This is a genomic window from Pectobacterium aroidearum (assembly GCF_015689195.1).
Taxonomy (GTDB): domain Bacteria; phylum Pseudomonadota; class Gammaproteobacteria; order Enterobacterales; family Enterobacteriaceae; genus Pectobacterium; species Pectobacterium aroidearum.
Genome location: NZ_CP065044.1, coordinates 1,899,515 through 2,014,857 on the forward strand (window position 1 = coordinate 1,899,515; position 115,343 = coordinate 2,014,857).

A 115,343-nucleotide genomic window follows, 5' to 3' on the forward strand; every position below is an offset into this window, starting at 1 on the left:
TGAGTTTTCCTCTCACTCCCCGCAATACCTGAATTGTTGTGATGCTGTCCCCTGCTGTTTTTAGTCTTTTTCCATCTAATACTTATGCGATAAATCACAGAAAGAGTGTGAAGAAAATCCATATCAGAGGGAATCACGAATGAAGCGGGTATTTCTCTAACTCAGTGCTGATGCGGGCTTGTGGGAGTTATCCACCATTTCTGTGGATAACTATGTGTATTATGGATAGACAACGCGTCCTAACCGAGAGCTGGCGCGGGTTGTCGCCAGGTTGACGCTATTCTCCACGGTTTTGCTAATTTATTTATTATCATATGCTTAAGTAAAATCAAGCGTCTTAAGCAGCAACGGTGTGTAGTTGCATAAATTAACGTCATCAGGTGTCCCTGCATGTTACATTTTTACCAAATCTGGGGATAAATCATGATGATTTTATCTGGTAGATTGAAGATGAATGTGCTAGCAAATTCATTTGTTGATTAATCATCCAATCCAGCGATAATTTTCTTGATGCTGTTTTTATATCCAGTATCATTGCGGTGGCGAATTTCGCAATTGGCATTCAGAATAAAGCTCGTATGTCACACGTATCAGTGTGGTCGCTGTCGTGTGATCACGGTGCGACAAAGGATGCCGATGACGACCCGCAGCCGTGCCTGAAATCGTCAGTCTGTGTCTTTTACCTGCCTCCGAGCATCCACCCATGAACGTCGCCTTGAGCGATGCGTAATAACGATAAGTAGCGTGCTTAACGATGAGTAAAGTATTTACACTGAATTCCGACTTTAAACCGGCAGGCGATCAGCCTGAGGCCATTCGTCGTTTAAAAGAGGGCCTGGAAGACGGGTTAGCGCATCAAACGCTGCTCGGGGTAACCGGTTCAGGTAAGACGTTCACGATCGCCAACGTGATTGCCGATCTCAATCGGCCGACAATGATGCTGGCACCAAATAAAACGCTGGCGGCTCAGCTGTACGGCGAAATGAAAGAATTCTTTCCTGATAATGCCGTCGAATACTTCGTTTCGTACTACGACTATTATCAGCCGGAAGCCTATGTTCCGAGTTCGGACACCTTCATTGAAAAAGATGCATCGGTTAACGAACATATCGAACAGATGCGTCTTTCCGCGACAAAAGCGCTGTTGGAACGGCGTGATGTGATCGTCGTGGCTTCAGTGTCCGCTATCTATGGTCTGGGCGATCCCGATTTATATCTGAAAATGATGCTGCACCTGACGCAGGGGATGCTGATTGACCAGCGTGCTATTTTGCGGCGTTTGGCTGAGTTGCAGTATTCCCGCAACGATCAGGCGTTTCAGCGCGGTACCTTCCGCGTGCGCGGTGAGGTGATTGATATTTTCCCTGCGGAATCTGACGAAATCGCGCTGCGTGTTGAACTGTTTGATGAAGAAGTGGAACGATTGTCGCTGTTTGACCCGCTGACGGGTCATGTCCTCCAGACGGTGCCGCGCTATACTATCTATCCCAAAACGCACTACGTCACGCCGCGTGAACGTATTTTGCAGGCAATGGAAGACATCAAGGTGGAGCTGGCCGATCGCAGAAAGGTACTGCTGGCGAATGATAAGCTGGTGGAAGAGCAGCGGTTGAGCCAGCGCACGCAGTTTGATCTGGAGATGATGAACGAGCTGGGCTATTGCTCCGGGATCGAAAACTACTCACGCTATCTTTCCGGGCGAGGTCCCGGCGAGCCGCCGCCGACGCTGTTTGACTATTTACCGGCAGACGGACTGCTAGTCATTGACGAATCCCACGTTACCGTGCCCCAGATCGGTGGTATGTATCGCGGTGACCGTGCGCGTAAAGAGACGCTGGTCGAATATGGCTTCCGGCTACCTTCGGCGCTGGATAACCGCCCGATGAAATTTGAAGAATTCGAAGCGCTGGCGCCGCAGACGATCTATGTCTCCGCGACGCCGGGTAACTATGAGCTGGAAAAATCGGGCGGTGAAGTGATCGATCAGGTGGTGCGTCCTACTGGGCTGCTCGATCCGCTCATTGAAGTGCGGCCTGTGGCTACGCAAGTGGACGACCTGCTTTCCGAGATTCGCCAGCGTGCGGCGGTTAACGAACGTGTGCTGGTCACTACGTTGACCAAACGAATGGCGGAAGACCTAACGGAATATCTGGAAGAACACGGTGAGCGCGTACGTTATCTGCACTCGGATATTGATACCGTCGAACGTGTTGAAATTATCCGCGATTTACGCCTTGGTGAGTTTGACGTGCTGGTGGGTATCAACCTGTTGCGTGAAGGGCTGGATATGCCAGAAGTGTCGCTGGTGGCGATTCTGGATGCGGATAAAGAGGGTTTCCTGCGCTCCGAGCGTTCTCTGATTCAGACGATTGGTCGTGCAGCGCGTAACCTGCGCGGTAAGGCGATTCTGTACGGCGACAAGATTACGCCATCCATGGCGAAGGCGATTGGCGAAACGGAACGCCGTCGTGAGAAGCAGGAGGCGTACAACACCGAACACGGGATTGTGCCGCAGGGGCTCAATAAGAAAATTTCCGATATTCTGCAATTGGGTCAACCCACAAACAGAGGCAAAGGGCGAGGCAACCGTAAAGCGGCAGAACCGGCTGCACGTTATGAGCTTATGACGCCGAAAGCGCTGGAGCTGAAAATCCGCGAGCTGGAAAGCAAAATGCTGACGCATGCGCAGAATCTTGAGTTCGAAGAAGCTGCCGCCTTGCGCGATGAGTTACAGGCACTGCGCGCACAATTTATCGCTGCATCCTAACGATGCAAGCACTCACTGAGGATCAATGATGGACCCTATTATACCGGGTGTTGAGGTGCTGTTTGTGGCAGGTTTCGGGCCGATCGTGAAATCGCTGTCTGACAGCCATGCGCTCTATGTCGATACGCTGAAGTTGCCGCTAAAGCCTGTCGCGGAAGGGAGCGATTATCTGGTGAGCGATACAATAGATGGCGTGAAACACTTCGCCCTGTGGCCATTGTCACAGGCCAGCGAATCCTGCTTCGGGCAGGGAAGCTGGCCTGCGGATCTGCCTGAACCGCAAAGCTGGCTGGAATTTGAAGTGGCGGACATGACGGAAGCGACCCGTACGCTAAAAACACAAGGCTATGCGCTGTTGGTAGAAAACCGTCTTGAACCCTGGGGACAGCAGGTCACGCGTTTTCTGAGTCCCGAAGGCATCTTGATTGGCGTGACTTATACGCCGTGGCTGCGGGATTGAGAGCCTAGTAGCTGTAGCGCACGATCGATAGCCTGACGCAGTAGCTCACGGTCATGATGGTGAGGAACATCTGCTGCGGCCAGCTCTTGTTGCACGATCAGGCGATCGCCGATCTGACTGATATCGACTTTCGGACCGACGATCGCCACATCCACCACTGATTTACCCACTTTGTGCTCAATCCAGTCCAATTTCTCCGCCAGCGTCAGGCGGGCGGCGGGGTTGCTCTGCTCGCTGCCCAGATTGCCGATGTAGACCATGGGGGCGGGCGTGCGGCGGAGCGCCTGTGTCAAATCGTCCAGCAGCAGCAGCGGCATCAGGCTGGTCAGAAAACTGCCGGGGCCAATTAAAATCAGGTCGGCTTTGGCGATGGCGTCAATCGCTTCGCGCGTGGCCTGCACCGTCGGGTACAGCATCAAATCTTGCGGTAAAGTTGCCAGTTGATCGATCTCGACTTCGCCATAAACGGGGTTGCCCTGTTCATCAATCGCCATCAAATCGACCGGATGCTCGGACATCGGAATTAAAAAGGCATCGACTTTGAGCAGGTTGCGAATCAGATTGATGGCTTCCAGCGGCCGCACGCTTAGGTGATCGAGCGCTTTCAGCATCAGATTTCCCAGATTGTGTCCGGCAAGTTCACCGTTACCGTTAAACCGGTACTCAAACATCGTAGACGCCACGCTGGGCGTAGTGATCAGTTGATTCAGGCAGTTGCGGGTATCGCCCCAGGCAATACCGCCTTCGGAACGACGGATGCGGCCAGTAGAACCGCCGTTATCTGTCGTCGTCACAATGCCAGTTAGCCGTGAACCCAGGGAAGAGAGCGAAGACATCACACGACCTAAGCCGTGCCCGCCTCCTAGTGCGACAACCCTGTCGAGGTCGGCCAACGTGCGATTGCGCATAGAAAACCTTATGAATGAGCCAGAGGAATATGACGTGTGTGTGACAATCGTCGCTAAGGTAGCTGATTTCAGCGTAAAACGCGAAAAATCCTCACGCAGGCATGACCTGAGACAATTTCTATCGCATATTTTTCCGTATGCTGTGCACCATAAGATATTGAAAATTCGCTATATATTTATTTATATACCGATTTTGAGAGTGGTTGACTACGCGTTTTCGCAGTAGACTGCTCAATGAAATCACGATTCTTTATCGGCTGTTCCGTCGTTGTCTAACGGATAATTGATAGGAATCAAACTCCTAGCCTTGGTGCCTAAGTGATGCGCGTAGTGCGCGTTATACGGTGCCCTGGCCGTGACCTTCGCGGTCACCAGGGTGCGAGGTAGAAATGCCTGCATCTCCCGTATTTGGAAAGGTGTTTATGGTGAGTCAACTGACTGATGCGTTTGCGCGCAAGTTTTACTATTTGCGTCTGTCTATCACAGACGTCTGCAATTTTCGTTGTACCTACTGTCTGCCGGATGGTTATCAGGCCAATGGCACCAATCCGCATCGTTTTTTGTCACTCGATGAGATTCGTCGCGTCAGCCGCGCTTTTGCCGAACTGGGGACGGAAAAAGTCCGCCTCACTGGCGGTGAACCGTCTCTGCGCCGTGACTTTGTCGATATTATCGCCGCCATCCGTGAAAACCCCGCGATTCGCACGCTGGCAGTGACCACTAACGGCTACCGTTTGGCACGCGACGTTGCTCAATGGCGAGAGGCAGGGCTAACGGCGCTGAATGTGAGCGTGGACAGTCTGGATGCTCGTCAGTTTCATGCGATTACCGGGCAGGATAAATTCCGGCAGGTGATGGACGGCATCGACGCCGCATTTGACTGCGGCTTTGCCAAGGTCAAAGTCAACACGGTGCTAATGCGTGATGTCAATGCGGGCAGCCTGCAAACCTTTCTCGACTGGATTAAACACCGCCCGATTCAACTACGCTTTATTGAACTGATGGAAACCGGGGAAGGAGGCGATCTGTTTCGCCGCCACCACGTTTCTGGCGAGGTGATCCGCCAGCAATTGTTGCAGCAGGGCTGGCAGCAGCAGCAACGTGCCCGCAGCGACGGGCCAGCACAAGTCTTCTGCCACCCAGACTATCAGGGGGAAATCGGGCTGATTATGCCGTATGAGAAAGATTTCTGCCTGAGCTGCAACCGTCTTCGTGTGTCTGCTATTGGTAACCTGCATCTGTGTCTCTTTGGCGAACAGGGTATTCCACTGCGTGATTTACTGGCCGACGATCGCCATCTCGAAGATTTGAAGATGCGTATCTCGGGCGGGCTGTCGGCGAAGAAACAGACCCACTTCCTGCATGAAGGGAATAGCGGCATCACGCAAAACCTGTCATTTATCGGCGGTTAATCCGTGACATCACTGATTTTTAAAGGAGTCTGGCATGAGCAAAGTCAGCAGCGAATTTGTTTCTCTCAACCTTGCGGTTCTGACCGTTTCCGAGCGCCGGACGGTGGAAGATGACACCTCCGGTGACTATCTGCGCGAAGCGGCGCAGTCCGCAGGACATCGCATCGTCGATAGCGCCATTGTGAAAGAGAACCTGTACCAGATTCGGGCACAGATCTCGGCGTGGATTGCCAGCGATAAGGTGCAGGGCATTCTGATTAATGGCGGAACGGGCTTTACTGCAGGGGATGTGGTGCCGGAAGCTATTGGCGTCTTGTTCGATCGGGAAATTGAAGGTTTCGGTGAACTGTTCCGTATGGTGTCGTATGAAGATATCGGTACGGCGACGCTGCAATCGCGTGCGCTTGCCGGTCTGGCTAATCAGACGGTGATTTTCGCGATGCCAGGTTCGACTCGTGCCTGTCGCACCGCATGGGAACGCATCATTCAGGAACAGCTGGATGCGCGCCAGAAACCGTGCAATTTCTACCCACACTTGAAAAAAACCTCTTAACGGTAAGCGTTATTCACTATGTCATCCTCTAAATCCATGGCGTCATCATCTACGCCACAGTTGACCCACATTAACGCCGCTGGCGAAGCCGCAATGGTGGATGTTTCCGCCAAAGCGGAAACTGTGCGCGAAGCCCGCGCGGAAGCTTTCGTTGAAATGGCGCCGCAGACGCTGGCAATGATCATTGCCGGCAGCCATCACAAAGGTGATGTGTTCGCTACCGCGCGCATCGCCGGCATTCAGGCCGCGAAACGTACCTGGGAACTGATTCCGCTTTGTCACCCGCTGCTGCTGAGCAAGGTGGCTGTCGAGCTGGAAGCGCAGCCGGAACACAATCGGGTACGCATTGAATCTGTTTGTCGCCTGACGGGTAAAACCGGCGTAGAGATGGAGGCGCTGACGGCAGCCTCTGTCGCCGCGCTGACTATCTATGACATGTGCAAGGCTGTGCAGAAAGATATGGTCATTGGTCCGGTGCGTCTGCTGGCGAAAAGCGGCGGTAAATCCGGCGATTTTACGGCGGAGGGCGCATGATTAAGGTGCTGTTTTTTGCACAAGTTCGTGAGCTGATCGAGACAGATAGCCTGTCTCTGCCTGCTGAGTATGCCACCGTAGAGGACGTGCGACAGGCGTTGTGCCAGCGTGGCGCGCGCTGGGCGCTGGCGCTGGAATCGGGCAAGCTGCTGGCTGCGGTCAATCAGTCGCTGGTTGAGCTGACTCACCCACTACAGGACGGTGATGAAGTGGCGTTTTTCCCTCCGGTAACAGGGGGCTGATCGTGACAGAAACGCGTATTCGGGTCGGTGAAGAGAACTTCAACGTAGGGGATGAATACCAGTGGCTGGCGCAGTGTGATGAAGACGGCGCGGTGGTGACGTTCACGGGTAAGGTGCGTAATCACAATCTGGCGAAAGACGTCAGCGCGTTGACGCTGGAACACTACCCCGGTATGACGGAAAAGGCGCTGGCGGAGATTGTCGATCTGGCCCGCGAGCGCTGGGAACTGCCACGAGTGAGTGTTATTCATCGGGTGGGCGCACTCTATCCGGGCGATGAAATTGTGTTCGTTGGTGTCAGTGCCGCCCACCGCAGCGCGGCGTTTGATGCCGCCCAATTTATTATGGATTACCTGAAAACCCGCGCGCCGTTCTGGAAGCGCGAAGCGACGCCGGAAGGCGAGCGCTGGGTGGAATCACGCGACAGTGATAAACAGGCTGCGCAGCGCTGGTAGTTCATTTCTGTGTTAGGATAAAAGGATGGCGGGGAGGGCGTTTCCGTCTCGTTCCCCCAAACAGGCGGTTCGCGCCGCGTTAATCAGATAACTTTTATGCAAAGGTAACATCATGGACAGATATCCACGCTCGGGTTCAATCGTTGAGCGCTCGCAGTCGGGTCTCCAGGCCTATATGGCACAGGTTTATGGCTGGATGACCTGCGGCCTGCTGCTGACGGCGTTCGTGTCCTGGTACGCGGCGAATACGCCTGCCGTACTGAATTTTGTATTCTCCAGCCAGATCACCTTCTTCGGACTGATCATTGCTCAGTTGGGACTGGTCTTTGTGATTTCCGGTATGGTACAGCGCCTGAGCGGTGCGGTCGCTACGTCGCTGTTTATGCTTTATTCCGCGCTGACGGGGCTGACGCTCTCCAGCATTTTCATCATGTACTCCGGTGAATCCATCGCCAGCACCTTTGTCATTACGGCGGGGATGTTCGGCGCGATGAGCCTGTACGGCTACACCACGAAGCGTGATTTGAGCGGCTTCGGCAGCATGCTGTTCATGGCGCTGATCGGGATTGTACTGGCTTCGCTGGTGAACCTGTGGCTGAAGAGTGAAGCGCTGATGTGGGCCGTCACCTATATCGGCGTGGTGGTGTTTGTCGGTCTGACGGCGTATGACACCCAGAAGCTGAAAAACATCGGCGAGCAGTTGTCCGTTGATGACAAAGACAGCTTCCGCAAATACTCCATTGTGGGCGCGTTGACGCTGTATCTCGACTTTATCAACCTGTTCCTGATGCTGCTGCGCATTTTCGGTAACCGTCGTTAATTCTTGCTTACCTATCTGGCGCGGTTGTCCCTCGCGCCAGATATTACCCTACCGAGTATTCCCTCTTACTTCTACGCGATATTCCGTCGGAAAATGGCATACGCCGCCGATCCGGTGGTGAGTGTGATGATGAACAACGGCCACAGGCTGCCCCAGATAATGCTGAAATCCGCGTCCTTGAGGTAAATCTGCTTCGTTATATCGGTGAAGTGGCGGATCGGGTTAATCCAGGTGATGTGCTGCAACCAGATCGGCATATTTTCAACCGGTGACACATAGCCAGAAAGCAGAATCGCGGGCATCAGGAAGACGAACACGCCGATGAACGCCTGCTGCTGTGTGGCACAGAGCGAGGATATCAGCAGGCCAAAGCCCACCAGTGATAGGCCGTAGATCAGCATCGTGGTGTAAAACAGCAGTAGCGATCCGGCGAAGGGGATATGGAAAATCAGGATGCCCGCCAGTAGCACGATCGTGGCTTGAAACGTGGCGACGATCAGCGCAGGTACGGCTTTGCCAATGAAGATCTGGCTGGTGGACAGCGGTGAAACCAGCAGTTGTTCCAGCGTGCCTTGTTCCCGCTCGCGTGCCACGGAGAGTGCTGTGACAATCAGTACGCCGATGGTGGCAATCATGGCAATCAGCGACGGCACCACAAACCATTTGTAGTCCAGATTCGGGTTATACCAGTGACGAACCACCAGCTCGCTGTTGTTTGGATTGGAAGCGCTCTGATTTGCGCCGTTTTGAGCAGGTCTGGCCGCCAGCAATGCCAACTGATAATCGCGCACGATGTGCTGTACATCGTTAGCGGCAATCTGCGCGCTGTTAGAGCGTCTGCCATCCAGAATCAGCTGGATCGAGGTACTATTTCCGCTGGCGATATCACGCGAGAACTGCGGCGGGAAGCGCAAAATGAGAAGCGCACGCTGATTATCCAGCGTCGGTGCCACGTCCTGCGGGCTATGCAGCATCAACACATGAGAAAAGGACTTCGCCTTGGCAAAGCGCTGCGTCAACTCAATCGCATGGGGGCCGTTATCTTCGCTGTAAATGGCAATGGTCGCATTGGTCACGTCGAGCGTCGCGGCGAAAGGAAACAGGGAAACCTGAAGGATAACGGGCAACACCAGAATGGATCGCGTTTGCGGATCGCGCAGCAGCGATTGCAGTTCCTTAATAATTAACGTCCACAGACGATGCAGCATAGTCGCTCCCTAATCCAGCCTGCGCCGGGTTTGCCAGGCCGTCAGGCCAATAAAGACAATCGCCGAGAGAATGAGAAACAGCAGGTTAGTCATCAGCACCGTACCGATATTCCCCGCGAGAAACAGCGTTTGCAGTGTGCTGACGAAATAGCGCGCCGGGATGATGTATGACACGCCGCGGACGAATTCCGGCATGCTGTCGATTTCAAAAATAAAGCCGGACAGCATGATGGCAGGCAGAAATGCTGCATTCAGCGCCACCATGGCGGCGTTGAACTGGTTGCGGGTGAGGGTGGAGATGAGCAGACCCATGCCCAGCGTGCTGGCAAGGAACAGACTGCTGATAATAAATAGCAAAATCAGCGAGCCGCGATAGGGCACCTGCATGATAAACGTTGAGACCAGAATACACAGCGTCATGGCGATCATCCCGAGAAAGTAATACGGGATGAGTTTGGACAGCAGCAGTTCGGTACGGGTGGCCTGCGTCGAGAGCAGAGCTTCCATTGTCCCGCGCTCCCACTCGCGGGCGATGACCAGCGAGGTGAGGATGGCGCCAATCACCGTCATAATAATGGTAATCGCGCCGGGGATGATGAAATGTTGACTGATGGCGGCCGGGTTAAACCAGTAGCGCGACTGCACCTCGATAAGCTGCTCGAACGTCTCGCCACTATCTTCCGCCCGCTGTTGTTGCCACAACAGCCAAATGCCTTCCGCGTATCCCTGCACAAAATTCGCCGTGTTGGGTTCGCTGCCGTCGGTGATGACCTGGATCGGGGCGCGATCGCCCACCCGTGCCAGCCGTTTGGCAAAGTCAGTGGGGATGACGATCAGGCCGCGAATGCTACCTGCCTGCATCTGCTGAATCAGGAATTGACGATTATTGCTGATGGTCGGCTCAATAAATGGTGATGCCGCAAAGGTATTCGCCAGATCGCGCGCGTCCTCACTTTGCTGTTCCATCAGGATACCGACGTGCAGGCGACTGGAGTCCAGATTAATGCCGTAGCCGAAGATAAACAGCAGCAACAGCGGAATCACGAAGGCGATCAGCCCACTGCTGGGGTCACGCAAGATTTGGCGGGTTTCTTTCAGGCACAGCGCCCGCAGGCGACGCGTGGAGAAATGCGTGCTGCCGTGCTGGTTCGTGGTATCCGGCTCAACGCTATTCTGTTCAACCATGTTCCGCCTCCCCATCGTATGCCTGAATTAGCGCGATAAACGCTTCTTCCATCGTTGGTGATGGCGTCTCTGCGCTGGCTGCCTGCTGTTTCAGTTCGTCCGGTGTGCCGCTGGCGATCAGCTTACCGCGATACACCAGTCCGATGCGGTCGCAATATTCCGCTTCGTCCATAAAGTGTGTGGTAACCATCACCGTGACGCCGCGGTTAACCATGCCGTTGATATGTATCCAGAATTCGCGTCGGGTCAGCGGATCGACGCCGGAGGTCGGTTCGTCGAGGAAAAGAATATCGGGTTCATGCATCAGCGCACAGGCCAGCGCCAGTCGCTGCTTAAAGCCTAGCGGCAGAGCGTCCGGCGTTTGGCGATAAATCGGCTGAAAGTTGAAGGCGTCGCTCATGCCGGACATTTTATCGCGCTGCGCCTTGCCTTTGAGCCCATAAACGCCGGAGAAAAAGCGCAGGTTTTGTTCGACGGTTAGGTTGCCGTAGAGCGAGAATTTTTGTGCCATGTATCCCAAATGCTGACGGGCTTTGCCGGAACTGGTTTTCAGATCCATATCGAGCACCAGCGCTTTGCCGTCAGTCGGCACCAGCAGGCCGCACATCATCTTGAAAGTGGTTGATTTACCTGCTCCGTTCGGGCCGAGCAGGCCGAAAATTTCTCCCCGCTTTACCTGAAAACTGACGTGATCGGTTGCGGCGAAATCACCAAATTTTTTCGTCAGCGCCTGAGCTTCAATGACCGTTTCGCCGCCGCTGACATCAATCTGCGGCATGATGCTCGCCAATGATGATTCGCTGGCTGGGCCGCCACCCAGCAGATCGATAAAGGCATCCTCAAAGCGCGGATCGGTGTCGTGCAGACAACCCGCTTCCAGATGCAGGGCGGAGAGCAACAATGCCCGATCCGAATCGGGTTTGAGTATCAGCCTGACGTACTGTCCCTGAATCACACCATCGCTGACCTGCGGCAAACGCAGCGCTTCCTGCAACACATCCCGATGTCGACGATCGCCAGTATCAATCAGAATGCAGCGTCCCGCCATGCGTGCGGTCAGATCGCGCGGCGCGCCGCGATACAGCAGTTCGCCTTCGTTCAGTAGCAGCACATCCCGACACTGTTCTGCCTCATCGAGATACGACGTGCTCCATAGAATCAACATGCCGTCGTCAGCCAGTTCGTGCACCATGTGCCACAGTTCACGGCGAGAAATGGGGTCGACGCCGACGCCCGGTTCATCCAACAGCAGTACTTTAGGCTGCCCGAGCAGCGTACAGGCCAGCCCCAGTTTCTGTTTCATGCCGCCGGAGAGTTTGCCTGCCAGTCTGTCGGTAAAACGGGTCAGGTCGGTAAATGACAGCAGGCGATCGAAGGTGCCTTTGCGTACCTCGCCGGTGATACCGCGCAAGTCGGCATACAGCGTCAGGTTTTCCATTACCGTCAGATCTTCATACAGGCCGAACTTTTGTGGCATGTAGCCCAAAATGGCATGGAGCTGGCGATCTTCTTTGATGGGATCCAGATTTGCCACGCGCAGCGTACCGTGGCTGGGTGTTAATAGTCCCGCCAGCATGCGCAGCAGGGTGGTTTTACCCGCACCGTCTGGGCCAACCAGCCCGGTCACAGCGCCGCTGCGTATCTCGGCAGTGAGGCTGGCGAGCGCGGGTTTTTCCTGTCCGGCAAAGCGTTTTTCCAGCCCGTCCAACGCGATTTGCGCGGGAGAATTAGTCATGACGAACGGGCTCGTGCGCGCGGTTGGCATCCTCCGTGCGCGCATCTTCAACGCGTAGCGTGACCGGCATCCCTTGCCGTAAACCGTCATCAGGATCGTTAACGACAATGCGCAGGCGATAAACTAAATCGGTGCGGAGATCTTCGGTTTCGACGCTTTTCGGCGTGAATTCGGCGCTTGGCGAGACAAAACCGACTTTGCCACGGTAGGGCTGATTGGGGCGGCCATCGGTGTAAATCAGCATATGGCTACCGGGCACGACGCGGCCGAGGTCTTTCTCACTCACGTAAGCGCGCACCCAAACCGGTCGCGTCAGGGAAAGGGTAAAAACGGTACTGCCCGCCGCCAGCATGCTGCCTTTTTCGGCGGCGCGGGTGAGGATCACGCCGGGAGAAGGGGCAAGCAATTCGGCATCCTGCTTATCCAATTCCGCCTGGGCCAGCCCGGCTTCGGCCTGGGCTACGGCCGCCTGCGCGGCGGCAATTTCCTGTGGCCGGTTACCGCGTTCGAACTGGCTCAGCTTATCTTTCGCTGCCTGTAAAGCCGCAAGCGCCTGATTGCGTGAGGTTCTGGCGTCGTCCAGCATATTGGCTGAAATGGCGCGCTTATCCCACAGCCCCTGCTGACGCTGATAGAAACTGTTGGCGTAATCATAGGCTGCCTGACTCTGGACCACCTGAGAGCGCACCTGCGCGATCTCTTCCTGCCGGTAGCCTTCCTGCGCCAACTGGAGCTGTGCCTGAGCGCTGGCGAGGTTGGCCTGCGCCTGATGTTGTGCATTCTGATAAGGCGCGGCATCAAGCATTGCCAGCGGTTGTCCGGCCTGTACCGTATCGCCCTCATCAACGTTCAGCTCGGCCACTCTGCCACCGACGCGGAAAGCCAGATTGACGGTGCGGATGTCCACATTACCGTAGAGCGTTAACGGTTTTTCCTGCTGTTGCTGGTGGTGATAAAAGCCATAGCCTGCACCGAGCAGGATAAGAACGAGGGCGGCGAACGCCAGTTTTCTCTTGTTCATCACGCATAGTTCCTTGTTTATCAAGAATAATTCCTTGTTTATCAGCGGTGAGCTTGTCAACGGTAGCGATCCCGCAGGCCGTTCAAAGGACGCGTCGTCTCTTATTTCTGGAAGCTATTAATCATATGACGGGTTACAGAGGTTTATGGCGATTTATGGTGATCAAGTTCACAAAAATGCACGGCATCTGGCCGATGCTTTCAGGTATCTCCGTATGTCTTCGCCATAACAGCTTCATTTTGTTAAAAAACTGAAAAGAAAGTGTCACTATTGTAATTTATTTAATTGAATGATAATAATTGTTATTAGCAATTACATAGCGTTCTGGCGGCATTGATGTGGTGAATAGGGTGAAGCCCCTGCGTTCAATGCCTGAGCCAGTAATAACCGCCAAGATGTTTCGTGTGAGACGAAGCATTTTGGCGTTTTTTTGTCTGCGCCGAGGTGATTGTTTTCAGATAAATGCCTCGTTACAGGTAGTAATTTTTTATTCACGGTGGGATACATAACCAAAGGGGAAGGACAGTGAACCAGATGCGCACTTTACTCGCATTGATGCCATGCGTGCTGATTGCTCCGGCGTATGCACAGGATGACACGACCAAAAAGGATGAGACGAGCGGTGATGAGATGGTGATTACTGCCTCACGCTCGAATATCCAGCAGCAGAAAGCGCCGCAGGTGGTCACGGTGATTACCAAAGAGCAAATCGAGCAGCAGATGCAGGTCACCTCTGATTCGTCGCAAATTCTGAGCAATCTGCTGCCTTCGTTCTCCCCCAGCCGTCAGAAAATGAGCGGCAGTGGTGAAACCTTCCGCGGTCGTGCACCGTTGGTTCTGATCGACGGTATCCCGCAATCCAATCCGCTGCGTCCGACTGGGCGTGAAATGCACACTATCGATTTTTCGATGGTGGAACGCATAGAAGTGATTCACGGCGCGAACGCCACCAATGGTATGGGGGCGACGGGTGGGGTAATCAACATCATTACTCGTCGGCCAGAAAACGGTTCGTTTAATCAACACGTCAATGTGCAAACCACGCTCCCGACAGAGAAGATTCGCGGTGAGACCGCCAGCTATAAAACCACCTATCGGGTCGATGGGCGTGAAGACTATGTCGATTACCTGTTCTCGATTGGCTATGAGAATCAGGGGCTGTATCTGGACGGCAACAATCGGCCTGTCGGTGTGGATAATACCCAAGGCGACACCATGGATTCCCGCTCTTACGACTTATTAGCAAAAGTCGGCTACTGGCTGGATGACTATCAGCGCATTCAACTGAGCGTGAACCGCTATAACATTAAAAATGAGAATAACTATCTGAGCGTGGATGGTATCCGTAGCCAAGGGCTCCCGACGACGTCAGTACGGGGTACACCACGGGGTGAAGCACCCCATAACAGCATATGGACGACCGGCTTTACTTACGAAAATCATGATCTTGCAGGAATGAAACTGTCGGCTCTGCTTTTTAACCAGCGCTATGAAGCATTATTTGGTGCGACGAATTCATCTTCTTTTCAGGATACGTCGATTGCTCCAGACAAAACGCTTTACGATCAATCTCGCTCAGTAGCCAATAAGTACGGCACCAAGCTGGCGCTGACCAAGGACGATTTACTGGACGACACCCTGAAAGTCACGGTCGGTTTCGATACCCTGTACGATAAGGGTAAACAAGACCTCTACCTGACCAAGCGTACCTATGTACCGGAAACGGAATACACCAACTATTCCCCGTTTATTCAGGGTGAATATCAACTGTTGGATAACGTCACGCTGCACGCGGGAATTCGTCATGAAATCGCCAAGCTGAAGGTCGGCGACTATCAAACGCTGGCGTCTAACAATGGCGTGACAGTACAAGGTGGTAGCCCGAAATTTAATGAGACGCTGTATAACGCCGGTATCGTCTATGCGGCGACGGATTCCCTCAGTCTGTTTGCTAACTACTCGGAAGGATTCGGGATGCCGGATGTGGGGCGTGCGTTGCGGACCATCAAACGTTCAGGCGTTAGTCTGAAAAACTTTGACGGCTTTAAGCCTATTGTGACGGATAACGTAGAGACAGGGTTCCGTTTTAAGCGGGATAAGTTTGATTTTGAAGCAAGCTATTATGAGTCCAAATCGAAACTGGGCGAAAACGTGACGGAGAGTGGTGGCGTATTTTTGTCCGAACGCCAGCGCACACAGATTCGTGGTGTTGAAGTGACCGCGGGCTATCAGATCAACGAACAGCACAAGGTGAATGCTTCCTATGCGCACAGCGAAGGAAAATATGACGACAATAAAGATGGCAAAGTGGATAAAAAATTCAACGGCCTGAATATCGCGCCGGATCGTCTGATCACCAGTTGGTCGGCGAATTGGAACGATAAATGGAGCTCATTCATGCAGGCGAATTATGCTTTTGGCCGTAGCTTTGATGATGCGGGTATGGCGTTTGACGGTTACCTGTTGATGGATGCTGCCGTGGGGTACAAGTTGCCATATGGTCGCCTCAATGTAGCAGTGGCGAACCTGCTGGATAAGCAGTACATCACCTACTATTCGCAGGCGGGGCTTGTTAACGATACGCGCTATTTCTCCGGCCGTGGTCGTACGGTGACGCTGGGTTATTCGATTGATTTCTAAGCTTAACCGATTGAATCACGGCATCAATTCGGCAACACGGCGGCGTTTTATGCTGGCCGTGTTGTTGTCTTTTCTGCTAGTGACACTGGCACAGGCAGCGGAGTCACCGCGCCAGATTCGGCATGCGCTGGGCGTGACCACCGTGGACGGGACGCCGCTACGTATCGTGACGCTGTTTCAGGGCGCGACTGACTCTGCCGTGGCGCTGGGAATCAAGCCAATTGGCGTGGTGGAATCATGGTCGGAGAAACCGATTTATCGCTACCTTCGCCCCGCATTACAAGGCGTGACGCTGGTCGGGCTGGAAACGCAGCCCAGTCTGGAAACCATCGCGCTACTCAAGCCCGATCTCATCGTAGCATCGACGTTTCGACATGAGAAAATCTACGGCCTGCTGTCGCAGATCGCGCCGACAATTGCACTGGATAAGGTGTCTGAGTTTAAAGAGACCGTTCAAATGATGGGCGTGGCGCTGAACAGGGAAGATAAGGCACGCGAGATTTTATCCCACTGGAATCAGCGCGTGGATGCGCTGCGCGGCCGGCTGAAAGCGCGATTCGCTGAACGCTGGCCGCTCAGTGTGTCCATTCTCGAATTCCGTGAAGATCACATGCGTACCTATTTGCCCGCCAGCTTTGCCGGATCGGTGCTGTCGGAAATCGGCTTTGTCTGGCGGCGTCCGGAAAGCTACACCGCAGGTGTGATGCAAAAGCTCACCAGTAAAGAAAGCATTCCGGTGGTGGATGCCGATCTGTTCTTTGTTTTGCTCCGTTCAGGCAAACCGGCTGTGGCGCAGAATTATCGGGACTGGCAAGCTCATCCGCTCTGGCAGCGGCTGCATGCGCCTCAGCAGCAACAGGTGTATCCGGTGGATAACGTAGCCTGGAGCCTGTCTGGCGGTATTTTGGGGGCGAACCAGATGCTGGATGATATCGAACAGCAGTTTGCCGAGCCTGCGGGTAAAAAAAGCGATATCGCAAGGGAGAACACGACGCGATGAGACAGAGCATCGTGACGGCAGCGGGTATCGCATTATTGCTGCTGAGTATGGTTGCCAGCCTGATGCTGGGGCAGACGACGATTTCATTTGGCGCCGTATACAACGCGCTGTTCCATTACAATCCAGAGCAGATCGACCAGATACTGGTGTTGACGACTCGCCTGTCGCGAACGGTGATTGCCCTCGTTGTTGGCGCCAGCCTTGCCGTTGCCGGAGCCTTAATGCAGGCGTTGACGCGTAATCCGTTGGCTTCACCGGGGATATTCGGGATTAACGCCGGGGCAATGTTTGCCATCGTCCTGCTGTCCTCACTGTTTACCTTTTCCTCGCAGACTGCACTGGCGTGGACGGCCTATTTGGGTGCCGCCGTTGCGGGCGTCATGGTGTATGTGCTGGGTACGCTCGGCAATGCGCGTTCCAGCCATTTACGCATTGTGCTGGCCGGTGCCGCGATTAGCGCACTGTTTATTTCGTTTACGCAGGCGCTACTGGTGATTAATCAAGACGGGCTGGATAGCATGCTGTTCTGGCTGGCCGGTTCGGTGTCTGGCCGCAGCCTGTCGATGCTGTTACCCCTCCTGCCGTACTTTGTCATGGCGTTGTTCCTTACGCTGCTGCTAGCGCGTCATCTGAATATTCTGGTGGCGGGCGACGAGATCGCTAAAGGGTTAGGGCAGCGAACGGCGCTGGTGCGTGCGTTGTCCGGGCTGTGTGTCATCGGACTGGCGGGGGGGGCGGTGGCAATCGCCGGAAATATCGGTTTTGTCGGGCTGATTGTGCCGCATATTGTGCGTCGCGTGCTGTCTGCCGATCACCGCTGGCTGCTACCCGGCTGTGCTATTTTCGGTGCCACGCTGTTGCTGCTGGCTGATATCGCCTCGCGTTTGCTGATCGTACCGCAGGAAGTGCCGGTTGGGGCGATGACGGCGCTGCTGGGCGCACCGTTCTTCATTTATCTGGCGAGAAAGGGGATGCGGCATGGGTAAGGTGTGGACCGTGCGCGTGGGGAAGGTTTCGCGCCAGATTGATCGTCGTACGTCTGCGGTGGCGCTGTCGCTCCTGCTGGTGCTGTTAGCCGTTATATTTCTCTCGCTGTCGCTCGGTGAGGTGGTGATGTCTCCTGCGCAGGTGACATCGGCGCTGCTGGGAAAGGCAGACAGCGGCGTGCACTTTATCGTCAATGACCTGCGTTTACCGCGCGCACTGCTGGCGCTGTTGGTGGGCGGTGCGCTGGCGATCTCCGGCCTGATTCTGCAAAGCATTGTGCGCAATCCGCTGGCTTCACCAGACATTCTGGGGATCACCAGTGGCGCATCGGCGGCGGCAGTCTTCTTCCTCTCGTTTCTGGCGACGGCGATAAGTCAGCGTTGGCTTCCGCTCGCGGCGATGGGCGGTGCCTGGATAACGGCGATCGCGATTTATCTGCTGGCCTGGAAGCAGGGAACCTCGCCGCTGAGGCTGGTACTGGTTGGCGTTGGGCTGTCCGCCATCATGGGGGCGGCGGTGACGATGATGCTGGTGTTTAGCCCAATAGGCACCACGCTGACGGCCTATGTGTGGCTCACAGGCAGCATTTATGGCGCGCAGTGGCAGCATGTGTCTGAGCTGGCGGGGTGGCTGTTGATCGGTGCGCCGTTTCTGGTGGGGCTGGCGCGGCACGTTAATGTGCATGAGTTGGATGACGCGCTGGCCTGCGGTGTCGGTCAGTCTGTCGGACGCATCCGGCTGGCGCTGCTGACGCTGAGTGTTGCGCTGGCAGGGGCGGCGATTGCCTATGCGGGCGCGATGGCGTTTGTCGGCCTGCTGGCACCGCATATCGCGAAAAAGCTGGCGAGCCGTTCATTCCCCGGTCTGGCGTTGGTGTCGGCGCTGACGGGGGGATTATTGGTGATGGTGGCCGATTTAATTGGCCGCACCGCGTTCCTGCCGTTGGATCTGCCCGCCGGTATTTTTATCTCCGTGCTCGGAACGCCTTTCTTTATCTACTTATTGCTTCGGCAACGTTATTGAGATTGCAAGATTATGCCAGAGAATGTGCAGCCAACACGCATCCCCCCAACTGACCGCGAAGCGATTGCCGGCCAGTCACTGACGCTGAGCTACGAAAAACAGATCGTGATTGATGCGCTGGATATCACGCTGCCAGCCCGGAAAATTTCGGTGCTGGTGGGCAGTAACGGCTGCGGTAAGAGCACGCTATTGAAGTCGTTTGCCCGCCTGCTGAAACCCACGAGCGGGACGATTATTGTCAATGGGGCGGATATTCATCGGCAATCTACCGTTGAGGTGGCGAAATCGCTGGCGATTCTTCCGCAAACGCCGACCGCACCGGAAGGGCTGACGGTGTATCAACTGGTGAAGATGGGGCGCTACCCGCACCAGTCGTGGCTAAAGCAGTGGTCGACAACGGATGAGGAAAAAGTGCTTCAGGCGCTGCGTAGCACTGGTGTGCTGGCATTAAAGGATCGCGCGGTGGATTCACTGTCCGGTGGGCAGCGCCAGCGCGTATGGATCGCGATGACGCTGGCGCAGGATACCGATATCGTGCTGCTGGATGAACCGACGACCTATCTCGATCTGGCACATCAGATGGAAGTGCTGGATTTATTGCGGGAACTGAACCTTCAGCAGCAGAAAACCATCGTCATGGTGTTGCATGATTTGAATCTGGCGTGTCGCTACGCGCATCACATGGTGGCCGTACACAATCGGACCGTATTTGCGCAGGGCAACCCGCGTGACATTCTTACGGAAGCCACGGTAAAAACGGTGTTTAACCTGAACTGTCGCATCATTGACGATCCGTTCTTCGGCACGCCGCTATGCATTCCATTTGGGCGTGAGGCGGTGGAGACTGTAGCTGATGTCCGCTAATCGCCTGACGGCACAGCAGTGGGCGATGCTCTCCGGCACGCTGCAATTAACGGATGCCTCACAGCGTGCAGGGCAGGATAGCTGCCCAAGCCGTAGGGTGTTAGATCCCGACTATTGCCGCTGGCTGCTGGAAACGCTGACGCCGCCGCTGCTGTCGCCATCGATCAAGATTACCGCCTCGCTGCTGGCAAAGCGGATTGGGTTTCTCACCACGGCAGCCAGCCTGTACGCCATGTCGGTGTATAACAAAGGGCTGAACATGACGCTGGATAACAGCGTGCTGGAATTCGGACATGCTCACCTGTGGACGTCGACCATGCCGCTTTACGATCTGACGGTGTCCCAGCCTGAGTGGGAGCAACGGGATGCGTGGCGCGATAGTCTTTTTGAGACGCTGTTTGCTCACCACCTGTCGCCGATTCTGCATTCGCTGTCGGCGGTGTCGGGCGCACCGCTGCGCATACTGTGGGAGAACGTCGCGGTACGGGTGTTTTCATTATACGAACAGCGCATTGAGTGGGACGATCCGGCGGCGGTGTGCGCACCGGGAATGACGTTAGCGCAGCAGGTGCAGCAGGACTTTGACGCCTTGCTGGCTGCGCCCGGCGAACGTTTTGGCTGTGATGACAACCCGCTGAAACCGTTCTTTCGTGCGAAAACTCGGGTTCCCGTGGCGGGGCGTGCGGTGAGCTTTCGTGAGGTGCGCTTTCGCCGCACCTGCTGTTTTTATTACAAGGCGTCGCAGCCACAGGAATACTGTCAAAATTGTCCATTACTGCGGCCCACCAGAAAAACGTAGGGAACGTTTTTGAGATTGCTGACAAAGTCCGTAGAGCGGGAATAACGGATAGATCGTAAAGACGCTGTGAATACGTCCATGTACGCTCGGCTTGCGCAGATATGAATCTCATCCCTGAAAGAGTGGCGGGCAGAAAGCTCGCCATAAAAAAACGTAGGGAACGTTTTTCAACGTCGCTTGCGACGGCCCGTAGGGTGGCGAGCAGGAAGCTCGCCATACAAAAACGGGCTGATGCAGATAAAAATCCTCCCGTAGTTATACCCTAAATAATTCGAGTTGCAGGCAGGCGGCAAACGCGGGAATCCCCAGGAGCTTACACTAGTAAGTGACTGGGGTGACAAATCTGCCGGGAGCAGATTTGAACGCTGCTTGCAGCGGCCCTTTAGGGCGAGGCCCACGACGGGCCGAGTATTTAAGAGAAGCCAACGCACATGCAGCTTGAAGTATGACGGGGATAGAATCTCTGCTACAATCGGCGGCAGTCATGCACCGTAGTTGTGCCCGTTCATCGTGGTTGTTGCGTATGTCGTTGTTACGTGAAGTGTTACGTAAATTGTTGCGTTAATAGTGGCCCGCCAAACCCGTCTTACTGACCCTCTGAAAACTACACCGGCTGCTGTCCGGTCAGAGCGGATCTGGAGTTGTTCTTTTTATGTCATTTGATTCTCTCGGCCTGAGTGCCGATATTCTGCGCGCGATTGACGAGCAGGGTTATCGCGATCCTACCCCTGTTCAGCGTCAGGCTATCCCTGTCGTGCTGGAAGGGCGCGATTTGATGGCCAGTGCCCAAACGGGTACGGGTAAAACGGCGGGCTTTACGCTGCCATTATTGCAACTGCTGAACAGCCGTGAAGCGCAGAATAAAGGGAAAGGCCGCCGTCCGGTTCGGGCATTGATTCTGACGCCAACCCGCGAGCTGGCGGCGCAGATTGATGAGAATGTGAAGGCGTATAGCAAATATCTGCGCCTGCGTTCACTGGTTGTATTCGGTGGGGTGAGCATTAACCCTCAGATGATGAAACTGCGCGGCGGCGTGGATATTCTGGTGGCGACGCCAGGGCGTCTGCTCGATCTGGAACACCAGAACGCCGTTGACCTGTCACAGATTGAAATTCTGGTGCTGGATGAAGCAGACCGCATGCTGGATATGGGGTTCATTCACGATATTCGTCGCGTACTGGCGAAGCTGCCTGCTAAACGCCAAAACCTGCTATTCTCCGCGACCTTCTCTGATGAGATCAAAGCGCTGGCGAACAAACTGCTGACCAATCCAGCCTCGGTTGAAGTCGTGCGTCGTAATACGCCGTCTGAACTGGTGACGCAGCATGTCCATTTTGTCGATAAGCGCCGCAAGCGTGAACTGCTGTCACAGCTGATTGGTGAAAACAACTGGCAGCAGGTACTGGTCTTTACCCGAACCAAACACGGCGCTAACCATCTTGCTGAGTTGCTGGAGAAAGACGGTATTACCGCTGCGGCTATCCACGGTAATAAAAGTCAGGGTGCGCGTACGCGTGCGCTGGCGAACTTCAAAGACGGCAGCATTCGCGTGCTGGTCGCGACCGATATTGCCGCGCGCGGTTTGGATATCGATCAACTACCGCACGTGGTGAACTATGAGCTGCCAAACGTGCCGGAAGATTACGTTCACCGTATCGGTCGTACCGGTCGTGCGGAAGCGACGGGCGAAGCGCTGTCGCTGGTGTGTGTGGATGAGCACAAGCTGCTGCGTGACATCGAACGTCTGCTGAAGCGTGAAATTCCGCGTATCGCTATCGAAGGTTACGAGCCGGATCCGTCTATCAAGGCCGAGCCGATTGTGAATGGTCGTCAGGGCAACCGTGGCGGCGGCGGGGCGCGCAATGGATCGCCGCGCGCGCAGTCTGGTGCGCCACGCGGCCAGTCCGAGCGTAGTCAAGGTCAGAGCGAACGCCGCTCGGCCGATGGCAATCGTCAGCCGCGTAAATCAGGCGGCAATAGCGATAGCCCCTGGGGTGGTAATAAAGGCAACGGCGGCAAAGGCAATGGCGAAGGGCAGCGCCGCGCACCACGTCCGCAAAACCGCAGTAAGCCAGCGGACAAGTAAAATAGATAGGGAGCCAGTGGCTCCCTTTCTGTTGATCACGTCTGTATGCACCATCAACGTACTGAGATTAACGGTTGGATAAGCCTCCACCGTATTTTTCCCTTATCAGGTAATTATTTCGCCGCCAGCAGGCATAAATTCAACGCGACTTCATACGATTTCACAAATGACGGCACGGGTAAAAACTCAAACCGCGAGTGGAAATTGTGTGCGCCGGTGAAGAAGTTTGGCGTCAGCAATCCTTTGGCGGACAGCGCCGCGCCGTCCGTGCCCCCGCGCATTGGCGTTACTTTGGGTTCAATGCCCAGCGTATCCAGTGCGGCAAACAGCAGGTCGATGGCCCGGCGATCGTCGGTAATGGCGTTGCTGATATTGCTGTAGATATCAGTGAGGCTGAATGTCACGCTACCCGTCGGGTACTGTGCGGCAATCTTCTCTGCGATCGTGGCGATCTGCTGCTTCCGCTGTTCAAACGTAGCTAAATCGAAATCGCGGATAGAGGCTTTAAGCTTCGCTTCATTGGCATTCGCCGTCAGATCGTTAAACCAGATATAGCCCTCGCGTCCTTCCGTATGCTCCGGCGTTTGCTGGCGATCGAACTGGCTGATAAAGTCATGCGCCATAAGCAGTGGGTTGACCAGTACGCCTTTCGCCGACATCGGGTGCGCGGGCACGCCGGTAAAGCGAATTTCCGCCGAGGCTGCATTGAAGTTCTCATACACCACTTCACCCAGTTCGCAGCAGTCGATGGTGTAGGCGAAATCGACATCGAAGCGTTTGAGATCGAGCGCTTTCGCACCGCGTAGCCCAATTTCTTCATCTGGCACGAAGGCCACCACGATATCGCCGTGCGGCGTAGCGTCGGTCAGATTTTCCATCAATGTCATCACCACGGTAACGGCAGCCTTGTTGTCCGCGCCGAGTACGCTGGTGCCGTCGCTAAAAATAATGTCCTGGCCGATATACGGCAGAATTTCCGGGTGTTCGGCCGTGCGCAGCCAGATGTTCTGCTTGGCATTCAGACACAGGTCTTCGCCGGTAAAGCGCAGCGTCTGCGGGTGAATATGCGGCGACAGGCCGACGTCAACCGTATCGATATGGGTGATAAAACCAATGCGCGGCGCGGACGGACAGTTGCCCGGCTTCACGGCCGTCACGGTGGCGTGCTCATCAATCACGACATCCTGTAGACCCAGGGCTCGCAGCTCGTCCGCCAGCAATCGTGCCATCTTATGCTGTTCTGGAGTGCTGGGCAGCGTTGTCGAGCTGGCATCGCTTTGGCTGGAGACGGCGAGATAACGGTAAAAACGCGTGCTGAGCTGATGAGCCAGACTGTCTGTCATAACGAATCCTTTTTATTCAGTACGTTTTATTCAGTACTTTTTATTTAGTAATAACCTTGCTCGTTATCCTAACGTAGAAATTATTTCATTTGAGGGTTTTATTTGTCATTTTATTGTCATGACTTTTATAACCGTGCCATGGAATACAAATAACAAGCGAGGTCTGGGATGAAAAAGGCAGGAATACGATTCACATTGGCTGCGTTGACGCTGGCGGTCGCCTCAGCGGCGTCGGCGAATACTCTGGTATATTGCTCAGAAGGATCGCCGGAAAACTTTAACCCACAGCTTTACACGTCTGGAACCAGCGTGGATGCCAGCGCGGTGCCGATTTATAACCGTCTGGTGGATTTCAAAGTTGGCACCACGGAGCTGATACCGAGTCTGGCAGAGCGCTGGGATATCAGCGCCGATGGGCGCGTGTATACCTTCCATTTGCGCAAAGGCGTTAAATTCCAGAGCAACAAATATTTTAAACCCTCGCGTGATTTTACCGCTGACGACGTTATTTTCTCCTTCATGCGGCAAAAAGATCCGCAGCACCCTTATCACAACGTCTCGAAAGGCACTTATGCCAATTTTGAGAGCTTGTCCTTTGGCTCGCTGATTCAGAACATCGAGAAGGTGGATGACCATACGGTGCGCTTTACGCTCTCCCATGCGGAAGCCCCATTTCTGGCTGATTTAGCCTGGTACTTTGCTTCCATTCTTTCTGCGGAATATGCCGATGCGATGCTAAAAGCTGGCACGCCGGAACGCGTGGACATGGACCCAATTGGTACTGGACCTTTCGAGTTAGCGCAGTATCAGAAAGATTCCCGCATCCTCTTTAAGGCATTTCCTGCCTATTGGGAAGGCAAGGCCAAGCTGGATCGGTTGATTTTCACTATTACGCCGGATGCCTCCGTGCGTTATGCCAAGCTGGAGAAGAATGAGTGTCAGGTGATGCCGTTCCCTAATCCTGCCGATCTGCCGCGCATTAAAGAGAACAAAGATATCGTGCTGATGCAGAAAGCGGGATTGAATACCGGCTTCCTGTCGTTCAATACCCAAAAAGCGCCGACGGATAATGTGAAAGTGCGGCAGGCGTTAACGATGGCGATTAATAAGCCCGCGATTATCGACGCCGTTTTTCAGGGAACCGGAACGGCGGCGAAAAATCTGCTGCCGCCAGGTGTCTGGAGTGCTGACAGCGACCTGAAAGACTATGACTACGATCCTGAGAAGGCTAAGGCGTTGCTGAAAGAAGCGGGCTTGGCTGAGGGAACCACGATTGAACTGTGGGCGATGCCGGTGCAGCGTCCGTATAACCCGAATGCCCGCCGGATGTCGGAGATGATTCAGGCCGACTGGGCGAAAGTCGGCGTGCAGGCCAAAATTGTCACCTTCGAGTGGGGTGAATACCTGAAGCGGGTGAAAAGCGGTGAGCATCAGGCGGCGTTGATGGGCTGGACAACGGCGACGGGCGATCCTGATAACTTCTTCGGACCGCTTTTTACCTGCACAGCGGCCAACGGTGGTTCCAATTCGGCAAAATGGTGCTATCCGCCGTTTGATAAAATCATCACCGAAGCGCGCGCTTCACAGGATCATGAACAGCGAATAGCGTTATACAAGCAGGCGCAGCAGATGATGCACGATCAGGCACCCGCTGTCATGATTGCGCATTCCACTCTCTCTATTCCGGTACGCAAGGAAGTGATCGGTTATGAAGTTGACCCGTTTGATAAGCATATTTTTTATCAGGTCGATGTGAAGAAGTAAGACGTTGACAGTCCGGCACTGAGTGCCGGACTCCGGTGTTAAGTGGTTATTCGGTATCGTCGCCGTAATACAGCTTCCCGATACGGATAATATCGCGCCCCTGTGATTTGCGATGCTTATTGGAATCGCGCAGGGAATAAATGCAGCCGCAATACTCCTGTTGATAGAAACGTTCACGCTTGCTGATTTCGATCATACGCGACGAGCCGCCGCCTTTACGCCAGTTGTAGTCCCAATAGGTGATGCCGGGATATTTCTGTGCGGCGTTCTGGCCACATTCGTTAATTTGCTGCATGTTTTTCCAGCGGGAAATCCCCAATGAACTGGAGATAACGCTAAAGCCGTTTTCTGCGGCGTACAGCGCCGTGCGCTCGAAACGCATATCAAAACACATGGTGCAGCGAATGCCGCGTTCGGGCTCCCATTCCATGCCTTTGGCGCGCTCAAACCAGTTATCCGTGTCGTAATCCGCATCGATGAAAGGCACGTTATGCTGTTCGGCGAAGCGGATGTTTTCCTCTTTACGGATCAGGTATTCACGCTGCGGGTGGATGTTGGGGTTATAAAAGAAAATGGTGTAGTCGATGCCAGAAGCGGTGATGGCTTCCATGACTTCACCAGAGCAGGGCGCACAGCAGGAGTGCAGCAGCAGCTTGTCGGCGTTATTCGGCAGAGAAAGCTGTGGACGTTGCAGCGCGGCGGTTTTGACATTCGACATAATAAATAGTCACTTCGTTGTGGTCCGTAAGGACAGTGTCGGCACAAATTCGTAACGAATTATTGATGATATGCTCACAAGAGGCAACCTCCGAGCCCGCCCGGCGTTATCTTTCCCGTTGCGTTCCCCGTACAATACCCCCTAAGATTGCCTGCTTTTTTAGCCGTGCAATGAATGGCTGTGATTAACGATTGAATGGTTACCGAGTAGCGTTATGCGTGTTCTGCTTGCCCCGATGGAAGGGGTTCTCGACTCATTAGTGCGAGAACTGCTGACCGAAGTAAATGATTATGACCTGTGTGTCACCGAGTTCTTACGCGTGGTGGATCAGTGTCTGCCGGTTAAGTCCTTTTATCGTCTTTGCCCGGAGCTACACCATGCCAGCCGCACGCCGTCTGGTACGCTGGTGCGTGTACAGCTGCTGGGTCAATATCCGCAGTGGCTGGCGGAAAATGCCGCGCGGGCGGTGGAACTGGGTTCGTATGGCGTCGATCTTAACTGCGGCTGCCCGTCGAAGCTGGTGAACGGCAGCGGGGGCGGGGCGACGCTGTTAAAAGATCCCGAGCTGATTTATCAGGGCGCGAAAGCCATGCGTGAGGCGGTGCCTGCCCATTTGCCTGTCACGGTGAAAATTCGGCTGGGCTGGGATTCCGGCGATCGCCAGTTTGAAATTGCCGATGCGGTGCAGCAGGCGGGCGCAAGCGAGCTGGTCGTGCATGGCCGTACGAAAGAAGACGGTTATAAAGCCGAATGCATTAACTGGCAGGCGATAGGGAAAATCCGCCAGCGGTTGCGGATTCCGGTGATCGCCAACGGCGAAATCTGGGACTGGCAGAGTGCACAGGACTGTATGGCGACAACGGGGTGCGACGCAATTATGCTCGGGCGGGGCGCGCTAAACGTGCCGAACCTGAGTCGCGTCATTAAGTATAACGAACCGCGTATGCCGTGGCCTGAGGTCATGCTGCTGCTACAAAAATATGTGCAGTTGGAAAAGCAGGGCGACACCGGGATGTATCACGTCGCACGTATCAAACAGTGGCTCGGCTATTTGCGTAAAGAATACGATGACGCCACCGAGTTATTCAGCGAGATTCGCACCCTGAAAACGTCGGCGGACATCGCACGCGTGATCGGTGAGCCGTAGGCGCTCACCATTTCCTCATTTTCTGCTTTCCCTCTCTTGTGTCTTCATCACATTGTTCGTTTTTAACGCACTTCATCGCTCTCTCTCCGGCCTGTACTTTACTTTACGAATCGCTTGACGGTATAACACTCCATCTGTCTGGAAGTTTAGACGTCTATAAATAAAGGTCATCATGGAACAACACGCACCAGGCTCGGAAGGGCAGTTTAAGCGCACCATGAAAGCTCGCCACTTGGTGATGCTTTCACTCGGCGGCGTCATCGGTACCGGCCTGTTTTTCAATACGGGCTACATTATTTCCACCACGGGGGCTGCCGGGACGCTATTGGCCTATCTGATCGGCGCGCTGGTGGTGTATCTGGTGATGCTGAGCTTGGGGGAACTGTCCGTCGCGATGCCGGAAACCGGGGCGTTCCATGTGTATGCATCCCGCTATCTCAGCCCGGCAACGGGCTACACGGTGGCGTGGCTCTATTGGCTGACGTGGACGGTCGCACTGGGCTCCAGCCTGACTGCTGCTGGTTTTTGCATGCAGTATTGGTTCCCACAGGTGCCGGTCTGGACCTGGTGTCTGCTGTTTTGTGTGTTGATTTATCTGCTGAACATTGTGTCGTCCCGTTTCTTTGCCGAAGGGGAGTTCTGGTTCTCGATCGTGAAAGTGGTCACGATACTCGCCTTTATCGTACTCGGCGCAGGCGCGATGTTTGGTTTTATTCCGATGCAGGATGGCTCTCCTGCGCCGTTCTTCCGGAACATTACCGCGTCTGGCTGGTTTCCACACGGCGGCCTGCCGATCTTAATGACGATGGTGGCGGTCAACTTCGCTTTCTCCGGTACGGAGCTGATCGGTATCGCGGCAGGAGAAACCGAGAATCCACAGAAAGTGGTGCCGATGGCGATTCGCACTACCGTTGCACGACTGGTGATCTTCTTTCTCGGTACGGTGCTGGTGCTGGCGGCGATGATCCCGATGGAAGAAGCAGGTATCGCGAAAAGCCCGTTTGTGCTGGTGTTTGAAAAAATTGGTATTCCTTACGCCGCTGATATTTTTAATTTCGTGATTTTGACGGCGATTCTGTCTGCTGCTAACTCAGGGCTGTATGCCTCGGGGCGTATGCTGTGGTCGCTGTCCAATGAAGGCACGCTGCCGCGCCGCTTTTCTCGTCTGACGCGCCGTGGTATTCCACTCTTTGCGATTTCTGTCAGTATGCTGGGCGGGCTGCTGGCGCTGTTTTCCAGCGTGGTCGCACCGGATACCGTTTACGTGGCGCTGTCTGCGATTTCCGGCTTTGCCGTGGTGGCGGTGTGGCTGAGTATCTGCGCCTCGCACTATATGTTCCGCCGTCACCATATTCGCACGGGAAAACCGCTTTCTGACCTGCAATATCGTGCGCCCTGGTACCCTATCACGCCGATTCTTGGCTTCCTGCTGTGCCTGCTGGCCTGCGTCGGACTGGCGTTTGATCCAAGCCAGCGAATTGCGCTGTGGTGTGGAATTCCGTTTGTCGCGTTGTGCTATGGTGCTTATTATTTCACGCAGTCACTGAAGAAGCGTGGATTAACGGGAGTGGAAGACATTGCGTAAAAATACGGTTACCGAACTGCTGGCAACGGCACCCACGATTGTGTTGGATGGCGCGCTAGCGACCGAACTGGAAGCGCGCGGCTGTGATTTAACGGATCCGCTGTGGTCCGCGAAAGTACTGGTTGAGAACCCGGCGCTGATTTATCAGGTTCATCTCGACTATTTCAAGGCAGGGGCGCAGTGTGCAATTACGGCCAGCTATCAGGCGACGCCGCAAGGGTTTGAGGCGCGGGGCTATAGCGAAGCGGAGTCGCTGGCGCTGATTGCCAAGAGCGTACAGTTGGCGGCGCAGGCGCGGGATGATTACCGCCGCGACAATCCGCAGGCTGGGGCGCTGCTGGTGGCGGGGTCGGTGGGGCCATACGGCGCCTATCTGGCGGATGGCTCGGAGTATCGCGGTGATTATCAGCTGCCGCAGGCTGACATGATGGCGTTTCATCGGCCGCGTATGGCGGCGCTGCTGGAGGCGGGAGCGGATCTTCTGGCCTGTGAGACGCTGCCGTCTTTTGCTGAAATCGAGGCGCTGATTGCATTACTGGCTGAGTTCCCTCAGGCGCAGGCCTGGCTCTCCTTCACGCTGCGCGACAGCGAACACCTCAGCGACGGCACGCCATTGCGCACGGTGCTGGCGCGGGTCAACGCCTGTTCGCAGGTGGTCGCTGTGGGTATCAACTGCATTGCGTTGGAAAAGGTGACGCCTGCGCTGACGTACCTGTCTTCGCTGACGGATTTGCCGTTGGTGGTTTATCCCAATTCCGGCGAGCAGTATGATGCGGTAACGAAAACCTGGAGCAGCGCTCACGATGCCGCCTGCTCGCTAACGGCGTATCTGCCCGAGTGGCAAGCGGCAGGGGCACGTCTGATTGGCGGCTGCTGCCGAACCACGCCTGCTGATATTGCCGGTATTGCACGTTGCTGCCAGCATGAGGGTTAGCACTAAATAAGGGGATGCCGTGATGGAAAATGATGTGAATCTGCAACAGGTGTACTCGCTTGCCAGACAGCGCGTTGCGCCAGATGTGCCGGTAACGGTGCTGCACATTGGCGAACAGCAGACGACGGTTGTCTGCGGGACGGCATCACAGCCGTCGGCAACCCTGCAACTGACCATCGGTTTTGACAAAACGGCTACGACGTTTTTCAAGCATCTTCCCCCGACGCCGGACGAAATGGAGTTGGCGATCATGGCGGTGGAGGATGAAGTGACGCGTATTCGCCACGATATTCCTGCGGGGTCTGCGCTGTTTTCTTTCGACTCTGATTTGGTCGACCTCGCACAGATTTCAGGCGCAGAAGAAGAGGAAGGCGGCTGGCGCTTGCCGCAGGATGACATGGAGCGGACATTTAAACGTCTGGAACGCGTCATGCTGGGGAGTCCGGCAACCTGGGAGGGTATTCCGCTTGAGAACGCTTTCTCCGCCCGGTTGCTGATTTTGCGTGAGTTTATGCATCATCACGGCTTCGATTCTGCACTGATTTTGCTATTACCTGCGGTTGTTGCGTGAAGAACTAGCGGTTTTTCCCTTCTCAGCTACTATTAACGGCGGTCTGCGTCCAGCAAGGGGGCTGACCGCATTCTTTTGCTGGGAAATATCCGATGTTATTTATTAATCGGTATTCTCTGACAGGAAATTGCACTCGGGATATCTGACGTTGTAAGGTAATAACGCGGCATGATTATCGAGGTAATGCTATCGCGGTACAGTATGTGACAGGATGTAAGGTGTGAATCAAGGAGGGTGAGAGGACGGCCATTCGGCCATATTATGTTACCTGTATGATCTATTTTGCGGATGACCGAATCTTTAATTATCTTGAATTTCCGTATGACAGCGTAATAAAACGCTGTTTCGATATGGCGGGAGTCAATGTTATTTCAGGGAGTCCAGTGAGGGGAAAGAACATGGTTGAACATTTCACAGGGAAATATGAAGTTGAACTTAAATTTCGCATCGACGATATAGCCGTTTTTAGAAATACGCTTTTTAGCCTTCACCCAGAGGCTTTCGTCTTTGAAAATAAAGAACACGATGTTTATTACGATGATGCAGAGAGGCGTTTACAGCAGCAAAATATCAAAATGCTGGTGCGACGTATGGAGCCATCAGGAATTAAGCTCTGGATCGTGAAAGGGCCGGGTGTCGAGCGCTGTGAAGCGGTTAACGTCGAAGCTTTTGAAAAAACCGACAGCATGCTACAGACATTAGGGTATCAACCCCTTTTTGAAATTCATAAAATTCGCAGTATCTACTTTTTAAATGCTTTCCACATTACGCTCGATTATATTGAATCGCTTGGTTATTTCGTGGAAATATCGGTAATGACCGATGATGAAACCCAGTTGAAAGCACTCAGAGATCGGTGTATAGAGTGTGCGCTACGGCTTCAATTGTCATTGGATAATATTGAAACGAAATCTTATTATCAATTATTAGGTTTTAATTAACTGTTATTCAATGGTTATTGAATTGTTGTTTTTATTGTTCGATTTGCACACGGGGAAATGATGAAGAAATCTATTTCGGCAGCGCTGGCTACATTAGTGATGGCTTTTTCTCTGTCCGTTCACGGCAACGATGTGGTGCACTATAAAGACGGCACCTACATCGGTAAAGCGCAGGGCAAGGCGGCAGAAGTTGAGGTAACGGTCAGCATTAAAGAAGGGAAGATTGCCAACGCGGAAGTGCTGAAGCATGGCGATACTGAAGCGATGATGTTGAGTGCGACGGATCAAATCGTGCCGGAGCTCATTGAGAAGCAGGATATTAACAAGGTGGATGCGGTAACGGGGGCGACGTTATCGAGCCAGGGCGTGATTAACGCGGTGAAACAGGCGCTGGAACAGGCCAAAGTCACGCCGTGAACGCTCCGGTTTGTTGACTATCACCGTTGCTGAAGGCTTCATTGCTGAAGGAATCGTACCGCCGTGGAAAATCTGCTGATTATTTTGCGTCACACGCCTTATTGGGTGTGGATCGTGTTGGGTTACCTGATTTATGCCGGAATAAAAGCCAGCCAGCCGCGACAGCAATCGCCGGCACGGATGCTGGTTGTGCCGATCGTGTTCATGGTATGGGGTGTTAGCGCGATTTTTCATACGCTGCTGATCCCGCTTGCGGCGGCAGGCGGATTTCTGCTCACGTTGATTGTCGGGTTGGGGATTGGGTGGCGCTGGGGGAAGACGTCAGGCGCTTATCTGCCGGAATCACGTGTTTTTCAGCGCAGCGGTTCGTGGTGGCCGTTGGCCTTAATGCTGCTGACGTTTTGTTCTCGTTTCTATTTTTCCGTCCAGCTGGCTCGGTTTCCTGCGTTGGCGCATGACCCCGTGTTCTGCCTGTTGTCCGGCGCGGTAAGTGGGATTACCGCTGGAATATTTAGCGGCGTCAGCCTACGTTTGTTCAACCAGATGCGCAAAATAAAACCGTCGCTGACGTAATGCTATAAAAAACAGTGGGTTGATAAAACCGTTTGTCAAAATTTGTCACAAAGCTTTTTCTGCTGCATGAGTGCGCGGGGAAGGGCGGTAAATTATAATGCCGATGCCTATCCCTTTCATTTAACAGAATACTGTTTAAGTTATTGAAGAATGACTAAAAATTTTAAGCTTTCTCTTTGTGGCCTGTTGATGCTATCAACCCATGTTGTGATGTTGCCTCAGGCTATGGCGAAAGCGCCGACGTATTCCGCCGGCACTGCGCATCAGGAAATTGCTTCCGGTAGCGCTATGGTGGTGGATTTGCGTGATAACCACATCCTATATTCCAGTAACCCAGATGTGGTGGTGCCGATTGCTTCGGTGACGAAATTGATGACGGCGCTGGTGGTGCTGGATGCCAATCAGCCGCTGGATGAAATCATCTCTGTCGATATCAGTCAGACGAAAGAAATGAAAGGGGTGTACTCGCGTGTTCGTCTGAACAGCGAGATCAGCCGCCATGACATGCTGTTGCTGGCGCTGATGTCATCAGAAAACCGCGCGGCGGCCAGTCTGGCGCACCACTATCCAGGCGGCTATCAGGCATTTATCCGCGCGATGAATGCCAAAGCCCGTGCGCTAGGTATGGCTCACACGCGCTATGTCGAGCCGACTGGGCTGTCCATCAATAACGTCTCGACCGCCCGCGATCTCACCAAACTCCTGATTGCCAGTAAGCAATATCCGTTGCTGAGCCAGTTGAGTACGACACAGGAGAAAACGGCGACGTTCTCTCATCCAGCGTACAGCCTGCCGTTCAGAAACACAAACCATCTGGTCTATAAAGCTGACTGGAGCATCCAACTGACCAAAACGGGCTTCACGAATCAGGCGGGACATTGTCTGGTGATGCGCACGGTTATTAACCAGCGGCCTGTTGCGCTGGTGGTGCTGGATGCATTCGGTAAATACACGCACTTTGCGGATGCTAACCGTCTGCGTAAGTGGATAGAAACCGGCAAGGTCAGCGAGGTGCCTGCTGCTGCGTTGAGCTATAAGAAACAAAAATCGCTGGCTTCTCGTCAACCGCAGAGCATGGCGAGTATCGAAACCGAATAACGGTTCCCCTTCCTGCTGTGCTGGAGGGGAATAGCGACGGTGGCCGAACGGGCCACCGATTGCTACGGCGCTACGCGCGAGCGCGCAGATCTTCTATCACTTCTCCCGCTTTTTTCACTTCTTCTTCATGCTCATCTTCACGCCAGGTTTCCGCTAAGGCGTCCTGTAGCCAGCGTTGCATCGCGGGTTGGGCTAACAGGTGGTCGCAATAGGCAGCGGCTTCGGGCGACACGGGGAGCTGATAGGTTTTGATGCGGAATACGACCGGAGCAAAGAAGGCGTCTACCGCTGAAAATTGTTTTCCTGCCAGAAACGGTCCACCAAAGCGCGTTAACCCTTCCTGCCAGAGTTCGCCGATGCGGTTAATGTCGTTGCTGAGAGCGGGAGAGATTTCGTTCATTTTGACGCGCACGCCGCAGCTCATAGAGCAGGTGTTACGCAGTGCGGTAAAACCAGAGTGCATTTCGGCGGCAGCGCAGCGTGCCCACGCACGGGTTTTGGCATCGGCAGGCCAGACGCCGGGATGCTGTTCAGCCAGATACTCGGTAATCGCCAATGAATCCCAGACGGTGGTTTCGCCATCGAGCAGGCAGGGGACTTTTGCCGTCGGCGAAAAGGCCTTAAATGCCGGCTGTGCCATGCCCGGTGCAAAAGCAACCAGTTTCTCTTCGAAAGGAATTGACAGTGTTTTCAACAGCACCCACGGACGCAGTGACCAGGACGAATAGTTTTTATTGGCGATATACAACTGATACATGTCTGAGGCTCCTTGTGTTAACGAAGCCTTAGCATTAGCACGAAAGGCGGTAGAAATCATCCTGCATCTATTCGCCTGTATGCTGTGTGAGGATCGGCAATAAAGCCCGCAATAAATCATGGGAAGAGGGATATCAGGCGACGATAACCTGCTGGCAATGCATCTGGAGTAAAGACAGCTCGGGTTTATCCGCACTAGATGCATCAGTCACCACCATATCGATTTCCTGCATGGTGGCATAGACAACCCGACTGGTGACGCCGATCTTGCTGTGATCCGCAAGGATAATGCGCGTTCTGGCATGTTGCACCATGGATCGGGCAATTGCCGCCTCGTGGTGAGCAAAGCTGGTGGCGCCAGATAGCGCATCGACACCGACCGGAGAAAGAAGCGCCACGTCGGCACGGTAGCGTTCCAGTTCATTGACGGTGATATCACCACTGGTTGCCTGTGCTGAAGCACCCATATATCCACCGAGTAGTATCACACTATGCTGTGCGACTGATTCTGCTGAGGTGAGTTTCTGTGCGACGGTTAGACTATTGGTAATGACCGTCATCCCCGGCATGGAAAGCAGTTCGTCGGCTAACAGAGAGGTTGTACTGCCCGAGTCGATAAACAGCGTCTGCCCGGCTTTTAGCTGTTGTACTGCCGCACGGGCAATAGCCTGCTTTTCTTTTTCACGTACGGTATTGCGAATGGATAACGGCGGTTCCGGTTCCTGCGTGGTTGCTACGATCCCACCATGGACGCGGCGTAACACCCCTGCCGCTTCCAGTTTTACAATATCGCGTCGTACTGTTTCGCGTGAAACACCGAGATGTTGAATAATTTTCTCGGTGCTCACCCGGTTTAATGTTGAGAGCAGAGCTTGTATGCGATGTAACCGCGTTTCTTCTAACATAGCTGTCCATTCGTTGATGTTTTGACATCGGTTACCATGATTGTCGCTTTTCTGTCACAAGATGCAGCAGGAGTGCGGTCATCGCCACGATGCCCATAATACAGGTCGAAAAAGCGGCAGCCTGTGACGTAAAGCCTGCTTCATCCAATCGCATAACGGTGACGGCACCTAAAGGCAGCGACGGTGTGACCAAAAAAATCACGGCTGATAGTGTAACCATTGAGCGCATGAATAAAAACATGGCGACTGAAATCAACGTTACGCGCATGGCGGGCAGATACACATCACGTAAAATACGTACCACGCCGCCGCCTAAAACAGTAGTGGCATCTTCCATCGCATGCGGCACGTTGCGTATTCCCATCATCATCGTGGTGTAGCCTTGCGTGTGATAGTGGTAGTAATTACATAATGCCACCAGCAGTGCCGATCCATACAGCATTCCCCAAGGGAGATCGGCCGTATTGAACGTGAACACGTAAGAGAGCCCCAACACCAGCCCGGGAACAGCAACAGGCAATGCGCTCAGCAGTACCGCGGCGTTGGCAACTTTGCCGGGTTGCCGATGAACGCCGAAGGTCAGCAGGAATAACAGCACGGTACCAACCACCGCCGCCAGTGCGGAGATCCAGACCGACGCCCACAGTGGCGTATAGCCTCCGGCGAGATCGATATCGTAATGTTTAAGGGTCAGATCCAGCCGATACGGCCATAGGCGTATCATGCTGGCAATAATGACGGTGCCAATAACGGCGACAATCGTGAATGCGATCGTCATCGTTGCCAGATAGAACGACATATCGCGCGTGCGCAGCGGTTGTGGAATGTGTGGGATCGCCGCATGTGAGCCGATCGCTTTTTGCCGTCTGGCCGTTGCACGTTCTATCCAGATCGATGCAGCGGCAGGTAACAGGAGCAGGATCCCGACGACGGCTCCCATGCCGAATTTCATTTGACCACTGACCTGGCTGTAGATCTCTGTTGCCAGTACCGAGAAGTTGCCGCCGATAACAATGGCGTTGCCGAAATCTGTGATCGTGATGGTGAAGATAACAAAAGCCGCACTCAGCAGGCCGTATCGCAGACCGGGGAGGGTGATATCCAGAAACTGTCGCCAGTCCGAGGCACCGAGAACGTTAGCGGCTTCATACTGGCGAGTATCGCTATGACGCAGCGTGGTACGAATGATCAGAATCGCTTGCGGTAGTGCGTACAGGACGTTGGCGATCAATAATCCCCAAAAACCATAAATATCCAATCGCACGCCAAGAAGATTACCGATAATGCCATTTCTTCCCAGCAGAAAAATTAATCCCAATCCCAACACCAGCGAGGGAGCAAGTATCGGCAGCGAGGTCGCAAATGCGATAAAACGCTTTGCTGGCATCGCTGTACATTCCAGACCATAGGCGACAATAAACCCCAGCAAGAGCGTCACCAGTGTGGTGACGATGCCAAGTAACAGGCTGTTGATCGTCGCGCGCCAGATGCCGGGCGAATCCATTAGCGCCAAATAATTTGATAGCCCAACGGTACCGTTTTGATCGTTCAACAGACTGTGCCAGGCGATACTCAGCATCGGTATGCCGAAGAACATGAGCAGCGCCAGCAGTGGGATCCACAGACACAGACGAGAAAGCCAGCGGTCACTGGCCGTTTGCGGGGGAAGAAGTGTCTGATTCATGATTGTACCCAGGCGCAGTCTTCTGCGCGAATCGAGAGATGAATGGGGTCGCCAGGATTCCAGTTCACGGCGCTGCTGGTCTCGACTAATAGCGGCTGCGATTTCCATACCACCTGTATGCGTTGGATACTCCCGAGGAAACTGGTGTTGATGACCCGTCCTTCTGCGCCTTCCGCTTTATGTAGTGCAATCCTTTCCGGTCGGATAAACAATTCAGCGCCTTCTGGTAGCGCAGTTTCCTGTGCAGAGGGGAGCAGTTCCGGCATCCACGTGTTGACGACATCGCGTGACAGCAGATTGCTGTGCCCCATGAATTCGGCAACGAAACGTGTGCGTGGGCTGGTGTAAAGTTCGTGAGGCGTGCCTTCCTGCACAATGCGTCCACCGTGCATGCAAATGATTTTATCCGCCATGCTCATCGCTTCTTCCTGATCGTGTGTGACCATCAAAGTGGGAATGCCGAGCCGCTGTTGCACGTCGCGTAATTCCTGACGCAATCCGGCGCGCACGCGAGCATCCAGTGCCGAAAGGGGTTCATCCAGTAACAGTAGGGAAGGGTTGACCGCCAGCGCGCGTGCGATAGCGACACGCTGTTGCTGCCCGCCTGAAAGCTGGGCAGGATAACGATCGCCGAATCCACTAAGGCGTACGGTATCCAGCAGATCGCTGACGCGTGCGGCAACTTCCTCGGCAGGCGTCTGGCGAATTTTGAGCCCATAGCCAATATTTTGTGCAATCGTCATGTGGGGAAAAAGCGAGTAAGACTGAAAGACAATGCCAAAACCTCTTTCCCTGGCAGGCACGTTAACCAGATCGCGATTGTCCAGCGTGATTTTTCCTCCATCACAGCTTAGTAATCCGGCAATGATACGCAGCAATGTCGTTTTGCCGCAGCCGCTAGGCCCAAGAAGACAGACAAATTCGGCATTTTCGATCGACAAGTTGATGCGATCGAGAGCGACATAACCCTCAAAGCTTTTATAGAGATTTTGAATAACCAGTGCCATGATGCGGACCTCTTAATTACGGCTGCCGCGAAGATACAAACACGCTGCGCGGCAGTCTTTACTGCGAATACAGGCCATTATCGACCGATGGATTTTTGCCAGGTTGCCAGTGTGGCGTCGCGATCGTTGGCGCTTTTGGTGAAGTCCACAGGGTAGAGTACGTGTGTGAGATCGGCTGGCAGACCCGCTATTTGCGCGGCTTTGGACTGTTCAACGCCAGGAATTGTCACGATCTCTTTATATTTGGTGTAGAGCGTGGCGGCATGGCTGGAGAGTGTCCAGTCGAGGAAACGCTTGGCATCCGGTTTGTTCTTGGCTGCGCTCATCAGAGCGGAGGCCTCCAGCTCATAGCCTGCGCCATCGTTTGGGATCACCATTTTGATGGGGTAGCCTTCTTCAATTGACTGCATAGCGGCAAAAGCCAGCGATACGCCAATGGCATATTCTCCGGTGCGTGCTGCTTTGCAGGGGCGAGAGCCGGACTTGGTGTATTGGGCGATATTGCCATCTAACGACTTCAGAAAGGCCCAACCGTTTTGTTCCCCTTTGGCTTGCAGCAATGCGGCGATTTGTAGGTAACCTGTGCCGGACGAGACAGGATTCGGCATCACAACCTCTCCCTTGTAGATCGGATTAGTCAGATCCTGCCAGGAGGCGGGCACGGGAAGATTTTTGGCTTTTAGCGCTTCGGTGTTGACGCAAAAGGCCGCCATATAGCCTGTTGCCGCAAACCACTTGTGATCCGGTGCGCGATAGGTGGCGGCAAGGCTATCACTGCCTTTGGCATCGTAAGGTTCCAATAATGCAGACAACCGTGGGTCCATCACGCTGGTTACGGCCCAGCCCCAAATGACGTCATGCTGCGGATTTTTGGATTCGGCCAGAATCCGTGGTCCAAGGTCGCCGGTAGACAAGCGCAGTACGTTAATGGTCAGGTCGGGCAAATCTTTTTTGGCCTGTGCGACGTAATCTTTGATCTCATCTTCTTCCAGCGAGGTATAGACCGTGATGGTTCCCGCGTGTGCGGCAGCGTTAACCAGCGTGGCACAGGTGAACGCAGTGAGCAGACTGACGCGGCGAAATAAAGATCGGTTCATAAATGTTCCCCTACGGTTGTGGAAAATGTTGGCATCGGTGTCACCCTCGCCTCGAACGGTAAATCGTCCATTCTGTGCATTTTTGTGTTTCTTGCGAGTGGTCTGAAGTTTTAGCACTAATCGTGCCATTTTCTGATTTGACGAAAACCAATATAAAAATAAATATATAAATCAATATATTATTTATATTGCTTTGTAAGCGGAGTAGTTCGATTAACGGATAGCGGAACCGTGCATCCATTTTGTGATGTTTTTATTGCACTTTTTTGGCATTTTTGTGCATCAAAAAAGTGCGTTTTTTTGTATTTGTGTGTTTTGTTGCTTTTGGTGTAGGGTGAGTGTTATCTGAACATGCACGCTGCATTTCCTCATGCAATACGCAGTCGGGCCACCACCTTTCTACAGGAGTCATTATGGCGACACGATCAACCATCATGGATACCAACAGCTTTCGTACTGAGCATGCGGATGCGCTGGATGAAGATACGCGGAGACTGACGGATAGACGTTCTCAGGTGTTAGGGGATTCTTATCGTTTGTTTTACCGTAATCCGGTGCATCTGGTTCGCGGTGAGGGACAATATTTGTGGGATGCCGCTGGACATAAATATCTGGATGTCTACAACAATGTTGCCAGTATCGGACACTGCCATCCTGCGGTCATCGACGCCGTTCACGCGCAAATGCGTCTGCTCAATACCCATACCCGCTATTTGCACGAACGTATTCTGGATTACTCCGCAGATATTCTCAGTACCGTACCAGCCGCCATCAATAAGGCGATGTATATGTGTACGGGATCGGAGGCTAACGATCTGGCGATCCGTGTCGCTCGGGCCTATAGCGGCGGGACGGGCATTATTGTGAGTCGAGAAGCCTATCACGGGACCAGTGAGTTGACGTCCGGTGCGTCACCTGCGCTTGGAAGCGGGCAGCCTTTGGCGGCGACAACCCGTCTTGTGCCTGCTCCCGATCGTTATCGCGTGAATGCTCCCGATCTGGGTGTCTGGTTCGCGCAACAAATTCAACTGAAAATTGATGATATGGCCGCGAACGGCATCAAATTTGCTGGTTTTCTGGCGGATTCCATTTTTTCTTCGGATGGCGTATTGCCGGGACCTGCAGGTTACCTGAAACCTGCGATAGATGTGGTTCATGCCAATGGTGGGATTTTCATCGCAGATGAGGTCCAGCCTGGTTTTGCACGAACGGGCGAGCATTTCTGGGGATTTGGTCGGCACGATATTGTGCCTGATGTCGTGACGTTGGGTAAACCGATGGGCAACGGCATCCCCGTATCCGCGCTATTGGCAAAAGCCGATGTGCTGGCGGCATTCAGTGATGAAATTCCTTATTTTAATACTTTTGGTGGCAATCCCGTGTCGATAGCGGCGGCGCAGGCGGTATTAAACGTGATTCGTGAGGAAGGGCTACAGGAACACAGCCGTGTTGTTGGGGAAAAATTGAAGCGGGAGTTAACGCTGCTTGCCGATCGCCATGCGTGTCTCGGCGATGTGCGCGGTGCAGGGCTTTTTATCGGTTTTGAGTTGGTCAGCGAGCGGGAAACAAAAACACCGGATAAAGCGCTGGCGCTGGACGTGGTTGAACAACTTCGAGCTGAACGCGTCCTGACATCGGTTGCTGGTCCGCATGGTAACGTGTTGAAGCTGCGCCCGCCGTTGGCATTTCAGGAACATGATATTGACTGGCTGGTCGGGGCGCTCGATCGCGCGCTAAGCTTGCAGTCACATCGGCGTTAATTCCCCCTCAGATGCGCATGCGTCGGCAGTTGTCCGCCGCATGTGGCGCCATGCTGTTTATTTCTTTTCTGTGACCGCCCGCGTTGAATGTAAGTTTTGCGTACCGTCTAGCATTATTCTTGCAGTTTTTATTAAATGAAATCTCAATAAATGCACTATATTACGCGCTGTGCATTTGAGTGCGTCGGTGCGGCAACCACTATCGGGAAGCCTTATTCGCTTAAGGCAGGGGAAGGTGTTTTTCGCCTTGTCAGAGAAGGGATGTGACCGTCGGAATCTTCAACCTGTCTTGTGCTTCAGCGCCTTATTCTGTTTTGCTCTGACGCCTGGATTGACTGGGTCTTTATAACGAATGAAATGGCTTACTTCACTGACTATAGCAATTGGACTTGCTTGTAATCCGGCGTTTGCGCAGGAGTTGACGTCTGCGCCGGCATCAATATCGCCTTCACATCAGCAACGTGATGCGTTTGTCACGGATCTGCTGAAAAAAATGACGCTGGAAGAGAAGATCGGCCAGCTCCGATTGATCAGCGTTGGGACGGATAACCCCAAAGAAGCCATTCGGGAAATGATCAGAAATGGTCAGGTTGGCGCGATTTTTAATACGGTAACCCGCCCGGACATTCGTGCGATGCAGGATCAGGTCATGCAACTCAGCCGCCTGAAGATTCCGCTGTTTTTTGCCTACGACGTGGTGCATGGTCAGCGCACCATTTTCCCTATCGCATTGGGACTGGCTTCCAGTTGGGACATGGCCGCGATTGAGAAAAGTGCGCGCGTGGCGGCTTATGAAGCGACGGAAGACGGCCTGAACATGACCTGGGCGCCGATGGTGGATATCACCCGCGATCCGCGCTGGGGCCGCGTGTCGGAAGGTTTCGGTGAAGACACCTGGCTGACCAGCAAAATTGCTGGTGTGGTTGTTAAAGCCTTTCAGGGCGATGACGTAACGGGTCGCCATTCGCTGATGACCAGCGTAAAACACTATGCGCTTTACGGCGCGGTGGAAGGTGGGCGCGACTATAACACCGTGGACATGAGCCCTCAGCGCATGTTCCAGGACTATATGCCGCCTTACAAAGCGGCGATTGACGCGGGCAGCAGCGGCGTGATGGTCGCGCTGAATTCAATCAACGGTACGCCAGCTACCTCAAACAGCTGGCTGCTGAAAGATGTTCTGCGCGATCAGTGGAATTTCAAAGGCATTACCATTACCGATCACGGTGCGATTAAAGAGCTGATTAAGCACGGCGTGGCCAGCGATCCGCGTGATGCATCGCGTCTGGCGGTGAAATCCGGTATCGGTATGAGCATGAGCGACGAGTATTTCGTCCGTTATCTGCCCGAGCTGGTGAAAAGCGGGGCAGTGAGCATGCAGGAGATCGATGATGCCTGCCGTCAGGTGCTGAACGTAAAATATGACATGGGGCTGTTTGAAGATCCGTACCGCCATCTGGGGCCGGTAGGTTCCGATCCGGTGGATACCAATGCGGAAAGCCGCTTGCACCGTCTGGACGCGCGTGATGTGGCGCGTAAAAGTCTGGTGCTGTTGAAAAACCGTCTGCAAACGCTGCCGTTGAAAAAAGAAGGCACGATTGCTGTTGTCGGGCCATTGGCTGACAGCCAGCGCGATACGATGGGAAGCTGGTCTGCTGCGGGCGTAACGAAACAGACGATTACCGTTTATCAGGGGCTGAAGAATGCCGTCGGCGATAAAGCCACCATCCTCTATGCCAAAGGTGCCAACGTCAGTAATCACAAAGGTATCATCGACTTCCTGAATCAGTATGAAGATGCCGTACAGGTAGATAAACGTCCGCCGCAGGTGATGATTGATGAAGCCGTTGAGGCAGCGAAGAAAGCGGATGTGGTAGTTGCTGTCGTCGGCGAAGCTGCCGGAATGGCGCATGAAGCATCCAGCCGCTCGAATATTGACCTGCCGCAAGGCCAGCGTGACCTGATCGCGGCGCTGAAAGCGACGGGTAAACCGCTGGTTCTGGTGCTGATGAATGGCCGTCCTCTGGCGCTGGTGCGTGAAGATCAGCAGGCCGATGCGCTACTGGAAACCTGGTTCAGCGGCACCGAAGGCGGTAATGCGATCGCCGATGTGCTGTTTGGTGACTATAACCCGTCCGGCAAGCTGCCAATGTCCTTCCCGCGTTCCGTTGGTCAGATCCCGATTTATTACAATCACCTGCCGTCAGGCCGTCCTTACACGCCGGAAAACCCAGGCAAATATACGTCTCACTACTACGACGAAGCCAATGGGCCGCTCTATCCGTTCGGTTACGGCCTGAGCTATACCACGTTCAGCGTGTCAGACGTACGTTTGTCCAGCCAGACGATGAAGCGTAACGGGACGATCAACGCCAGCGTGACGGTGAAAAACACCGGCAGCCGCGCGGGGGAAACGGTCGTGCAACTGTACGTGCACGATGTGGTGGCTTCCATTAGCCGTCCGGTGAAAGAGCTACGCGGTTTTGAGAAAGTGATGCTACAGCCGGGAGAATCTCGCACGGTCACGTTCACGCTCGATCAGGAAGCACTGAAGTTCTACAATGCTCGCATGCAGCAGGTGGTCGAGCCCGGTAAATTCGACGTGATGATCGGTCTGGATTCACAGCGAGTGAAGAGCGATAGCTTCACCTTGCTATAATGATGTTCTCTCGCCGCCGGGAACACCGGCGGCGAATGAATACGAATTGTGATTACCACAATACAGTGTGATTGCCGGAGAGTAAGGTATTGCAGGAGAAGGGTATGCCGTTGACTGAAGTGGTGCTGGTTGATGAAAATGACAAGCCAACGGGCGTAATGGAAAAGCAGGAAGCGCATGTAAAAGGAGCATTACATCGTGCGATTACCGTCTATATTTTCAACTCTCGCCAGCAGTTGTTATTGCAGCAGCGGGCAGAGGAGAAATATCACAGCGGCGGTTTATGGAGCAATACCTGTTGCAGCCATCCTGCGCCCGGTGAAGAGACGCTGCAGGCGGCACACCGCCGTTTGTATGAAGAAATGGGATTACGCTGTGAACTGACGCCAATGTTTACGCTGACCTATCGTCTGCCGTTGGATAATGGGCTGATTGAGCATGAACTGGGGCATGTGTATTTTGGTGTGACGGATGACCTTCCGCAGATCAACCCCGATGAAGTGTCGAGCTATGAATACCAGTCGATAGACAACATAGCCCAGCGGATGGTGGAGACGCCCGAACAGTTTACTGCCTGGTTCCAACTGACCTTCGCGCGTATTCCTGCTTACTGGCAAGCATTTCGGTCTGAACAACTAAATTAATTAAAGCGATGCTAATTGCCGCGTTTCCGTGCGGCACCGTTCGTGCAGTCGGCGGGCGCTGTGAGTCAAAAGCCTCAGCCCGCGTGCTCGATAATAATGTAGCCCACCAGCATCATGCCGGACATGCCACCTAAGGCGAGAAAGGCAAAGAGACCGATAATACCGATTTTTTGAAGAGTCATCAGGTTATCCTTTTGTTAATTGCCTCGAATTATAATGCCTTCAGCCCATGAAACAAGACCGAAACGCTCCGCGCTTTTTAAATACACCGTATTAGCGAAATAAAAGCAGCACACCAAAAAAGAGCAGAATGACGCCAGCACCGCGTTCAATCGGGTTAAGCCAGCGCGTTAAACGCTGCTGAATCAGCGGGCGAGCGATCAATGCAGCGATCAGCAGATCCCACATCAACACGACAGAAAACATCCAACTACCGCTGACGAATTGCTGCGTAGGTGTCACATTTTGCCCAAGAATACTGGTCATCAGGCTAATGTAGAACAGCATGTTTTTGGGATTCAGTAGCGCCGAACCGAGTCCTAGCAGGACTTGTTTACGCAGTGTTGGACAGCGGTTGGACTGTTGTTCCGCCTGTAGCGATAGCACAGAACGGCTTTTCACTAACTGATAGCCCACCCAGATCAGATAAGCTGCCCCGGCTAATTCTATGAGGCTAAACAGCGTGGGCGAATGCTGAATGCCCGCCCAGCCGATCGCCGCCAGCAGAATATACATGCCGTTACCTAGCGCGATGCCTAGACAAATTCCCGCGCTGCCGCGCAGTCGGTAGCGAATGGCGTAGGCCGTCAGCAGGAAGAAATCCGGGCCGGGGCTCAGTAGCGCCACAAAATGCGCCAGCGCCAGAGCAGGAAAATGGGCGGGAAAGAGAGAATCAGCAGAAAAAAGGGTATTGATGAACGGCGTGTTGATAAACGTGGCATTGGTAAACATGCTATTTCTGACCTCAATAAGTAATCGAGGCCAGTCTAGACAAGGTGTTCCGCTATTTATTGTCAAATATTGATCGTGCGTACTGACCTGGTGTCGCAGCGGTGTATTGCACAAACGTTTTGTGGAAATGACTTTGATCGCAAAAGCCGCTTTGGTAGCTGGTATCCACCAGCGGTGTACCTTGTTTCAGCAGCGATTTGGCATACTCAATGCGGGCATTATTCAGAAATGCCATCGGTGTGATACCCGTATCGTGACGAAACTGCCGCACGATGGTTTCACGTCTCAGGTTCAGCTCCTCCGCCAGCGTTTCCAGAGAGGGCGCTTCTTGCAAATTATTCAGCAGACGTTCACGTACGTGGTGCGTCGTGGTTTGCGGTGCCTGATGCGGTAGTGCGGGCAAACAGGATGGCGCGGGCAGGCAATATTGTTGCCAGATGGGGTTCAGCATCGCTTTGAGCTGGTTATCTGCTGACGCGATTTCTCCCCGATATAGCAGGGTAATGATGTGCTGATAATGTGTAAACAGCGCAGGATCGCGTAAGACGACGCAGCTGCAATGCAAGGCCTCAGCCTGATAGCCACAGTGAGTCGCGATCTGGTCGAGGCACCACCCGGCATCCAGATATAGCATGTGATAACTGCGCGTTTTGCCGGGCAGCGGGTTACAGCTGTGCGGCTGTTGGGGATCAATAAAGATCAGATCGCCAACCTGTAAGTGGTGAATGTCGTTACGGTAATGGCAACGTGTTTCGCCGTGTTCTATCGCCCCAATCGAAAATTGCGCATGGCTATGTGTTTTATAGGCATGGCTGCTGTTGTACGTGCTGCGGCTTTCCACATGGGGTAATCGTGGTGAAAACCAGTACGATTGGTTAATAGCGTGGACCGAAGACATAATTTACCGAAGCTATTGTTTACCGAAGATAGCGTTTACCGCTCGCGATAAAGACCGTGTTTGATAAAAATACATGTTTGATAAAAAGAATAGCTTACCCTAATCGCTGGATGGAAGATTGTCGAGGTCGGAATGGTCTCGAGCGTGATATCGGCTGACGTCGCCGGGCGTCTGTGGGACAATGGCGCTCAGGTTACACAGATACAGAGTATGCATGACGCTGTCCCCCGCAATAAAATTGCAGATTGGTCAATGGTATAAGGCCCTGCAAGAACAAATCCCGGATTTTATTTCCCGCGTTCCCCAGCGACAGATGATTGCCGAAGTGGCGAAAACGTTGGCGGGCGATTACCCGCGCCATCTGGCTATTGAAGCGCCAACCGGCGTCGGGAAAACGCTTTCTTACCTTATTCCGGGTATTGCGGTGGGGCGTGCGGAGGATAAAACGCTGGTGGTCAGCACCGCGAACGTGGCGTTGCAGGATCAGATCTACAGCAAAGATTTACCGCTGTTGCAGAAGTTTATTCCTGAACTGAAATTTACCGCCGCATTTGGCCGTCGTCGTTATATTTGCCCGCGCAATTTGGCGATGCTGGCCACCGATCCCGATGCGCAGGGGGATTTGCCGCTCTTTCTGGATGATGAACTGATGTCCGCCAGCAAGGAGGAAAAGCGCACCTGTGTACGGCTTGATAAAGCGCTGCAAGGTTACGCCTGGGACGGACTGCGTGACCATTATCAGGATTCAATTGACGATAGCCTGTGGCAGAAGCTGAGTACCGACAAAGCGAATTGTCTTGCGCACAACTGTCATTATTATCGTGAGTGCCCGTTCTTTATCGCACGGCGTGAGATCGAACAGGCCGATGTGGTTGTCACCAACCATGCTTTGGTGATGGCGGCGATGGAAAGCGAGTCGGTACTGCCTCCCCCTAAGAATCTCCTGTTGGTACTCGATGAAGGCCACCATATTCCTGACGTTGCCCGCGATACGCTGGAGATGTCCGGCAATATTCATCCGGCTTATATGATGGCGCAGCTAGAACAGCTGGTGCAGCTCATCGGGCAGTGTATGGCGCAGTTTGCCCCTAAATCACCGCCGCGACTGGCTAACAGCGAACGGTTGACCAGCCACTGTGAGGAGATCCGCGAGTGCGTGCTGTCTTTCTCGCAAATGTGTGGGCTGTTTCTTCCGCCTGACGGTCAGGAAACCGAGTACCGCTTTGCGATGGGCAAAATGCCGGATGAAATGCGTGAACTCTGCGTACGGTTGTTCAAATTAACCGACACGCTACGGGCGCTGGCCGAGTATATGCTCAACGACCTGAGTGAGAAAACCGGGAAGCATGACGTGGTGCGCGTCTATCATGCTCTGCTGAAAATGAGCCGCCAGCAGGGCTACCTTGAGTCTATGAGTAAACTGTGGCGGCTGGCGGCAATGGAGAAATCCTCGAATGCGCCGGTTTCTAAATGGATTACGCGGGAAATGCGTGATAACCAGCCGCATCTTCACCTTCACTGCGCGGGGATCCGCGTTTGCGACCAGCTTGAAAGGCTGCTGTGGAGTAAGGTGTCGCACGTCGTGGTGACCTCGGCAACGCTGCGCTCGCTGAACAGTTTTGCGCGCATACAGGAACTTTCCGGTCTGGGCGAGCAGGAAGGCGATACGTTCATCGCGCTGGATTCTCCGTTCAACCACCGTGAGCAGGGACGTCTGGTGATTCCCAAAATGCGTTATGAACCGCTGATGGAATCTGAAGCGCAGCATATTGCTGAAATGGCGCAGTTTTTCCGGGCAGAATTAAAGCAGGATAAGCATAAAGGCATACTGATGCTGTTTGCCAGCCAGCGTGCCATGCAACTCTTTCTCACGCAGGTTACCGATTTGCGCTTGATGCTGCTGGTTCAGGGAGACAAGCCGCGCTACAGGCTGGTCGAACTACATCGTCAGCGGGTACAGGAAAGTCAGACTAGCGTGCTGATTGGCTTACAGTCTTTTGCAGAAGGGTTGGATCTGAAAGGGGATCTACTTTCTCAAGTGCATATCCACAAAATCGCGTTTCCCCCCATCGACAGCCCGGTGATTCTGACGGAAGGCGAGTGGCTAAAAAGCCTCAAACGGCATCCTTTTATCGTACAAAGTTTGCCCAGTGCGTCGTTTAACCTTATCCAGCAGGTTGGACGCCTTATTCGCAGCCATGACTGCTTTGGTGAAATCGTCATTTACGATCGTCGTTTGTTGACCAAAGGCTATGGTGCACAACTGCTGGCGGCGCTGCCCGTCTTCCCGATCGAACAGCGGGATATGCCATAACAAATTCCTCTTTATCCGTTCGTCGAATAAGGAGGCAATTAGTCCCTATTTAGCGCTATATTTTTTTATTCTTATTTGTTAGATTTGTCTCAGAACAGCAAGGATGCCGTTAATACGTGTGACAAGGTATGTCATTGCACGGCACGGTTTTTATCAACCAAGGATAGGTACCACGATGAGAATTAACGCCGTTAATAAAAACTCCTTCCTTTTCAAAAACGAATGCTGTCTGGCATCCGCTTCTCTTGCTGTCCATATCCATACCAATAATAAAAACTAGTCACCACGACCTTATTATTTATCATTTGATAATAACGAAAATAATTGGCGTTCTTTCTTAATTATTTCCTTATAGAGATAATTTTTATTTATATGCGTTTTTTACCTATAAATATTTTTTAGTGAGTTTTATCTAACCAGGAGACGATTAGGCCGCCGCCACGTGCGGTACATGCAATACAGCCATTGCATGAAGGGATTTAGGATTCTGATCATCCCGATCAGACTTATGGAGAAGAAAAGATGGCTTTACGAGCTCAAGATAAGGATACCGCAGAGTCGGCATTGCATGCAGCGGGAACGGGGTATAGCGATGTGTACGATCTGTACAATTACCATTCCCGTGGCGATGGACAGCTTAATGGCAAACCCTCGTTCACAAGCGATTTGGCAGCGAAGGAAATTGTCCGCGACGGTCTGACCTGGAATGGAACGAACGTATTCGGCAAATCCGCTAATCTGACCTATTCGTTCTTACAGAACGTGCGGTCTATCCCTTCTGGCGATCAGGGCTTTGTGAAATTCAGCGCAGCCCAGGAACAACAAGCCAAACTGTCTCTGCAATCGTGGTCAGATGTCGCTAATGTCACGTTTACTCAGGTTAGCCCTACCCAAAAAGCCACCATCACGTTTGGTAACTACACCCGTGATTCAAGTGGTCGGTTGGACTACGATACCCAGGCTTACGCTTATATGCCGGGTAACCACTCGGCGGCGGGCAGCGCCTGGTTTAACTACAACTCCGACACGGTGCGTAACCCGGCGACGGAATACGGCAAGCAGACGCTGACGCATGAGATCGGTCATGCGCTGGGTCTGAATCACCCAGGTTCTTACAATGCTGGCGAAGGTAACCCAACCTACCGCGATGTGACCTATGCGGAAGATACGCGCCAGTTCAGCCTGATGAGCTACTGGAGTGAGCAGAACACCGGGGGAGATTTCCAGGGGCACTATGCTGCAGGTCCGCTGATTGATGACATCACGGCCATCCAATATCTGTACGGTGCAAACATGAACACGCGTACCGGTGATACGGTATACGGTTTCAACTCCAACACCGGCCGTGATTTCTATTCAGCGAATAGCAGCAGTGACAAACTGATCTTCTCCGTTTGGGATGCGGGCGGCACGGATACGTTTGATTTCTCTGGCTACAGAAACGATCAGCGTATCAACCTGAATGAAGGTGGATTCTCTGATGTTGGCGGCCTGAAAGGTAACGTGTCTATCGCCCACGGCGTGACCATCGAAAACGCCATTGGCGGTTCCGGCAACGATATTATTATCGGCAATGACGCGAATAATATTCTGAACGGCGGCGCAGGCGATGACGTCATTTACGGCGGCGGCGGTGCAGATACGCTGACGGGCGGCACGGGCAAAGATATTTTTGTCTACGCCAGCGCGAGCGATTCTTCTTATAAGAACGGTTATGACACCATCACGGACTTCCAACGCGGCATCGACAAAATCGACCTGTCAGCGTTGAATCAAAATAAAGATTTGCAGTTTGTTGATGCGTTCACCGGACGTGGCAATGAAGCACTGCTTGACTGGGATGCGGGTAGCAATACAACCAATCTGTGGCTGAATTTTGCGGGTCAGACCACACCAGACTTTGTTGTGCATATTGTTGGTCAGCCTTCTGCGGCAACTGATTTTATCGTGTGATGTAACAAGGACGGGGTTCCCCCGTCCTTTTCTGTTATCGACTAGGGGCCACTATGAAAAAGTTAATCATCGCGGCGTTGTTAAGTGCAATAAGCGGAGGATGTATGGCAAGTAGTCTGAAATTGCCTTCAGCAAGTGAGCTAAGCGGCGTATGGCAATTGCGTGGCGGGGAACAGCAGTGCGAGGTTGTGCTGCATAACGCGTCGTTAGTGGAGAATACCTGGCGCCTTGAGGGAGATGTTCAGTGTTTAAAAGCGCTGCTGCCGGATGTGCCAGCCGGATGGCGACCGACGCCGGACGGTATCACGCTGACGAAAGAGCAGGGGCAATCCGTCGCGTTTTTTAGCAAGGAAAAAGAGGGCTATACGCTGACATTGCCTGATGGCAGTACACGGACGTTGCATAAACAGCCCTGACAGGAGAGGCAAGCGCAGTGAGTCAACTATCAAATAAGGAACGTTCGTTGTTGAGTATACTGCGTCCTTTCCGGCGCAGCTTTTGGAGCATTGGTATTTTCAGCGCCATCGTTAATCTACTGATGCTGTCGCCTTCTATCTATATGCTTCAGGTTTACGATCGCGTACTGGCTTCGGGGAATGGTACTACGCTGCTGATGCTTACCCTGCTGATTGCCGGTCTGGGGGTATTCATGGCGGCGCTCGAATGGGTGCGTAGCTTGGTTGTCGTCAGGCTCGGGACCCGGATCGATCTACAACTGAATCAACAGGTTTTCAACGCCGCATTTGAGCGCAATCTGGAGGCTGGAGAGGCCAAAGCCGGTCAGGCGCTGAACGATCTCACGCTATTGCGGCAATTTATTACGGGCAACTCACTGTTTGCCTTCTTCGATATCCCCTGGTTTCCCTTCTTTTTATTGGTGCTGTTTCTGATCCACCCGGTTCTCGGTCTGCTTGCTCTGGGGGGAACCGTGGTACTGGTGCTGCTGGCGTGGCTGAATCAATATCTCACCACGTCGCCTTTGGAAGAGGCAAACCATGAAGCGCTACAGGCGACGCATCTTGCGGATACGCAACTGCGTAATGCGGAAGTCATTGAATCAATGGGGATGCTGCCTAATTTACGCCGTCGCTGGCTGGGGCAACACTACCGCTTTATTACCTTGCAAAATCTGGCAAGTGAACGAGCTGCGGTTGTCGGCGCGGCATCAAAACACGCACGCGTTTTTCTGCAATCGCTAATGCTCGGTGTGGGTGCTCTGCTCGCGATTAAGGGTGAAATTACGCCGGGCATGATGATTGCGGGGTCAATCCTTGTCGGGCGCGTGCTGAGTCCTATCGATCAGTTTATTGGTATTTGGAAACCCTTGAGCAGCGCCCGTCAGGCCTGGCATCGGCTGAGTCGTATCATGGCAGCTTACCCGCCCAAAGCGGAGCCCATGGCGTTACCTGCGCCGGTTGGCCAGCTCAGCGTCGAGAATGTGCTGTTGCAGACGCCACAAGGCGCGGCCAGGTTGCAGGATATCCATTTCTCGCTTCAGGCAGGGGAAACGCTGGCGATTCTGGGCGCATCGGGTTCAGGAAAATCGACACTGGCACGCCTGTTGGTGGCAACGCAAACACCAACGCGAGGCAAAGTTCGACTGGATGGCGCCGATCTCAGCCAGGTAGATAAAACGGCGTTTGGTCCGGCAATGGGCTACCTGCCGCAGGATGTGCAACTCTTTAAGGGCACGCTGGCGGAGAACATTTCTCGCTTTGGCGAACATGATGCGGAAAAAATTGTGGCGGCGGCGAAGCTGGCGGGTGTCCACGAAATGATTCTTAGCCAGCCACAGGGATATGACACGCCTCTCGGCGCCGACGGCAACGGGCTGTCGGGCGGTCAGCGGCAGCGTATCGCGCTGGCGCGGGCAGTGTATGGTGAACCCTGCTTGCTGGTACTCGATGAGCCGAACTCCAGCCTTGATAACGAAGGTGAAATGGCTCTGGCGCAGGCGATTTCGCATCTTCAGAAACGGGGGGCAACGGTGGTACTGATTACGCATCGTCCTGCATTAACTACGCTGGCGCATAAGATTCTGGTGCTTAATCAGGGTAGGCAACAACGCTTTGGGCCTGCGCGTGAGATTCTGAGCGAACTACAGCCGCGCCGTGCTGCCAATCAGGCACAAATGACACCCTCTGCCGCTGTCCAGCGGTAACATGGAATAACGAAAACAGGGAAAGACATGTCCGCATCAGAAATAAGCGAAGAGAGTATGAACCAGACGGCGCAGCGTGATGAAAAACGCGCGGTGCGTCTGGGATGGTTGCTGGTGCTTGCCGGGTTTGGTGGTTTTCTCCTGTGGGCACTGTTTGCACCCTTGGATAAGGGCGTCATGGTGAATGGCAGCGTCGTGATTTCCGGTAACCGCAAGGTGGTGCAACACAATCAGGGCGGTATTGTCGATAAAATTCAGGTGAAAGATGGCGACAGGGTCGAGGCTGGCCAGATTCTGCTAACGCTGAATGAAGTTGATGCGCGTTCGGCGAGTGAAGGGCTGGATGGTCAGTATTTACAGCTGGTGGCACGGGAAGGGCGACTGCTTGCCGAGCAGCAGCGTCTGAGCGACATGGTAATGACACCCCGTTTGCAGCCGCTAGCGGAGAAACCTGAGATGAGCGTGATTACGGCATTGCAGCGTGATTTACTGCGCAGTCGTCAGCACTCGCTCAGGCTTGAAGCCGAAGGGATACGCTCCAGCATTGCGGGCATGGAAGCCTCACTCAATGCCCAACGTCAGGTGATGTCCAGCAAGCAGAAGCAGCGGGAGACGTTGGAGCAACAGCTACAAGGGCTGCGTTCACTGGCGGCGGAAAACTATGTACCACGTAACAAAATGCTGGAGAACGAACGTTTGCTGGCACAGCTTAACGGCGATATCGCCCAGCTGGCGGGGGATATTAATCGTACCCGCCGTGATATTGAGCAACAAACGCTGTTGATTGCACAGCGCCAGCAGGAATACGACAAGGAAGTGAACAGCGAGCTGGCGGAGGTGCGGGCGCTGCTGAGTGATGTGGGCAGCAAGAAGGAAAAAGCCGATTTTAATCTGGCGAATATCCAGATGCGGGCGCCCGTTTCCGGCACGGTAGTCGGATTGAAAGTGTTTACGGAAGGCGGTGTGATTGCGCCGGGACAGACGCTGCTGGAGATCGTACCGGACGATCAGCCGCTATTGGTGGATGCGCGCCTCCCCGTGGAGTTGGTCGATAAAATCTGGCCGGGGCTACCCGTCGAGTTGCAGTTCGTCGCGTTTAACCAAAGCACAACGCCGCGCGTAGCGGGAACGGTTGAGCTGTTGTCTGCCGACCGCCTGTTGGATGAGCGAGACGGCTCCCCTTATTACAGCCTGCGTGTGGTGGTGGATGACGAAGGAAAACGTGCACTAGAGGGTCTGGAAATCAAACCCGGCATGCCGGTACAAGGGTTTGTGCGTACCGGAGAGCGGTCATTCGTCAATTATCTATTTAAGCCTTTAATGGATCGCCTGCATCTGGCATTAACGGAAGAGTAATCATGCAAAGGATCGCGATAATCGTGCTGTTTGGGCTGCTTTCTTCGGGCGCTAACGCATTAGGACTGCTTGATGCCTGGGAATTGGCGCTGCGTAACGACGCTCAGTTTCGTGCCGCGGGGTTTGAGCGAGCGGCGGGTCTGGAAGAGGAAAATATCGGGCGCGCTAATCTACTTCCCAATCTCCAGTATGGCTATAGCGCTAACCGTAGCCACTCCAAAGTCACTCAAACGGATAGCTTCACCAATAACACGCTAAAACGCGATTACAACAGTTACACATCCACGCTGTCGCTGCGCCAGCCGCTGCTGGATTACGCGGCCTGGGCGCGTTATCAACAGGGCGTTGCCCGCACGCTGATGGCCGATCAGCGGTTTCGCGATCGCAGTCAGGATCTGATGGTGCGGTTATATAAAGCCTGGAGTAGCGCGCTCCTGGCGCAGGAAAAACTGCAATTGCTGGATGCACAACAGCGAGCGTATCACGAACAACTGGCGCTGAATAAACGCCTCTTGCTGGCGGGCGAAGGGACGTTGACGGACGTGCGTGAAACGGAGGCACGTTTTACGCTGATTGAGGCACAGCGGATTGAGCAGCAGGATAATCTGGATGCCGCGATGACCGATCTGGAAAATATGACGGGTACGGTGCTGGATATCACGGCGCTGTATCCTCTGGCGCTCACGCAATTGCCGTCAGTGGAATCAGGTAAGCAGACGCTGGCGCAGTGGCGCGATCTTGCCGTGCAGCATAATGCCAAACTGGCGACACAACGCGAAGGGCTGGCGGTCAGCCGTTATGAAATTGAACGCAGTCGCGCCGGACATTTACCCACGCTGTCGCTGGTGGCATCGTCACGCAATAGCCGTTCGGAAAGTGAATACAACTACAATCAGAAATACGACACGCAGAGCGTTGGTTTACAGCTGAATGTCCCGCTTTATTCCGGTGGCTCCGTCTCGGCATCGATGCGACAGGCCGCCGCGGAATATCAGCAAAGTCAGGCGGAGTTGGACGATCAAACCAAGCAAACGCTGGCGGAATTGAAAAAGTACTACAACCTGTACAACAACGGGTCGGCGAAAATTAAGGCCTGGCAAATGACAGCCTCGTCGGCGCAGGAAGCGGTCAACGCCACGCGATTAAGTGTTGCGGGCGGCGAACGTATCAATCTGGATATTCTACTGGCCGAACAGGATTGGTATAACGCCCGACGAGAGCTGGCGGAAGCGAAATACAGCTGGCTTCAGGCGTGGCTCCTACTGCGCTACACTGCAGGCACGTTGAACGAGAAAGATATTCTGGAACTGGCGGCCTGGTTTCAGCCTGCAACGAATCCATTGGATAACGGTAAGATCATCAGTAACTAAAGCCGCTGAAAAAATCATCTATCAGTAATCGGATATGATTTTGTCAGCGGAGACGTCTATACCGGTAACGTGAAGTATGGCGAATACCGGGCGACGATAAATGGTTCAATTCTGTAGGGTATTGCGCCTCAGGAATACTTAAACTCCTTTAAAATCATAAAGCATCCTCATTTTGCATAATGGCCTCCGTTCTTATCAGGAGGCTTTATTGTGAAAAAAATCAAAAAACCGCGTCTTACCGGCTGGATTGTGACATCCGCTTTCCTCTTTGCTGTTATCGGGCTGATTTCACCGCAGCAGCTTCCCGTCACCGTCTATAAGCTCTCGCTTATTTCACTCGCCGCAGTATTAGGCTATTGGCTGGATCGCTCGCTGTTTCCTAAAGCGCGTCCCGGTTTGTTCCTCGAACAAGGGGATGAACCTGCGCCGCGCGGACGCTTCCCGGTTCGGGACGGCCACCACACCGTCTTTGCCGCGGCGATGTTGCGGCGTGCGCTGATTGTGTCCGCTGTCTGCATCGGCGTAGCGATGGGGTTGTGATATGCGCTACCTTTTCATCACGCTGCTTTTTAGCCCGATATTTTTTAGTGCTGCGGCCTGCGCTGACACGATCCCTCGTGCTGCGCAGGCGTACCGCAGTGATGTTATACGTAGCGCACGGCTGGATTGGGGCATGAATGCCCCGATTGCGGACTTTGCCGCGCAGCTGCATCAGGAAAGTGGCTGGAATCCACGTGCTGTCTCTCCCGCCGGCGCACAGGGGCTGGCGCAGTTTATGCCGACAACCGCTGACTGGTTTAGCGGTATTGTTCCTGAACTTCGCGCAAATCAACCGTTTAATCCAGCCTGGGCTATCCGCGCTCTGACAGGCTATGACCGCTGGCTATGGACGCGAATCAGTGCCAGCAATGATTGCGAACGCATGGCAATGACCTTGTCGTCCTACAACGGCGGGCTTGGCTGGTTACAGCGTGATAAACAGCGCGCGAAGATCGCCGAGAAAGACATCCTTCGCTGGTTCGGTCATGTGGAAACCGTCAATGCCGGGCGCAGCGCCGCCAACTGGCGTGAGAACCGTCATTATCCCGACCGCATTCTGCATCAGCTGGCGCCACGGTATCTGAGCTGGGGGAGGGCGAGCTGTGTGGAATAACCTGTTTCTTACTAGCCTGAGATCCTTTTTTTCACCACGTGTGGTCACCGTTCTGCTTGCCGTTGTGCTGCTACTCGCGATTTATCTGACCGGTCGTAATCAGGGTTATCAACTGGCGCAAGCATTGGGGGATGCCGCGCTGGCAAAACAGCAGGCGGCATTCAATTTGCTACAGCAACAGCAGGCCGAAACCCAGAATCAGTTATTACGTGCGGCGGCGGAACAATACCAGCAGCAGGTAGAGCGTGGGAACCAACTCGAACAGCGCTATGTCGCAGCGCGTCAAAAACTGGCGGCGGATAACGCCGCCCTGCAACGGAAAATCGATCATGTTACTCAGCAATACATTGACGAAAAAGGCAAGGCTCAGCCTGTGCAGTGCGTGTTTACTCGTGGCTTCGTGCAGTACTACAACGCCGCTTTCGGTTTGTCCGCCGACGGTGCCACAGACGTTACCACCGCTGCCCGCCGCACTGGCGCAGCGTCCGGTTCCGGCGCAACCGCTGACGCCGAACTACAGCCTTCAGGCATCTCCCAGCGCGATATTCTCGCCAACATCAGTGACAACGGAGAGCGCTACCAGGCGCTAGCGGCGCAGGTTAACGCGCTGCTGGATTACATCGAAGCGTTACAAAACGCAGGGGAGGTCACACGTGAAGATTGAAGTGGAGTTCTGGTCGCTGGTCGGCCTGCTGTTGTCGTTTATGAGCTTCCTTTTTGCTGCCGGGCGGATTCTGCTCACGCAGATTGAAAAGCGGCTGAACGAGCGTTTTGCCGCCCTGGAAAACGCACGCCAGAAGAGCGAACAAGGGTGGACGCGATTGGAGCGCGAGTTTCTGGAATTCCGCGCTGATTTACCGCTGACTTACGTGCGACGTGAGGATTACATCCGTGGTCAGACGGTCATCGAAGCCAAGCTGGATGCGCTTTATAACAAGCTGGAGTTGGTGCAGCAGCGGCATGTGGGAGGCAATCATGGCTGACACGCAGCGTATCCGACAGGAATCGATGCGTTGGCATTTGCTGATCGCATTAAATAAAACACGCCCTTATACCGCGAACGAAATGTTCCTGCTGGCGCTGATGCAGCGGCTGTATGCCGATGCCTCAGAACCGGAGCTGCGTCATGCACTGGATTATCTGGCCGATCGCAAGATGGCGGTATTGACCAAGGAGGTGGGCGGCGTCTGGCTGGCGAATCTCACCCGTCTTGGCGTGGATGTCGTGGAGTATGCCGTTGATTGTATGGTTGGCATCGCTCGACCGGAAAAATACTGGGATCGGTAATCCCCTTGCATGGCTTTCTCTTCTGTCTTTACGCGTTATCAGTGTCGTCATATTCCTCTGCGCCAGCACGGTTGTGCTGGCGTTTTTTTATCGAAAGGATTTTTATTTTTCAGTGTATTAGCCGTATTTTTTCAGATAAATCACTTCGCTGTTTTTTCTAAAACAGATTAAAAGCCGCAGCTCGTCGTTATCCGGATACTAGCGCCATCAACACGATGTGCCACTAAAACATCGTGCCATCAAAACAGCGGGTGAACGGATATGAATACCAGACCAATTATCGATGCGGTGATAGCCCGCCTCCAGCAGCACTTACCGACGCGGCGGATCACGTCTTGCCCAGAAAACATTCTGAGCGAGCCCGATCGTCTGACGCTCGGTGATGTGCTGGTGGGATATCGCGGTTCCGAATTTTCCGCACCGGAAGATGTGGATTCTCCGGTTCAGACGCAGCGGCCACGGCTGATGGTTGCCGTGCTGTTACCGGAGCTGGATGGTGCAGATGGTGTGCTGGCTACGCTCGATACCGTCCGTCAGGCGTTGGGAGGATACCGACTGCCTGACTGCCATCGCGGTATCCGGTTAGTTCGTGACCGCTACGTGGGTTACACCGAAGGACGCTGGCATTACGCCATCGATTGCACCACTGAAACCCTGTTTATCGAAGACCGCGAGCAGACGGATGGTCCGCTGCTTACCACGGTTAATTATGAGGAGAAAGACGCATGAAGTATCGCTATACCGGCCCCGCCAGCGGCGTCACGCTGGCAGATGGTCAGGAAATTCTGCTTTGGCCCGCTCAGGTTACTGAACTGCCAGCAGATCATGAGTACGTGAAAACGCTGATCGCGCTGGGCTATTTGCTGCCTGTCGCAGGTCAGAATCTGGCTGATAGCGAAACGGAGGTGACCCTTGGCCGCTAATTATTTACACGGTGTAGAAACGATTGAAGTTGAAACCGGTGCTCGTCCGGTGAAAACCGTCAAATCTGCGGTAATTGGGTTGATTGGTACGGCGCCACAGGGGGCGGTCAATGACGTTACGCTGTGCCTGTCCGAAAAAGACGCGGCACAGTTTGGTAGCCAGTTCGGCGGCTACACCATCCCGCAGGCGCTGGATGCGATTTACGATCATGGTGCGGGTACGGTTCTGGTTATCAACGTGCTGGATCCGGCGAAACACAAATCGTCGGTGAGCGCAGAAAAAGTCACCTTTGACAAAGCGACGGGTACGGCACAACTGACGAACCGTGTGGTTGCCAAAGTGGTGCTGACGGCGGCAGAAGGCGGCCAGCCGTTTGTCGAAGGTCAGGACTATACGCTGGATGCACAAACTGGCGTACTGAAAAATCTGGGTAAAAATATCGATGCCGCCGCTGTAGTCAGCGCGTCTTATGACTTTGCTGATGTTACGAAAGTGACTGCCGCTGACATCATCGGCAGCATCAATGCCGCGGGCAAACGCACCGGTATGAAGCTGCTGAACGATACCTACAACCTGTACGGCTTCTTTGCCAAGATTCTGATTTCGCCGGTGTTCTGTACGCAAAATAGCGTAACGACCGAGCTGATCGCGTTGGCGGACAAACTGGGCGCGATTGCCTACATCGATGCGCCAATCGGTACCACTTTTGCGCAAGCGTTGAGCGGTCGTGGCCCGGAAGGCACGATCAACTTCAACACCAGCTCTGAACGCGCTCGTCTGTGCTATCCGCACGTAAAAGTGTACGACGCGGAAACCAACAGCGAACGTCTGGAACCGCTGTCGGCGCGTGCTGCTGGCCTGCGTGCCAAAGTCGATCTGGAGAAAGGTTTCTGGTGGTCATCGTCCAATCAGGAAATCAAAGGGATCACCGGCGTAGAGCGCCAGCTGTCCGCGATGATTGACGATCCGCAGAGCGAAGTGAACCTGCTGAACGAGCAGGGCATCAGCACCATTTTCAACAGCTACGGTTCTGGATTGCGTCTGTGGGGCAACCGTACCGCAGCCTGGCCAACCGTGACGCACATGAAGAACTTTGAAAACGTGCGTCGTACTGGCGATGTGATTAACGAATCCATCCGCTATTTCAGCCAGCAGTACATCGACATGCCGATCAATCAGGCGCTGATCGATGCGCTGGTGGAATCGGTCAACGCCTACGGTCGCAAGTTGATCGGTGACGGCGCGCTGCTGGGCTTCAAATGCTGGTTCGATGCCGCGCGTAACGAGCAAACCGAGTTGGCGGCAGGGCACCTGTTGCTTAACTACAAATTCACTCCGCCGCCGCCGCTTGAGCGTCTGACCTTTGAGACGGAGATCACCTCGGAATACCTGGTAACGCTGGAGGGCACTAACTGATGGCCGGGAAAATTGAAGTAAACCGTATTACTAACGCCAACATCTACATCAACGGCACTAACCTGCTGGGGCGTGCGCAGGAAATCAAACTGCCAGATGTCTCCATGATTATGCAGGAGCACAAGGCGCTGGGCATGGTCGGCAAGATCGAACTGCCTGCGGGCTTCGACAAGCTGGAAGGCGAGATCAAATGGAACTCCTTCTACCGCGAAGCGATGCTGGCGGCGGCGAATCCGTACCAGTCGCTGGCGCTACAGTGTCGCTCCAGCGTGGAACGCTATGGTTCTCAAGGCCGTATCGAAGAAGTGCCGCTGGTGACGTACATGACCATCATGTTCAAAAAGAATCCGCTGGGCACGTTCAAGCAGCACGAAAACCCAGATTTCAGCAGCGCGTTCAACTGCACCTACATCAAACAGGTGATGAACGGTGAAGACCTGCTGGAACTGGATTACATGTCCAACATCTTCATGGTGGGCGGCGTGGATCAACTGAACAGCTACCGCGCCAATATCGGCGGTTAATTTATCTTCCAGGCCCGTCAGTGAGGCGGGCGTTTCTATCAATCAGTGAGGAGACTATGTCAGCAAAAGTATTTGATATTATCGACTTGGAAAATAATATTCATTTCCAGTGCCGTGAGGATGTCTACATTTTGGATGCAGGAGAAGAAGCGGGTTTTACTTTACCCTATTCGAGTCGTGCTGGCGCAGACCCGTCATCGGCAGCACGTTTGATTTCTGGTCAGGTCGATCAAAGTGATGGTTCCTATTTAGATGACAACCAGAAAGCGGCAGGCTTCTTTCTGACGGATACCTCTTACCCGCTAAGCAACTGTGTTGTTCGCTTCTTTGCAGAAGATGAGCTGCATCGTTAATTATCAATATTCACGTTATCGTAATGAAAGGGGCTTCGGCCCCTTTCTTATGCCTGCCGCTTTCGTTTTCTAATTCACTTTAAAATCGTTATTCCTCGCCGCACGCGATACTGCTCCCGACATTTACTAAGGAGCCGTTATGCACACTGAAACTTATTCTCTGCAATTCCCTTACACCACTTCTGCCGGTCAACGCGTGGAGTCCATTTCGCTCAAGCGTCTGAAAGTCAAAGACATCAAAGCGGTGAAAAAAATCAGCGATGACCCAAGCAACTGGGACGACGCGCTGCTGTCGCGCATGACCGGCCTGGTGCCGGAAGACATCGATGAGATGGACGCGCAGGACTACATGGCGCTGCAAAAACGATTTCAGCAGTTACTTGGGTTGGATAACGCAGCCGGCGCTGCTGTGGAAAGCACAAGCCCTGCTGGCGAGGTGGTTTCGCTTTCAGCCGAGTGAGATTGATGCGCTGGAACTGGACGACTTTGAACGCTGGCTGGATGAAGCCAGCGAACAGATAAAACGTGAGAACGGTGAGGAAGACTGATTACTGACAGGATTAATTAGGCCACCATCCACCCAACCCGGCCAGCGACAGGACGCTGGCCGTTTTCCTCCCTCACCACCTGTCTTCTTCTCCCGCTTATCACCTGTCCTTTTCCTCGCTTTATCCCCGGTTTGTGATGGGGAAACCTAACTGGAGCGGCGTAAGCCGCCGTCTCCGATCCGCCCCGCAAGGGGTTTTTCTGAATGAGAGTGAACCGTGGATATGCTTTTAAACGGTGTCATGCTGGGCAGGGCGTTTGGCGCCACGCTGGATGACACAAAAAAATCGCTGCAGCCACTTAGCGATAAACTCAAACAAGCTGAGGAGTGGCAGCGTCTGTTTAATCAGTCGCTGGAGCGCTTTGGCAATGTCAGTTTGCGCAGCACACAGGTGACATCCCGACTGAGCCAGTCACTAAGTAAATTGGTAACCAATCAGGAACGGCTGGAGAGTATCCAGTCACGTCAAGAAACACTACGTAGCCGTCGGGGTGAACTCGCCGATGACTTTAAGACTAAGCGTGAGCAGTTTGGTTCTGTCATGAAGCCGATTGTGGCGTCGGTCACACGCTATGCGTCGTTTGAGGCGCAGTTGCGTGGCATCAGCGTTGCTCATGGGATATCGAGTGAGCAAGAAAAGTTGATGGGGCAGAAACTGCGTCAATCTTCTCAACAGGTGAACCAAAAGCCAGATGCATTGCTCGGTAGTGCCGGGCAACTGCTTGCTTACGGCATGTCACCGGATCAGGCAACGGATGTTGCGGCAGTATTGGGGAAAACGTCAACGGCCTCTGGCGCGGCGCTGTCCGATCTTACTGCACTTTCGGCCACGTTGGATGACGTGTTTAACCTGAAAGGGGCGAAGGCGCTGGAGGAATCCTTCTCTCGCATGTTGGCAGGCACGAAACAAGGTTTCTCCATGGCGTCGATGACGCAATACGCGACTGCGCTGGCTCCAGGGTTTACGGCAATGGGGGCGACGGGCAATCAGGCGTTGAGTCAGTTGGTTTCCAGCCTGAGCGCGACAAAAGGCGCGGATACGGAGGCGAACACGGCTGCCCGGTTGGGAAGTTTCATGAATGCCGTGGGACGAACCGACATTGCCGACAGCTACTACAACGCGGGCGTAGATTATAACGCGTCGCTAAAAAGCTACATGAAAGGCGGCTATTCACAGTACGACGCCGCAGTTCAGATTAGTAACCGATTCATCGACAGCAAAGGCAGTCAATTCCAGCAACTTTGGGATAAGGCCAGTAAAGCGGGCAACGTAGATGCACAGCAAAGTTTAATGCAGCGCTACGGATTGCAGGAGGTGTTCCGTACGCCAGAAGCTGTGAATCATGCGATGTCGATGAAGCAGAACTGGCAGAGCTATCAAGCGAACCAACAGCGGATGAACAGTCCGGCAGCCATGCAAACGCTGGATCTCGACTTCGCCCGGCAGAATGACACATTGACTGGGCGCTGGAATCAAATGACAACGTCAGTGATGAATATTGCACTCAATGTGGGGGAAGCGCTGACGCCAGTATTGGTTTCCTTGAGTGACATACTGATTCCTATTCTGGATCAACTGGTGACCTGGACGGCGGCGAACCCTGAACTGGTTCGTGGGATCGTGATGGCCGTCGCTGGTTTCTTCGCGTTCAGAATGGCATTGAGCGGTGCGAAGCTGGGGATTACCACACTGTTATCGCCTTTACTGAGCGTTTGGGATGGTATTTTGCAGGTTCAGCGTGGCTGGCAGCTGTTCAATGCAGGATTAAGAACGACGGGTGTGTTGCAAGGGGTAGGCGCGGCGTTGAACTGGCTGGTTGGCGGAGCCGGAACATTAGGCCGCATGCTTGGCGGTGTGTTACGCAGCGGCTTTATGATGGCGGGTCGAGCAGTATTGTTTCTAGGTCGTATGCTGCTGATGAATCCGATTGGCTTGGCAGTAACGGCATTCGCAGGGGCCGCTTACCTGGTTTACCGGTATTGGGAACCGATTAGTGCATTCTTTAAAAACCTCTGGTCACAAGTCAGTCAGGCTTTTAATGCTGGGTGGGAGGCACTCAATAATGCGGTATCCGGCGGAGTAGCTGGTATTGCGGCATTACTGCTCGACTGGTCACCATTTGGCGTGCTGTATTCCATCTTCGCTGATACCGTCAGCGAATTGGGTATTCAACTTCCCGGTAGTTTAAGTGAACTCGGTGGCGTGATTATTGATGCATTGGTTAAGGGACTGATCAGTTATTTCCCCGAGCTAAAAAACGTCCTGAAAACGATCAATGAATTTATCCCTGATAGCGTTAAAGACTTTCTGGGTATCGGCTCGAAAAAAGTATCTGTAGAAGCCAGCGGCCAATCTGTGGCTGCTGGTGTTATGACCCCGCCAGTTCTGCAACCTACGTCGGTATCTGCATTGTCGCTACAGCCGACACTGCCTGTTGAATTACCTAAGACGGAAGACACAATGCCAACCCCGCAACAGCGGGTTGCAATGTCATCATCTGTCGGCGGAGCGAAAGGTAAGTTAGTCAGCGCAGCCCCTTCCGAACGTGTTCAGGTTGCTTTTTCTCCCACCATTTACCTCAACGGCCAGAAGGCTGCGCCAACGCCAGAAATGACGAAGACGCTGACCCTTAGCATGAATGAACTGGAAAATATGTTGAACAAGCTGCTCGCTCAGCGTGAGCGTAGGGGGTACGCCTGATGTTTGCGGTATTAGGAAATATTGAATTTAAAGTGACCGCCTACTGGGACGGCTTTAATACGTCATTTGGTGCAGATTATGCCGAGCATGGCCGTATTGAAGGTAAACCCGGTCTGCAGTTCATCGGTGCGAAGCTGGACGAGATTCGCATTAGCCTGGTGTTCCACAAGCAGTACTGCACGCCGGATACGGAGTTGAAGCGGTTGAATGAGGCGATGCGGGCGCATCAGGCGATGGCGTTGGTCTTTGGTAATGGAGATTATCGCGGCTGGTTTGTGATTACCGCATTGACCTCGACCAGCCAACATACCGACGCGAAAGGCAACGTATTGGCCATGAATGCGGAGTTGACGCTGCGCGAATACATTGGCGATCCGAAGAATCCGCTCAAGCCACCGGCGATACAGACCTCTGTTCCTAATGTCAGTGCTATCACCAAGGCGGTCGAGAAAGTGAGCGACTTTGCGTCCTCATTACGCACGGCTGTGACGTATGCCAAGAAGGCGCAATCGGCCTTTAAGGCGGTGAAAACCACCGTACAGATTGTAAAACGGATGAAGAAAAACCCTGAAACTGCGCTGTTGCAAATTCCCGGACTGCTAACGCAGGTCGGAAATGTATTGACGCCGTTAAGTGAGGTGGAACCGGCGTTTAAAAAAGCGGCTGAGGCTATTTCTGATGCAGCGGTTCAGGCAGAGAAGATGACGCCTGAAATTACAGCGGTTAATAAAGCAGCGAATGAAATGCTGAAGCAGGTTAAGCAAGTTGCCACTTTGTTGCAGGGCGTCGACAGCAAAAACGTTATCGAGAAGTTGGAAGCCATCAGCAAACATGTTGATGCCGCGAGCGACACATTTAAAGGCGCTGAACCTGCACTGAGCAAACTGACGGCGGAAATCGTGAAGAGGGTTGAAGCATATGCACCTTGAACATATCACTACACAGGGCGAACGCTGGGATACCTTATCCTATCGGTATTACGGCGATCCGCTCGGCTATCCGCGTATTATTGCCGCGAACCCGCATGTCCCCATTGTGCCACTGTTGCCATCAGGCCTGGTGATGCTGATTCCGATTATTGAACAGGCAGAGGCCAGTAAAGCGGAGGATACCCCACCATGGCTGCGTTAACGGAAGAATTCAAGCTGCTTTCTCCCGCGGTGTCGGAAGTGCTGCAACCGACGTTCACCCTGTGGTATCAGCAAAAAGATATCACCAATGATATCGCCCCGTATGTCACCAGCGTGACATATACCGACAGCATTAAGAATGAATCGGATGCGATCGAGGTCCGGCTCGATGATACCGATGGTCGCTGGATGGATAAGTGGTATCCCGGTACGGGCGACACGCTGTCGCTCAAGCTAGGCTATCTCGGTGAAATGCTGTTTGACTGCGGCACGTTCTCGATTGATGAGATTGAGGTGAGTGCACCGCCTAGCCAAGTGATGATTCGTGGTGTGGCTACATCGGTTAATCGCGCACTGCGAACCAAATCAAGCCGCGGTTTTGAAGATACAACGCTTGCCGCCATTGCGACGCGCATCGCGAAAAAGCATCAGTTAATGCTGGTGGGGATGATTGAGATCGTCAAAATCGATCGGGTTACGCAATATGCGGAAACCGATGTCGCTTTTCTAAAGCGGCTCGCCAGCGAATATGGCTATGTTGTGAAAGTGGTCAGCGACCAGCTGATTTTTTCCCATCTGGCAACGCTGCGTAGTCAGGCACCTATTCGGCAAATCCAGCCAACGGACGTCGCGCGTTTTTCACTGCGTGACACGATCAGCCACGTCTATAAAAACGCCAAGACGAAATATCAAAAGGGGAGTGAAAAGAAACTGGTGGTTTATGAAGCCGGCGGTGGTATGAAAAACGAAATGAAGTCTGCGGGTGCTGAGACCAGTGCAGATACGTTGAAAGTTAACGCGCGCGCGGCGGATGCCTCTGGGGTGAGGATGAAAACGGATGCGGCATTGGATGCGCACAACGAAAAGCAACAAACGGGGTCGATGACGCTGATGGGCAGCCCGCAGTTGGCGGCGGGGAATAAAGTGGAGCTGGTGTCGTTCGGCCAACTTTCTGGCCAGTGGCTGATCGAATCGGCTCGACACGTTCTGGAACGGGGGAGTGGCTACACGACAGAGATCAGTGTAACGCGTGGGCCGATTACGGCGGGCAAGCGTAAGCAGAATAGCGGGAAAACGCTGGTGACTTACCATCCGGACGGCAGCCAGACAACGCAGACGGTCAAGAGTAAAAAGGAGGTGCTTCCATGAGTTTATCTCGTCGAATTGGCACGATCAGTGCGGTGGATGAGGTTCGCGTGATGGTGCGCGTTCGTCTACCAGAGTGTGACAATCTGCGTACGGCCTGGCTGCCGGTATTACAGCGCAATACACAGAATAATAAGGATTACTGGTTGCCAGATATTGGCGAACAGGTCGAAGTTCTGCTGGACGGCAACGGCGAGGATGGCCTGGTGCTAGGGGCGATTTACTCCGCTGCTGATGTGCCAACGCTGGCAGATAAGGACAAAAGGGCGGTAACGTTCGCTGACGGCGCGCATATTGAATACGATCGCCGAACGCATACGTTAACGATCAACGGCGGCGTGCAGCATATTGCGATTAGCAGCGGTACTGACGTGGTGGTTAACGCTCAGCGTGTCACGATCAATGCGCCAGAGACAACGGTGACGGGCAAGCTACTGGTACAAGGGCAACTCACCTACGAGAGTGGGATGTCCGGTTCCGGCGGTGCCAGCCTCAGTGGCGATGTTAGTATCTCCGGCAACGTCAGCGCCAGCGGCAGCGTCATGGACGCTGGCGGCAATTCCAATCACCACTCGCACTAGTGTTTCCCTAAACCGCTTTACAATTTCTTCCTCTCACCGGGGGCGACAATAGCCCCCTATGAAAACTCAATCTGTTTTTTGGCAACCGGCGCTGCAACGTTCTGGCGAGATCGTCGAAGGAACGGCAGATATCATGCAGGCGATTCACATCATCCTGCGGACACCCTGCGGCAGTGACCCACATCGGCCTGACTTTGGTAGCAATCTACATCTTTATCTCGATTATCCGATCGATCGTGCGATCCCGCATGTCGTCAGGGAGTCGGTAGACGCGATCAAACGATGGGAACCTCGCTGCCAGCTACTGGCGGTTAAACCTTCTGTGAATGGGGCTCACCTGACGCTGCATGTTAGCTGGAAAACCGCTAACGGCGCGACACAGACCACGGAGTTGTTATGGCGCTGACAGAACCCAATTTTATTGAACGCGATGCGGCGAAGATTACCGCCGAAATGATCGCGAAATATGAAGCTGATTCAGGGAAAACACTCTATCCGGCGCAGGCCGAACGCCTGCTGATCAACCTCTTTGCTTACCGGGAAACTTTATTGCGTAGTGCGGTCCAGGAAACCGCCAAGCAGAACCTGGTCGCGTTTGCTCGTGCACCGATGCTGGATTATCTGGCGGAACTGGTCGGCGTCTCCCGTTTGGCAGCGCAGCCAGCGCGCGCAGAGCTTCGCTTTACCCCCGAAACGCCGTTAGTCAGCGATCTGCTGATTCCTGCGGGCACTCGCGTGAGCGCATCGGACAGCGTGATTTTCACCACTGACAGCGACGCGCTGCTGAGAGCGAACGGCAACGGGGTCACCGTACTGGCGACCTGTACCGAAAGTGGCGATGTGGGCAATGACTGGCTGCCTGCCCAGATTAGTACGCTGCTGGATGAGATTGGCGACAGTGATTTACGCGTCGTCAATATCAGCAAAAGCAGCGGCGGTTCCGCTGAAGAAGATGACGATCGCCTGCGTGAACGTGTTCAACTGGCACCGGAATCGTTCAGTACGGCGGGATCGAAACTGGCGTATCGCTTCCATGCGATGCGAGCACACCAAAACATTGTCGATGTGGCAGTGATGTCGCCCGAACCAGGTGAAGTGGTGCTGTATCCGTTGCTCAGTACTGGCCTGCCGGACAGTAGCATGCTTTCGCTGGTGGAAAGTTTTTGCTCCGACGAACAGGTGCGTCCGTTGACGGATTTGGTCTCCGCCAAATCGCCTAAACAGGTGGATTACGCCATTAACGCCAAATTGACGTTGTTTAACGGTGAACAGGCTGGCGTCGTTCAGGCTGCGGCGGAGAAAGCGGTACAGGCCTGGGTTGAAACCCGAACCGCTACGCTGGGGCGCGACATTGTTCCAAGCCAGATTATTGCCACGCTTTCTATTCCCGGCGTGTATCAGGTGGAACTAACTTCGCCGTCATTGATGGTGCTTGATGACAGTGAATGGGCGAACTGTACAGGCATCAATGTCAGCGTCGTCGGGGTGTCGAATGGCTGATTCACTACAACTGCTGCCACCGCCTCTGGCTGCCGATGCCCGCTTTCGCTCGCTGGCGGAGCTGGCCGACCGCTTCGATGACATCGATCTGAATACCTTACTGGTTTATCTGATCGATATTGCAGACAGCAGCGCGTTGCCCTGGCTGGCAGAACAGTTCTCGTTGTTTGGTGACGGTTGGGAGCTGGCGGAATCGGATGATTCCAAACGTGCGCTGATCAAAGCCGCTATCGATCTGCATCGCAGCAAAGGGACGCCCTGGAGCATTAAAGAGATCATCCGCCGCTTTGGCTTCGGTGACAGCACGCTGATCGAGAACATTGGCCGCCTGAGTTATGACGGTGAAACCACCTACAACAACCTGTATGTGCACGGCGACAAAGCGGCCTGGGCGGTTTATCGCGTGCTGCTAAAACAACCGATTACCAACGATCAGGCCAGAATGTTGCGCAATGCCATTGGGATGTTTGCCCCGGCACGGTGTCACCTGGCCAGCATCGAATATTGGGAAGTGCCTATCCGCTACAACCGGACGGCAATATACGACAGTAACTACAATCATGGGAGCGCTTGAACATGGCGAATTTGTCAGAGAACCCGCAATGGGTTGACGGCATTTACCAAATCGAAACGTCAGATCCGGTCGTAGGTGGACCGGATGGCGTTTCAAACCGACAGGCTAAAGAATTGGCCAGTCGTACCAGCTATTTGAAAAAAGAGCAGGAAAAAACGGGCAGCGATTTGGCGACGCACGCCGCTGCCGCCGATCCGCATACGCAATACGCGCCGAAGGCGAATCCAACCTTCACCGGCACGCCGAAAGCGCCAACGCCAGCAATGGATAGTAATAGCCAGCAGATTGCGACGACGGCGTTTGTACGCTCGGTTAGTGCGACGAAACTGGCGAAAGATCAAAACGGGGCAGATATTCCTGATCGAGAGCTGTTCAACCGCAATCTCGGTTCATCGCGTGCATACAGTTCTTCGATCCCAATTGGAGGAAGCGATGGTTTATGGACAACCGCTGAGTTCATTGGCTGGTTAGAAAGCCAAGGGGCTTTTGTTCATGCTTATTGGGTTTGTCGTGGTTCGTGGTCATACGCTCACAATAAAATCATCTCTGACACTGAGTGTGGCCAGATACCACTGGCTGGTTCTGTTGTTGAGGTCATGGGGCAAAACGATGCCACGACAATCAGGATAACAACGCCTTCAACAACGCCAAGTGGGCTTAGTGATTCAGCTAATGCACAATTTACTTATGTCTATAACGGTGGTGATTATTCTCCAGGTTGGCGACGTGATTACAATACGAAGAATAAACCGACTGCGGCTGATGTTGGCGCGTTACCAGTGAATGCTGTTGCCCAGGCGGCCGCAAAGCTGGCTACTCCGCGCGCCATCAACGGTGTGCCGTTTGATGGTACGGCCAATATTGCACTGACTCCCGCAAATATTGGCGCATTGCCAGCGTCAGGAACGGCGGTGTCTGCTGCAAAATTAGCCGTCGCGAGAAAGATTGCTGGTGTGGCATTTGACGGCACGGCAGATATAAATATTAATTCTCAAGGTATTTTCTCGGCATCGTTATCTATCGGCAATGCTGTTGACTTGAACGCTTATACCACGCCGGGACTATATCATCAGGCTGCAAATGTTCAGGCAGCATCGGGCAAAAATTACCCAGAGGCGCAGGCAGGTTCGCTTGAAGTTCTGAAACATGCTGGCATTACTCAAGTTTACCGTATTTACAACAACTCCCGCTGTTACAAACGAACCCAGTATTCGGGAGTGTGGTCTGCATGGGTGCTGGATTACGATACTGAAAATAAGCCTACTGCAGCAGATATTGGTGCTATGGCAAAAACAGATGCTGATAATAATTATGTGCGACAGGGCTCATCCGGTGTTGTTTATAAGAATGATGATCTTGCATGGAATAGCCCTACTGGTGCGTATTTAAAAGATAACGGTACACATTCATCCCTAATTTGGCATATGGGATTAAATACCGGTTCGGCATCAGCAGCTCAGTTTTATTTTGACTTTGCTAATGGCGGAATAAAATATCGAAGCTCGCGTGATAATAGTGGTTTTGAAAAACCGTGGGCACGTATTTATAGCGATCAAGATAAACCTACTGCTGCTGAAATTGGGGCATTACCAGTTGCAGGAACTGCGGTGTCGGCCACTAAATTGGCCACACCTCGGAAAATTAACGGTGTAAATTTTGATGGCTCGGCTGATATAACGTTAACTCCCGCAAATCTCGGTTTTAAAGAAATCACTGAAACGGGATCGGGAGCAGGATATTACTGGCGAAAATATGCGGATGCGGCGATAGAGCTTTTTGCCAGCGAAGAAGTTGTAATGGGTTCGAATAAAAATGTTGTATTTCCCATTAAGATCAATGAGGTGATTTTTATCACTGGAAGCGATATCGGGGGATATAATGCTGGAAATGCGTATACGCTACGAATTTCTAATGTAACAAACGCCGGATTTTTGGTTTCATGGGATAGATTTAATGAGAATGGTATTTGGAACAAGAAAACACTTTACTACCATATAATCGCTAAATCTGCATAAATTGTGGCCCTATTGGGCCACTTTTCATTGTCAGCCTTAAACCACCTCCTCGGGAGGTGGTGATTGTACTTGTGAGGCTATAGCCTGAAGGAAGCCCATGCCAGAAAATTCCAGCTTACTCACCACAAGTAAGAAGGAAATCACTGATATGAGCAGTTATAGAAGTTCAGCACATGTGTTTTGGCGTTGCAAATACCACTTGGTTTGGACCCCAAAATATCGCTACAAGATTTTAATGGGCATAGTAGGGAAAGAGCTTTACCGTTCGATTTACATACTTTGCAATATGAAAGATTGCGAGATATTGGAACTAAATGTTCAACCAGACCATGTTCATCTTGTAGTGATGGTTCTACCGAAACTCTCAATTTCAACGCTAATGGGCGTCCTGAAAGGGCGCACGGCTATTCGTCTGTACAATAAATTCCCGCATATAAGAAAGAAAATGTGGGGTAATCACTTTTGGGCTAGAGGATACTTTGCGGACACGGCGGGAGTGCACGAAGAAATTATCAGACGTTACGTGAGGCATCAGGATAAGAAAGACCAAGAGTACGAACAGCAAATGGAGTTATTGCAGGATTAAAACGGACAAGACCCCCTTCTAGGGGGCCCCACTTAAAGCCACCTCTTCAAGAGGTGGATTTTTACATTAAATATAAGGTTCTATGGTTTCTATTTGATATCGTAAACAATAATAGTTGCCATATCAGTACGCAACATGGCAGTGCTAATGGACGTCGGTTGATTATCTGCATCTATGGTGACCGAATCTAGTGAGTCATCAAAATCATAATGAGATGAATATGACGAGGAAACTATAGGTGCATTTTTTACTGAAACAGGTTTATTAAGCGTTATATCGTCGAGCGCACGCGGGCTGGCCTTGATGCTGCTCGGTTGCAGGGGCGCATTGGTGGTCGAAAGCGACTGATGACGCCAGATGTGTTTTGTCGTGCTAAAGCGATGTTGGCGACAGGGGCGACCCGCCTTCAGGTGGCGAATATCGTCGGTGTATCAGAGAAAACCATCTATAAATACTTTCCCGCCCGGAGTCAGGGCGACGTTCCTGCTGCTGGCTAAAACGCGGCGTGATAGTAATTTCCTTTGCGCCAGAATCACCAGAATCTCGCTAAACATGTTATTTTCATTGATAAGTTCTTTACTGTGTCGCCGCAAATGAGAGGCCAGCATGGATTACACCAAAATTATCAAAGAAGTGGGGCGCGGGAAAAATCATGCGCGTGATGTCGATCAGGCCACGGCTTATGAATTGTATAGCGCGATGCTGCGTGGCGACGTGCCAGATCTGGAACTCGGTGGGCTGTTGATTGCGTTTCGCATCAAAGGCGAATCCGAAGCCGAAATGCTGGGTTTTTATCAGGCGATGGACGAGTATGTGTTGCGCCTGAATCCGCCAGCGGGATTCCCTATGCCCATCGTGCTTCCTAGCTATAACGGCGCGCGGAAACAGGCGAATCTGACGCCGCTGTTGGCGCTGCTGCTGGCAAAGTTGGGTTTTCCTGTCGTGGTTCACGGCGTCAGCGACGACCCAACCCGTGTCACCAGCGCGGAGATTTTGCGTAATCTCGGCGTGACGATTGCAGAGAATGCCGAGCAGGCTCAGCGCGAGCTTGATAACGGTAGCCCGGTATTTATCCCCGTCTCGACACTGTGTCCTGCCATCGATCGCCAGTTACAGCTGCGTTGGCGTATGGGCGTGCGTAACAGCAGCCACACGCTGGCCAAGGTCGCGACGCCGTTTGGTGAAAGCGACGCGCTGCGTGTCGCCAGCGTTTCCCACCCTGAATACGTTTCCCGCGTGGGGACGTTTTTTCACGATATCAATGGACGTGCGCTTCTGATGCACGGCACGGAAGGGGAGGTTTATGCTAACCCGCAGCGCTGCCCAGAGATTCATTTTATTCATCAGCAAAACACTAAAGTGCTGCAACTGCGGCAGGATATCAGCGTCGCACCCGATGCGTTGCCTATTGCGAAGGATGCTGCCACCACTGCGCGTTGGACGGTACAATGCCTGACAGGCGAAATTGCTATCCCGCAGGCGATTCGCCTGCAACTGGCGTGTTGTCTGGTTGCTGCCGGCGAAGCGGCGACAATGGAACAGGCTGTCGCTACGATTAAGAAACGCCTTGGCTGATCGACCTGTCGGAGCGGGTTCGGACGCGGTTTATCGCGCCACTTCATACAGCCAGGCGGCTGTCATTGGAAGAGAGAAGGAATACTATGCAACAGGTAGCGGACTATTTTAACGCCTTGAATCGCGACTATCTTGCGGTTCATCAGGCGAAAGAAGAACTGTTTTGGCAACTGTATATGGGAACTGGCGACGATGAGGTGTCCGAGCGTTTCTCTGCCGCAGAAAGTGCGTATAAACGCTTTATTTCACAGCCGCGGCGTTTGGCTGAGCTAAGAACCCAGCTTGCAACACTGGAAAGCAGCCCACGTGATGAACAACAGCAGGCGCTGTTACACGGCTTGCAAGGCTGGTATCGGTTTTTCGACTGCAATGTGATTGAAGATCCACAGGCTCAGGCGCTGATGGATGAAATTATTGCTGCTGAAAGTGCGCTATACGCCAAGCGTAAATCCTACGAAATGACGCATCTGGATGCTAAGGGTGAGCGTGTTTCTGCCTCGCTCGGAGAGCTGCTGACCAATCAGACGACTAATGATACTGAGGCCTATCGTCAGAGTTCTCAGCAGGCGCTGCGCGATCTGGAGCAGTGGCTGTTGCAGAACGGTTTCCCCGAACTGATTTCACTGCGTAACCGCTTTGCCCGTCAGATGGGTTACCGGAATTATTTTGACTATAAGGTCAATAAAACGGAGCGGATGACGCCGGAGCAGCTTTTTGCCATTCTCGATCCTTTTGAAGAGCAGACCCGTGAAGCGAATGCCCGCAGCCTGAAAAATCTGGCGAACGAAAAGGGCGAAGATGCGCTGCAGCCGTGGAATATTCGCTATGCCAGCGCGGGCGATGTGACGCGTCAGCTCGATCCTTATTTCCCTTTCTCGGCGTCGCTGGAGCGTTGGATCAACAGCTTTAAGCGATTGCGCATTGGGTTTAACGGTGCAGAAATGCAGCTCGATTTGCTGGTACGCAAAGGTAAATACGAGAACGGTTTTATGCACGGCCCGGTGCCGCCGTTTGTGCAGGAAGGAAAATGGGTTCCGGCGCGGATTAATTTCACCAGCCTGGCAAAGCCGGATCAAATTGGTAGCGGTGCCAGCGGCATTAATACGCTGTTCCATGAAGGTGGACATGCTGCGCACTTTGCCAATATTAAGCAGAATGCACCCTGTTTCTCGCAGGAGTTTCCGCCAACGTCGATGGCCTATGCCGAAACGCAGTCCATGTTCTGTGACAGCCTGTTGGGGGATGCTGACTGGTTAAAACGTTATGCAAAGAATACGCAGGGAGAAACGATTCCTGACGAATTAATCCGTGCAGACATCAGCACGCAGCAGCCAATGCGCGCTTTCAACGAGCGACACATTCTGCTGGTGCCGTATTTTGAATGGCAGCTTTATTCGTGGGACGATGAAGCACGTACGCCGGAAGCGATGACCAAACTGGCGCGCGACACCGAACAGCGAATTTTGGGCATTAGCGGTAGCCCGCGCCCGACACTGGCGATTCCCCATCTACTGTCTATGGAATCAGCGTGCTCTTATCAGGGCTATCTGCTGGCGCTGATGGCGGTAGAGCAGACGCGGAGCTATTTCCTGCAACGCGATGGCTATCTGACGGATAACCCGGCTATCGGCCCCGATTTAGCGCAGCACTATTGGTTGCCGGGGAATAGCGTGAGTCATGACGATACGTTGCGTAGCCTGACCGGTGAGGGTTTCAATCCCGCTTATCTGGCGCAGGCCTGCAATCTGACGGTCGATGAAGCCTGGCAACAGGCGCAGGGCACGATGGCACAGGCTGCTGCGCGTCCTCAGCCTGCTGCGGATTTCGATTTGTCAGCCCACATTCGCGTGGTCGATGGTAGCCGCGTGCTGGCGGATAATGCGCAGGGTGATGAGAAGATGTGTCAGGATTTTGCGGCGTTTATTGAACGGGAATACCCACGTTCGTAGGCATAACATTCGCTAATATCGAAAAAGAGAAAGGGGGGCGAAAGCCCCCCTTGTTGATCAGGATACGTGTTGCAGGAATTCACGCAGGCGGTCGCTGGGTGGATTCGTAATTAGCGTTTCCGGGTTGCCATCTTCAGCGATGCGGCCTTTATCAATAAAGATCAGACGAGAAGCCACTTTATGGGCAAAGCCAACCTCGTGGGTGACGATGACCATTGTCATACCTTCTTCGGCCAGATCTTTCATGACGGTCAGCACTTCGTGACGCAGTTCCGGGTCGAGAGCAGACGTCGGCTCATCAAACAGCATCAGCTTCGGTTTAACCGCTAAAGCACGGGCGATGGCCACACGCTGCTGTTGACCGCCGGAAAGCTCGGAAGGGTAGTGATGCGCGCGTTCTGACAGGCCCACTTTCGCCAGTAATTCCAGCGCCAGTTTCTCGGCATCGGCTTTGCTCGCGCCACGTACGCGGATAGGACCGAACGCGACGTTTTCCAACGCGGTAAGATGCGGGAACAGGTAGAACTGCTGGAATACCATCCCGGCTTCTTGACGGATTAAACGCTCGTCAACGCGCGGATCGTTCACTTTCAGGCCGTCAACAATCAATTCGCCGCTGGTAATTTCTTCCAGCTTATTGATGCAGCGCAGCAGCGTGGATTTACCCGAGCCTGACGGCCCGATGATGACCACAACTTCACCCTGGCCGATGGTGAGATCGATATTATGTAAGACCTGTGTCTTGCCAAAGTGTTTGGATACGTTTTTAAATTCAATCATATAATCTTAAGTCTTCTTTCCAGACGACGCAGAATAAAGCTGAGGATCAGCGTGATGCACAGGTAAATAATGGCAACCGCAGTCCAGATTTCCAGCGCACGGAAGTTGCCCGCGATGATTTCCTGTCCTGAACGAGTCAGTTCAGCGACGCCGATAACAATAAACAGTGACGTATCTTTGATGCTGATAATCCACTGGTTACCCAGCGGCGGTAGCATGCGGCGCAGGGCAAGCGGGGCAATAACATGGCGTAGCGTCGCGCGGCGAGATAGCCCAAGTGCCAGACCTGCTTCACGGAAGCCATTGTGAATTGACAGTACTGAACCGCGAGTAATTTCCGCAATATAAGCACCAGAGTTAATCATGATGGTCACTACAGCAGCGGCAAAAGGGTCAATCCGCACGGACGTGAAAATCATCGGCAAGGCGAAGTAAATAAACATCACCTGCACAACAATCGGGGTACCGCGGATAATTTCAATAAAAACGAGCGAGATGCGGCTGGAGAACCAGCCGCCGTAGGCGCGGGCAAAACCCGCGACCACGCCAATCACCAGGCCGCCAAGCAGACCCAGTACAGAAATCAACAACGTCATTTTTGCCCCTTCCATCAGGAGGGGCAGAGAAGGCCAAATGGCACTCCAGTCAAACTGCATGGAATATCTCCAGATTAAATCGGCAATTACTTAGGTTCTACGCCAAACCACTTCTTGTAGATCTCAGCATAAGTGCCGTTTTCACGCAGTGTTTTCAGGGCGCCATTCACTTTTTCACGCAGTTCGTTGCTGCCTTTCGGGAACGCGATGCCGTATTGCTGGGCTTTAATGGAATCACCTACCGCTTTAAACTGGCCATTGCCTGCGGTTTTGATGAAGTAGAGAATATTTGGCGTGTCGTGCAGCACGGCGTCAGCACGGTTGGTGCCCAGTTCCATATAGGCATTGTCGATGTTCGGGAACTGGCGCAGATCTTTGGTTTTGATATTGGCTTTAGCGTAATCAACAGAACCCGTGCCGCTCTTCACTGCCAGCACTTTACCGGCTAAATCCTGCTCGCCTTTGATGTCGTTGTTGTCTGCTTTGACCATCACCAGCAGGCCGCTGTTGTAGTAGCCGTCAGAGAAATCGATTGCTTTTTTGCGCTCTTCAGTAATGGTAATACCTGCCAGCGCCAGATCGATGTTACGTGTTTGCAGTGCAGGAATAATGCCGCCGAAGTCCATTGGCTTCAGGGTGTATTTCAGGTTGAGCTGTTTAGCGATAGCATCCCAGAGATCGATGTCAAAACCGACGTACTTGTCGCCTTGTTTGAACTCAAAAGGGACGAACGCGGTGTCTGTGGCGACAATCAGTTCTTTTTCAGCAGCATAGCTAGATACGCTCATCATCAGCGTCAGTGCAGCCAAAGAGGCTTTAAGTAGTGATTTCATCAAATCCTTCCTATTAGCAGTTGTGGGAGCTTTTTGTTTTACAGGTGTTTAAGCGTGTTGTAAGCATAGTACATCGTGCGAAAGTGAAACCTGAGTCAGTTACCCTGCGTTGTGCTTAACCTGTTGCTTTTATTTATTGCCCTGCCAGCGGTGAAATTTTCACCTCCGATTCGCTCAGGCAAGGCGCTGCTATGATTAACTGATTTATACGAGGGAAACAACCGTTGATTAGCGTTATGGCCAATTAATGGAGGCAAAAGCTAATTTTTTGAGCGTATTAACGGATAAAATGCGTGGTTTGTGCGGGTTTTACCCGTAAAGAGGGGGCTAGCGGGGGAAAGCGGCAGTAAAAAGGCTGCCTAAGCAGCCTTGAAAGCGTTCTCGGAATGATAATGCCGATTATTCAATATTTGATTCAATGAACCACAGGAACTGATCCAGATCGCGTGATGCGGCGGTCAGAATGTCTGCAGAGGCCTCATCTTCCGTTTTACCAATTGCCTTACGTACGTTGTTGGCGACAATCGCATAACGTTCTGCCAGCGCCTTCAGATGATCCTGAACACTATGGATGTTGGTTGGATAGCTTTTCAGCGAGGTTTGTTTACCCACAATTTGTACGGTACCCAGTGCGACACCGCCTATCTGCACCACGCGCTCGGCGATGGTGTCCTGATGGTCAATAATCGAGGTGCGGAAGCCATCCAGCATTTCGTGAACGGCGATGAAGTTTGCACCGCGCATATTCCAGTGCGCCTGTTTGGTAATCAATGACAGGTCGATGAAATCAACAACCAGTTGGTTTAACAGCGCGATCGTCGAGGTCTTAACGCTATCATCCAAATCATTGCGAGTGTAAAGCAGTGCGGACGGGGCTGATTTCACGAGTTTGGCGGTAGACATAATAGTTATCCTCTCTTTAATTATTCATAGTCTTACTGTTCAACGTGATTAATTATAGCAGTGATAAAAATTAATATTGAAAAGAATCACCTATCAAATGAATAGCTTTAGCATAACGATATTGTGGGTATTTGTAGTCAGGATTTATCTGATATCAATAATGTGGCAGGTAGCAATGTTATTGCAATATTTTAATTACTCCCTGAAACATAATCTCATATTTTGATAAATATCATCATCGCTTAGATGAAAATAGTTATTATTTGACAGCTATCTTTATACAAATAAGATTGCAGCGTTGTTTTCCTTCTGAAGAATATTGCATGCCAGTAAAGGGAGTCGTGCAGAATGAGAGTGAACATTATTGGCACCAGTGGAAGTGGTAAATCGACACTTGCTCGCCGCTTGTCTGAAAAGTTGGCTATTCCGTACATTGAAATGGATGCGTTGTTCTGGCTGAAGGACTGGCAGGAGCGGACAGATGCCGATTTTTTTCAACGGCTTGAAAGCGCACTGGAGCCTGAAAGTTGGGTGCTGGATGGTAACTATAATCGCACGCGTGATATCAAATGGCGCAATGTTGATGTTGTGGTTTGGGTTGATTACGGTTTTACCCGTACGCTTTTTCAGGCGATTCGGCGTGCCTGCGCTCGGGCATGGCACAAAGAGGAACTCTGGATTGGCACGGGAAACAAAGAATCTTTTCTCCGTAGTTTCTTTAGCCGAAAATCAATTATCCTTTGGACAATAAAAACCTATTCAAGAAACCGGAAGCGGTATTTAGCGGATTTAGCCGACCCGCGTTATCAGCATATTCACTTTATTACGCTGCGTTCTCCTCGCGAATGTGAAACTTTTCTGCAACATTTTCCCGAGGAAATACGCCTTCATTCTGTTTGAGTTGTCACATTGGCCGCACCTGCGGGTTTTATTGTCAACGTTGCGCCTATTGAGGCGATGATAATAAAGATAAGCGCCATCCACTGTATGAATGATAGGTGCTCACCGAGGAAGAGGATTCCTGATAGGGCGGCAATCGCGGGTTCCATGCTCATGAGGGTGCTGAACGTTCTGGCGGGTAGACGAGTCAATGCCACCATTTCCAGAGAGTAGGGGAGCGCGGTGGACAGAACCGCGACGGCAATACCGAGCGGGAGTATTGATAGCGAAAACAGCGTGCTTTCCGCATAATATGCGCCAATAGGGCAGAAAATCAGTGCGGCAATGCAGGAGCCGATTGCGACCGTTCCCGGTCCATGATTTGTGCCTGCTTTTTGCCCAAACAGAATATAGAGCGCCCAACAGGCACCCGCACCCACGGCGCAAGCCGCGCCCACCAAATCAACATTGCCGATATTGTGACCCAGCGGTAATAAGAACCATAGCCCGGCAACGGCCAGAAAAACCCATAGAAAATCGATAGGCCTGCGTGAAGCTAACATAGCAACGGCAAGCGGGCCGGTGAACTCGAGTGCAACAGCAATGCCGAGCGGCACCGTCTGCAGTGAGAGATAGAACAGAAAGTTCATCCCGCCCAGCGTGATGCCATATACCAGCAGCGGCAGGCGGTTACTGCTAAAGCGCATTCGCCACGGTTTGAAGATGACGCACAGAATGATCGTACCAATTCCCAGGCGCAATGCCGTTACGCCGGTAGCGCCAATGAGTGGAAACAGACTCTTGGCCAAAGCCGCGCCGCTTTGGATAGAAAGCATTGAAATTATGATGAGCAAGACCGGTACAAACGATGAGGAGCGGTGGGAAAATAAGGTCATTCTTTTGGCCTTAAAGCAGGTATAACGTTCCGTTGCTATTATATCCAATTGTAAACAATTTGTCTGGTATGAATTGACTTTTATTGACCTTTATTTACGCATCATTTAACTGCTTTATTTTTGTTCAATTCAGTTAGCATACAAACTGAGCGGGAAATTAGGAATTATCTGTTTTACTGCCTTGTGGTGAATTTATTTTTAATCTAACTGTCACAATAAAAAAGCCAATGTAATTAGTGCGATAGGTTGGTTTTGACAATATTTGTTACATCTAAAGGCCAATTGATAAATATTTATAGGGCGGCAAGCTTCGAACTTCTTTGTTATATTTAAGGCGTTAGTTAGTCTTTCATAAAATGAATTTGAGGCTGTAAATATGAAAAAAATCGCGTGTCTTTCCGCTCTGGCTTGTGTATTAGCCGTTGGCGCAGGTTCTGCATTTGCTGGTCAAAGTACTGTAACTGCAGGTTATGCTCAAGGTGATGCTCAGGGCGTACAAAATAAAGTTAAAGGTTTTAACCTGAAATATCGTTATGAGCAAGATAATAACCCACTGGGCGTTATTAGCTCTTTCACCTACCTGGAAAAAAATGGTAGCGATGGCAGCGACTACAGCAAAGGCCAGTACATGGGCTTCACTGCTGGTCCAGCTTACCGTCTGAATGACTGGGCAAGCCTGTACGGTGTTGTTGGTTTCAGCCACGGTAAAGTAACTAACAACGCTACCAACGGCCAGAACAACAGCAGCAATGACGATTATGGCTTCACCTACGGTGCTGGTGTTCAGTTCAACCCAATTCAGGACGTTGCTCTGGATGTAGGTTACGAACAAAGCCGTATCCGCAGTGTTGACGTTGGTGCCTGGGCTGTTGGCGTAGGTTACCGTTTCTAATCTAACCCTGTAGGGGTTATCTACCCTCAGCGTTGGTTGTTAGATGTGTCGGAAGAATCCGCTCTTTTCAGAGCGGATTTTTTTATGGCGAATTTCCTGCCCGCCACTCTGTGGGACGTCGTAAGCGACGTTTTTCTATGACTGTTTGTCAAACCCGTGACGAGTTTCGCCAGTCTTTTAGCCAGTCACTTTCCCGCCGGTCGCTATTCAGGTGTTCTTGCCACGGTTAAGCAAAAGCATGTGTATCGGTCTGTCATCATATTTTATCTTGACGTTAAGGTTCTTTATGTGAAGATATTGACCATCAGGCAGCAATGATTTGCTCAAGCTATTGAGGTTATACATGGTAGTGATATCAACGGCCCGCACGCGGGCTTTTCTTTTCTTCACGATTATCCTATTGGGATTGAATTTACGCCCTGTACTGGCAGGGATTGGTCCGTTGCTGAATCAGATTCAGGCAGCAACGGGCCTGGATGACAGTATGGCGGGTATGTTAACTACGCTCCCCGTGTTCGCTATGGGGTGGTGTGCGTTATATGGCGGCCAGTTGCAGGCTCGCCTTGGAGAATATCGGGGAATCACGCTGGGTATTGTGGTGATTGCCCTGGCGTGTGGCGCCCGTTGGTGGCTGAATAGCGGCATTGCTCTGCTGGTTAGCGCCGCACTTGCCGGGATCGGGATTGCCTTGATTCAGGCGCTGGTGCCGTCGTTTATCAAGCTCCATTTTGGCCGCCATAGCAGTCTCCTGATGGGCTTTTACACCACGGCGATTATGACCGGTGCAGCGTTTGCGGCTTCATCCGTTTCCCCGCTGGCAAATGTGTGGGGTTGGCAAAGCGCGCTGGCCTGTTGGGGGATTGTCGCGCTGGTTGCCACGGTGGCCTGGCGGTGTGTCCCTAAAGCGTATACCGCGAAGCAGGACACGGCGGCTGTTGTAGCAACGCGCCGAAGCGGAATGGACTGGCTGCTGATGGTGTTCTTTGGTATTGGTACGGGCGCGTATACGCTGGTGCTGGCATGGCTGCCACCGTATTACATTCAACTGGGATTGGATGCGACGCAAAGTGGCCTGATGTTGGGGGGATTAACGCTGACGGAGGTGATTTCCGGTTTGCTGGTGTCCACGTTCATCAACCACTTCCCTGATCGGCGCAAACTGCTACTTCCTATTCTGATCGTGATGCTGGTGGGGATGATTGGACTGATCGTGGTGCCGCTGACGTTCACGTATCCGATTATTATTATGCTGGGGATTGGTATTGGCGCGCTATTCCCGCTGTCGTTGATTGTAGCGTTGGATCAGGTGACGGAATCGCATAAGACCGGTTCACTGATGGGCTTTGTGCAAGGCGGCGGCTACATCCTCGCCAGCCTGATGCCTTTGCTGGCGGGTTTTATACGCCAGCATACCGCAGGGCTGGAACAGGCCTGGATGATTATGACCGTTGGTGTGGTTGTATTGATCCTCATGGCGACGCGTTTTGCTCCAGTGAAAAGCCCGAGTCGCTAAGCCGTTTGTTGTGTTGTCAGCGAGCGGAAACCCGCTCGCTATGCTTTGTCCGTGGGGGAGCGATAGCGCCATAGCCAGCGTCCGCTCATCAAGCGGCGGTAATAGAAGAAGCCGCGGACAATCCAGTCAAAGAACATTCCCATCCACACGCCAATCACGCCAAAACCAAGCATCACACCGAGGATATAGCCTGCGATGACCCGACATCCCCACATGCCTGCCATTGCCACCCACATGGTGTAGCTGGCGTCTTTCGCCCCTTTCAGGCCGGCAGGGAGCACCCAGGCCGCTCCCCAGATTGGCATAAATAGCGCGTTGAGCCACAAGAGATGTTTTGCCACTTCGATAACTTCCGGCTCATTGGTGTAAAACGATGCCAAAAAGCTGGCACTTGGGACCGATAATACGGCGAGTGCGCACAGCCCAATATTGGACAGCCAGAAGATATACTTCAATTGGCGGGTCGATTGCATGATTTGGCCTTTCCCCAGCCGTGTGCCCACAATAATGGTAGCGGCTGCGCCGAGCGAATTGCCGGGAAGGTTGATCAGCGTTGAGATGGAGAAAGCAATAAAGTTTCCGGCGATGACTTCGGTTCCCATACCCGCCACAAAGCGCTGCGTGATCAGCTTGCCGATGTTAAACATCACGGATTCTATGCTGGCGGGAATACCGATACTGAGCACTTCATAGAGGATCGACAGGGTAAAAGGTGCAAAGTAAGACTTGAAGGGAATACGCAGCGCACCGTTAAAACCGTGCATCAGCGTCAGAATCACGAATACCGCACCGATATAACGTGAAATGGTAATCCCGATACCAGCACCAATAAAACCGAGGCCATTCCAGGAAAAGGCACCGTAAATCAGCAGGCTGCTGATGGCAATATTGAGGATGTTCATCCCAATGTTGATGACCATGGGTAACTTGGTATTGCCGGCGCCCCGCAATGCGCCACAGCCTACCAGCGCGATGGCAACAGCAGGGTATCCCCATACTGTCCAGCGAAGGAACGTGAGAGCGAGTGCTTTAACCTGTGCGTCGGCCTGTCCGGCGATCAGATCGATAATCGCTGAACCGGCGAATTCAACTAACGCGACTAACAGAAACGATGACAGAACCAGTAATGACATCGACTGGCGAGCAGCAGAACGCGCCTGCTTTCTATTGCGTTGTCCTATGCTGAAAGCCACAACAACGGCGGTCCCCAACGCGACGGCGGTAAAGAAGGCGATGATGACCATATTGAAGCTATCAGCCAGACCGACGGCCGCCATCGCTTCTTTCCCCAGCCAACTGACCAGGAAGGTGCTGAAAACCCCCATCAACACGACGCAAAGGCCTTCAATAAAGATAGGGAAGGCGAGCGGTGAGATTTCTCTCCAGAAGAGAACACGGTTGGAGTAACGCTTTTTATACCAGTCTGTATCTTTTAATTTTTTCATGAAACGGTCTTGGATCGATCTCAAGTTTCCCAGTCGGTGCGGTAAACAGAGCCATTAAGGTGGCTCGCAAATAGCATTATTCTTGCACGATACGTAATTGATACAGTGACTTACCCATACCGTGTCTGAACCATTTTGTACGCTCGCGGCAGTATGGCTGTTTTTTAAAATAGCGTTCCTGTTTACAGAGTATCAGCCGCCAAATCGATGTCCAGCCTGGATTGCTTTCCTCGCATGGAAAGTTGTTGCACGCGCCCACCATTTAATTTAGATTTTACTTAATTAGATTTATCTAAATTAATGGTGGCACGCATACCATCAGCGATATCACCTTCCTTACCGACTTACCGACTTACCGACTTACCGACTTACCGACTTACCGACTTACCGACTTACCGACTTACCGACTTACCGACTTACCGACTTACCGACTTACCGACTTACCGACTTAGCGCTACGCTGAACAGTTGCATTATGACGGGTTTCCGCGGCTCAAAAGAGGATCACGATCATGCCAATACCACTTGCTATCTCACCTGCTCAGGCCCGCAAATTGTTAGATGAAGGGGCGATACTGATTGATATTCGCCAGCCGGAAGAGTACGCCCGCGAGCACATCGCACAAGCGAGGTTACAGCCGCTGAATTCCTCTGCCGGATATGTTCTCCCCGATGATGGCAGGGAAGGCCAAACGGTGATTTTCCACTGCTTATCCGGCATGCGTTCGGAACAGAATGCTGGCTTGCTGGCACAGGCGGCGTCACCCGCAACGGTTTTTCTTCTGGAAGGGGGAATGGCCGCATGGAAAAAGGCGGGGTTTCCGACAGAGGTGAATCGTAAGCAGCCGATTGAACTCATGCGGCAGGTTCAAATCGCCGCTGGTGCACTTATTCTGAGTGGTGTATTACTGGGTTACAGCGTAAGCAGCGCTTTCTTCCTGCTTTCTGGTTTTGTAGGGGTTGGGTTGCTGTTTGCTGGGGTAACCGGTTTTTGCGGTATGGCAAGGCTGTTAATGAAAATGCCGTGGAACCGTGACGCCAAACGCTGATTGGCCGGGATGACCTGCCGGGATAGTAAGCGGAGTGTTAACCATCAAAAAATAGGGGCAGCAATATGGACATGAAGAACATTCCGTTTGGTACGACCGACTGGTCGCAAATAGAACCCACCGAGCATCACGGGGAGACAGGAATCGCCTACTGGCGAACACAGCGTTTTGATAATATTCGGGTGCGTATTGTTGAGTACACGCCTGGTTACCTGGCCGATCACTGGTGCTCAAAGGGACATATTCTGCTGTGTCTTGAGGGCGAACTTCATACGGAACTGGACGATGGGCGTGTTTTTGTTCTTAAACCCGGAATGAGTTATCAGGTTGCGGATAACGCAGAAGCTCATCGCTCCTACACCGAGACGGGCGCTAAGCTGTTTGTTGTGGATTGATGGTGAGGGGCTAATCCGGAGTAGGGAGATTAGCCCTCGACCATAATTAACTCATCCTATCTGGATTCGCGTTCGTCGAAGCCAAAACCGTTTGTACAGAAACGCTCAAGTCGTTGCTCGATACGGAAGTGACTCGCTTTTAAACCTGTTGTCGTTGTTGATATATAACACTACACTCAATGTGGTTAATGGGTGTGTTGGGTTATTGTCTATACGAATCAGGAGTGTACGAACGTGTCTATCAGAATTGAACTTGCAGAATCGATGGAAGTGCTGAGCCTTCGGGTCGTGGGTCCCTATTACGAAAAAATACCGCAGGGATTTGATGAAATATTATCGTGGGCAAGGGAGCACCATCTCTCCATCGATAAATCTTTGGCGTTCTACTGGGATGATCCCAGCAAAGTAGAACCGGATGAATTACGGGCCGATGTAGCGATTACGTGCAAAGAGATGCCGTCAACGTTGCCAGAAGATGTGGGAATACGTAGGGAAGTCATTCCCGGTGGACTTTATGCTGTGACGCACACTATTGTAGAGAATGGTGATTTTGCGAAAGCCTGGGATGACTTTTATAAAGCCATTAATGCACAGGGATACCGCCCGGCAGGTGATATCTGTTATGAAAGCTATTTGTGCGACGGAAGCAATGGCAAATGGGAAATTGAAATATGGCAGTCTGTTGAAGCAGCGAATTAAGTCTGTTCATCAGGGTTAGCTTAAAAATAAAAAAATATCGGAGCAGCCTGCATCGTTACTGTGAATACGCTGTGAGAATATTACACTATGGTATATCGCTGGTATGGTTGAAGTTATCTGGCATTATCACAGGCACTCAATGAATGCCTGTTGTAATGCATCATTTAATCACTGAGTTATCGATAGTTTTAATGGCTGTACCATTCTGCTGCTTGATGATGTTTAACTGGACTCCGTCAGATTTACGTGTTGCTAAAACATTAATATCCTTTTCATCATCGCAATTGAAATCACCTTGCAACGATAGCGCGATGGCTTTTAGCGAATCATCGGTAGAGAAAGGAATAGACAAGACGGTATTGTCTTTGCTGATGATTTTTACACCGACAGCGCCAGTGATGTCGTTCTGATACAGGTTATAGACTTTTCCGTTACGAGAGTCGGTATCAATAAATACTTCTGTTCCCAGCGCTTTTGCACTCGTCAAAACAATCGCGTCGATGTCGGCACCCGGTGAATCGGCATATTTTGACAGGCTGGTGTCGACGATTTTTAGATAGGTAAATGAATCAGACTCGGAATCAATCACGTCAATGTCATATCCGATGACAGAACCACGATTGGTTGTCGTCTGGGCGGATGCCGGGTTAATGGCCTGAAACACCGGTGTAGCTTTAATCCATTCACTGCCGTCATTGGATACGTAGGCATCCCATGACTCATAGGTTCCTGCTTCATAGACATAGACATCCGCCTCCGCAGTACCGCTCTTTTTAATCGCGTACGGGGTAAAACGAACCACAACACTACCTGCTGCACCGAGGGAAAGTATATTTTCATTCGCGCTATAGCGGTTAGGCTCACCCAGTATTCTTTCAGGCACTTTATAACTTGAAGATACATTAGGACCAGGCGTATAGCTCACGATTTCTGTGGCAAAACCCACCGCGGTACCCGGAATATCGGGATAGCCTTTATAGGTTTCAGCAAAGGCTGAAGCTGAGAATAGGCACATTAATGCAATTGCATATTTTTTCATTTCACTTCCTCTTAATATAAAAATCACGATTATGGGGAATGAGTCCATTCCATTTTACGTATACCAGCACGTTGATAATTAGCCCGCCGCAGCATTGATGGACATTGCGCTAGCACGTAAACGGCACGTGTAATCGAACCGACAATAGGCAGCGTCTAATAGCACTGACGATCGATTCACGTTGGATAATGATCTCGCAAACCCTCGGAGCTTCATTTAAATTCTTTTTAGTATTTAGTCGAGGTGGATTTTCCTGATCGGTGAACGTGTTACAGCGATGAAGGGCCAGCACAAACCTCGCAATTGCACTGATATTTTCAATTTGTTTTGGGCAATGTTGTGTTATTGATTTGGCTATCTGGGGTGTTTTTTTGGGGAAGGAAATATATATTCTTGATAACTTCGGGTAGGTTTTATCATTCACTATCTGGCGGTAAAACGCCTGTGTATGAAGAGGTGTGGAATCTGGGGTATTATTTTAATGCAATAGAAGATGATGCAGGAAGAGTGGTTTAACACAAACTTATACGAGTAGTAGCTGATAAATCTTTAATCTTTACACATGGTTTATTTTAAATACTTCATTTGTAATTATGTAAAAAATTTCTTCCGCATCATTACAAAATCTCATCATCATTCACGTCATCGACAACCTGAGCGGCAATATCCAAGTGCGTGGGTAGGGCTGTCAGCATGTCGCCGAGTACGCAGATCGTCGTTCCGTTATAGGTGATCGTTTCCATTTTCTCATCCTTGATTTTATGACGGGTTATTCCCCCGTAATTCCACCATAATTCCCCCAGTGAAATCCAGACGAAAAAAAACCAACCGCACGAGAGAAGTTGAATTTATAGGTTAACTGATTGTTTATGTTGATTTGATTGTGATTCTATTTTTTATCATATAACTAAACGTATAACTAAAACGAAAAGTCATCATGAGAAATAGCCTGCGCATGACTGTAGAGTTTCGTTTGATACTCTGATTTTTAGCGCTATCTGTGCTGTAAATTTAATTTTGCTTTACGACGCTCCAACACCATCATTTTTCGGGTGTGTTGCCATAAAATCCCATCTAGCAACATAAACTCACGCCACTCGGCTGTACCCAAAGAAAGCGATCTGTGCATCAACTCGCCAACACGTTCAGCAAGGAGTAGGTTTCTTACACGTAGCAATTGCAACGGCGTAAATCGCCCATTATCACCCGCCAAAGGAAAGAATGCCTGGCGGCTGCGTTCCCCATGTTTCACCGCATTGGTGTTACCAATTGGAGCGCCCGCGCCGATACGTTTCCCGCCCCAGCCAGACGATCTTGATTGTTGGGTGTGTTTTTTGTCGTTTTTCATGGTTGCATGGCGGTTAGTCTGTGGATGTACGTTCGTTAAAGGTTGTCACCATTTTGACGGTAAACGTCTGTGCGTATGAAAGACGCGCAGAATCTGGATCATATTATCTTTCACGCGGTAGGGGATGATGTAGGGATAGTGCGTTAATACCAGCTCACGCGTTCCTGGCACACGGCCTGGCCTTCCCATTGCTGGCTGTTGCGGTAGTAATTCCGTTAATCTTCGGACTTCATCTACGAACTGGCTGGCAGCCTGTGGATCGTCTTGCGCGATATAGAGGTATTCGGCTTCCAAATTGGCCGCAGCTTTACGCAGCCATTTAATTTCCATGTCTTGCCGTTCCTAGCTTTTTAAATAGATTGTTCATCTCATCTGATGAGACAAAATCGCCTGCATCGGCTTCTTTAATGGCTTGCTCGATCTCTGCTATCTGCCATGCTTCCCGCGCAAGATAGTCTTCAATAGCTTGTCCAGCCAGAAAAGAGCGGGTACGTCCTGTAGCTTTAGCCAGCGCATCAAGCTGCGCAGTTGTTTCATCATTTAAGCGAACGGACATGACGCCCATATTGTTACCTCACTACATTGTGTGTTTTGTATACATTGTAGTTGTCAAGAGGGAAGGAGGCAAGTGGCTACTCAATGGTAGCCACTTGCCTCCTTCCCTATGATGAGATGGTCATAGATGTATTTTGACTAAACTTAACCCTTTTTTGTAAGATATGAAATATGAGGAATGCTGACATCAATTTATAGTGTTCGATTTTTGTAGATTCATGCTTTTCCTATTCCCTCTAGGGACTTCAGTCAACAACTAACTGAGAGAAAATTAAATTGATTAATCTATCAATAGATGGAGAGAAAAAGTTTGAAAAGCTGCTTATGGAGCTAGCACGCGCATACAAATTATGGATAGATGATCATAATGCCTTCTTTCAGGAGGTGAGCAAGGCCAATCTAATATTTACAATTATCGATCCCCCTTGTAATTTACGCGAGGAAATGTTGAATAAACTGAAAAATCATGAACTTTGTGTTTACCAGTTACATAATACAGAACAGTCATTATCTTTAATTAGAGAGTTGGCAGTAATTATTCGAAGATGTTGTAACTTGAACTGTTTGCCCTATGAGTTACATCCATTAATAGAAGCGATAACATACGAATACGTCAATAATAATCTGGAAAGTTTCTTTGATAGTGCCATGCAAAACGGAAATAATTACAATATTCAGATTGAAATTCTAAAAAATATAGTATCCTGTAGAGTATCAGATTTTAAAAAAGGATTTTCATCTTACGTATATCAATTCCCAATTAGCATTTTTAATTTAGATGGTGAACTAAAACTAAGTGATAGTATTCTATTGGTACCAATAGATCCGATGGACATAACAGAGCAAGAGTTAACTCTGTTTAACGAAACAAGAACATTTGATTGCAACTATTATATTGAAGTTTATGTGAAAACAAAATGTAGTGAGAAACTTTCATTACAACAAGCTGAAAAGGCAAGGGATGCTACTTACAATATTCTAAAACTTTTAGCTACACGTTTATCGCCAAGAGCAATCCCTCTGCTCACTTCCACCGATAGAGTTACACACCCATTCCATTTTTATCGATATGGAAAAAATAGAGAGGATATAAATAATGCAATAACCCGAAACTTTCCAGTTTTTCAATTCGACTCTAAACTTTTTTGGGAAGAGTTTCATAAAAATCATAGTATAAATGGCAGTCTTATAAGTATTTCATTACATATTGTAGAGTTATTGTTAATTCCCAACTTTTCTAGTGAAAGAGTTGTAGATAGATTGGAACGTGCTTTATTATGGTATGGGGACGCTGTTACCGAGTATATTTTTTATCAGCAAATACAAAAACTAGTTAGTTCGATGGAGGCATTAATAAATTTTCGTGATGATGATGCTGGTGATATTACGGAAACCTTTAAGCGTAGAGTTACTCATCTAAATATTACTCATACTGGGCTTAATGATGATATAAAGGAAAAAGCCAGGCAGCTTTATGATGCTCGTTCAAAAATTGTTCATGGGTCATCGCTTGATGAAAGATTTACTTTTTGTATTATAGAATTATGCTCTGAAACCCTACTTAGAGCAATTTATTACTTTTCTCTTTTCGGATTAGAAAAAACTGATTTTAACAGAGCACTACCTAAATTTTTGGATGAAATACCAACAAATGCCGTGCTTAAAAACAATTCATAATTGTATGCTCTAAATAGTTTTATTTTTAGGACGGTGGTAAGTGAGGGAATCCTGATGAGCATTCTCTGGTAAGTATCCGGGTGACAGAACGCAGTCAGCATACGTACAACTTGAAATATGACGAGTATAGAGAGTAATTAAATGTGTGAACCTAGCGTTAATGAATTACCTGATTTTTAGCAACGTCTACGCTGGCATATGAGTGGCCGTCAAAACAAGTTATGACTGGCATACTGAAATGCCGAGCAGATTCTGATAATTGGGCATATATAGAAAATACACCCCAATCTACCATTTTAAGCACGTTCCCCATACCGTTCCCCGCCGCGCCGACTGCGCAAAAAACCTTAGCATTTCTATACATGCGTACCGACCAAAAAATTGATTTCAAATTGAATAAAATGAGGTGTGGTGCGGATTGTAGCGTGGTACGCAGTTCGCACAGCAATGCGCAAAACTGCGTACTATATTGCGCATTTTTCCGTACCCGCTATGTGTCGTTTTGCGCACTTTCTTGCTGGTAATGGTTTAACCCATCATGATTTTTGTGTGCGCAAATTCTTATAGATAAGCAAAAGTGGGTCGGTTCGGTCGGTTCAGTCGGTTCACGTAGTCAACTGATTGATAGATAGGGTAATTATTTTCAGAATTGAACCGACCTATGGGTAGGTTCACGCGGTGTGAAAGTCGGTTCACCAAGCCAGCCAGAAAAGGGGGGGTTTGATTAGGTCGGTTCAAAATGGCTAAAGTCGGTTCAGGGTCGGTTCACTATTCAAATAAAAATAACCATAAATCAAAGTATTAAAATAATGAACCGACTGAACCTACCGAACCGACCTTATTTTACCTTACGCGTGATTTACTCTTCCTCGTCGTCGAGCGTCATGAGCACTACAAAGCGCGGCTGCTTGCCGTCAATGCGCAGTGATTTACGTGTAATGCCTTTGGCGGGTTTATCCAGCATTCCGGCATCGGCCAGCACCTGCGCAAACGCGGCGGCATTGGCACCAGCGGCAATTTCGTTATTGAACACAGCGGGGAAGGTGTGAAACACCAGCGTATCGGCTCCCGGTTTTTTCACCCGATCCCCTGCCAGATCCTTGATCGGTAAATCGCGTGGATCTGGATTGGGATGGGGTAAATAGCGGCTGTAGCCAAACTGGTGCAAAAAGGCGTCGGCCTGTTCTACCCAGGCTTTGGCTTCACGGTTGCCCATGCCAAATTCATTTACCCAGGCATAGAAGCTGTGTTGTAGCGCATCGTGGCATTTTTGCGCCGTCCAGCCAGTAAAAGAGGCAGAGAGCAACAAAGCCGCTTCCAGTACGGCAAAACGTGACGCCACACGCCGCACTTGTTCGCTGGCATCATCGGGTAAGAGTGATAACCAGCGCCGCTCTGTTTCACGGTAGGTTGCCAGCGCATTTTCTTTCTGGCTGGTAAGGTAGGCGATCCACGCTCGACCGACTGCGCCATAATGGGCGTTGCTGGCATCCCGGATTGCGTCGGCATGGGCTTTGCCGTCCTGATAGCCATGAAATACCGTTGCTTTGGTGATTGGGACGTTCAGCAAGCGCACCAATTGACCGGCATTCACCCGCCCCCCGTCAGCGCGGATATAGCTTTCAAGATCGATCTCGCCGGTACTGAACGCCATTGCCCGCCAGCGTTTTAGCTCTCGGTTGCCGCCTTCTCTGGCTCCCTGAATCTTACCCACGCCGTTAAACAGCGCATAGGCGGCATCGGCCACGGCTTTACGATTGCTGCCTTGCCCGATTTCATCCAACGGCATAAAGCCGTCATTATGGGCGGCGGCTTCGTTCACCAGCCCCAACGCGGTGGAATACCACGTTAGTTTAAGCGCGTTAGGATCGCCATAGACGGAAGAGGCGATATTGCCGGTGGTGGTTTTGCCCGCAGAGGAACCGCCAAACAGGTGGACGCCGAACCCGTCCGCGTTTACCAGCCCGATAAGCGGTGCGGCAAAGGCGCAGGCGATCCCCAGCATCATGGAGGGATTACCCTGTGCCAGTGCTGCGACGTTTTCACGCCAGCTTTGCGCCGTTCCGCTGGTGGCATAACCTCTGGCTGCACCTGATTTACCGTTGAACAAGACGGGAATACTTGGTGTACCGATAACGGAACCATCCGGCATCAGGTATGCCCCATGTTGCCAGCTGGTGGCGCTGGCGATTGCCCAGCGGCAACCCGCATGACTGCGACACAAGTGATCGGCCAGTATTGCCCGTAACCCGCCTTTGGCCGTGACTGCCAGCCCACCCGCACGTAATCGCGCCCAGCCTTCACGTTCGCCAATATCTCGCATTGGAATGGCTTCGGTGCGGGATTGGCTCTCACCGCTTGGCGTCCAGCTTAAAACCAGATAACGCTCTGATTCATCCGATCCGATACCCGCTACCGTAATAGGATCAGACAGCCAGCTTTCACGCGCGATAATGTCGCCGCTGTCATGGTCAGTCTTCGGCTCTACCCAATACAGCCCACCATGACGAATATCTGCGTAAGGTTTTAAGGGGGAAGCGGAAGATGGCTGCTGTTTTTGTCCTGGCTGATAAAGTGAAGCAGCAAAAGCCGATATCGATACCGCCGCGCCATGCTGCTGGTAGTAATCATTCCAGTCAGCTTTTTCAGTTGTCGGCGGGAGTGTCACCCAACCGTTTACCGCTAGTGCCGCTTTTTCAGCCGCGATTTTTCCGGTGTTACTACCATCAGGTTTGTTGTCATTGTCCGCAGCCAGGATAATTTTGGTGTCCGGCCAGACTGTACGACAAGACCGCGCAACGTGAATCAGATTCCCGCTGTCTAACGCGCTGATAGCGACACCTTGCATCAGTAACGATGTCGTAAGCGCCGTGGCGTATCCTTCGGCAATGATCACCGTGTCTGTGTGTTCGGGTAGGGTACTAACGGGAATGAATGCGCCTTTCTTGCGGCTACCGGCAATCAGCTTTTTCTCACCATTAGGTTTGATAAGCTGTGCGCCAGTGGTGGTTCCGTCCATGTTTTGCAGCACCAGCAACAGGGAATCATCATCTAAGAGTAGTGAGGGGCGTTGCAGCCCCTTATTCAGTAGATAGTTAGATTGACCGGATACCGATTTCGCCACCAGCGAATTCACCCGTTCGGTAATCGTGCGATTATCAGGCTTCTCACTGGCGGGGGTAATGACGGGCAACGGAAGCGACAGCACCTCGGCGACCTGTTCCGCTGCTTGTCTTGCACCACACTTATTCACTTTCATCACCAGATCCAGCCCGGTTCCTGCACCGCAGTGAGAACAAAAATAAGTGCCACGACCTTCTTTATCGTCAAAACGGTAGCGGGTATTCCCGCCACAGTTGGGGCATTCACTTTCCTGTCGATTGGTCGGGATGCCTAATCGCTGCAAAATCCCTTCCCAATGGCCGTTGGCTTTTGCCCGCACGTCCTGAATAAACGTGTTGCTCATGCGGCTTCGTCCTCCTGCGCTCGGTGGAGCGCATCAAGCCGTTCGGCAAGAATGAACATCAGGATCTCTTTTGCCTGTGGTTCCCTTAACTCCACGATGGCATAAGCCAATGCACGACACTGATCGATCAGTTCTTCCTGTTCCAGCGGTGTGTTATCAAACATGGCGCACCTCCTGCACGGGAATACGAGCAGCAAAGAACAGAATAAAATCAGGCTCAAAATACTGACGAGCGGATCGCTCATTTGGGGCAACAATGGCTTTACGGTGCGGTTTTTCGTGCGGCGTTGTGCGGTAGACCGCCAGAAAGAGAAAGGTGAAATGAGGGTGAGACGGGGTAGGGGTAGCAACCATAGCGGTGGCCTCTTGTACGGGTTTGAAAACCTCACCACACCGCTGTCAATCGGGGTGGTGAGACGTAACAGGGTTGACAGACCGGCGTACAAGAAACCGGCGAGCCCGAAGGCTCCCCCATTACGCCCCACCATAATTTGGGCATAACATGGTTTACGGACGTAAAAAAACCGCATGAAACTAAAGCGGTCGTCCGCTTGTACATTCAGGCTGTCAAACCTGGTCGCCGATTTTGCGGCAACGGCGAAACGATAAGCCAGATGCCCCGCCAGCGTCAATACGTTTTGTATTGGTTTTGCCAAGCGTTGCGCATTTTTATGAGTAATAAAAATAGACTTTCTATTGTGCATGAATAGGGCTGTTACCTGATTTTGGGCGTAATAATGCCCGTTCCGGCCAGTGCCAGATTTTTGGAACATCATATTTTTTGATTCCGATATGCCGCTATCGCGGCAATAAAAATGGATGTGTCGGCTTATGCGGTTTCGGTTTGCTGGTCACGCTCGGCAATACGTTGCCTTAACCAGTCGCTAACTTCATCCTCGAACCAGCCTACGCGCCGTAAGCCAACCCGAAACCCTTTGGGAAATTCTCCGGCATTGATCATTTCCTGAAAGCTGCTGTCCGAGCTAACGCGCAGAATGGCTTTCACTTCTTTCTTTAACAGGATTTTTCTGTCTAACAGGTTCATACGTGTTTATCTCCAATGAAACCGGTGTTGCCCGGTCAGTGCAGATAGTTAAACGGTTTTGTGGGCTAAAGGGTGGTAGGCAATAAAGAGAGTTGGTAAGAGAGAAAATCAAATGAGGTAAAGCATTATGCGAGTTTGGTAACGGCCACCGTCTAACATGGCCGTTATTCTGTCACTGATGCAAATAAGGGCGTTAGCTAACGGGGATAGTCGCCAGTGCTTCCGCAATTAACTTACGGAAAGACTCTGTTTTATCCGGCGTGTTCTCACCAAGCACCGTACCCACTGCCAGCGCTGCATCTTCTGCGAGTTTTTTCTGGTTTAGTTTGTTACCCCATTTATAAACACCGCCGCTTTTACCTTCAAGCGCCTTCGATAAACCAGCGATAAGAAGCAACGCGGTATCACGGTTAGCGAATTCGCCCCAATTTTCTGGTAATGGCGTGTCTTTTTTGGGATCGGAAAAGCCATACCAGGGTGAATCATCGGAAAGTAATTGATTAGCCCACGGCCAGATATCAGCGGCAAGAAATGTGGCATCGTGGATCTGTGTATTGCGATCGATAGTGTCTACATCAATCTGCGTTGTCCAGACATTGGTCGTGTCCCCCCACGCGCTGGTATAAGAAGCTCGGATAGGTTTAATGATACCGAATCTTACTGCTTGAAAGATGGTTTGCAGATAACTTTCTATTTCAGATTCTTGGTAATGGGGAACGGAGTCAGGCAGGTAGTCATCGGTACAATAAGTAATAGAAGTATTATCGCCGCTGTCACCAGCCATAACGCTTGCCACCTGATGTGCAGTGACCTCGATCATTCCCCTCATGTGTTTAGGTATTTTCAGCATAGTCCCTCGGCTGGTATATCAAATAGCACAGCCCCGATGTAAAGGGGCTGGTTAACGGTGTGGGTTTCTTTCGGTTTACACCGGATAAGTGCATTTTAGGAGGGCAACTAACAGGAATCAATAAATAACTGTATATAAATACAGTATTAACTATTGGCGATGCGTAATCCTCTGGCTCCTTCCGATGCCATCACTTTTCCTGTTGCGGCTGTTTCTACAAATTCGCCCCACCAGCACATCAATATCTTGCGTTGTTCCAGGTAGGTAGAGCGGTTATAGGCGCGGCGTACCTCGTTGGTGTCTACGTGGGCGAGGGCGGCTTCGATCACATCTGGCGGGAACCCTTCTTCATTGGCGGCGGTACTGAATATGGCGCGTAGGCCGTGAGATACCAATACACCTTTGTAACCCATACGGCGCAATGCGGCGTTAGCTGTTTGGCTGTTCATAGGCTGCTTCGGATCTTTACTGGATGGAAACAGGTATTCTCGGTGTCCGCTGATGGGCTTCATGGCGTCCAGAATGGCTAATGCCTGCGGGGGCAGGGGAATAATGTGATCACGACGCATCTTCATGCGGCCAGCGGGGATCGTCCAGGTATTATCTGTAAGGTTTATCTCGCTCCAGCGGGTTTCAGCGGCTTCGGCAGGGCGGGTAACGGTGAGTAGCTGCCATTCAATCAATAAGCGGGTCTGTAACTCAATGCTGGCGACCGATAGCGTTTTCATCAAGCCAGGTAATGCCTCTGGCCGAATGGTCGGCATATGGGTTTTCACCGGCGTCTGAAAGGCTTTGCGGATCTTGGCGGCAGGGTTAGCGGGAATCAGCCCGGAGTTAACCGCATAATCCATCACCTCGTTGATTCGCTGGCTTACCCGTTTGACGGTTTCTAGTTTACCGCTGGCCTGTATCGGTTCTAATGCGGTGATGAAGTGACGAGCGGTAAGCTGGGTGATCGGTAGGGTTCCGATGAACGGGAACACGTATTTTTCCAGCGAACGCCAGATATCTTTAATGGTGTTCTCGGCTAGCGGTTGAGACTTTTTTAATTCGTACCAATCAGCGGAGACTTTGGCGAACGTGTTTAGGTTGATGGCTTGCTCTTGTTCGCGCTGCTGTTGCTGGTAGAATTGTGGGTCGATACCTTTACTTATCAGCGCCTTTGCCGCTTCACGCCGTTGTCGTGCTTCGGCCAAAGAAACCGCAGGGAATGAACCAAAACTGATTAATGCACGTTTCTTTGTATCGGGACGATAATAGTTAAAACGCCAGATTTTAGAACCGCTCGGTTTCACCAGCAGATACAACCCATCTCCGTCCTGTAGCGTATATTCCTTCTCGGCAGGTTTGGCGGCTTTGATCTCGGTATTGGTCAGTGGGGTAGTTATACGAGCCATCGTAGTTATACGCTTTTGTAGTTATATGGGGCGGTATAACTAAGCGTATAACTAAACTTTCCGGCTGTAAACGGGGTATCCCGATAGGTAACAGGCAACAAAAAACCCGCAAACTCAGTGAGAATGCGGGTTTCTGCGGGGTTTCCGGTAGTAAACGATACTAACCGGATATGTATTTGGTCGGCACGAGAGGATTTGAACCTCCGACCCCCGACACCCCATGACGGTGCGCTACCAGGCTGCGCTACGTGCCGATGCTATGGGCATTTATACTACCTTTTCTTGACCTTATTGCAATAGCTCGATGGAACGACTGCTTTAGATTTAGGCAGTTAGTTGGCAATAAAGCGTCTTTCGTTCGTTAGTACCTGTAAGAGCAGAGCAAGCTGTGGTTTTTCATCATTCAGCCGATTTCCCTGCGTGTCGTAAGCGCGGTAGTTGCCGTTACTTTCCAGGACGATGAGCTGATCCTGCGTTGTGATTAGCAGTGTGCCGCCGTTACCGTTAATCAACCACGGGTAGCGCCGTTGGGCAGAGAATAAGTCTTCACCCTGTGAATAATCATCCGTGCTGTTTTTAACATGGAGCAGGCGTTGCATCAGCGTGGTCATGACGTCTTTGTTGTCCGTCATTTTCGTAATAGTCTGCGCAGGGGTATTCGGCCAGTGAACAATGAGCGGCGTTTGCCACTGGGTACGGGCAAAACGTGCCGCGTTACTGGTATTGGCATTCTGGTTTTGGGCGGTTGTCACGATGATGACCGTGTTATCCAGAATATTTTTTTCCTGCAAGGTACGAATGATTTGGCCAATCTGGCGGTCAACGTCCTGAATATTCATTCGGCTGTTTGGCTCTGCATCTTTACCAGACGCATTTTTCGGTGCGCTGTTGAGTTCAATGTAAGAGAACCAAGGGGCAGGGTTACTATCGCGGTTGAGCCACTCCTGCCATTGCGTGATGATGACATCGCCGCTTTGCTGCTGCGGCGCAGGCAAGGAGAAATCAGAAAGCAGCGCCTGACGATAAAGTGGGCTGTTGAAGCCGTTCGCTGAAAAGAGTCCGAACTGATAGCCCTGCTGGCTCAATGCGGTGATTAACGCTGAAGGTTTACGCGCGCTCAGGACGCCATCCATATAGGTCGTCGAGAGGCCGTAGAACAGGTTAAACAAGGCCGCATCTGGCTGCGAACCCGAATCGTAATGATCGCTGAAGCGCACGTTTTCTGCGGCGAAGCGCGACAGGTTCGGCATGCGGTTTTGTATGGCATCAGGTTGCGTATCGTCGATCATCACCATCAGCAGGTTGTAGCCGCTACCGTTATCGCGGAAGGTGATGTTATTGAGCGGATACTCCACCGTTATGGCTTCAGGGTTACCCTGCTGCGTTAGCCGGCGCTGATATTCCTGTGCATCCAGCAGGCCATGTTTTTCCAGAAAACGGCGAGCCGTCATCGGATAAGACAGCGGCAGGTTGGCGCGTTGCATCGTAATCGGGCGATAGAAATTTGCATCGGCCCAGATGTACATCAGGTGCGATGCAAAGAACGCCGAGATGAAAACGCCCGCCAGCGGTTTGCCAAAGTGGCGGCGGTTTAGACTGCGTAATTTTTGCCAGCACCAGGTGCCGAACAGCATTTCCACCATGAAAATCAATGGAATGCCGATAAACATCCACTGCCAGTCGCGGGCAATCTCCCCTTGTCCCGGATTGACGACAAGTTCCCAAACGGTGCTGTTGAGGTGCAAGTGAAAACGTGTAAAGACCTCAACATCCACTAACAGTATCGTCAGCCCAGCCGTTGCCAGCGCCGCAGACAGGAATCGCAGCAGGCGCTGCGACATCACAATAAACGTGAGCGGGAAGATGACCAGCAGATAGGCGGCAAAGACAATAAAACTAAAATGACCAAGCCAGCTAACCAGCGCGTAAATTCGACCGAACAGGGAGATCGGCCAATCGGCAACAAACAGATAGCGGCTACCCAGCCCCAAAGTGAGCAAAATGTTGAATAAGGCGAACCAGTGTCCCCAACTGATCATCTGGGAGACTTTTTCGCGGTAGCGCTGACGGTTGGTTACCATACGTTGGTCAAAACTTAGTGAGCTTTATCGGCTTTTTTAATCGAAGCCTGCAGGGCTTCAGCGAAAGAACGCGCCATAACCTGACGTTGCGCAGGCGCGATGCTGGTGTTAATCAGGTTTGTCACCATATTACCGAGCACCATCAAAGCAAGATCGGTCGGAGCGTGGTGCTTTTCCAGCACATTGACCATCTCAGAAAGCAGTTGTTCAACGTGTTCGTCACTATAACGGGATGATTGTGGCATAAAATGGCGTATCTCAAGCTGGTAAAGTCGCTTATCTTACCGTATAGGCTTATGCTTTTCCGCACTTTTATCATTACCGTATTTTATTACTGGCGTGCTTCTATCAATAAGTAGTGTAGACGCTTAGCGCGCGTACCGGTGCGAAGGGCGGCTTTATGTGTTGCGGGTCGTCCGCATCAATGCTTGAATACGCGCCTTGCCAAAAGGAGAGTTTATCATGAGTCTGGATATCGCCCAGATTGCCCTGCATCAGCTAATTAAACGTGACGAACAAACGCTGGAAATGGTGTTGCGTGATTCCCTGCTGTCGACCAATGCGGCAGTTGAAGAGATGATGGCTGAATTGCATCGCGTCTACAGCGCCAAGAGTAAGGCCTATGGGCTGTTTAATGAGCAAAGCGAGCTGGCGGATGCGCTGCGTGCCTGTCGCAAAGGGGATGAGGACTTTCTGAGTTTCTCACGCGCTGCGACCGGACGTCTGCGTGACGAGCTGGCGAAGTACCCGTTTGCCGAAGGCGGTATCGTGTTGTTCTGTCAGTACCGTTATCTGGCGGTCGACTACTTGCTGATATCGGTGCTCAATAGCTGCAACAGCATGCGGGTTAATGAACAACTGGATATCAGCACCACGCATTATCTGGATATCAATCATGCCGATATCGTTGCACGTATCGATTTGACCGAATGGGAAACCAATCCAGAATCTACGCGCTATCTGACGTTCCTGAAAGGCCGCGTCGGGCGCAAAGTGTCTGACTTCTTCATGGATTTTCTGGCCGCATCGGAAGGGCTGGACACCAAAGCACAAAACCGTGGCTTGTTGAAAGCGGTCGATGAGTATTGTGATGAAGCGCAGTTAGATAAAAACGAGCGTCAGAACTATCGTCAGCAGGTGTATAGCTACTGCAATGAGCAATTGCAGTCCGGTGAGGAAATTGAACTGGCGTCGTTGTCGCAGGAACTGCCACCGCTGGGTGAGAAAACTTTTCAGCAGTTTTCAACTGAGCAGGGTTATGAGCTGGAAGAAAGCTTCCCTGCCGATCGTGGCACACTACGCCAACTGACCAAGTTTGCGGGCAGCGGCGGCGGCATCAGTCTGAATTTTGATGCGCTGTTGCTTGGTGAACGCATTTTCTGGGATCCGGCGACGGACACGTTGACGATTAAAGGCACGCCGCCGAATCTGCGCGATCAGCTACAGCGTCGGACGAGCAGCAGCAAGTAGTCGGCATCACTTCAGAAGACGACGTTGCCCTTTTTCTTATCGTCAGGAAAAGGGCAGCGACTGATAATGTCTGGAAACGAGAGCGGTTAGAAATATTTAAGCCAGCGGATGTCTCGGCGGCGGGCTTTCAGGCGGGCAAACGCTTGAACCGGCGAAAATAACACGACCATCAGCACCAGAGCACACCCCCACAATTGCCAGACGGCGGAAAAGCCGAACCACTCTCCCTGATTTTTCCCCCAGACTGCGACAGCGGTTAAATACATGCCTTTTAAAACATACAGATGCAATAGGTAGAAAAACATTGGAGCGGCACCAAAGCTTGCCAGCATCACAAGCCAGCGCTTCTGTTGCTGACGTTCAAATACGGCAAGCAGGCACAGCCCGATGCCGAGTGTCAGGCAGAGAAATAGCAGCGATGGCGGATATTTCGTGATGTTGAAATAGCTCATTAGTGTATAGGTGATGACATCACTCTGCTGCCAGGGCTTGTCGCCATAGAGATTGATACTGCGTAGCACGAAGAACAGCGCGAGCGTGATTCCCGCCGCGATGAGTAAGACTTTCTGGCGCTGAAGCGGAAAAACGTCTTTTCGGTATAGCACACCAGCCGCATAGCCAAGTGAAATGACACCAATCCAGGGAAGTACCGGATATGAGGTCCGCATACGGAAGGTTTCGCCGATTTCTATCCAACCGCGATCGTGCAGTATCGCCCAGGGAATGGACCAGATGGAGTTTGCGGAAGCATGCAGAGGATCTAGCAGATTGTGTCCGCCCACGATAACGACGCCGAGTATGAAAACCAGTCCGGCAGGGAGCCAGATCAACGCGCTGAGGGCGATCATGCTCATACCTATGGCCCAGATGACCTGTAAATAGATGACCTGCGGTGGGAATTGGAACGTCCACGCGAAGTTGATCAATGTGAGTTCAAGCAAAATAAGAATTAAGCCGCGCTGGAACAGGAAGAGGGCGGTTTGTCGGCGATCTTGTACTTTCTGCTGGTAAAGCGCCGCGGAAAGCCCGGTTAAAAAGACAAACACGGGAGCACATAAATGTGCCAGCGTACGGTTGATGAATAGCATGGGGTCGGTGCTGGTGACATCAATCGGATCGGCGAGTTGCAGGTGCAGATAAAAAGTCTCCCTCACATGGTCTAGTAGCATAAGTATCATCACCAGACCGCGCAGGGCATCAATAGCGATAAGCCGCTGTGGAATACCACGAGACATGTTCACATTCCTTTGTGAATGAACAAATTTTTATAAAAAAAACGCCGCATAAGCGGCGTTCTTCTTTTCCGGCGTCCCGGAAAACAACTTCAGCGCAAACTAAACGCGTACGAAGTCGATGTGAGTCAGTTTTGGCTTGTAAACGTGACGTTGTACAGCCTGAACTTTAACTTGTACTTCTTTGCCATCGATAGACAGAATCAGTGCAGTACCGTAGAAGCCTTCTTTCGCTTCCTGGTTTTTCACTGAGTCGTGATCCAGTTCGATAGATACTGGTGCTTCTGAACCACCGTAAACGATGGCTGGGAATTTACCAGCGGAACGCAGGCGGCGGCTCGCACCCTTACCCTGATCCTTACGTACTTCTGCTTTGATAGTAATCATTTTATTCTCTACTTATAAAAGTAACCCTGCTACAGGCGACCCAGCAGCAGGCGGGGTTATTCAGCTTTTGCGAACAAAAGCGGGCTGAATTCTAGCGGAATATGCCCTTGCGGGCAAATGAATCTCAGCATTACTCGTCATACTTCAAGTTTCATGTGCGTTGGCAGCGTTCTGTCACCCGAATCACTTACCTGAGTAAGCTCATCGGGATTCCTTCACTTGCCGCCTGCCTGAAACTCGAATTATTTAGAGTATACTTTAGCCGCGGAGCTCATTGGCGCGACGAAATCGTCCCTGATAATCAAAGAGCTTTTCACGGATTTGCCAGAATTTTCCGTGTTTGCGGGCGACAACAAAGTCTGGGGCGCGAAGTAAGGCCTGCTGCGCGATAACGTCGGCGGCATGCTGCCAGTTAAACGGCGTTCCCGGTGCTCGCTGATGAACGCGTAAAAACTGTTGCAGGAAAACATGGCGTTGCGCGGTGGAGTGCAGGCGAAAACGTTCGCTCACGTCGGCCCCGTCTTCATCGTGGTAGATGATTTTCAGCCATTCCCCTTTCGCATCCTGCCCTTGCTCGAAGCTCATGCCACTACAGCGTAAAACCAGTGCATCTTTCAGCTTCAGCGCTGCTTTCAGCATATCGTCGGGATCGACCAACACCTCATCACACTGGTGGCAGCGCCGCGCCGCGATATCGTTTTCCGCGCCGCAGTGCGGACAGACTTTAAACCGAAACCGGAAATCACACTGTTGGCGTTGGCCATTTTCCGCCATTTCCCAACCCTGGCAGCGGCGACCATAGTGTTCGATGACGTCGCCGTCTGGAGTGGTTTTTCCCCAAAACAGGTTGGCAAAGCCGCATACGGGGCAGAAGACCTGCACCGGTTGGCTACCGGCATGCGGCTTGCTGTTGCCGACTTCTGGCGTATAGAGATCGTGTGGATTGCCCGCGTAATCCAGAATCAGACAGTCCGTTTTTCCCGGATATAAGCGTAAACCACGTCCGACGATTTGCTGGTACAGGCTGACGGATTCTGTTGGGCGAAGGATAGCGATAAGATCGACATGTGGAGCATCAAAACCCGTTGTCAGCACCGCCACGTTGACCAGATATTTCAGCGACTGCTGTTTAAAGGCGTCAATCAGCGCATCGCGCTCGGCTGCTGGTGTATCGGCGCTGACCAACGCCGCCTGGTCAGCCGGTAACAAGGTCGTAATTTCTTTGGCGTGTTCGACGGTGGACGCAAAAATCATCGCCCCGCGCCGTGTTTGCGCATAATCGATGACTTGGCTGATGATGTGCGGCGTAATGCGTTGCTGACGTTTGAGTTCGAGGTTCAGATCAGCCTCACTGAATAGCCCGTTGCTGCGGGCGGCGAGTTTGCTGAAATCATACTGCACCACGGGCATATCCAGTCTGTCAGGCGGCACCAGAAAGCCATGTTTGATCATATAGCGCAACGGCAGTTCATAGATACAATCACGGAACAAACAGCGCTCATCACCACGTATCATGCCGTGATAGTGATACTGATATATCCAGCCTTTGCCAAGCCGATAAGGCGTGGCGGTTAAGCCGAGCAACCGCAGCTGCGGATTGGTTTTTTGCAGATGCTGGATGATTTGTTGATATTGGCTGTTATCGTCGTCGCTAATACGGTGACATTCGTCAATGATCAACAGAGAGAACGCATTGTCGAACTGGTCGAGGTTCCGTGCGACAGACTGCACACTGCCAAATACCACTTTTCCCTGACTTTCTCGCTGTTGCAGCCCGGCGGCGAAGATATCCGCATCAAGCCCCCAGGCGCAGTATTTGGCGTGGTTTTGTGCGACCAGCTCCTTAACGTGCGCGAGCACCAGCACGCGGCCGCGTGCGAGTCGCGCCAGTTCGGCGATAACCAGACTTTTCCCCGCGCCGGTGGGCAAAACAATGACGGCCGGCTGGGTATGACGACGAAAATAGTCGAGTGTGGCGGAAACAGCCTCACGTTGGTAAGGCCGTAGCGTGAACGACATAACTAGTGCTGACAGATTTTACTGGCGCTGGTAGTAAAGCCCGCATCCTGCGGGATAAATTTTCCGCGTTCAGACAAAAACTGTACCAGCATCGAGGCCGTCATATTTTCGGCGGAACAGGTATGAAAACGCGCCTCGTTGCCGAAGCGGGCTTCTATCGTGCTAATCAGCTGTTCGGTGGTAAATGACTCACCGGATGCGATCATCATTTGCAACACTTCATGACCGTGAATAGATGACATAGGGTTGTCCTTAAAATGTAAAAAATTGCCCTTATTATGCCTGTTGATAATACCCGGCGCGAGGGATAAGCAAAGGTCATGCAGCGTGAAGGCCTGCTAAAAAGAGCAACGTATGGACGGTGAATTGCAGGACGCGTGAACAAACCCCCGTTATACTACCCCCTCACAATTTAGGGTCTCATGATTTGAGACAGGCAGTTATTTGAGATAGGTAGTGAGCTTTAATGCGATTGGACAAATTTTTATCCCAGCAGTTGGAAATTAGTCGTTCACTGGTGGCGCGTGAGCTCCACGCGCAGCGCGTTACCGTAGATGGTGAAGTGGTAAAAAGCGGTGCGTTCAAGTTATCCCCTGAACATAACGTTGAATTTGATGGTAACCCGCTGAAACAGCAGAACGGGCCGCGTTATTTCATGTTGAATAAGCCTCAGGGCTACGTCTGTTCAACGGACGATCCCGATCATCCGACTATTCTTTATTTTATGGATGTGCCGGTGGCGTACAAACTGCATGCGGCAGGCCGACTGGATATCGATACCACGGGATTGGTGCTGTTAACTGATGATGGGAAATGGTCACACCGTATCACTTCACCTAAACATCAGTGTGAAAAGACCTACCTGGTGACGCTGGAGCAGCCGCTGGCTGAGGATACCGCCGCACAATTTACGGCGGGCGTGCAGTTGCATAACGAGAAGAATCTCACCAAACCCGCTACGCTTGAGAAGATAACGGATCATGTTGTTCGACTGACGATTAGCGAGGGTCGCTATCATCAGGTGAAAAGGATGTTTGCGGCGGTGGGGAATCGGGTCGTGGAACTACACCGCGAGCGTATTGGTGACATCTGGCTTGATAGCGAACTGGAACCGGGAGAATTCCGGGAATTAAGTGATGAAGAGATCGCCAGCGTAAAATAAAACGGTTCAGAACGACCTTCTTCCTAATTTGGAGTTATTAGTGCAATTACGCCGTTCTTCTCATCTCGGGCTGATATTTATTCTTGGCCTGATTTCGATGCTAATGCCGTTAGCCATCGATATGTATTTACCTGCGTTACCGACTATTGCCAACGAGTTTGGCGTGGAGGATGGGCACGTCCAAATGACGCTCAGTACCTATGTACTGGGGTTTGCTATAGGCCAGATGTTCTACGGGCCGATGGCGGATAGTCTGGGGCGTAAACCTGTCATTCTTGGTGGTACGCTGGTTTTTGCGTTCGCAGGCGTGGCCTGTGCGCTGGCGCAAACGGTAGAGCAACTTATCTACATGCGCTTCCTGCACGGAGTTTCTGCAGCAGCAGCGGCGGTGGTGATTAATGCACTGATGCGCGATATGTTCTCGCGGGATGATTTTTCTCGCATGATGTCGTTTGTCGTGTTGGTGATGACGGTCGCACCGCTCATTGCGCCGATTGCTGGTGGCTGGCTGTTGCTGTGGTTTAGCTGGCATTCTATTTTCTGGACGATCTCCGGTGCGGCGTTTCTGGCCGCAGCGCTGATTTTCTTTTTTATCAAAGAAACCTTACCGCCAGCGAAGCGGCAGAAATTTCATCTGCGCACCACCATCGGGAATTTTGCCATCCTGTTCCGCCACAAGCGGGTGTTCAGCTATATGGTGGCGAGCGGACTGTCGTTTTGCGGCATGTTTTCCTTCCTGAGCGCCGGGCCGTTTGTGTATATCAACCTGTATGGTGTGTCACCTCAGAATTTTGGCTATTACTTTGCCCTGAACGTCGTCTTTTTGTTTGTGGTGACATTGTTTAACAGCCGCAATGTGCGACGGTTGGGGGCATTGGCGATGTTCCGTGCGGGGCTGGTGATCCAGTTCGCGATGGGAATATGGCTGGTGATTGTCTGCCTGTTCGATCTCGGCTTCTTACCGCTGGTGTTTGGCGTAGCGCTGTTTGTCGGCTGTATTGCGATGGTTGCGTCGAATGCGATGGCGGTCATCCTTGATGATTTCCCCCATATGGCAGGTACGGCCTCGTCGCTAGCAGGAACGCTGCGCTTCGGTCTTGGTGCGATTGTAGGCGTTCTCCTCTCGCTGGCCTCATTCAACAGCGCCTGGCCGATGGTGTTATCGATGGCATTCTGTTCGATTGGTGCCTTTCTGCTGTATCTGTACGCGAACCGCTCGGCAGCGTCCTGATTTTCCCTTCTTCTCAGGTGTAGGAAAGGTGTTCCTGCATCTGAGTCTGTTTTCTTCTTTCTTCATTTCCTTTGTGACGGCGAGCTCCTGCATGGCTTTTGTTTTGCTAATGTAAAATATTTGACCCAAAGGTGAACAAATGGGTCGAAAAGGGTTGAGATATTAAATGGAAAAGGTTACATATAGCCGGAAAAGAAGAAAAAATCGTGATCGGTTTGGCATTAATAGTGCTTGCAATCAGGCTTGTTAACCACTATTACGATATGAAAAAAGCGTGCTTGTTGTTTTTTTGTTCATGAAAAGTGGCAAGAAATGGTGTGAACACGCTACTATGATAAATATGTTACTATTTTGTGAATTATTACCTGAGGAAAACAGTAGTGGACAGTTTGCAACTTTCGGTAGTTCATCGTTTGCCGCAAAGTTATCGCTGGTTATCGGGTTTTGCAGGCGTCAATGTTGAACCGATTCCGCTGAGCGGCAGAGAAGAAGAGAATAACCTGATTGGCCTCAAGCTGTTGAGTCATGACGGCGATATTGCATGGAAAATCATGCACCAGTTACATCAGTCTCTATCTGAAATTCAGGTTGAATGCGCCGTTCTGGAATGGGAAGGCGAACCGTGCCTGTTTTTGCATCGCAATGATGAAAGTACGGCAATGTGCCGTCTGAAGAACGTCGGTGTCGCTATCGCTGAGTCCGTATCGGCACAATACCCCTTTTAAACCACAGCGTCAGAAACTGGCGCTGTGGGATTCTCTCATCTATGCCGACGGTGTTTCCGTCGAGTAAGATGAAAACTGTAGTAATTCCCGCGTGTAATGTTCAGCAGGGTGCGTGAATACCGCTTTGCATTCCCCTTGCTCAACCACTTCGCCCTGTCGTAACACAATCACCTGATGGCACAGCGAGCGGATAACCTGCAAATCATGACTGATAAACAGATAGGCGATCTTGTGCTTTTCCTGCAATGATTTCAGCAATGCCAGAATTTGTGCCTGAACCGTTCTGTCCAGCGATGATGTCGGTTCATCAAGGATCAGCAACTCCGGTTGCAGTATCAGGGCACGAGCGATAGCGATACGCTGGCGTTGGCCGCCGGAAAACTCGGAGGGATAACGGTAGCGGGTCGTGGGATCCAGCCCGACTTCCTGCATCGCTTCAACCACACGCTGGTCGCGCGCTTCTTTGCTCAACTTATGATGAACGGTCAACCCCTCAGCAATAATTTGCTCCACATTCAGCCGCGGGTTCAGCGCGGAGTTCGGATCCTGAAAAACAACCTGAATCCGATGGCGGAAAGGCAGCATTTGCTTACGGGTGAGTCCCTGTAAGGGCTGGCCATCAAACCAGATATCACCGCGTGATTGAATCAGGCGCAGTAGCGCTAACCCGGTCGTGCTTTTACCTGAGCCGGATTCTCCTACCAAACCGAGACTTTCGCCGCGCCGCAAGGTGAAATTGATATCGTTCACTACCTGTTTTTCATCAACCGTACGGCGCAAAAGGCCGCGTTTGATAGGAAACGAAACGTGCAGTTTTTCCACCCGCAGGAGTGGTTCACCGTTATCTGTCACCGGAAGCGGTTCGCCTGAGGGTTCTGCATCCAGCAGCTGGCGCGTATAGGGGTGCTGCGGTGCACTGAAAAGTTGCTGACAGCGATTGTGCTCCACGGCCTGACCAGCTTTCATGACCGATACGTTATCCGCTAACTGGCGGACAATATTCAGGTTGTGGGTGATGAACAGTAAACTCATTCCCAGTTCCTGTTTCAGCTCGTTCAGCAATTTCAATATTTGCGCCTGAACGGTCACGTCCAACGCCGTCGTGGGTTCATCAGCAATCAGTAAATCCGGCTGTGTCAGTAGCGCCATTGCAATCATGACGCGCTGGCGTTCCCCGCCGGAAAGCTGGTGCGGAAAATCATTCAATCGGCTTTTCGCCTGACGAATCCCTACGCGATCCAGACAGGTGATGACTTCGCTTCGGGCTGCCTCGGTGCGCATGCCTCGGTGAAGTGAAAGCACTTCAATCAGCTGTTTCTCAATGCTTTGCAAAGGATTAAGCGACACCATCGGTTCCTGAAAGATCATTGCAATCCGATTGCCGCGTATCTGGCGCAGTGTTTTTTCATCAGCATGCAGCAGCGATTGTCCTGCGAAGCGGATATCTCCATGTGGATAAATGACGGGCGGGGAAGGGAGCAAACGCAAAACCGACAGCGCAGTGACGCTCTTACCCGAGCCTGATTCACCGACCAGCGCCAGCGTCTCGCCGGCATTCACCGTCAGTGAAAGCTGGTCAACAACGCGCTGCTCCTGATCGCCTTTGCGGAAGGCAATGCTGAGATTATCTATCTGCAATAAAGGTGAACTGGACATATTAATGCGCCTTGCTAGGGTCAAAGGCGTCGCGCACCGCTTCGCCGATAAAGATGAGTAAGGAAAGCACGATGGAAAGCACCATAAACACGGTAATACCCAGCCACGGTGCCTGAAGGTTATTTTTCCCTTCCAGCAATAAGGTACCTAATGATGGCGAGCCCATCGGTAGACCAAAGCCGAGAAAGTCTAACGATGTCAGCGTGGTAATCGAGCCGCAGAGAATGAAGGGCAGATAAGTCAGCGTAGCGACCATCGCGTTTGGCAGCATGCAACGGAACATAATCGCGCGATCGCTGACGCCCATCGCCTGCGCGGCGCGAATATAGTCAAAGTTGCGGGTACGCAAAAATTCGGCCCGTACTACGCCAACCAGGCTCATCCAGCCGAAAAGGACGGTAATGCCTAATAGCCACCAGAAATCCGGCTGAATCACGCTGGACAGCAGGATGATGAGAAACAGTGTTGGCATGCCGGACCAGACTTCGATAAAACGCTGACCCCAGAGGTCGAGACGCCCGCCGTAGTAGCCCTGTGTCGCCCCGACGGCGATACCAATCACGCTGGACAGGATCGTGAGCGCCAGACCAAACAGCAGTGAGATGCGGAAGCCATACAGTACCTGTGCGACCACGTCTTTCCCCTGACTGTCCGTGCCCAGCCAGTTTTGCCAGTTTGGTGCGGATGGGAAGGAAGCCGTCGTGGCGTAGTTGATGGTGTCATAGCTGTAGTGAATCAGCGGCCAGATGGCCCAGCCGTGGCTGTTGATACGTTCGGCGATATAAGGATCTCGGAAGTCTGCGGTGGTATCCAATTGCCCGCCGAATGTCCTCTCGCTGTGGTCAATGAGCGCTGGCGTATAGAACTGGCCGTCATATTTCACCAGCAGCGGTTTATCATTGGCGATAAGCTCGGAAAACAGGCTGACGATAAACAGCACCATGAAAATCCACAGCGACCAGTAACCGCGGCGATTACTTTTAAAACGCGCCCAGCGCGCCTGATTAATCGGGCTTAAGCGGCTCATTGGCGTCCCTCAAAATCGATACGCGGATCCACCAGCGTATAAGTCATGTCACTGACGATATTAAGCAGTAGGCCGATCAGCGTGAAGATATACAGCGTACCGAACATGACGGGATAGTCACGTTGCAGCGTCGCGTCATAGCCCAGCAGGCCTAACCCGTTGAGCGAGAACATCACCTCAATCAGTAGTGAGCCGGTGAAAAACATACTGATAAAGGTGGCGGGGAAACCGGCGATCACCAGCAGCATGGCATTACGGAACACATGGCGGTAGAGAATACTTTTTTCATCCAGCCCTTTAGCGCGTGCGGTAACCACGTATTGCTTACGAATCTCATCCATAAACGAGTTCTTGGTGAGCATGGTGAGGGTAGCAAAACCGCCAATCACGGACGCGATAACGGGTAATGCGATGTGCCACAAATAGTCGGTAACCTTGCTGTACCACGGCAGAGTATCAAAATTGCTGGAAACCAGCCCTCGAAGCGGGAACCAATCTAGATAACTGCCGCCGGCGAACAGCACAATCAAAATGATCGCAAACAAAAACGCCGGGATCGCATAACCGATAATGATTAACGTACTGCTCCAGGTATCGAAAGGCGTACCGTTCTTCACCGCTTTCTTGATGCCAAGAGGAATAGAAATCAGGTAGACGATCAGCGTACTCCATAGTCCCAATGTGATTGATACCGGCATGCTTTCTTTAATCAGTTGCATCACCGAAGAGCCGCGAAACAGGCTGTCGCCGAAGTCAAAACGTACGTAATCCCACAGCAGTTTAAAATAGCGCTCATGGATCGGTTTATCGAAGCCATAGCGTTTGGTGATTTCCTCGATGACCTCCGGGTCGAGCCCGCGTGAGCCTCTATAAGCATTCTCGATATTGGGGGCACCGCTGGTGCCAGTACGTGCCATTCCTGCATCCATTCCGCTATTGGCGGTATAGCCGCTGCCGTGTCCCATTTCAATTGCCGCGATGGCCTGATCCACCGGGCCGCCGGGGGCAATTTGTACAATGAAAAAATTAATCGTGATAATCGCCCACAGAGTTGGAATGACCAGCAAGAGGCGGCGTAACAGATACGTTCCCATATTGATTCCTTAACGTCGCTCTGCAGGCAGCGTTGCCGCCTGTTGGGTATCGAACCACCAGCCATCAAAACCTAGCGAATAGGCCGGGCGTATAGCAGGCATGGCAAACTTGTTCCAATAGGCAAAGCGGTCATGATTGGAATACCACATCGGAATCATGAACTGATTCCAGGTCAGCACCCTGTCCAGCGCGCGGCCTAATGACAGTAGTGGTACTTTTTGCCCCTGATGCTTAACGATTTCCTCGACGAGAGAATCAATGGCGGGATCGCTGACGCCCGGCCTGTTGTAGGTCGAATTGATGTACTGCGAGCTCCAGTACATTTGCAGGTTGTCACTGGGGTAGAGGAAAGCAGGGTACACCATTGCCGTCATATCGAAATCTCGCTTACGAATACGGTTGTTGAACTGCGTGCTATCGATATTACGCACGTTCATGGTGATGCCCAATTTTTTCAGGCTCTGCTGAAAAGGCAGGACATACTGCGAGTTACCGGCGCTTGGCAACAAAAGCTCAAACGTAAACGGCTGCCCGGTTTTGCTACTAACCAGCTTCTGATCTTTCAATTCCCAACCTGCCTCTTCCAGCAGCTTAAGTGCCTTAAGCCAATTTTGTCGGTCATAGCCGCTGCCGTCGGAGGAGGGCGGTTGATAGCTAGGACCAAAGACCTCGGCTGGAACTTTGTCTTTGAGCGGCGTCAGCCAGGCCAATTCCTCAGCGGTGGGTTCGCCTTTAGCGGCATACTCGGTGTTTTGGAAATAGCTGTCGGTACGTTGATAGGCGTTGTAATACAGCGCCTTGTTCATCCAGTTGAAGTCAAATGCCAGGGCTAACGCCTGACGTACGCGACGATCCTGGAACAGCGGCCGCTGGATATTGAATGCTAGCCAACGCGTATCCTGGGCGGATTGATTAACCTGATCCTGCTTAATGATGTAGCCACGCGCAAAGTTTCCACCCTGATATTGAGTCGCCCAGTTTTTGGGCGATCCTTCTTCTCGCAGATCGAAGGCACCCGCTTTAAAGGCTTCCAGCGCGACGCTGTCGTCCAGATAGTAGTCGTAGCGGATTTTATCGAAATTGTACTGACCTTTATTGACCGGAAGATCGGTGCCCCAGTAGTCCTTCACGCGGGAATAGGTGACATATTGCCCCGTTCTATAGGCGGTGATGCGGTAAGGGCCACTGGCGGGTGGTGGGTACGATAGCGGCTCGCTAAATTTATGATTCTTCCAGAACTTCTCCGGCATGATAGGCAGAGTCAACAAGCTGAACATGCGGTTTTTGTCGGACACGGGAAAATCAAAACGTACGGTCAGCGGTGCAATCGCTTTGGCGGTAACGTCTTTAAAATAGATGCGGAACTGAGGCACGCCCTGTGTCATAAACATGTTATAGGTGAATGCCACGTCAGCTGCGGTGATCGGTGAGCCGTCATGAAAGCGAGCTTTGGGATTCATCTCTATTTCAATCCAGCGGAAATCCGCCGAATGGCGTGTCGTCAGCGCGACCAGCGGATAATAGCTGCCGGGTTCGTCATCAGAAGAAGTGAAAAGCGAATCGTAGAGCCGTTCCGTACGGGCTGCGGCTACGCCACGTAGTGCGAAACGGTTGAAATTATCAAAGGTACCTAGTGCGCTGAGGGTGATGCTGCCGCCCTTGGGTGCATCAGGATTGACATAGTCAAAATGGCTGAAGTTCTCGGCATATTTGGGTTCACCTAAAAGTGCAAAGCGGGTGCTGTTTTCAATCGTTTCAGCCTGCACGCCAAAATGGGCCGTGCAAAGCAATACGGCAGCGATAACGCGTTTTAACATCTGACGGTAATCTCCTGCGAGCGGATGTCGTCTGGTGGGGTATCGTCTGATGCAGACGTGCCATACCGTAACATCAACAATGCCGATTTCATCGACATAAAGTTCTTGAAATAATTAACATTCCCATCGGGAAGCTGTGTGTTTACTTTTTATCATGAAATCAGGTGATAAACCTACCTTAATCACGGCCTGTTAGTGTTTCAGGTTGTTGAGTTAGTCATATTTTGCGCAGTGCGTCGCAGAAGGGGGGGAGGGGCTGCAATCTTCGGGTGAAAAGCGAGCATAAAAAAACGTAGGGAACGTTTTTCAACGTTGCGTAGCAACGGCCTGTAGGGTGATGGACAGGGATGTCCATCATAAAAAAACGCCGCTTGTTATAAGCGGCGTTGATGTCGTCTCGTTTCGTTGGCTAACAGCAAGGTTCTCTTACAAACAAAGCAATATCACAGCAAGGGCGCGGATATGACTTAGCTGGTAGTGGTTCCTTTACTCAGAACACGGCGTCCTTCTTGATAACGCTTATTCCAGTAGTCTTCCGTCATTTTTGAAATAATGACGCCGCTGCTGGTTGACGCGTGGACGAACTGATCGTTGCCGAGATAAATGCCAACGTGGCGTCCGGTTGAACCTGCACGGAACAGAACAAGATCGCCAACGCGCAGTTTGTTGCGCTGAATTTTCTGGCCCATCTCTTGCTGTTCATAGGTTGAACGCGGTAAATCCATGCCAAACTGTTCGCGGAAAGTGCGCTGAACGAAAGCTGAGCAATCAATGCCACGGCGACTATCACCACCTAAGCGGTAACGAACACCTTTCCAACTGGCATATTGGTTGAGCAATTTGGACTTGATGTCCACATTACGAACCAATGCTTCAAATTCATCCTGAGAGGCTTGCAGTAAAAGACCATCTTTATCATTAACTGCATGCATATCAGTTTGAGCTTTATGGTTATATGCACTGTTACTTCCACATGCGGAGAGCATCATTGCTACCGCGACGGCAGGCACTGCCCGCCAGATATATCTCAGAATCGGTTGAGACTTGACCATTATTGTTATGTTCCCTTGCTGTCCTTAACGATAAATATCGCTATGTAGTATCCCCATTTCACTGGGGCATAAATGCCAAACGAAAACGAGACTCAGACTAAAACAGAGTTTCTTCTTAGCCAAACACTCATCAGCGAAAGTGTGCCGGAATGCACATTATTTCTCTTGCTGCTGCTAGTTCAGTATGCGCTAAAAAGCAAACTTGAACGAGACTACCGTAACAGCAGCAGGATTGCGAGAAGTTTTAACTATTTTATTTATAAGATTTAATGATGTATTCAGCTAAAAAATGTCGATGTAAAAAATCTGAAATCATAGAGATTTATACTGTCCGTTTTTTAGGTAATAGACGGTCTAACAGAGCAATAGCGGCATCGCTTGCTGGCGTTAATAACCACCAGCTCAGGCCAACTAAAACAACCGAGAGCGAGCCGACGGCAATATCGGTAAACCAATGGGCGCCAATCATGATGCGAGGTAATGAGAAGATCACCATGATGACCAGGGCGATGGCGAAAGCGGTGCGGGTGAAATAGCGCAGCATAAAAGCGGCAAAGATCATCAGCATCATGCCGTGGTCGCCAGGGAAACTGTCCGATGAAGCATCTTTGGTCGGAATGCCCGTTAAGTCTGAAACGCGGTTGATGTCGTTAAAATAGAGTGTCGGGCTGGCGTGTTGCACAGGTAATAAATGCCCCGCCTGATTCAGCGTCACTGCGGTAAGCAGCATGACAAAGCCGATGATCAATAAACGACGGCGTTCTGCGGGCGTGGCTTTCAGATAAAACGACAGATACAGCAGACCCATCGCAATGAGCGCACAGCCGTCAAAGGCGCGGTTGTTGGTAATGGCAACCAGATGTAAAA

112 protein-coding genes, 1 tRNA gene, 1 pseudogene and 1 riboswitch (1 of these 115 cut by a window edge) are annotated in these 115,343 nt (G+C 52.0%); of the genes and pseudogenes, 69 read left to right on the forward strand and 45 right to left on the reverse strand.

Features of this window, described 5'->3' with window-relative positions:
• Nucleotides 1-754 precede the first annotated feature (754 nt).
• Both uvrB and I2D83_RS08545 read left to right on the forward strand, forming a co-directional pair.
• Nucleotides 755-2,767, forward strand: coding sequence for an excinuclease ABC subunit UvrB (gene uvrB / locus I2D83_RS08540; RefSeq protein WP_015839778.1), 2,013 nt, complete (start codon nt 755-757; stop codon nt 2,765-2,767).
• Between the two features lie 28 nt (nt 2,768-2,795).
• Entirely contained in the window at nt 2,796-3,227 is a 432-nt protein-coding gene (locus tag I2D83_RS08545) for a VOC family protein (protein WP_205948162.1), read from the forward strand.
• Here I2D83_RS08545 and yvcK read toward each other — a convergent pair.
• The gene (gene yvcK / locus I2D83_RS08550) at nt 3,203-4,135 is read right to left on the reverse strand and encodes a uridine diphosphate-N-acetylglucosamine-binding protein YvcK (protein WP_181847610.1); all 933 of its coding nucleotides are present in this window, start codon (nt 4,133-4,135) and stop codon (nt 3,203-3,205) included. The genes I2D83_RS08545 and yvcK overlap by 25 nt on opposite strands.
• A gap of 286 nt (nt 4,136-4,421) precedes the next feature.
• A riboswitch (molybdenum cofactor riboswitch) is annotated at nt 4,422-4,570 on the forward strand.
• Between yvcK and moaA the strand changes: the two genes are divergently transcribed.
• From moaA to I2D83_RS08580, 6 genes are all read left to right on the forward strand, one after another.
• On the forward strand, nt 4,558-5,547 hold the full coding sequence (moaA, locus tag I2D83_RS08555) for a GTP 3',8-cyclase MoaA (protein ID WP_071820992.1): 990 nt from the start codon (nt 4,558-4,560) through the stop codon (nt 5,545-5,547). Its footprint overlaps the riboswitch before it by 13 nt.
• 34 nt (nt 5,548-5,581) lie before the next feature.
• Nucleotides 5,582-6,100: a molybdenum cofactor biosynthesis protein B gene (gene moaB / locus I2D83_RS08560; RefSeq protein WP_205947924.1), complete on the forward strand. Its 519-nt coding sequence runs from the start codon at nt 5,582-5,584 to the stop codon at nt 6,098-6,100.
• Between the two features lie 18 nt (nt 6,101-6,118).
• The gene (moaC, locus tag I2D83_RS08565) at nt 6,119-6,634 is read left to right on the forward strand and encodes a cyclic pyranopterin monophosphate synthase MoaC (RefSeq protein ID WP_015839783.1); all 516 of its coding nucleotides are present in this window, start codon (nt 6,119-6,121) and stop codon (nt 6,632-6,634) included.
• Nucleotides 6,631-6,876: a molybdopterin synthase sulfur carrier subunit gene (gene moaD, locus I2D83_RS08570; protein WP_010297663.1), complete on the forward strand. Its 246-nt coding sequence runs from the start codon at nt 6,631-6,633 to the stop codon at nt 6,874-6,876. The genes moaC and moaD overlap by 4 nt, the downstream gene beginning before the upstream one ends.
• A 2-nt stretch (nt 6,877-6,878) precedes the next feature.
• Nucleotides 6,879-7,331, forward strand: coding sequence for a molybdopterin synthase catalytic subunit MoaE (gene moaE / locus I2D83_RS08575; protein WP_015839784.1), 453 nt, complete (start codon nt 6,879-6,881; stop codon nt 7,329-7,331).
• A 112-nt stretch (nt 7,332-7,443) separates the two neighbouring features.
• On the forward strand, nt 7,444-8,151 hold the full coding sequence (locus tag I2D83_RS08580) for a Bax inhibitor-1/YccA family protein (RefSeq protein WP_010280929.1): 708 nt from the start codon (nt 7,444-7,446) through the stop codon (nt 8,149-8,151).
• A gap of 71 nt (nt 8,152-8,222) precedes the next feature.
• On the opposite strand, the gene I2D83_RS08585 is transcribed toward I2D83_RS08580, so the two are convergent.
• Genes I2D83_RS08585 through hlyD form a run of 4 tightly spaced genes read right to left on the reverse strand, consistent with a single transcriptional unit; the run spans nt 8,223 to nt 13,300 of the window.
• Complete coding sequence (locus I2D83_RS08585; RefSeq protein ID WP_181829575.1) at nt 8,223-9,359, reverse strand: ABC transporter permease; 1,137 nt, start codon at nt 9,357-9,359, stop codon at nt 8,223-8,225.
• A 9-nt stretch (nt 9,360-9,368) separates the two neighbouring features.
• Nucleotides 9,369-10,544, reverse strand: a complete 1,176-nt coding sequence (locus I2D83_RS08590; protein ID WP_205947925.1) for an ABC transporter permease — start codon at nt 10,542-10,544, stop codon at nt 9,369-9,371.
• Complete coding sequence (locus I2D83_RS08595; protein WP_205947926.1) at nt 10,537-12,279, reverse strand: ATP-binding cassette domain-containing protein; 1,743 nt, start codon at nt 12,277-12,279, stop codon at nt 10,537-10,539. The genes I2D83_RS08590 and I2D83_RS08595 overlap by 8 nt, the downstream gene beginning before the upstream one ends.
• Nucleotides 12,272-13,300 carry a secretion protein HlyD gene (hlyD, locus tag I2D83_RS08600; RefSeq protein ID WP_205947927.1) on the reverse strand — a complete coding sequence of 343 codons (1,029 nt, stop codon included), beginning with the start codon at nt 13,298-13,300 and terminating at the stop codon, nt 12,272-12,274. Before hlyD ends, I2D83_RS08595 begins: the two co-directional genes overlap by 8 nt.
• Nucleotides 13,301-13,834: 534 nt before the next feature.
• On the opposite strand from hlyD, the gene I2D83_RS08605 reads away from it, so the two are divergent.
• The 7 genes from I2D83_RS08605 to rhlE all read left to right on the forward strand — a co-directional run bounded on the left by I2D83_RS08605 (nt 13,835) and on the right by rhlE (nt 22,699).
• Entirely contained in the window at nt 13,835-15,940 is a 2,106-nt protein-coding gene (locus tag I2D83_RS08605) for a TonB-dependent receptor (protein ID WP_181829579.1), read from the forward strand.
• Complete coding sequence (locus I2D83_RS08610; protein ID WP_181829580.1) at nt 15,930-16,940, forward strand: ABC transporter substrate-binding protein; 1,011 nt, start codon at nt 15,930-15,932, stop codon at nt 16,938-16,940. The genes I2D83_RS08605 and I2D83_RS08610 overlap by 11 nt, the downstream gene beginning before the upstream one ends.
• The gene (locus I2D83_RS08615) at nt 16,937-17,926 is read left to right on the forward strand and encodes a FecCD family ABC transporter permease (protein WP_180777077.1); all 990 of its coding nucleotides are present in this window, start codon (nt 16,937-16,939) and stop codon (nt 17,924-17,926) included. Before I2D83_RS08610 ends, I2D83_RS08615 begins: the two co-directional genes overlap by 4 nt.
• Nucleotides 17,919-18,950, forward strand: a complete 1,032-nt coding sequence (locus I2D83_RS08620) for a FecCD family ABC transporter permease (protein WP_205947928.1) — start codon at nt 17,919-17,921, stop codon at nt 18,948-18,950. Before I2D83_RS08615 ends, I2D83_RS08620 begins: the two co-directional genes overlap by 8 nt.
• A 12-nt stretch (nt 18,951-18,962) precedes the next feature.
• The gene (locus tag I2D83_RS08625; protein WP_205947929.1) at nt 18,963-19,814 is read left to right on the forward strand and encodes an ABC transporter ATP-binding protein; all 852 of its coding nucleotides are present in this window, start codon (nt 18,963-18,965) and stop codon (nt 19,812-19,814) included.
• Nucleotides 19,804-20,613, forward strand: coding sequence for an IucA/IucC family C-terminal-domain containing protein (locus I2D83_RS08630; RefSeq protein ID WP_205947930.1), 810 nt, complete (start codon nt 19,804-19,806; stop codon nt 20,611-20,613). The genes I2D83_RS08625 and I2D83_RS08630 overlap by 11 nt, the downstream gene beginning before the upstream one ends.
• A gap of 652 nt (nt 20,614-21,265) precedes the next feature.
• On the forward strand, nt 21,266-22,699 hold the full coding sequence (rhlE, locus tag I2D83_RS08635) for an ATP-dependent RNA helicase RhlE (protein ID WP_015839796.1): 1,434 nt from the start codon (nt 21,266-21,268) through the stop codon (nt 22,697-22,699).
• A gap of 113 nt (nt 22,700-22,812) precedes the next feature.
• Here the strand turns inward: rhlE and pepT are convergent, their stop codons facing one another.
• Nucleotides 22,813-24,042: a peptidase T gene (gene pepT, locus I2D83_RS08640; RefSeq protein ID WP_205947931.1), complete on the reverse strand. Its 1,230-nt coding sequence runs from the start codon at nt 24,040-24,042 to the stop codon at nt 22,813-22,815.
• Between the two features lie 168 nt (nt 24,043-24,210).
• Here pepT and I2D83_RS08645 point away from each other — a divergent pair, with 168 nt between their 5' ends.
• Nucleotides 24,211-25,806, forward strand: a complete 1,596-nt coding sequence (locus I2D83_RS08645; protein WP_205947932.1) for an ABC transporter substrate-binding protein — start codon at nt 24,211-24,213, stop codon at nt 25,804-25,806.
• A gap of 46 nt (nt 25,807-25,852) precedes the next feature.
• Here I2D83_RS08645 and I2D83_RS08650 read toward each other — a convergent pair whose 3' ends face one another.
• A complete protein-coding gene (locus tag I2D83_RS08650) occupies nt 25,853-26,524 on the reverse strand; it encodes an epoxyqueuosine reductase QueH (protein ID WP_015839800.1) in 672 nt (223 codons plus the stop codon).
• Between the two features lie 214 nt (nt 26,525-26,738).
• On the opposite strand from I2D83_RS08650, the gene dusC reads away from it, so the two are divergent.
• The 8 genes from dusC to pbpG all read left to right on the forward strand — a co-directional run bounded on the left by dusC (nt 26,739) and on the right by pbpG (nt 33,790).
• Nucleotides 26,739-27,671, forward strand: coding sequence for a tRNA dihydrouridine(16) synthase DusC (gene dusC, locus I2D83_RS08655; protein ID WP_015839801.1), 933 nt, complete (start codon nt 26,739-26,741; stop codon nt 27,669-27,671).
• A 172-nt stretch (nt 27,672-27,843) separates the two neighbouring features.
• Complete coding sequence (mmuP, locus tag I2D83_RS08660; RefSeq protein WP_205947933.1) at nt 27,844-29,256, forward strand: S-methylmethionine permease; 1,413 nt, start codon at nt 27,844-27,846, stop codon at nt 29,254-29,256.
• A complete protein-coding gene (mmuM, locus tag I2D83_RS08665; RefSeq protein ID WP_205947934.1) occupies nt 29,249-30,190 on the forward strand; it encodes a homocysteine S-methyltransferase in 942 nt (313 codons plus the stop codon). The genes mmuP and mmuM overlap by 8 nt, the downstream gene beginning before the upstream one ends.
• A gap of 22 nt (nt 30,191-30,212) precedes the next feature.
• Nucleotides 30,213-30,761 (forward strand): hypothetical protein, encoded by a 549-nt coding sequence (locus I2D83_RS08670; protein ID WP_181844613.1) that lies wholly within the window; start codon nt 30,213-30,215, stop codon nt 30,759-30,761.
• A gap of 398 nt (nt 30,762-31,159) precedes the next feature.
• Entirely contained in the window at nt 31,160-31,702 is a 543-nt protein-coding gene (cyaB, locus tag I2D83_RS08675; protein WP_015839805.1) for a class IV adenylate cyclase, read from the forward strand.
• Between the two features lie 60 nt (nt 31,703-31,762).
• Nucleotides 31,763-32,119, forward strand: coding sequence for an FMN-binding protein (locus I2D83_RS08680; RefSeq protein ID WP_015839806.1), 357 nt, complete (start codon nt 31,763-31,765; stop codon nt 32,117-32,119).
• A 63-nt stretch (nt 32,120-32,182) separates the two neighbouring features.
• Nucleotides 32,183-32,692, forward strand: a complete 510-nt coding sequence (locus I2D83_RS08685) for a DUF6622 family protein (RefSeq protein WP_181844352.1) — start codon at nt 32,183-32,185, stop codon at nt 32,690-32,692.
• A 150-nt stretch (nt 32,693-32,842) separates the two neighbouring features.
• The gene (gene pbpG, locus I2D83_RS08690; protein ID WP_181828248.1) at nt 32,843-33,790 is read left to right on the forward strand and encodes a D-alanyl-D-alanine endopeptidase; all 948 of its coding nucleotides are present in this window, start codon (nt 32,843-32,845) and stop codon (nt 33,788-33,790) included.
• Between the two features lie 70 nt (nt 33,791-33,860).
• Here the strand turns inward: pbpG and I2D83_RS08695 are convergent, their stop codons facing one another.
• From I2D83_RS08695 to I2D83_RS08715, 5 genes are all read right to left on the reverse strand, one after another.
• Nucleotides 33,861-34,547 (reverse strand): glutathione S-transferase family protein, encoded by a 687-nt coding sequence (locus I2D83_RS08695; RefSeq protein WP_205947935.1) that lies wholly within the window; start codon nt 34,545-34,547, stop codon nt 33,861-33,863.
• Between the two features lie 133 nt (nt 34,548-34,680).
• Entirely contained in the window at nt 34,681-35,451 is a 771-nt protein-coding gene (locus I2D83_RS08700; RefSeq protein WP_205947936.1) for a DeoR/GlpR family DNA-binding transcription regulator, read from the reverse strand.
• A 31-nt stretch (nt 35,452-35,482) separates the two neighbouring features.
• Nucleotides 35,483-37,135, reverse strand: coding sequence for an ABC transporter permease subunit (locus I2D83_RS08705; RefSeq protein WP_205947937.1), 1,653 nt, complete (start codon nt 37,133-37,135; stop codon nt 35,483-35,485).
• On the reverse strand, nt 37,132-38,142 hold the full coding sequence (locus tag I2D83_RS08710) for an ABC transporter ATP-binding protein (RefSeq protein WP_205947938.1): 1,011 nt from the start codon (nt 38,140-38,142) through the stop codon (nt 37,132-37,134). Before I2D83_RS08710 ends, I2D83_RS08705 begins: the two co-directional genes overlap by 4 nt.
• A 77-nt stretch (nt 38,143-38,219) precedes the next feature.
• Nucleotides 38,220-39,239, reverse strand: a complete 1,020-nt coding sequence (locus tag I2D83_RS08715) for an ABC transporter substrate-binding protein (RefSeq protein WP_205947939.1) — start codon at nt 39,237-39,239, stop codon at nt 38,220-38,222.
• Between the two features lie 413 nt (nt 39,240-39,652).
• On the opposite strand from I2D83_RS08715, the gene I2D83_RS08720 reads away from it, so the two are divergent.
• The 3 genes from I2D83_RS08720 (at nt 39,653) to idi (ending at nt 44,302) form a co-directional block, all read left to right on the forward strand.
• Nucleotides 39,653-40,999 carry an aspartate aminotransferase family protein gene (locus tag I2D83_RS08720; protein WP_205947940.1) on the forward strand — a complete coding sequence of 449 codons (1,347 nt, stop codon included), beginning with the start codon at nt 39,653-39,655 and terminating at the stop codon, nt 40,997-40,999.
• A 352-nt stretch (nt 41,000-41,351) separates the two neighbouring features.
• Entirely contained in the window at nt 41,352-43,658 is a 2,307-nt protein-coding gene (bglX, locus tag I2D83_RS08725) for a beta-glucosidase BglX (protein ID WP_181828255.1), read from the forward strand.
• Between the two features lie 104 nt (nt 43,659-43,762).
• Nucleotides 43,763-44,302 (forward strand): isopentenyl-diphosphate Delta-isomerase, encoded by a 540-nt coding sequence (gene idi / locus I2D83_RS08730; RefSeq protein WP_205947941.1) that lies wholly within the window; start codon nt 43,763-43,765, stop codon nt 44,300-44,302.
• Between the two features lie 74 nt (nt 44,303-44,376).
• Here the strand turns inward: idi and I2D83_RS22615 are convergent, their stop codons facing one another.
• From I2D83_RS22615 to I2D83_RS08740, 3 genes are all read right to left on the reverse strand, one after another.
• Nucleotides 44,377-44,484, reverse strand: a complete 108-nt coding sequence (locus I2D83_RS22615) for a hypothetical protein (RefSeq protein ID WP_005972753.1) — start codon at nt 44,482-44,484, stop codon at nt 44,377-44,379.
• A gap of 91 nt (nt 44,485-44,575) precedes the next feature.
• Nucleotides 44,576-45,253, reverse strand: coding sequence for a LysE family translocator (locus tag I2D83_RS08735; RefSeq protein WP_205947942.1), 678 nt, complete (start codon nt 45,251-45,253; stop codon nt 44,576-44,578).
• 52 nt (nt 45,254-45,305) lie between these two features.
• Nucleotides 45,306-46,151, reverse strand: a complete 846-nt coding sequence (locus I2D83_RS08740) for a helix-turn-helix transcriptional regulator (protein WP_205947943.1) — start codon at nt 46,149-46,151, stop codon at nt 45,306-45,308.
• 214 nt (nt 46,152-46,365) lie between these two features.
• Here I2D83_RS08740 and dinG point away from each other — a divergent pair, with 214 nt between their 5' ends.
• The 31 genes and pseudogenes from dinG to I2D83_RS08895 all read left to right on the forward strand — a co-directional run bounded on the left by dinG (nt 46,366) and on the right by I2D83_RS08895 (nt 75,266).
• Nucleotides 46,366-48,465, forward strand: a complete 2,100-nt coding sequence (gene dinG / locus I2D83_RS08745) for an ATP-dependent DNA helicase DinG (RefSeq protein WP_205947944.1) — start codon at nt 46,366-46,368, stop codon at nt 48,463-48,465.
• Nucleotides 48,466-48,987: 522 nt separating this feature from the next.
• Nucleotides 48,988-50,418 (forward strand): serralysin family metalloprotease, encoded by a 1,431-nt coding sequence (locus I2D83_RS08750; protein WP_205947945.1) that lies wholly within the window; start codon nt 48,988-48,990, stop codon nt 50,416-50,418.
• Between the two features lie 104 nt (nt 50,419-50,522).
• The gene (locus I2D83_RS08755; RefSeq protein WP_015839821.1) at nt 50,523-50,834 is read left to right on the forward strand and encodes a protease inhibitor Inh/omp19 family protein; all 312 of its coding nucleotides are present in this window, start codon (nt 50,523-50,525) and stop codon (nt 50,832-50,834) included.
• 17 nt (nt 50,835-50,851) lie between these two features.
• A complete protein-coding gene (locus I2D83_RS08760; RefSeq protein ID WP_181844341.1) occupies nt 50,852-52,579 on the forward strand; it encodes a type I secretion system permease/ATPase in 1,728 nt (575 codons plus the stop codon).
• Nucleotides 52,580-52,606: 27 nt separating this feature from the next.
• Nucleotides 52,607-53,935: an HlyD family type I secretion periplasmic adaptor subunit gene (locus I2D83_RS08765; protein WP_205947946.1), complete on the forward strand. Its 1,329-nt coding sequence runs from the start codon at nt 52,607-52,609 to the stop codon at nt 53,933-53,935.
• Between the two features lie 2 nt (nt 53,936-53,937).
• Entirely contained in the window at nt 53,938-55,305 is a 1,368-nt protein-coding gene (locus I2D83_RS08770; RefSeq protein ID WP_205947947.1) for a TolC family outer membrane protein, read from the forward strand.
• Between the two features lie 210 nt (nt 55,306-55,515).
• Nucleotides 55,516-55,845: a putative holin gene (locus I2D83_RS08775; RefSeq protein ID WP_015839825.1), complete on the forward strand. Its 330-nt coding sequence runs from the start codon at nt 55,516-55,518 to the stop codon at nt 55,843-55,845.
• A gap of 1 nt (nt 55,846) precedes the next feature.
• The gene (locus tag I2D83_RS08780) at nt 55,847-56,458 is read left to right on the forward strand and encodes a transglycosylase SLT domain-containing protein (protein WP_205947948.1); all 612 of its coding nucleotides are present in this window, start codon (nt 55,847-55,849) and stop codon (nt 56,456-56,458) included.
• Nucleotides 56,448-57,122: a hypothetical protein gene (locus I2D83_RS08785; protein ID WP_205947949.1), complete on the forward strand. Its 675-nt coding sequence runs from the start codon at nt 56,448-56,450 to the stop codon at nt 57,120-57,122. The genes I2D83_RS08780 and I2D83_RS08785 overlap by 11 nt, the downstream gene beginning before the upstream one ends.
• Nucleotides 57,112-57,441, forward strand: coding sequence for a hypothetical protein (locus I2D83_RS08790; RefSeq protein ID WP_015839828.1), 330 nt, complete (start codon nt 57,112-57,114; stop codon nt 57,439-57,441). The genes I2D83_RS08785 and I2D83_RS08790 overlap by 11 nt, the downstream gene beginning before the upstream one ends.
• Nucleotides 57,434-57,745 (forward strand): hypothetical protein, encoded by a 312-nt coding sequence (locus I2D83_RS08795; RefSeq protein WP_039532748.1) that lies wholly within the window; start codon nt 57,434-57,436, stop codon nt 57,743-57,745. Before I2D83_RS08790 ends, I2D83_RS08795 begins: the two co-directional genes overlap by 8 nt.
• 261 nt (nt 57,746-58,006) lie before the next feature.
• Entirely contained in the window at nt 58,007-58,474 is a 468-nt protein-coding gene (locus I2D83_RS08800; protein ID WP_205947950.1) for a Gp37 family protein, read from the forward strand.
• The gene (locus I2D83_RS08805) at nt 58,471-58,668 is read left to right on the forward strand and encodes a hypothetical protein (protein WP_180777048.1); all 198 of its coding nucleotides are present in this window, start codon (nt 58,471-58,473) and stop codon (nt 58,666-58,668) included. Before I2D83_RS08800 ends, I2D83_RS08805 begins: the two co-directional genes overlap by 4 nt.
• Nucleotides 58,658-60,085: a phage tail sheath subtilisin-like domain-containing protein gene (locus I2D83_RS08810; RefSeq protein ID WP_181844338.1), complete on the forward strand. Its 1,428-nt coding sequence runs from the start codon at nt 58,658-58,660 to the stop codon at nt 60,083-60,085. The genes I2D83_RS08805 and I2D83_RS08810 overlap by 11 nt, the downstream gene beginning before the upstream one ends.
• On the forward strand, nt 60,085-60,609 hold the full coding sequence (locus I2D83_RS08815) for a phage major tail tube protein (protein ID WP_005972713.1): 525 nt from the start codon (nt 60,085-60,087) through the stop codon (nt 60,607-60,609). Before I2D83_RS08810 ends, I2D83_RS08815 begins: the two co-directional genes overlap by 1 nt.
• Nucleotides 60,610-60,665: 56 nt before the next feature.
• Nucleotides 60,666-60,962 (forward strand): 2Fe-2S iron-sulfur cluster-binding protein, encoded by a 297-nt coding sequence (locus I2D83_RS08820; protein WP_015839832.1) that lies wholly within the window; start codon nt 60,666-60,668, stop codon nt 60,960-60,962.
• A 139-nt stretch (nt 60,963-61,101) separates the two neighbouring features.
• On the forward strand, nt 61,102-61,422 hold the full coding sequence (locus I2D83_RS08825; protein WP_241007292.1) for a phage tail assembly protein: 321 nt from the start codon (nt 61,102-61,104) through the stop codon (nt 61,420-61,422).
• Nucleotides 61,367-61,510, forward strand: coding sequence for a GpE family phage tail protein (locus tag I2D83_RS22540; protein WP_094431851.1), 144 nt, complete (start codon nt 61,367-61,369; stop codon nt 61,508-61,510). Before I2D83_RS08825 ends, I2D83_RS22540 begins: the two co-directional genes overlap by 56 nt.
• Before the next feature lie 222 nt (nt 61,511-61,732).
• Nucleotides 61,733-64,210: a phage tail tape measure protein gene (locus I2D83_RS08835; RefSeq protein WP_205948163.1), complete on the forward strand. Its 2,478-nt coding sequence runs from the start codon at nt 61,733-61,735 to the stop codon at nt 64,208-64,210.
• Nucleotides 64,210-65,139 carry a phage tail protein gene (locus I2D83_RS08840; protein ID WP_205947951.1) on the forward strand — a complete coding sequence of 310 codons (930 nt, stop codon included), beginning with the start codon at nt 64,210-64,212 and terminating at the stop codon, nt 65,137-65,139. Before I2D83_RS08835 ends, I2D83_RS08840 begins: the two co-directional genes overlap by 1 nt.
• On the forward strand, nt 65,129-65,341 hold the full coding sequence (locus tag I2D83_RS08845) for a tail protein X (protein ID WP_205947952.1): 213 nt from the start codon (nt 65,129-65,131) through the stop codon (nt 65,339-65,341). Before I2D83_RS08840 ends, I2D83_RS08845 begins: the two co-directional genes overlap by 11 nt.
• On the forward strand, nt 65,329-66,489 hold the full coding sequence (locus I2D83_RS08850) for a phage late control D family protein (protein WP_205947953.1): 1,161 nt from the start codon (nt 65,329-65,331) through the stop codon (nt 66,487-66,489). The genes I2D83_RS08845 and I2D83_RS08850 overlap by 13 nt, the downstream gene beginning before the upstream one ends.
• Entirely contained in the window at nt 66,486-67,067 is a 582-nt protein-coding gene (locus I2D83_RS08855) for a phage baseplate assembly protein V (protein ID WP_015839838.1), read from the forward strand. Before I2D83_RS08850 ends, I2D83_RS08855 begins: the two co-directional genes overlap by 4 nt.
• Before the next feature lie 58 nt (nt 67,068-67,125).
• The gene (locus I2D83_RS08860; RefSeq protein ID WP_015839839.1) at nt 67,126-67,473 is read left to right on the forward strand and encodes a GPW/gp25 family protein; all 348 of its coding nucleotides are present in this window, start codon (nt 67,126-67,128) and stop codon (nt 67,471-67,473) included.
• On the forward strand, nt 67,464-68,567 hold the full coding sequence (locus I2D83_RS08865) for a baseplate assembly protein (protein WP_205947954.1): 1,104 nt from the start codon (nt 67,464-67,466) through the stop codon (nt 68,565-68,567). Before I2D83_RS08860 ends, I2D83_RS08865 begins: the two co-directional genes overlap by 10 nt.
• Nucleotides 68,560-69,141 (forward strand): phage tail protein I, encoded by a 582-nt coding sequence (locus tag I2D83_RS08870; protein WP_182099549.1) that lies wholly within the window; start codon nt 68,560-68,562, stop codon nt 69,139-69,141. The genes I2D83_RS08865 and I2D83_RS08870 overlap by 8 nt, the downstream gene beginning before the upstream one ends.
• Before the next feature lie 2 nt (nt 69,142-69,143).
• On the forward strand, nt 69,144-71,156 hold the full coding sequence (locus tag I2D83_RS08875) for a pyocin knob domain-containing protein (RefSeq protein ID WP_241007293.1): 2,013 nt from the start codon (nt 69,144-69,146) through the stop codon (nt 71,154-71,156).
• A gap of 148 nt (nt 71,157-71,304) precedes the next feature.
• Complete coding sequence (tnpA, locus tag I2D83_RS08880) at nt 71,305-71,742, forward strand: IS200/IS605 family transposase (RefSeq protein ID WP_205948164.1); 438 nt, start codon at nt 71,305-71,307, stop codon at nt 71,740-71,742.
• Nucleotides 71,743-72,008: 266 nt separating this feature from the next.
• Nucleotides 72,009-72,239: pseudogene (locus I2D83_RS08885) on the forward strand (helix-turn-helix domain-containing protein); the annotation flags it as partial.
• Nucleotides 72,240-72,348: 109 nt separating this feature from the next.
• Nucleotides 72,349-73,317: a DNA-binding protein YbiB gene (gene ybiB / locus I2D83_RS08890; protein ID WP_181828275.1), complete on the forward strand. Its 969-nt coding sequence runs from the start codon at nt 72,349-72,351 to the stop codon at nt 73,315-73,317.
• Between the two features lie 86 nt (nt 73,318-73,403).
• Nucleotides 73,404-75,266 carry a M3 family metallopeptidase gene (locus I2D83_RS08895; RefSeq protein WP_205947955.1) on the forward strand — a complete coding sequence of 621 codons (1,863 nt, stop codon included), beginning with the start codon at nt 73,404-73,406 and terminating at the stop codon, nt 75,264-75,266.
• Between the two features lie 57 nt (nt 75,267-75,323).
• Here the strand turns inward: I2D83_RS08895 and glnQ are convergent, their stop codons facing one another.
• From glnQ to dps, 4 genes are all read right to left on the reverse strand, one after another.
• Nucleotides 75,324-76,046 (reverse strand): glutamine ABC transporter ATP-binding protein GlnQ, encoded by a 723-nt coding sequence (glnQ, locus tag I2D83_RS08900; protein WP_181828277.1) that lies wholly within the window; start codon nt 76,044-76,046, stop codon nt 75,324-75,326.
• Nucleotides 76,043-76,702, reverse strand: a complete 660-nt coding sequence (gene glnP, locus I2D83_RS08905) for a glutamine ABC transporter permease GlnP (RefSeq protein ID WP_015839847.1) — start codon at nt 76,700-76,702, stop codon at nt 76,043-76,045. Before glnP ends, glnQ begins: the two co-directional genes overlap by 4 nt.
• Before the next feature lie 26 nt (nt 76,703-76,728).
• Entirely contained in the window at nt 76,729-77,475 is a 747-nt protein-coding gene (gene glnH, locus I2D83_RS08910; RefSeq protein WP_010294862.1) for a glutamine ABC transporter substrate-binding protein GlnH, read from the reverse strand.
• A gap of 399 nt (nt 77,476-77,874) precedes the next feature.
• Entirely contained in the window at nt 77,875-78,378 is a 504-nt protein-coding gene (dps, locus tag I2D83_RS08915) for a DNA starvation/stationary phase protection protein Dps (protein ID WP_015839848.1), read from the reverse strand.
• 348 nt (nt 78,379-78,726) lie between these two features.
• On the opposite strand from dps, the gene I2D83_RS08920 reads away from it, so the two are divergent.
• Nucleotides 78,727-79,278 (forward strand): P-loop NTPase family protein, encoded by a 552-nt coding sequence (locus tag I2D83_RS08920; RefSeq protein ID WP_205947956.1) that lies wholly within the window; start codon nt 78,727-78,729, stop codon nt 79,276-79,278.
• Here the strand turns inward: I2D83_RS08920 and rhtA are convergent.
• The gene (gene rhtA, locus I2D83_RS08925; protein WP_180777034.1) at nt 79,266-80,153 is read right to left on the reverse strand and encodes a threonine/homoserine exporter RhtA; all 888 of its coding nucleotides are present in this window, start codon (nt 80,151-80,153) and stop codon (nt 79,266-79,268) included. The genes I2D83_RS08920 and rhtA overlap by 13 nt on opposite strands.
• A 376-nt stretch (nt 80,154-80,529) precedes the next feature.
• On the opposite strand from rhtA, the gene ompX reads away from it, so the two are divergent.
• Together ompX and I2D83_RS08935 are read left to right on the forward strand one after the other, a co-directional pair.
• Nucleotides 80,530-81,045 carry an outer membrane protein OmpX gene (gene ompX, locus I2D83_RS08930; RefSeq protein ID WP_015839851.1) on the forward strand — a complete coding sequence of 172 codons (516 nt, stop codon included), beginning with the start codon at nt 80,530-80,532 and terminating at the stop codon, nt 81,043-81,045.
• Nucleotides 81,046-81,388: 343 nt separating this feature from the next.
• Complete coding sequence (locus I2D83_RS08935; RefSeq protein WP_205947957.1) at nt 81,389-82,558, forward strand: MFS transporter; 1,170 nt, start codon at nt 81,389-81,391, stop codon at nt 82,556-82,558.
• Nucleotides 82,559-82,596: 38 nt separating this feature from the next.
• On the opposite strand, the gene I2D83_RS08940 is transcribed toward I2D83_RS08935, so the two are convergent.
• Nucleotides 82,597-84,003, reverse strand: a complete 1,407-nt coding sequence (locus I2D83_RS08940; RefSeq protein WP_043881744.1) for an EmmdR/YeeO family multidrug/toxin efflux MATE transporter — start codon at nt 84,001-84,003, stop codon at nt 82,597-82,599.
• A gap of 511 nt (nt 84,004-84,514) precedes the next feature.
• Between I2D83_RS08940 and I2D83_RS08945 the strand changes: the two genes are divergently transcribed.
• From I2D83_RS08945 to I2D83_RS08955, 3 genes are all read left to right on the forward strand, one after another.
• The gene (locus I2D83_RS08945) at nt 84,515-85,051 is read left to right on the forward strand and encodes a rhodanese family protein (RefSeq protein ID WP_205947958.1); all 537 of its coding nucleotides are present in this window, start codon (nt 84,515-84,517) and stop codon (nt 85,049-85,051) included.
• Between the two features lie 65 nt (nt 85,052-85,116).
• Entirely contained in the window at nt 85,117-85,446 is a 330-nt protein-coding gene (locus I2D83_RS08950) for a DHCW motif cupin fold protein (protein WP_181847683.1), read from the forward strand.
• 234 nt (nt 85,447-85,680) lie between these two features.
• Nucleotides 85,681-86,145 (forward strand): GyrI-like domain-containing protein, encoded by a 465-nt coding sequence (locus I2D83_RS08955; protein ID WP_205947959.1) that lies wholly within the window; start codon nt 85,681-85,683, stop codon nt 86,143-86,145.
• Nucleotides 86,146-86,305: 160 nt separating this feature from the next.
• Here I2D83_RS08955 and I2D83_RS08960 read toward each other — a convergent pair whose 3' ends face one another.
• The 5 genes from I2D83_RS08960 to relB form a co-directional block, all read right to left on the reverse strand.
• Nucleotides 86,306-87,184 carry a hypothetical protein gene (locus I2D83_RS08960; protein ID WP_015839856.1) on the reverse strand — a complete coding sequence of 293 codons (879 nt, stop codon included), beginning with the start codon at nt 87,182-87,184 and terminating at the stop codon, nt 86,306-86,308.
• 617 nt (nt 87,185-87,801) lie between these two features.
• Nucleotides 87,802-87,927, reverse strand: a complete 126-nt coding sequence (locus tag I2D83_RS22485; RefSeq protein WP_256541974.1) for a hypothetical protein — start codon at nt 87,925-87,927, stop codon at nt 87,802-87,804.
• A gap of 251 nt (nt 87,928-88,178) precedes the next feature.
• Nucleotides 88,179-88,532, reverse strand: coding sequence for a hypothetical protein (locus tag I2D83_RS08965; protein ID WP_205947960.1), 354 nt, complete (start codon nt 88,530-88,532; stop codon nt 88,179-88,181).
• Between the two features lie 45 nt (nt 88,533-88,577).
• The gene (locus I2D83_RS08970; protein WP_010286547.1) at nt 88,578-88,862 is read right to left on the reverse strand and encodes a type II toxin-antitoxin system RelE/ParE family toxin; all 285 of its coding nucleotides are present in this window, start codon (nt 88,860-88,862) and stop codon (nt 88,578-88,580) included.
• Nucleotides 88,852-89,097 carry a type II toxin-antitoxin system RelB family antitoxin gene (relB, locus tag I2D83_RS08975; protein ID WP_010286544.1) on the reverse strand — a complete coding sequence of 82 codons (246 nt, stop codon included), beginning with the start codon at nt 89,095-89,097 and terminating at the stop codon, nt 88,852-88,854. Before relB ends, I2D83_RS08970 begins: the two co-directional genes overlap by 11 nt.
• Nucleotides 89,098-89,363: 266 nt before the next feature.
• Here relB and I2D83_RS08980 point away from each other — a divergent pair, with 266 nt between their 5' ends.
• Nucleotides 89,364-90,764, forward strand: a complete 1,401-nt coding sequence (locus tag I2D83_RS08980; protein WP_241007294.1) for a HEPN domain-containing protein — start codon at nt 89,364-89,366, stop codon at nt 90,762-90,764.
• 859 nt (nt 90,765-91,623) lie between these two features.
• Here the strand turns inward: I2D83_RS08980 and I2D83_RS08985 are convergent.
• The 9 genes from I2D83_RS08985 to I2D83_RS09025 form a co-directional block, all read right to left on the reverse strand.
• Complete coding sequence (locus I2D83_RS08985) at nt 91,624-94,230, reverse strand: TOPRIM and DUF927 domain-containing protein (protein ID WP_205947961.1); 2,607 nt, start codon at nt 94,228-94,230, stop codon at nt 91,624-91,626.
• On the reverse strand, nt 94,227-94,394 hold the full coding sequence (locus tag I2D83_RS08990; RefSeq protein WP_010286537.1) for a hypothetical protein: 168 nt from the start codon (nt 94,392-94,394) through the stop codon (nt 94,227-94,229). Before I2D83_RS08990 ends, I2D83_RS08985 begins: the two co-directional genes overlap by 4 nt.
• Nucleotides 94,387-94,584 (reverse strand): host cell division inhibitor Icd-like protein, encoded by a 198-nt coding sequence (locus tag I2D83_RS08995; protein ID WP_205947962.1) that lies wholly within the window; start codon nt 94,582-94,584, stop codon nt 94,387-94,389. The genes I2D83_RS08990 and I2D83_RS08995 overlap by 8 nt, the downstream gene beginning before the upstream one ends.
• 475 nt (nt 94,585-95,059) lie before the next feature.
• Nucleotides 95,060-95,275: a helix-turn-helix transcriptional regulator gene (locus I2D83_RS09000; RefSeq protein WP_010286533.1), complete on the reverse strand. Its 216-nt coding sequence runs from the start codon at nt 95,273-95,275 to the stop codon at nt 95,060-95,062.
• Between the two features lie 193 nt (nt 95,276-95,468).
• Nucleotides 95,469-96,125: a hypothetical protein gene (locus I2D83_RS09005; RefSeq protein ID WP_100068807.1), complete on the reverse strand. Its 657-nt coding sequence runs from the start codon at nt 96,123-96,125 to the stop codon at nt 95,469-95,471.
• Nucleotides 96,126-96,271: 146 nt separating this feature from the next.
• Entirely contained in the window at nt 96,272-97,522 is a 1,251-nt protein-coding gene (locus tag I2D83_RS09010; RefSeq protein WP_205947963.1) for an integrase domain-containing protein, read from the reverse strand.
• Nucleotides 97,523-97,699: 177 nt separating this feature from the next.
• A tRNA-Pro gene (locus tag I2D83_RS09015) sits at nt 97,700-97,776 on the reverse strand.
• 78 nt (nt 97,777-97,854) lie between these two features.
• Nucleotides 97,855-99,603, reverse strand: coding sequence for an LPS biosynthesis-modulating metalloenzyme YejM (yejM, locus tag I2D83_RS09020; protein ID WP_015839893.1), 1,749 nt, complete (start codon nt 99,601-99,603; stop codon nt 97,855-97,857).
• A gap of 14 nt (nt 99,604-99,617) precedes the next feature.
• The gene (locus tag I2D83_RS09025; RefSeq protein ID WP_015839894.1) at nt 99,618-99,848 is read right to left on the reverse strand and encodes a YejL family protein; all 231 of its coding nucleotides are present in this window, start codon (nt 99,846-99,848) and stop codon (nt 99,618-99,620) included.
• Between the two features lie 217 nt (nt 99,849-100,065).
• On the opposite strand from I2D83_RS09025, the gene yejK reads away from it, so the two are divergent.
• Nucleotides 100,066-101,073, forward strand: a complete 1,008-nt coding sequence (yejK, locus tag I2D83_RS09030; RefSeq protein WP_015839895.1) for a nucleoid-associated protein YejK — start codon at nt 100,066-100,068, stop codon at nt 101,071-101,073.
• Between the two features lie 86 nt (nt 101,074-101,159).
• Here the strand turns inward: yejK and I2D83_RS09035 are convergent, their stop codons facing one another.
• The 4 genes from I2D83_RS09035 to I2D83_RS09050 form a co-directional block, all read right to left on the reverse strand.
• Entirely contained in the window at nt 101,160-102,308 is a 1,149-nt protein-coding gene (locus tag I2D83_RS09035) for an acetyltransferase domain-containing protein (protein ID WP_205947964.1), read from the reverse strand.
• A gap of 99 nt (nt 102,309-102,407) precedes the next feature.
• Nucleotides 102,408-102,692, reverse strand: a complete 285-nt coding sequence (rplY, locus tag I2D83_RS09040) for a 50S ribosomal protein L25 (protein WP_015839897.1) — start codon at nt 102,690-102,692, stop codon at nt 102,408-102,410.
• A 258-nt stretch (nt 102,693-102,950) separates the two neighbouring features.
• A complete protein-coding gene (gene radD / locus I2D83_RS09045) occupies nt 102,951-104,711 on the reverse strand; it encodes a DNA repair helicase RadD (RefSeq protein WP_205947965.1) in 1,761 nt (586 codons plus the stop codon).
• A gap of 2 nt (nt 104,712-104,713) precedes the next feature.
• A complete protein-coding gene (locus I2D83_RS09050) occupies nt 104,714-104,953 on the reverse strand; it encodes a YecH family metal-binding protein (RefSeq protein WP_015839899.1) in 240 nt (79 codons plus the stop codon).
• Between the two features lie 224 nt (nt 104,954-105,177).
• Between I2D83_RS09050 and rsuA the strand changes: the two genes are divergently transcribed.
• The 3 genes from rsuA (at nt 105,178) to I2D83_RS09065 (ending at nt 107,829) form a co-directional block, all read left to right on the forward strand.
• The gene (rsuA, locus tag I2D83_RS09055; RefSeq protein ID WP_015839900.1) at nt 105,178-105,873 is read left to right on the forward strand and encodes a 16S rRNA pseudouridine(516) synthase RsuA; all 696 of its coding nucleotides are present in this window, start codon (nt 105,178-105,180) and stop codon (nt 105,871-105,873) included.
• A 40-nt stretch (nt 105,874-105,913) separates the two neighbouring features.
• Nucleotides 105,914-107,104, forward strand: a complete 1,191-nt coding sequence (locus I2D83_RS09060; protein ID WP_205947966.1) for a Bcr/CflA family multidrug efflux MFS transporter — start codon at nt 105,914-105,916, stop codon at nt 107,102-107,104.
• 380 nt (nt 107,105-107,484) lie between these two features.
• Complete coding sequence (locus I2D83_RS09065; protein WP_205947967.1) at nt 107,485-107,829, forward strand: YejG family protein; 345 nt, start codon at nt 107,485-107,487, stop codon at nt 107,827-107,829.
• A 39-nt stretch (nt 107,830-107,868) separates the two neighbouring features.
• Here I2D83_RS09065 and yejF read toward each other — a convergent pair whose 3' ends face one another.
• From yejF to I2D83_RS09095, 6 genes are all read right to left on the reverse strand, one after another.
• Nucleotides 107,869-109,485, reverse strand: coding sequence for a microcin C ABC transporter ATP-binding protein YejF (yejF, locus tag I2D83_RS09070; protein WP_205947968.1), 1,617 nt, complete (start codon nt 109,483-109,485; stop codon nt 107,869-107,871).
• 1 nt (nt 109,486) lies between these two features.
• Nucleotides 109,487-110,512 (reverse strand): ABC transporter permease, encoded by a 1,026-nt coding sequence (locus tag I2D83_RS09075; RefSeq protein ID WP_015839904.1) that lies wholly within the window; start codon nt 110,510-110,512, stop codon nt 109,487-109,489.
• Nucleotides 110,509-111,606 carry a microcin C ABC transporter permease YejB gene (locus I2D83_RS09080; RefSeq protein ID WP_015839905.1) on the reverse strand — a complete coding sequence of 366 codons (1,098 nt, stop codon included), beginning with the start codon at nt 111,604-111,606 and terminating at the stop codon, nt 110,509-110,511. Before I2D83_RS09080 ends, I2D83_RS09075 begins: the two co-directional genes overlap by 4 nt.
• 9 nt (nt 111,607-111,615) lie before the next feature.
• Nucleotides 111,616-113,424 (reverse strand): extracellular solute-binding protein, encoded by a 1,809-nt coding sequence (locus I2D83_RS09085; protein ID WP_205947969.1) that lies wholly within the window; start codon nt 113,422-113,424, stop codon nt 111,616-111,618.
• Nucleotides 113,425-113,891: 467 nt separating this feature from the next.
• Entirely contained in the window at nt 113,892-114,476 is a 585-nt protein-coding gene (mepS, locus tag I2D83_RS09090) for a bifunctional murein DD-endopeptidase/murein LD-carboxypeptidase (protein WP_015839907.1), read from the reverse strand.
• A gap of 322 nt (nt 114,477-114,798) precedes the next feature.
• Nucleotides 114,799-115,343, reverse strand: partial view of a phosphatase PAP2 family protein gene (locus I2D83_RS09095; protein ID WP_205947970.1) — the 3' portion only. It continues 157 nt past the right edge of the window; only the last 545 of its 702 coding nucleotides appear in the window; the start codon falls outside the window, past its right edge; the stop codon is at nt 114,799-114,801.

Coding starts and splice junctions, on each gene's coding strand:
- uvrB (WP_015839778.1), top strand. CDS start 755: ATGAGTAAAGTATTTACACTGAATTCCGACTTTAAACCGGCAGGCGAT.
- I2D83_RS08545 (WP_205948162.1), top strand. CDS start 2,796: ATGGACCCTATTATACCGGGTGTTGAGGTGCTGTTTGTGGCAGGTTTC.
- yvcK (WP_181847610.1), bottom strand. CDS start 4,135: ATGCGCAATCGCACGTTGGCCGACCTCGACAGGGTTGTCGCACTAGGA.
- moaA (WP_071820992.1), top strand. CDS start 4,558: ATGGTGAGTCAACTGACTGATGCGTTTGCGCGCAAGTTTTACTATTTG.
- moaB (WP_205947924.1), top strand. CDS start 5,582: ATGAGCAAAGTCAGCAGCGAATTTGTTTCTCTCAACCTTGCGGTTCTG.
- moaC (WP_015839783.1), top strand. CDS start 6,119: ATGTCATCCTCTAAATCCATGGCGTCATCATCTACGCCACAGTTGACC.
- moaD (WP_010297663.1), top strand. CDS start 6,631: ATGATTAAGGTGCTGTTTTTTGCACAAGTTCGTGAGCTGATCGAGACA.
- I2D83_RS08580 (WP_010280929.1), top strand. CDS start 7,444: ATGGACAGATATCCACGCTCGGGTTCAATCGTTGAGCGCTCGCAGTCG.
- I2D83_RS08585 (WP_181829575.1), bottom strand. CDS start 9,359: ATGCTGCATCGTCTGTGGACGTTAATTATTAAGGAACTGCAATCGCTG.
- I2D83_RS08590 (WP_205947925.1), bottom strand. CDS start 10,544: ATGGTTGAACAGAATAGCGTTGAGCCGGATACCACGAACCAGCACGGC.
- I2D83_RS08595 (WP_205947926.1), bottom strand. CDS start 12,279: ATGACTAATTCTCCCGCGCAAATCGCGTTGGACGGGCTGGAAAAACGC.
- hlyD (WP_205947927.1), bottom strand. CDS start 13,300: ATGAACAAGAGAAAACTGGCGTTCGCCGCCCTCGTTCTTATCCTGCTC.
- I2D83_RS08605 (WP_181829579.1), top strand. CDS start 13,835: ATGCGCACTTTACTCGCATTGATGCCATGCGTGCTGATTGCTCCGGCG.
- I2D83_RS08615 (WP_180777077.1), top strand. CDS start 16,937: ATGAGACAGAGCATCGTGACGGCAGCGGGTATCGCATTATTGCTGCTG.
- I2D83_RS08620 (WP_205947928.1), top strand. CDS start 17,919: ATGGGTAAGGTGTGGACCGTGCGCGTGGGGAAGGTTTCGCGCCAGATT.
- I2D83_RS08625 (WP_205947929.1), top strand. CDS start 18,963: ATGCCAGAGAATGTGCAGCCAACACGCATCCCCCCAACTGACCGCGAA.
- I2D83_RS08630 (WP_205947930.1), top strand. CDS start 19,804: ATGTCCGCTAATCGCCTGACGGCACAGCAGTGGGCGATGCTCTCCGGC.
- rhlE (WP_015839796.1), top strand. CDS start 21,266: ATGTCATTTGATTCTCTCGGCCTGAGTGCCGATATTCTGCGCGCGATT.
- pepT (WP_205947931.1), bottom strand. CDS start 24,042: ATGACAGACAGTCTGGCTCATCAGCTCAGCACGCGTTTTTACCGTTAT.
- I2D83_RS08645 (WP_205947932.1), top strand. CDS start 24,211: ATGAAAAAGGCAGGAATACGATTCACATTGGCTGCGTTGACGCTGGCG.
- I2D83_RS08650 (WP_015839800.1), bottom strand. CDS start 26,524: ATGTCGAATGTCAAAACCGCCGCGCTGCAACGTCCACAGCTTTCTCTG.
- dusC (WP_015839801.1), top strand. CDS start 26,739: ATGCGTGTTCTGCTTGCCCCGATGGAAGGGGTTCTCGACTCATTAGTG.
- mmuP (WP_205947933.1), top strand. CDS start 27,844: ATGGAACAACACGCACCAGGCTCGGAAGGGCAGTTTAAGCGCACCATG.
- I2D83_RS08670 (WP_181844613.1), top strand. CDS start 30,213: ATGGAAAATGATGTGAATCTGCAACAGGTGTACTCGCTTGCCAGACAG.
- cyaB (WP_015839805.1), top strand. CDS start 31,160: ATGGTTGAACATTTCACAGGGAAATATGAAGTTGAACTTAAATTTCGC.
- I2D83_RS08680 (WP_015839806.1), top strand. CDS start 31,763: ATGAAGAAATCTATTTCGGCAGCGCTGGCTACATTAGTGATGGCTTTT.
- pbpG (WP_181828248.1), top strand. CDS start 32,843: ATGACTAAAAATTTTAAGCTTTCTCTTTGTGGCCTGTTGATGCTATCA.
- I2D83_RS08695 (WP_205947935.1), bottom strand. CDS start 34,547: ATGTATCAGTTGTATATCGCCAATAAAAACTATTCGTCCTGGTCACTG.
- I2D83_RS08700 (WP_205947936.1), bottom strand. CDS start 35,451: ATGTTAGAAGAAACGCGGTTACATCGCATACAAGCTCTGCTCTCAACA.
- I2D83_RS08705 (WP_205947937.1), bottom strand. CDS start 37,135: ATGAATCAGACACTTCTTCCCCCGCAAACGGCCAGTGACCGCTGGCTT.
- I2D83_RS08710 (WP_205947938.1), bottom strand. CDS start 38,142: ATGGCACTGGTTATTCAAAATCTCTATAAAAGCTTTGAGGGTTATGTC.
- I2D83_RS08715 (WP_205947939.1), bottom strand. CDS start 39,239: ATGAACCGATCTTTATTTCGCCGCGTCAGTCTGCTCACTGCGTTCACC.
- I2D83_RS08720 (WP_205947940.1), top strand. CDS start 39,653: ATGGCGACACGATCAACCATCATGGATACCAACAGCTTTCGTACTGAG.
- bglX (WP_181828255.1), top strand. CDS start 41,352: ATGAAATGGCTTACTTCACTGACTATAGCAATTGGACTTGCTTGTAAT.
- idi (WP_205947941.1), top strand. CDS start 43,763: ATGCCGTTGACTGAAGTGGTGCTGGTTGATGAAAATGACAAGCCAACG.
- I2D83_RS22615 (WP_005972753.1), bottom strand. CDS start 44,484: ATGACTCTTCAAAAAATCGGTATTATCGGTCTCTTTGCCTTTCTCGCC.
- I2D83_RS08735 (WP_205947942.1), bottom strand. CDS start 45,253: ATGTTTACCAATGCCACGTTTATCAACACGCCGTTCATCAATACCCTT.
- I2D83_RS08740 (WP_205947943.1), bottom strand. CDS start 46,151: ATGTCTTCGGTCCACGCTATTAACCAATCGTACTGGTTTTCACCACGA.
- dinG (WP_205947944.1), top strand. CDS start 46,366: ATGACGCTGTCCCCCGCAATAAAATTGCAGATTGGTCAATGGTATAAG.
- I2D83_RS08750 (WP_205947945.1), top strand. CDS start 48,988: ATGGCTTTACGAGCTCAAGATAAGGATACCGCAGAGTCGGCATTGCAT.
- I2D83_RS08755 (WP_015839821.1), top strand. CDS start 50,523: ATGGCAAGTAGTCTGAAATTGCCTTCAGCAAGTGAGCTAAGCGGCGTA.
- I2D83_RS08765 (WP_205947946.1), top strand. CDS start 52,607: ATGTCCGCATCAGAAATAAGCGAAGAGAGTATGAACCAGACGGCGCAG.
- I2D83_RS08770 (WP_205947947.1), top strand. CDS start 53,938: ATGCAAAGGATCGCGATAATCGTGCTGTTTGGGCTGCTTTCTTCGGGC.
- I2D83_RS08780 (WP_205947948.1), top strand. CDS start 55,847: ATGCGCTACCTTTTCATCACGCTGCTTTTTAGCCCGATATTTTTTAGT.
- I2D83_RS08795 (WP_039532748.1), top strand. CDS start 57,434: ATGGCTGACACGCAGCGTATCCGACAGGAATCGATGCGTTGGCATTTG.
- I2D83_RS08800 (WP_205947950.1), top strand. CDS start 58,007: ATGAATACCAGACCAATTATCGATGCGGTGATAGCCCGCCTCCAGCAG.
- I2D83_RS08805 (WP_180777048.1), top strand. CDS start 58,471: ATGAAGTATCGCTATACCGGCCCCGCCAGCGGCGTCACGCTGGCAGAT.
- I2D83_RS08815 (WP_005972713.1), top strand. CDS start 60,085: ATGGCCGGGAAAATTGAAGTAAACCGTATTACTAACGCCAACATCTAC.
- I2D83_RS08820 (WP_015839832.1), top strand. CDS start 60,666: ATGTCAGCAAAAGTATTTGATATTATCGACTTGGAAAATAATATTCAT.
- I2D83_RS08825 (WP_241007292.1), top strand. CDS start 61,102: ATGCACACTGAAACTTATTCTCTGCAATTCCCTTACACCACTTCTGCC.
- I2D83_RS08835 (WP_205948163.1), top strand. CDS start 61,733: ATGCTTTTAAACGGTGTCATGCTGGGCAGGGCGTTTGGCGCCACGCTG.
- I2D83_RS08840 (WP_205947951.1), top strand. CDS start 64,210: ATGTTTGCGGTATTAGGAAATATTGAATTTAAAGTGACCGCCTACTGG.
- I2D83_RS08845 (WP_205947952.1), top strand. CDS start 65,129: ATGCACCTTGAACATATCACTACACAGGGCGAACGCTGGGATACCTTA.
- I2D83_RS08850 (WP_205947953.1), top strand. CDS start 65,329: ATGGCTGCGTTAACGGAAGAATTCAAGCTGCTTTCTCCCGCGGTGTCG.
- I2D83_RS08855 (WP_015839838.1), top strand. CDS start 66,486: ATGAGTTTATCTCGTCGAATTGGCACGATCAGTGCGGTGGATGAGGTT.
- I2D83_RS08860 (WP_015839839.1), top strand. CDS start 67,126: ATGAAAACTCAATCTGTTTTTTGGCAACCGGCGCTGCAACGTTCTGGC.
- I2D83_RS08865 (WP_205947954.1), top strand. CDS start 67,464: ATGGCGCTGACAGAACCCAATTTTATTGAACGCGATGCGGCGAAGATT.
- I2D83_RS08870 (WP_182099549.1), top strand. CDS start 68,560: ATGGCTGATTCACTACAACTGCTGCCACCGCCTCTGGCTGCCGATGCC.
- I2D83_RS08875 (WP_241007293.1), top strand. CDS start 69,144: ATGGCGAATTTGTCAGAGAACCCGCAATGGGTTGACGGCATTTACCAA.
- tnpA (WP_205948164.1), top strand. CDS start 71,305: ATGAGCAGTTATAGAAGTTCAGCACATGTGTTTTGGCGTTGCAAATAC.
- ybiB (WP_181828275.1), top strand. CDS start 72,349: ATGGATTACACCAAAATTATCAAAGAAGTGGGGCGCGGGAAAAATCAT.
- I2D83_RS08895 (WP_205947955.1), top strand. CDS start 73,404: ATGCAACAGGTAGCGGACTATTTTAACGCCTTGAATCGCGACTATCTT.
- glnQ (WP_181828277.1), bottom strand. CDS start 76,046: ATGATTGAATTTAAAAACGTATCCAAACACTTTGGCAAGACACAGGTC.
- glnP (WP_015839847.1), bottom strand. CDS start 76,702: ATGCAGTTTGACTGGAGTGCCATTTGGCCTTCTCTGCCCCTCCTGATG.
- glnH (WP_010294862.1), bottom strand. CDS start 77,475: ATGAAATCACTACTTAAAGCCTCTTTGGCTGCACTGACGCTGATGATG.
- dps (WP_015839848.1), bottom strand. CDS start 78,378: ATGTCTACCGCCAAACTCGTGAAATCAGCCCCGTCCGCACTGCTTTAC.
- I2D83_RS08920 (WP_205947956.1), top strand. CDS start 78,727: ATGAGAGTGAACATTATTGGCACCAGTGGAAGTGGTAAATCGACACTT.
- rhtA (WP_180777034.1), bottom strand. CDS start 80,153: ATGACCTTATTTTCCCACCGCTCCTCATCGTTTGTACCGGTCTTGCTC.
- ompX (WP_015839851.1), top strand. CDS start 80,530: ATGAAAAAAATCGCGTGTCTTTCCGCTCTGGCTTGTGTATTAGCCGTT.
- I2D83_RS08935 (WP_205947957.1), top strand. CDS start 81,389: ATGGTAGTGATATCAACGGCCCGCACGCGGGCTTTTCTTTTCTTCACG.
- I2D83_RS08940 (WP_043881744.1), bottom strand. CDS start 84,003: ATGAAAAAATTAAAAGATACAGACTGGTATAAAAAGCGTTACTCCAAC.
- I2D83_RS08945 (WP_205947958.1), top strand. CDS start 84,515: ATGCCAATACCACTTGCTATCTCACCTGCTCAGGCCCGCAAATTGTTA.
- I2D83_RS08950 (WP_181847683.1), top strand. CDS start 85,117: ATGGACATGAAGAACATTCCGTTTGGTACGACCGACTGGTCGCAAATA.
- I2D83_RS08960 (WP_015839856.1), bottom strand. CDS start 87,184: ATGAAAAAATATGCAATTGCATTAATGTGCCTATTCTCAGCTTCAGCC.
- I2D83_RS22485 (WP_256541974.1), bottom strand. CDS start 87,927: ATGGAAACGATCACCTATAACGGAACGACGATCTGCGTACTCGGCGAC.
- I2D83_RS08965 (WP_205947960.1), bottom strand. CDS start 88,532: ATGAAAAACGACAAAAAACACACCCAACAATCAAGATCGTCTGGCTGG.
- I2D83_RS08970 (WP_010286547.1), bottom strand. CDS start 88,862: ATGGAAATTAAATGGCTGCGTAAAGCTGCGGCCAATTTGGAAGCCGAA.
- relB (WP_010286544.1), bottom strand. CDS start 89,097: ATGGGCGTCATGTCCGTTCGCTTAAATGATGAAACAACTGCGCAGCTT.
- I2D83_RS08985 (WP_205947961.1), bottom strand. CDS start 94,230: ATGAGCAACACGTTTATTCAGGACGTGCGGGCAAAAGCCAACGGCCAT.
- I2D83_RS08990 (WP_010286537.1), bottom strand. CDS start 94,394: ATGTTTGATAACACACCGCTGGAACAGGAAGAACTGATCGATCAGTGT.
- I2D83_RS08995 (WP_205947962.1), bottom strand. CDS start 94,584: ATGGTTGCTACCCCTACCCCGTCTCACCCTCATTTCACCTTTCTCTTT.
- I2D83_RS09000 (WP_010286533.1), bottom strand. CDS start 95,275: ATGAACCTGTTAGACAGAAAAATCCTGTTAAAGAAAGAAGTGAAAGCC.
- I2D83_RS09005 (WP_100068807.1), bottom strand. CDS start 96,125: ATGCTGAAAATACCTAAACACATGAGGGGAATGATCGAGGTCACTGCA.
- I2D83_RS09010 (WP_205947963.1), bottom strand. CDS start 97,522: ATGGCTCGTATAACTACCCCACTGACCAATACCGAGATCAAAGCCGCC.
- yejM (WP_015839893.1), bottom strand. CDS start 99,603: ATGGTAACCAACCGTCAGCGCTACCGCGAAAAAGTCTCCCAGATGATC.
- I2D83_RS09025 (WP_015839894.1), bottom strand. CDS start 99,848: ATGCCACAATCATCCCGTTATAGTGACGAACACGTTGAACAACTGCTT.
- yejK (WP_015839895.1), top strand. CDS start 100,066: ATGAGTCTGGATATCGCCCAGATTGCCCTGCATCAGCTAATTAAACGT.
- I2D83_RS09035 (WP_205947964.1), bottom strand. CDS start 102,308: ATGTCTCGTGGTATTCCACAGCGGCTTATCGCTATTGATGCCCTGCGC.
- rplY (WP_015839897.1), bottom strand. CDS start 102,692: ATGATTACTATCAAAGCAGAAGTACGTAAGGATCAGGGTAAGGGTGCG.
- radD (WP_205947965.1), bottom strand. CDS start 104,711: ATGTCGTTCACGCTACGGCCTTACCAACGTGAGGCTGTTTCCGCCACA.
- I2D83_RS09050 (WP_015839899.1), bottom strand. CDS start 104,953: ATGTCATCTATTCACGGTCATGAAGTGTTGCAAATGATGATCGCATCC.
- rsuA (WP_015839900.1), top strand. CDS start 105,178: ATGCGATTGGACAAATTTTTATCCCAGCAGTTGGAAATTAGTCGTTCA.
- yejF (WP_205947968.1), bottom strand. CDS start 109,485: ATGTCCAGTTCACCTTTATTGCAGATAGATAATCTCAGCATTGCCTTC.
- I2D83_RS09075 (WP_015839904.1), bottom strand. CDS start 110,512: ATGAGCCGCTTAAGCCCGATTAATCAGGCGCGCTGGGCGCGTTTTAAA.
- I2D83_RS09080 (WP_015839905.1), bottom strand. CDS start 111,606: ATGGGAACGTATCTGTTACGCCGCCTCTTGCTGGTCATTCCAACTCTG.
- I2D83_RS09085 (WP_205947969.1), bottom strand. CDS start 113,424: ATGTTAAAACGCGTTATCGCTGCCGTATTGCTTTGCACGGCCCATTTT.
- mepS (WP_015839907.1), bottom strand. CDS start 114,476: ATGGTCAAGTCTCAACCGATTCTGAGATATATCTGGCGGGCAGTGCCT.